This is a genomic window from uncultured Winogradskyella sp., from assembly GCF_947495255.1.
In the GTDB taxonomy this organism is placed as follows: domain Bacteria; phylum Bacteroidota; class Bacteroidia; order Flavobacteriales; family Flavobacteriaceae; genus Winogradskyella.
In genome coordinates, this window is the sequence record NZ_CANLYI010000010.1 from 57,672 (window position 1) to 169,431 (window position 111,760).

At 32.7% G+C, this 111,760-nt stretch carries 109 protein-coding genes and 1 tRNA gene (1 of these 110 running past the window's edge); 35 read left to right on the forward strand and 75 right to left on the reverse strand.

Annotation, left to right across the window (positions count from 1 at the left end):
• The 35 genes from Q0807_RS16155 to rpsL form a co-directional block, all read right to left on the reverse strand.
• Positions 1-796, reverse strand: partial view of a citrate synthase gene (locus Q0807_RS16155; RefSeq protein ID WP_299111681.1) — the 5' portion only. Its footprint begins 491 nt before the window's first position; 796 of the gene's 1,287 nt are visible here — the first part of the coding sequence; it begins with the start codon at positions 794-796; the stop codon falls past the left edge of the window.
• A 257-nt stretch (positions 797-1,053) separates the two neighbouring features.
• Positions 1,054-2,346, reverse strand: coding sequence for a phosphopyruvate hydratase (gene eno, locus Q0807_RS16160; RefSeq protein ID WP_299111684.1), 1,293 nt, complete (start codon positions 2,344-2,346; stop codon positions 1,054-1,056).
• Between the two features lie 153 nt (positions 2,347-2,499).
• Positions 2,500-3,603 carry a glutamine-hydrolyzing carbamoyl-phosphate synthase small subunit gene (carA, locus tag Q0807_RS16165; RefSeq protein WP_299111687.1) on the reverse strand — a complete coding sequence of 368 codons (1,104 nt, stop codon included), beginning with the start codon at positions 3,601-3,603 and terminating at the stop codon, positions 2,500-2,502.
• Positions 3,604-3,872: 269 nt separating this feature from the next.
• Positions 3,873-4,346: a 50S ribosomal protein L17 gene (gene rplQ, locus Q0807_RS16170; protein WP_299111689.1), complete on the reverse strand. Its 474-nt coding sequence runs from the start codon at positions 4,344-4,346 to the stop codon at positions 3,873-3,875.
• 59 nt (positions 4,347-4,405) lie between these two features.
• Positions 4,406-5,398 (reverse strand): DNA-directed RNA polymerase subunit alpha, encoded by a 993-nt coding sequence (locus tag Q0807_RS16175; RefSeq protein WP_299111692.1) that lies wholly within the window; start codon positions 5,396-5,398, stop codon positions 4,406-4,408.
• A gap of 94 nt (positions 5,399-5,492) precedes the next feature.
• Complete coding sequence (rpsD, locus tag Q0807_RS16180; RefSeq protein ID WP_299111695.1) at positions 5,493-6,098, reverse strand: 30S ribosomal protein S4; 606 nt, start codon at positions 6,096-6,098, stop codon at positions 5,493-5,495.
• A 217-nt stretch (positions 6,099-6,315) separates the two neighbouring features.
• The gene (gene rpsK, locus Q0807_RS16185) at positions 6,316-6,699 is read right to left on the reverse strand and encodes a 30S ribosomal protein S11 (protein ID WP_299111698.1); all 384 of its coding nucleotides are present in this window, start codon (positions 6,697-6,699) and stop codon (positions 6,316-6,318) included.
• Between the two features lie 101 nt (positions 6,700-6,800).
• A complete protein-coding gene (rpsM, locus tag Q0807_RS16190) occupies positions 6,801-7,175 on the reverse strand; it encodes a 30S ribosomal protein S13 (protein ID WP_299111702.1) in 375 nt (124 codons plus the stop codon).
• A 2-nt stretch (positions 7,176-7,177) separates the two neighbouring features.
• Positions 7,178-7,294, reverse strand: a complete 117-nt coding sequence (gene ykgO / locus Q0807_RS16195) for a type B 50S ribosomal protein L36 (protein WP_008269159.1) — start codon at positions 7,292-7,294, stop codon at positions 7,178-7,180.
• Between the two features lie 4 nt (positions 7,295-7,298).
• The gene (gene infA, locus Q0807_RS16200; protein WP_007094967.1) at positions 7,299-7,514 is read right to left on the reverse strand and encodes a translation initiation factor IF-1; all 216 of its coding nucleotides are present in this window, start codon (positions 7,512-7,514) and stop codon (positions 7,299-7,301) included.
• Positions 7,515-7,523: 9 nt separating this feature from the next.
• Complete coding sequence (secY, locus tag Q0807_RS16205; protein ID WP_299111705.1) at positions 7,524-8,888, reverse strand: preprotein translocase subunit SecY; 1,365 nt, start codon at positions 8,886-8,888, stop codon at positions 7,524-7,526.
• Between the two features lie 10 nt (positions 8,889-8,898).
• Complete coding sequence (gene rplO / locus Q0807_RS16210) at positions 8,899-9,351, reverse strand: 50S ribosomal protein L15 (RefSeq protein WP_299111709.1); 453 nt, start codon at positions 9,349-9,351, stop codon at positions 8,899-8,901.
• Positions 9,352-9,366: 15 nt separating this feature from the next.
• Positions 9,367-9,546, reverse strand: a complete 180-nt coding sequence (gene rpmD, locus Q0807_RS16215; RefSeq protein ID WP_008269164.1) for a 50S ribosomal protein L30 — start codon at positions 9,544-9,546, stop codon at positions 9,367-9,369.
• A 13-nt stretch (positions 9,547-9,559) separates the two neighbouring features.
• Positions 9,560-10,084: a 30S ribosomal protein S5 gene (rpsE, locus tag Q0807_RS16220; protein ID WP_299111712.1), complete on the reverse strand. Its 525-nt coding sequence runs from the start codon at positions 10,082-10,084 to the stop codon at positions 9,560-9,562.
• A gap of 6 nt (positions 10,085-10,090) precedes the next feature.
• Positions 10,091-10,447 (reverse strand): 50S ribosomal protein L18, encoded by a 357-nt coding sequence (gene rplR / locus Q0807_RS16225; protein WP_299111714.1) that lies wholly within the window; start codon positions 10,445-10,447, stop codon positions 10,091-10,093.
• A 10-nt stretch (positions 10,448-10,457) separates the two neighbouring features.
• Complete coding sequence (rplF, locus tag Q0807_RS16230) at positions 10,458-11,000, reverse strand: 50S ribosomal protein L6 (protein ID WP_299111716.1); 543 nt, start codon at positions 10,998-11,000, stop codon at positions 10,458-10,460.
• Between the two features lie 12 nt (positions 11,001-11,012).
• Positions 11,013-11,411: a 30S ribosomal protein S8 gene (rpsH, locus tag Q0807_RS16235; protein WP_299111718.1), complete on the reverse strand. Its 399-nt coding sequence runs from the start codon at positions 11,409-11,411 to the stop codon at positions 11,013-11,015.
• A 62-nt stretch (positions 11,412-11,473) separates the two neighbouring features.
• Complete coding sequence (gene rpsN, locus Q0807_RS16240; RefSeq protein WP_020897643.1) at positions 11,474-11,743, reverse strand: 30S ribosomal protein S14; 270 nt, start codon at positions 11,741-11,743, stop codon at positions 11,474-11,476.
• 2 nt (positions 11,744-11,745) lie between these two features.
• Complete coding sequence (gene rplE, locus Q0807_RS16245) at positions 11,746-12,297, reverse strand: 50S ribosomal protein L5 (protein ID WP_299111727.1); 552 nt, start codon at positions 12,295-12,297, stop codon at positions 11,746-11,748.
• A gap of 2 nt (positions 12,298-12,299) precedes the next feature.
• The gene (gene rplX, locus Q0807_RS16250; protein WP_299111730.1) at positions 12,300-12,611 is read right to left on the reverse strand and encodes a 50S ribosomal protein L24; all 312 of its coding nucleotides are present in this window, start codon (positions 12,609-12,611) and stop codon (positions 12,300-12,302) included.
• Between the two features lie 12 nt (positions 12,612-12,623).
• Positions 12,624-12,992 (reverse strand): 50S ribosomal protein L14, encoded by a 369-nt coding sequence (gene rplN, locus Q0807_RS16255; RefSeq protein WP_299111733.1) that lies wholly within the window; start codon positions 12,990-12,992, stop codon positions 12,624-12,626.
• 2 nt (positions 12,993-12,994) lie between these two features.
• A complete protein-coding gene (rpsQ, locus tag Q0807_RS16260) occupies positions 12,995-13,252 on the reverse strand; it encodes a 30S ribosomal protein S17 (protein ID WP_092469501.1) in 258 nt (85 codons plus the stop codon).
• 17 nt (positions 13,253-13,269) lie between these two features.
• Positions 13,270-13,461 carry a 50S ribosomal protein L29 gene (gene rpmC / locus Q0807_RS16265; RefSeq protein ID WP_173281853.1) on the reverse strand — a complete coding sequence of 64 codons (192 nt, stop codon included), beginning with the start codon at positions 13,459-13,461 and terminating at the stop codon, positions 13,270-13,272.
• 12 nt (positions 13,462-13,473) lie between these two features.
• Entirely contained in the window at positions 13,474-13,893 is a 420-nt protein-coding gene (gene rplP, locus Q0807_RS16270) for a 50S ribosomal protein L16 (RefSeq protein ID WP_008269176.1), read from the reverse strand.
• A 20-nt stretch (positions 13,894-13,913) separates the two neighbouring features.
• Positions 13,914-14,633, reverse strand: coding sequence for a 30S ribosomal protein S3 (gene rpsC / locus Q0807_RS16275; protein ID WP_299111738.1), 720 nt, complete (start codon positions 14,631-14,633; stop codon positions 13,914-13,916).
• A 9-nt stretch (positions 14,634-14,642) separates the two neighbouring features.
• Entirely contained in the window at positions 14,643-15,050 is a 408-nt protein-coding gene (gene rplV / locus Q0807_RS16280; RefSeq protein WP_299111740.1) for a 50S ribosomal protein L22, read from the reverse strand.
• A 5-nt stretch (positions 15,051-15,055) separates the two neighbouring features.
• On the reverse strand, positions 15,056-15,334 hold the full coding sequence (gene rpsS, locus Q0807_RS16285) for a 30S ribosomal protein S19 (RefSeq protein ID WP_157364594.1): 279 nt from the start codon (positions 15,332-15,334) through the stop codon (positions 15,056-15,058).
• Positions 15,335-15,344: 10 nt separating this feature from the next.
• Positions 15,345-16,172: a 50S ribosomal protein L2 gene (gene rplB, locus Q0807_RS16290; protein WP_299111748.1), complete on the reverse strand. Its 828-nt coding sequence runs from the start codon at positions 16,170-16,172 to the stop codon at positions 15,345-15,347.
• A gap of 12 nt (positions 16,173-16,184) precedes the next feature.
• Complete coding sequence (rplW, locus tag Q0807_RS16295) at positions 16,185-16,475, reverse strand: 50S ribosomal protein L23 (RefSeq protein ID WP_299111751.1); 291 nt, start codon at positions 16,473-16,475, stop codon at positions 16,185-16,187.
• A gap of 5 nt (positions 16,476-16,480) precedes the next feature.
• Entirely contained in the window at positions 16,481-17,110 is a 630-nt protein-coding gene (gene rplD, locus Q0807_RS16300) for a 50S ribosomal protein L4 (protein ID WP_299111753.1), read from the reverse strand.
• Positions 17,110-17,727, reverse strand: coding sequence for a 50S ribosomal protein L3 (rplC, locus tag Q0807_RS16305; protein ID WP_299111755.1), 618 nt, complete (start codon positions 17,725-17,727; stop codon positions 17,110-17,112). The genes rplD and rplC overlap by 1 nt, the downstream gene beginning before the upstream one ends.
• Positions 17,728-17,853: 126 nt before the next feature.
• Positions 17,854-18,159 carry a 30S ribosomal protein S10 gene (gene rpsJ, locus Q0807_RS16310; RefSeq protein WP_007650482.1) on the reverse strand — a complete coding sequence of 102 codons (306 nt, stop codon included), beginning with the start codon at positions 18,157-18,159 and terminating at the stop codon, positions 17,854-17,856.
• 11 nt (positions 18,160-18,170) lie between these two features.
• A complete protein-coding gene (gene fusA / locus Q0807_RS16315) occupies positions 18,171-20,297 on the reverse strand; it encodes an elongation factor G (protein ID WP_299111757.1) in 2,127 nt (708 codons plus the stop codon).
• Between the two features lie 6 nt (positions 20,298-20,303).
• Complete coding sequence (rpsG, locus tag Q0807_RS16320) at positions 20,304-20,780, reverse strand: 30S ribosomal protein S7 (protein ID WP_179339918.1); 477 nt, start codon at positions 20,778-20,780, stop codon at positions 20,304-20,306.
• 22 nt (positions 20,781-20,802) lie between these two features.
• Positions 20,803-21,177 carry a 30S ribosomal protein S12 gene (gene rpsL / locus Q0807_RS16325; RefSeq protein WP_019386263.1) on the reverse strand — a complete coding sequence of 125 codons (375 nt, stop codon included), beginning with the start codon at positions 21,175-21,177 and terminating at the stop codon, positions 20,803-20,805.
• A gap of 255 nt (positions 21,178-21,432) precedes the next feature.
• Here rpsL and Q0807_RS16330 point away from each other — a divergent pair, with 255 nt between their 5' ends.
• The 3 genes from Q0807_RS16330 to rlmB all read left to right on the forward strand — a co-directional run bounded on the left by Q0807_RS16330 (position 21,433) and on the right by rlmB (position 25,523).
• Positions 21,433-23,043, forward strand: coding sequence for a POTRA domain-containing protein (locus Q0807_RS16330; RefSeq protein WP_299111764.1), 1,611 nt, complete (start codon positions 21,433-21,435; stop codon positions 23,041-23,043).
• A gap of 45 nt (positions 23,044-23,088) precedes the next feature.
• On the forward strand, positions 23,089-24,720 hold the full coding sequence (locus tag Q0807_RS16335) for an aryl-sulfate sulfotransferase (RefSeq protein WP_299111767.1): 1,632 nt from the start codon (positions 23,089-23,091) through the stop codon (positions 24,718-24,720).
• A gap of 68 nt (positions 24,721-24,788) precedes the next feature.
• Positions 24,789-25,523 carry a 23S rRNA (guanosine(2251)-2'-O)-methyltransferase RlmB gene (gene rlmB, locus Q0807_RS16340; RefSeq protein ID WP_299111770.1) on the forward strand — a complete coding sequence of 245 codons (735 nt, stop codon included), beginning with the start codon at positions 24,789-24,791 and terminating at the stop codon, positions 25,521-25,523.
• Between the two features lie 44 nt (positions 25,524-25,567).
• Here the strand turns inward: rlmB and Q0807_RS16345 are convergent, their stop codons facing one another.
• Positions 25,568-26,347, reverse strand: coding sequence for a rhomboid family intramembrane serine protease (locus Q0807_RS16345; RefSeq protein ID WP_299111772.1), 780 nt, complete (start codon positions 26,345-26,347; stop codon positions 25,568-25,570).
• A gap of 150 nt (positions 26,348-26,497) precedes the next feature.
• On the opposite strand from Q0807_RS16345, the gene Q0807_RS16350 reads away from it, so the two are divergent.
• Positions 26,498-27,775 carry a replication-associated recombination protein A gene (locus Q0807_RS16350; protein WP_299111774.1) on the forward strand — a complete coding sequence of 426 codons (1,278 nt, stop codon included), beginning with the start codon at positions 26,498-26,500 and terminating at the stop codon, positions 27,773-27,775.
• On the opposite strand, the gene Q0807_RS16355 is transcribed toward Q0807_RS16350, so the two are convergent.
• The 4 genes from Q0807_RS16355 to radC are packed head-to-tail and all read right to left on the reverse strand — an operon-like array spanning position 27,772 to position 31,308.
• Complete coding sequence (locus tag Q0807_RS16355; RefSeq protein ID WP_299111776.1) at positions 27,772-28,596, reverse strand: hypothetical protein; 825 nt, start codon at positions 28,594-28,596, stop codon at positions 27,772-27,774. The genes Q0807_RS16350 and Q0807_RS16355 overlap by 4 nt on opposite strands.
• 10 nt (positions 28,597-28,606) lie before the next feature.
• On the reverse strand, positions 28,607-29,293 hold the full coding sequence (locus Q0807_RS16360) for a YjjG family noncanonical pyrimidine nucleotidase (protein ID WP_299111778.1): 687 nt from the start codon (positions 29,291-29,293) through the stop codon (positions 28,607-28,609).
• A complete protein-coding gene (locus tag Q0807_RS16365; protein ID WP_299111780.1) occupies positions 29,290-30,585 on the reverse strand; it encodes a polysaccharide deacetylase family protein in 1,296 nt (431 codons plus the stop codon). Before Q0807_RS16365 ends, Q0807_RS16360 begins: the two co-directional genes overlap by 4 nt.
• A gap of 24 nt (positions 30,586-30,609) precedes the next feature.
• Positions 30,610-31,308, reverse strand: coding sequence for a DNA repair protein RadC (radC, locus tag Q0807_RS16370; RefSeq protein WP_299111783.1), 699 nt, complete (start codon positions 31,306-31,308; stop codon positions 30,610-30,612).
• 96 nt (positions 31,309-31,404) lie between these two features.
• Between radC and Q0807_RS16375 the strand changes: the two genes are divergently transcribed.
• Complete coding sequence (locus Q0807_RS16375; RefSeq protein WP_299111785.1) at positions 31,405-31,995, forward strand: FMN-binding negative transcriptional regulator; 591 nt, start codon at positions 31,405-31,407, stop codon at positions 31,993-31,995.
• Between the two features lie 5 nt (positions 31,996-32,000).
• Here the strand turns inward: Q0807_RS16375 and Q0807_RS16380 are convergent, their stop codons facing one another.
• Positions 32,001-32,639, reverse strand: a complete 639-nt coding sequence (locus tag Q0807_RS16380; RefSeq protein ID WP_299111786.1) for a hypothetical protein — start codon at positions 32,637-32,639, stop codon at positions 32,001-32,003.
• 198 nt (positions 32,640-32,837) lie between these two features.
• On the opposite strand from Q0807_RS16380, the gene Q0807_RS16385 reads away from it, so the two are divergent.
• From Q0807_RS16385 to Q0807_RS16415, 7 genes are all read left to right on the forward strand, one after another.
• On the forward strand, positions 32,838-33,782 hold the full coding sequence (locus tag Q0807_RS16385) for a tRNA-dihydrouridine synthase (protein ID WP_299111788.1): 945 nt from the start codon (positions 32,838-32,840) through the stop codon (positions 33,780-33,782).
• A gap of 231 nt (positions 33,783-34,013) precedes the next feature.
• Positions 34,014-36,194 carry a radical SAM protein gene (locus Q0807_RS16390; RefSeq protein WP_299111790.1) on the forward strand — a complete coding sequence of 727 codons (2,181 nt, stop codon included), beginning with the start codon at positions 34,014-34,016 and terminating at the stop codon, positions 36,192-36,194.
• 115 nt (positions 36,195-36,309) lie between these two features.
• Complete coding sequence (locus tag Q0807_RS16395; RefSeq protein ID WP_299111793.1) at positions 36,310-36,870, forward strand: hypothetical protein; 561 nt, start codon at positions 36,310-36,312, stop codon at positions 36,868-36,870.
• Positions 36,867-37,310 (forward strand): hypothetical protein, encoded by a 444-nt coding sequence (locus Q0807_RS16400; protein ID WP_299111796.1) that lies wholly within the window; start codon positions 36,867-36,869, stop codon positions 37,308-37,310. The genes Q0807_RS16395 and Q0807_RS16400 overlap by 4 nt, the downstream gene beginning before the upstream one ends.
• 144 nt (positions 37,311-37,454) lie before the next feature.
• Positions 37,455-37,934 (forward strand): hypothetical protein, encoded by a 480-nt coding sequence (locus Q0807_RS16405; protein ID WP_299111799.1) that lies wholly within the window; start codon positions 37,455-37,457, stop codon positions 37,932-37,934.
• 195 nt (positions 37,935-38,129) lie between these two features.
• A complete protein-coding gene (locus tag Q0807_RS16410; protein WP_299111802.1) occupies positions 38,130-39,974 on the forward strand; it encodes a PLP-dependent transferase in 1,845 nt (614 codons plus the stop codon).
• Positions 39,975-40,141: 167 nt separating this feature from the next.
• Complete coding sequence (locus Q0807_RS16415; protein ID WP_299111805.1) at positions 40,142-40,444, forward strand: immunity 53 family protein; 303 nt, start codon at positions 40,142-40,144, stop codon at positions 40,442-40,444.
• 12 nt (positions 40,445-40,456) lie between these two features.
• On the opposite strand, the gene Q0807_RS16420 is transcribed toward Q0807_RS16415, so the two are convergent.
• On the reverse strand, positions 40,457-41,860 hold the full coding sequence (locus Q0807_RS16420) for a hypothetical protein (protein WP_299111808.1): 1,404 nt from the start codon (positions 41,858-41,860) through the stop codon (positions 40,457-40,459).
• A gap of 171 nt (positions 41,861-42,031) precedes the next feature.
• Between Q0807_RS16420 and Q0807_RS16425 the strand changes: the two genes are divergently transcribed.
• On the forward strand, positions 42,032-42,880 hold the full coding sequence (locus Q0807_RS16425; protein WP_299111810.1) for an endo alpha-1,4 polygalactosaminidase: 849 nt from the start codon (positions 42,032-42,034) through the stop codon (positions 42,878-42,880).
• Positions 42,881-42,942: 62 nt separating this feature from the next.
• Here Q0807_RS16425 and murC read toward each other — a convergent pair whose 3' ends face one another.
• Entirely contained in the window at positions 42,943-44,295 is a 1,353-nt protein-coding gene (murC, locus tag Q0807_RS16430; RefSeq protein ID WP_299111811.1) for a Mur ligase domain-containing protein, read from the reverse strand.
• Positions 44,296-44,427: 132 nt separating this feature from the next.
• Positions 44,428-45,372, reverse strand: coding sequence for a tetratricopeptide repeat protein (locus Q0807_RS16435; protein WP_299111813.1), 945 nt, complete (start codon positions 45,370-45,372; stop codon positions 44,428-44,430).
• 151 nt (positions 45,373-45,523) lie between these two features.
• Here Q0807_RS16435 and Q0807_RS16440 point away from each other — a divergent pair, with 151 nt between their 5' ends.
• Together Q0807_RS16440 and Q0807_RS16445 are read left to right on the forward strand one after the other, a co-directional pair.
• Positions 45,524-51,607 carry an alpha-2-macroglobulin gene (locus Q0807_RS16440; protein WP_299111815.1) on the forward strand — a complete coding sequence of 2,028 codons (6,084 nt, stop codon included), beginning with the start codon at positions 45,524-45,526 and terminating at the stop codon, positions 51,605-51,607.
• Between the two features lie 50 nt (positions 51,608-51,657).
• Positions 51,658-53,229, forward strand: coding sequence for a hypothetical protein (locus Q0807_RS16445; protein ID WP_299111817.1), 1,572 nt, complete (start codon positions 51,658-51,660; stop codon positions 53,227-53,229).
• A 49-nt stretch (positions 53,230-53,278) separates the two neighbouring features.
• On the opposite strand, the gene Q0807_RS16450 is transcribed toward Q0807_RS16445, so the two are convergent.
• From Q0807_RS16450 to Q0807_RS16485, 8 genes are all read right to left on the reverse strand, one after another.
• Entirely contained in the window at positions 53,279-54,007 is a 729-nt protein-coding gene (locus Q0807_RS16450) for a LytTR family DNA-binding domain-containing protein (RefSeq protein ID WP_299111819.1), read from the reverse strand.
• Complete coding sequence (locus Q0807_RS16455; RefSeq protein WP_299111821.1) at positions 54,004-55,062, reverse strand: sensor histidine kinase; 1,059 nt, start codon at positions 55,060-55,062, stop codon at positions 54,004-54,006. The genes Q0807_RS16450 and Q0807_RS16455 overlap by 4 nt, the downstream gene beginning before the upstream one ends.
• Positions 55,063-55,122: 60 nt before the next feature.
• Positions 55,123-55,626, reverse strand: coding sequence for a hypothetical protein (locus tag Q0807_RS16460; protein WP_299111823.1), 504 nt, complete (start codon positions 55,624-55,626; stop codon positions 55,123-55,125).
• 355 nt (positions 55,627-55,981) lie between these two features.
• Positions 55,982-58,267 carry a S9 family peptidase gene (locus Q0807_RS16465; RefSeq protein ID WP_299111825.1) on the reverse strand — a complete coding sequence of 762 codons (2,286 nt, stop codon included), beginning with the start codon at positions 58,265-58,267 and terminating at the stop codon, positions 55,982-55,984.
• A gap of 206 nt (positions 58,268-58,473) precedes the next feature.
• Positions 58,474-58,995, reverse strand: a complete 522-nt coding sequence (locus tag Q0807_RS16470; protein WP_299111827.1) for a DUF4136 domain-containing protein — start codon at positions 58,993-58,995, stop codon at positions 58,474-58,476.
• Positions 58,996-59,037: 42 nt separating this feature from the next.
• The gene (locus tag Q0807_RS16475; RefSeq protein WP_299111829.1) at positions 59,038-59,757 is read right to left on the reverse strand and encodes an ion transporter; all 720 of its coding nucleotides are present in this window, start codon (positions 59,755-59,757) and stop codon (positions 59,038-59,040) included.
• 16 nt (positions 59,758-59,773) lie between these two features.
• Entirely contained in the window at positions 59,774-60,772 is a 999-nt protein-coding gene (gene obgE / locus Q0807_RS16480) for a GTPase ObgE (RefSeq protein WP_299111831.1), read from the reverse strand.
• A gap of 111 nt (positions 60,773-60,883) precedes the next feature.
• Positions 60,884-61,993, reverse strand: a complete 1,110-nt coding sequence (locus Q0807_RS16485; protein ID WP_299111833.1) for an adenylate kinase — start codon at positions 61,991-61,993, stop codon at positions 60,884-60,886.
• Positions 61,994-62,161: 168 nt separating this feature from the next.
• On the opposite strand from Q0807_RS16485, the gene Q0807_RS16490 reads away from it, so the two are divergent.
• From Q0807_RS16490 to Q0807_RS16540, 11 genes are all read left to right on the forward strand, one after another.
• The gene (locus Q0807_RS16490) at positions 62,162-63,316 is read left to right on the forward strand and encodes a 5-(carboxyamino)imidazole ribonucleotide synthase (protein ID WP_299111835.1); all 1,155 of its coding nucleotides are present in this window, start codon (positions 62,162-62,164) and stop codon (positions 63,314-63,316) included.
• 2 nt (positions 63,317-63,318) lie between these two features.
• The gene (gene purE, locus Q0807_RS16495; RefSeq protein WP_299111838.1) at positions 63,319-63,801 is read left to right on the forward strand and encodes a 5-(carboxyamino)imidazole ribonucleotide mutase; all 483 of its coding nucleotides are present in this window, start codon (positions 63,319-63,321) and stop codon (positions 63,799-63,801) included.
• Positions 63,802-63,811: 10 nt separating this feature from the next.
• Entirely contained in the window at positions 63,812-64,045 is a 234-nt protein-coding gene (locus Q0807_RS16500) for a hypothetical protein (RefSeq protein ID WP_299111840.1), read from the forward strand.
• Positions 64,029-66,059: a M3 family metallopeptidase gene (locus Q0807_RS16505; RefSeq protein ID WP_299111842.1), complete on the forward strand. Its 2,031-nt coding sequence runs from the start codon at positions 64,029-64,031 to the stop codon at positions 66,057-66,059. The genes Q0807_RS16500 and Q0807_RS16505 overlap by 17 nt, the downstream gene beginning before the upstream one ends.
• A 94-nt stretch (positions 66,060-66,153) precedes the next feature.
• On the forward strand, positions 66,154-66,657 hold the full coding sequence (locus Q0807_RS16510) for a MarR family transcriptional regulator (RefSeq protein WP_115818607.1): 504 nt from the start codon (positions 66,154-66,156) through the stop codon (positions 66,655-66,657).
• 403 nt (positions 66,658-67,060) lie between these two features.
• Positions 67,061-67,882: a DCC1-like thiol-disulfide oxidoreductase family protein gene (locus Q0807_RS16515; protein ID WP_299111848.1), complete on the forward strand. Its 822-nt coding sequence runs from the start codon at positions 67,061-67,063 to the stop codon at positions 67,880-67,882.
• 1 nt (position 67,883) lies between these two features.
• Entirely contained in the window at positions 67,884-68,234 is a 351-nt protein-coding gene (locus Q0807_RS16520; RefSeq protein WP_299111850.1) for a hypothetical protein, read from the forward strand.
• Between the two features lie 6 nt (positions 68,235-68,240).
• Positions 68,241-68,627, forward strand: coding sequence for a hypothetical protein (locus tag Q0807_RS16525; protein WP_299111852.1), 387 nt, complete (start codon positions 68,241-68,243; stop codon positions 68,625-68,627).
• A 2-nt stretch (positions 68,628-68,629) separates the two neighbouring features.
• The gene (locus Q0807_RS16530) at positions 68,630-69,532 is read left to right on the forward strand and encodes a TIGR01777 family oxidoreductase (RefSeq protein WP_299111854.1); all 903 of its coding nucleotides are present in this window, start codon (positions 68,630-68,632) and stop codon (positions 69,530-69,532) included.
• 47 nt (positions 69,533-69,579) lie between these two features.
• The gene (locus Q0807_RS16535; protein ID WP_299111856.1) at positions 69,580-70,134 is read left to right on the forward strand and encodes a sigma-70 family RNA polymerase sigma factor; all 555 of its coding nucleotides are present in this window, start codon (positions 69,580-69,582) and stop codon (positions 70,132-70,134) included.
• Between the two features lie 40 nt (positions 70,135-70,174).
• Positions 70,175-70,441 (forward strand): hypothetical protein, encoded by a 267-nt coding sequence (locus tag Q0807_RS16540; RefSeq protein WP_299111858.1) that lies wholly within the window; start codon positions 70,175-70,177, stop codon positions 70,439-70,441.
• On the opposite strand, the gene Q0807_RS16545 is transcribed toward Q0807_RS16540, so the two are convergent.
• Positions 70,415-71,251, reverse strand: coding sequence for a hypothetical protein (locus Q0807_RS16545; RefSeq protein WP_299111859.1), 837 nt, complete (start codon positions 71,249-71,251; stop codon positions 70,415-70,417). The two genes, Q0807_RS16540 and Q0807_RS16545, sit on opposite strands and share 27 nt — an antisense overlap.
• A gap of 121 nt (positions 71,252-71,372) precedes the next feature.
• Between Q0807_RS16545 and gcvP the strand changes: the two genes are divergently transcribed.
• The 4 genes from gcvP to Q0807_RS16565 all read left to right on the forward strand — a co-directional run bounded on the left by gcvP (position 71,373) and on the right by Q0807_RS16565 (position 76,865).
• Positions 71,373-74,222 (forward strand): aminomethyl-transferring glycine dehydrogenase, encoded by a 2,850-nt coding sequence (gcvP, locus tag Q0807_RS16550; protein WP_299111861.1) that lies wholly within the window; start codon positions 71,373-71,375, stop codon positions 74,220-74,222.
• A 160-nt stretch (positions 74,223-74,382) separates the two neighbouring features.
• Positions 74,383-75,441 carry a 3-oxoacyl-ACP synthase III family protein gene (locus tag Q0807_RS16555; protein WP_299111862.1) on the forward strand — a complete coding sequence of 353 codons (1,059 nt, stop codon included), beginning with the start codon at positions 74,383-74,385 and terminating at the stop codon, positions 75,439-75,441.
• A gap of 33 nt (positions 75,442-75,474) precedes the next feature.
• A complete protein-coding gene (locus Q0807_RS16560) occupies positions 75,475-75,996 on the forward strand; it encodes a methyltransferase (protein WP_299111863.1) in 522 nt (173 codons plus the stop codon).
• Positions 75,997-76,019: 23 nt separating this feature from the next.
• On the forward strand, positions 76,020-76,865 hold the full coding sequence (locus Q0807_RS16565; RefSeq protein ID WP_299111864.1) for a glycosyltransferase family A protein: 846 nt from the start codon (positions 76,020-76,022) through the stop codon (positions 76,863-76,865).
• Between the two features lie 215 nt (positions 76,866-77,080).
• Here Q0807_RS16565 and Q0807_RS16570 read toward each other — a convergent pair whose 3' ends face one another.
• Both Q0807_RS16570 and pafA read right to left on the reverse strand, forming a co-directional pair.
• Positions 77,081-77,887: a DNA/RNA non-specific endonuclease gene (locus Q0807_RS16570; RefSeq protein WP_299111866.1), complete on the reverse strand. Its 807-nt coding sequence runs from the start codon at positions 77,885-77,887 to the stop codon at positions 77,081-77,083.
• 9 nt (positions 77,888-77,896) lie between these two features.
• Positions 77,897-79,579 carry an alkaline phosphatase PafA gene (pafA, locus tag Q0807_RS16575; RefSeq protein ID WP_299111868.1) on the reverse strand — a complete coding sequence of 561 codons (1,683 nt, stop codon included), beginning with the start codon at positions 79,577-79,579 and terminating at the stop codon, positions 77,897-77,899.
• Positions 79,580-79,769: 190 nt separating this feature from the next.
• Between pafA and Q0807_RS16580 the strand changes: the two genes are divergently transcribed.
• Together Q0807_RS16580 and Q0807_RS16585 are read left to right on the forward strand one after the other, a co-directional pair.
• A complete protein-coding gene (locus Q0807_RS16580) occupies positions 79,770-80,519 on the forward strand; it encodes an ABC transporter permease (protein WP_299111870.1) in 750 nt (249 codons plus the stop codon).
• 2 nt (positions 80,520-80,521) lie between these two features.
• Entirely contained in the window at positions 80,522-81,289 is a 768-nt protein-coding gene (locus Q0807_RS16585; RefSeq protein WP_299111872.1) for an ABC transporter ATP-binding protein, read from the forward strand.
• A 1-nt stretch (position 81,290) separates the two neighbouring features.
• On the opposite strand, the gene Q0807_RS16590 is transcribed toward Q0807_RS16585, so the two are convergent.
• The 10 genes from Q0807_RS16590 to porU all read right to left on the reverse strand — a co-directional run bounded on the left by Q0807_RS16590 (position 81,291) and on the right by porU (position 94,784).
• A complete protein-coding gene (locus Q0807_RS16590; RefSeq protein ID WP_299111874.1) occupies positions 81,291-82,778 on the reverse strand; it encodes a DUF389 domain-containing protein in 1,488 nt (495 codons plus the stop codon).
• A 5-nt stretch (positions 82,779-82,783) separates the two neighbouring features.
• Positions 82,784-83,872: a mannose-1-phosphate guanylyltransferase gene (locus Q0807_RS16595; RefSeq protein WP_299111876.1), complete on the reverse strand. Its 1,089-nt coding sequence runs from the start codon at positions 83,870-83,872 to the stop codon at positions 82,784-82,786.
• 11 nt (positions 83,873-83,883) lie between these two features.
• Complete coding sequence (locus Q0807_RS16600; RefSeq protein ID WP_299111878.1) at positions 83,884-84,480, reverse strand: SprT-like domain-containing protein; 597 nt, start codon at positions 84,478-84,480, stop codon at positions 83,884-83,886.
• Between the two features lie 58 nt (positions 84,481-84,538).
• Entirely contained in the window at positions 84,539-85,222 is a 684-nt protein-coding gene (locus Q0807_RS16605) for an SDR family oxidoreductase (RefSeq protein WP_299111880.1), read from the reverse strand.
• On the reverse strand, positions 85,215-86,180 hold the full coding sequence (locus Q0807_RS16610; RefSeq protein ID WP_299111882.1) for a M28 family peptidase: 966 nt from the start codon (positions 86,178-86,180) through the stop codon (positions 85,215-85,217). The genes Q0807_RS16605 and Q0807_RS16610 overlap by 8 nt, the downstream gene beginning before the upstream one ends.
• A gap of 103 nt (positions 86,181-86,283) precedes the next feature.
• Positions 86,284-87,906, reverse strand: a complete 1,623-nt coding sequence (locus Q0807_RS16615; protein ID WP_299111884.1) for a pyruvate dehydrogenase complex dihydrolipoamide acetyltransferase — start codon at positions 87,904-87,906, stop codon at positions 86,284-86,286.
• A gap of 3 nt (positions 87,907-87,909) precedes the next feature.
• Positions 87,910-88,911, reverse strand: coding sequence for a pyruvate dehydrogenase (acetyl-transferring) E1 component subunit alpha (pdhA, locus tag Q0807_RS16620; RefSeq protein WP_299111886.1), 1,002 nt, complete (start codon positions 88,909-88,911; stop codon positions 87,910-87,912).
• 111 nt (positions 88,912-89,022) lie between these two features.
• Positions 89,023-89,520 (reverse strand): cytidine deaminase, encoded by a 498-nt coding sequence (gene cdd, locus Q0807_RS16625; protein ID WP_367180272.1) that lies wholly within the window; start codon positions 89,518-89,520, stop codon positions 89,023-89,025.
• 66 nt (positions 89,521-89,586) lie between these two features.
• A complete protein-coding gene (porV, locus tag Q0807_RS16630; RefSeq protein WP_299111890.1) occupies positions 89,587-90,852 on the reverse strand; it encodes a type IX secretion system outer membrane channel protein PorV in 1,266 nt (421 codons plus the stop codon).
• A gap of 65 nt (positions 90,853-90,917) precedes the next feature.
• Positions 90,918-94,784 carry a type IX secretion system sortase PorU gene (gene porU / locus Q0807_RS16635; RefSeq protein ID WP_299111892.1) on the reverse strand — a complete coding sequence of 1,289 codons (3,867 nt, stop codon included), beginning with the start codon at positions 94,782-94,784 and terminating at the stop codon, positions 90,918-90,920.
• A 322-nt stretch (positions 94,785-95,106) separates the two neighbouring features.
• On the opposite strand from porU, the gene gldJ reads away from it, so the two are divergent.
• A complete protein-coding gene (gene gldJ / locus Q0807_RS16640) occupies positions 95,107-96,789 on the forward strand; it encodes a gliding motility lipoprotein GldJ (protein ID WP_299111894.1) in 1,683 nt (560 codons plus the stop codon).
• A gap of 88 nt (positions 96,790-96,877) precedes the next feature.
• Positions 96,878-98,158, forward strand: a complete 1,281-nt coding sequence (gene murF, locus Q0807_RS16645) for a UDP-N-acetylmuramoyl-tripeptide--D-alanyl-D-alanine ligase (RefSeq protein WP_299111896.1) — start codon at positions 96,878-96,880, stop codon at positions 98,156-98,158.
• 20 nt (positions 98,159-98,178) lie between these two features.
• Here the strand turns inward: murF and Q0807_RS16650 are convergent, their stop codons facing one another.
• The 9 genes from Q0807_RS16650 to Q0807_RS16690 all read right to left on the reverse strand — a co-directional run bounded on the left by Q0807_RS16650 (position 98,179) and on the right by Q0807_RS16690 (position 107,908).
• Positions 98,179-100,593 carry an outer membrane beta-barrel family protein gene (locus tag Q0807_RS16650; protein ID WP_299111899.1) on the reverse strand — a complete coding sequence of 805 codons (2,415 nt, stop codon included), beginning with the start codon at positions 100,591-100,593 and terminating at the stop codon, positions 98,179-98,181.
• A 70-nt stretch (positions 100,594-100,663) separates the two neighbouring features.
• A tRNA-Val gene (locus Q0807_RS16655) sits at positions 100,664-100,738 on the reverse strand.
• A gap of 64 nt (positions 100,739-100,802) precedes the next feature.
• Positions 100,803-102,020 carry a folylpolyglutamate synthase/dihydrofolate synthase family protein gene (locus tag Q0807_RS16660; RefSeq protein ID WP_299111902.1) on the reverse strand — a complete coding sequence of 406 codons (1,218 nt, stop codon included), beginning with the start codon at positions 102,018-102,020 and terminating at the stop codon, positions 100,803-100,805.
• Between the two features lies 1 nt (position 102,021).
• Positions 102,022-102,909, reverse strand: coding sequence for an energy transducer TonB (locus Q0807_RS16665; RefSeq protein ID WP_299111904.1), 888 nt, complete (start codon positions 102,907-102,909; stop codon positions 102,022-102,024).
• A 61-nt stretch (positions 102,910-102,970) separates the two neighbouring features.
• Positions 102,971-103,363, reverse strand: coding sequence for a biopolymer transporter ExbD (locus tag Q0807_RS16670; protein ID WP_299111906.1), 393 nt, complete (start codon positions 103,361-103,363; stop codon positions 102,971-102,973).
• Between the two features lie 4 nt (positions 103,364-103,367).
• A complete protein-coding gene (locus tag Q0807_RS16675; protein WP_299111907.1) occupies positions 103,368-104,063 on the reverse strand; it encodes a MotA/TolQ/ExbB proton channel family protein in 696 nt (231 codons plus the stop codon).
• Positions 104,064-104,142: 79 nt separating this feature from the next.
• Positions 104,143-105,534, reverse strand: coding sequence for a sodium:proton antiporter NhaD (gene nhaD, locus Q0807_RS16680; RefSeq protein WP_299111909.1), 1,392 nt, complete (start codon positions 105,532-105,534; stop codon positions 104,143-104,145).
• A 13-nt stretch (positions 105,535-105,547) separates the two neighbouring features.
• Positions 105,548-106,774 (reverse strand): Glu/Leu/Phe/Val dehydrogenase dimerization domain-containing protein, encoded by a 1,227-nt coding sequence (locus Q0807_RS16685; RefSeq protein ID WP_299111921.1) that lies wholly within the window; start codon positions 106,772-106,774, stop codon positions 105,548-105,550.
• Between the two features lie 60 nt (positions 106,775-106,834).
• Positions 106,835-107,908: an anhydro-N-acetylmuramic acid kinase gene (locus Q0807_RS16690; RefSeq protein ID WP_299111910.1), complete on the reverse strand. Its 1,074-nt coding sequence runs from the start codon at positions 107,906-107,908 to the stop codon at positions 106,835-106,837.
• Between the two features lie 90 nt (positions 107,909-107,998).
• Here Q0807_RS16690 and Q0807_RS16695 point away from each other — a divergent pair, with 90 nt between their 5' ends.
• Complete coding sequence (locus Q0807_RS16695; RefSeq protein ID WP_299111912.1) at positions 107,999-109,141, forward strand: acyl-CoA dehydrogenase; 1,143 nt, start codon at positions 107,999-108,001, stop codon at positions 109,139-109,141.
• A gap of 53 nt (positions 109,142-109,194) precedes the next feature.
• Here the strand turns inward: Q0807_RS16695 and Q0807_RS16700 are convergent, their stop codons facing one another.
• Complete coding sequence (locus tag Q0807_RS16700; protein ID WP_299111913.1) at positions 109,195-111,633, reverse strand: helix-turn-helix domain-containing protein; 2,439 nt, start codon at positions 111,631-111,633, stop codon at positions 109,195-109,197.
• Positions 111,634-111,760 lie beyond the last annotated feature (127 nt).

The window sequence follows — 111,760 nt, forward strand, 5'->3', positions numbered from 1 at the left end:
CATGTAATGGTCCCCAAAGTGCAGAGATACCTGATGCAAGTGAAACAAAAAGACCAGCGTGAGAAGAACCAGTAATTCTTACTGTAGAGGTAGAACAATTTTGCTCATGGTCTGCATGTAAGATTAAAAGTTTATCTAATGCGTTTACAAGAATAGGATTCTGTTCATAGTCGCTATTTGGACTCTTAAACATCATTTTTAAAATATTCTCTACATAACCTAATTTGTCATCTCCATACTCTAAAGGTAATCCTTGTTTTTTACGCATTGTCCAAGCAACAATTACAGGGAATTTACCTAAAATGGTTACAATAGAATTATACATTGCCACCTCTGAAGCCACATCCACTGAAGTTGGATAAAAAGCCGTAAGTGCACTAGTTAAAGAAGACAACACTCCCATTGGATGTGCCGATTTAGGGAAAGCATCTAATATTTTCTTAAGGTCATCATCAACTACTGAATGACTTTTAATGTCCGCATGAAATTTATCTAATTCAACTTTAGTTGGTAATTCACCAAATATTAATAAGTATACAACTTCTAAAAAATCAGCTTTTTCAGCAAGTTCTTCAATTGAATAGCCTCTATATCTTAAGATACCTTTTTCACCATCTAAAAACGTAATAGCACTTTCACAACTACCAGTATTTTTATAACCAGGATCTAAAGTAATAGCTCCACCTGTTGCGCTTCTTAAACTTTTAACATCAATAGCGACTTCATTTTCTGTACCTATAATTATTGGAAAATCGTATTTTTCACCATTAATTTCTAATGTAGCTTTATCTGACATATCTTCTTTTCGGATTTTTATATATTATTAGAGTCGTAAATTTACGAAATATCAAACGATTTCGAAAGGAGATTTATAATCGTTTTAACATTTGAAATAAGTTTAACGAATAGTCTGATTTTTCGATTCATTTGTGGAATAAATGTAGATAAGTTTCAATCATGGTTCTTCTACTAAAGAAGGAAAACACTTAAAATAAAAAAAGACCTACAAAAACAAATTTGTAGGTCTTTAATATCATTATTAAAATGAAATGCTTATTTCAATTTAAAAGCATTTGCTCCTGGAAAATAAGCCACATCTCCTAGTTCTTCTTCTATACGTAATAACTGATTGTATTTAGCCATACGATCACTACGCGAAGCAGAACCTGTTTTAATTTGTCCACAGTTTAACGCTACAGCTAAATCTGCAATAGTATTATCTTCCGTTTCACCAGATCTATGAGACATAACAGACGTATAACCTGCGTTATGAGCCATGTTTACAGCCGCAATAGTTTCTGTTAGAGTACCAATTTGGTTTACTTTAATTAAAATTGAATTTGCAATACCGTTTTCAATTCCACGAGATAAACGTTCTACGTTAGTTACGTATAAATCGTCACCTACTAATTGTACTTTATCTCCAATTTGTTCAGTAAGATCTTTCCAACCATCCCAATCGTTTTCATCCATACCATCCTCAATTGAGATAATAGGATATTTAGCAGCTAATTCTGCAAGATATTTAGCCTGTTCTTTACTTGTTCTTACTTCACCTTTATCACCTTCAAAAAGTGTATAATCATATTTACCATCTTTGTAAAATTCTGCTGCAGCACAATCTAAAGCAATCATAATATCTTCTCCGAATTTATAACCTGCTTTTTCAACAGCATTTTTAATGGTATCTAATGCATCTTCCGTTCCTCCTGGTAAGTTTGGTGCAAAACCACCTTCATCACCTACTGCAGTACTTAAATTTCTATCGTGTAATACTTTTTTAAGATTATGGAAAATCTCAGTTCCCATTTGCATTGCTTGCGTAAAGTTTTTTGCTTTTACAGGCATAATCATAAACTCTTGAAACGCAATAGGAGCATCACTATGAGAACCACCATTAATGATATTCATCATTGGTAATGGTAATGTATTTGCAGAAACACCACCAACGTATCTGTATAATGGCATACCTAATTCATTCGCTGCAGCTTTAGCAACAGCTAAAGAAACACCCAATATTGCATTAGCGCCTAATTTAGATTTGTTTGGTGTACCATCTAAATCTATCATCATTTGATCTATCGCATTCTGTTCAAAAACAGAAACACCTAATAGCTCTTGAGCAATTGTTGAGTTTACATTCTCTACAGCCTTTAAAACACCTTTACCCATGTAAGAATCTCCTCCATCTCTTAATTCTACCGCTTCATGTTCTCCAGTAGAAGCACCAGAAGGCACTGCTGCTCTTCCCATAATTCCATTTTCTGTAGTAACATCAACTTCTACCGTTGGATTTCCTCTAGAATCTAATATTTGTCTCGCGTGTACGTTGATTATAATGCTCATTTTTATATTATTTTATATGTTGATTTCTTATCAAATTTACAAAAATATACAGCGTAAAACATAACAAAAATCATATTTCACATTAATATTTACTATAATGTTTTCGTAACTAAAAAAACGCAATAAAAGAGATGTTTTATTGCGTTTTTGTTATTATTTATTTTTAATATTCTCTATAAACTGATCAAACAGATATAAAGAATCATTTGGTCCAGGACTAGCTTCTGGGTGATATTGAACTGAAAAACAGTTTTTATCTTTAATCCTTATTCCGGCAACTGTATTATCGTTCAAATGTACATGCGTTATTTCTACATTAGCATTAGCTTCGGTTTCCTCTCTATTAACAGCAAATCCATGGTTTTGAGATGTAATTTCACCTTTACCTGTAATTAAGTTTTTTACAGGGTGATTTATACCTCTATGACCATTATGCATCTTATAAGTTGAAATACCATTTGCTAACGCAATTACTTGATGCCCTAAACAGATGCCAAACAATGGCTTATTCTGAGCTATTATTTTTTTTGCTAAAGCTTGTGCGTCAACCAAAGGTTCTGGATCACCAGGTCCATTAGATAAGAAATAACCATCTGGATTGAATGCTGCTAAATCTTCAAACTTTGCATTGTATGGAAATACTTTAACGTAAGCATCTCTACTCACTAAGTTTCTAAGAATATTTTTCTTTATACCAATATCTAAAGCTGCAATCTTATAAGTTGCATTTTCATTACCAACAAAATAAGGCTCTTTAGTTGATACTTTAGAAGCCAATTCTAAACCTTTCATAGAAGGTAATTCTGCCAATTGCTTTTTAAGAGCTTCAATATTATCAACTTCTGTTGTAATTACAGCATTCATTGCTCCATTATCTCTAATGTAACTAACTAAAGCTCTTGTATCAACATCTGCAATGGCTAAAGTATTATACTTTTCGAAGAATTCTTCTAAAGAACCATCAGCTGCTGGTCTTGAGTAGTTAAAACTAAAATTCTTACAAATTAATCCTGCTATTTTAACATCTTCAGATTCACTTTCTTCCATTTTAGTCCCGTAATTTCCAATATGTGCATTGGTTGTTACCATAAGTTGACCATAATAAGAAGGATCTGTAAAAATTTCTTGATAACCTGTTGTACCTGTATTGAAACAAACTTCACCAAAAGCAGAACCTTCTTTTCCGATGGACTTACCATGAAAAATTGTTCCGTCTGCTAAAAGAATAAGGGCTTTTTTTCTTTGCTTGTATTTCATTGTCGTTGTGTTGAATCGTTTATTGCTATTAAATCGATGTTATTACTCGTTTACCAAAAGGTGTTTTAAGACCTATTCTTATGCGTTAGTGATTGAACGGTTTGTTTCAGCTCCTCGCAGAGAGCGAGTAGTAAAAGCGCGACCGAATAAGTTTTGTTTAAAACTTGTTGGGTAACGCCCAAATCGTTAATCTAACTTTTGCAAAAATCCAAAAAAAAAGGATAAACTGAAACAGTCTATCCTTTATATTTATTAATGCTTATTAACATTTATTCTTCTTCGTTTGAAGTTTTAGTATCCACAGGTGGAGTTGTAGTAGCTTTGCTACCTCCTCTTCTACTTCTACGAGTTGTTTTCTTAGGTGCTTTATCAGCGTTGTAGATTTCGTTGTAATCAACTAATTCTATCATTGCCATATCAGCGTTATCACCTAATCTGTTTCCTAATTTAATGATACGAGTATATCCACCTGGACGATCACCAATCTTTGCTGCTACATCTCTAAATAATTCAGTAACTGCTTCTTTTTGTCTAAGTCTAGACATCACAATACGTCTGTTATGTGTTGTGTCTGTCTTAGATTTTGTAATCATTGGTTCAACAAACTGCTTTAAAGCTTTTGCTTTCGCTACTGTTGTGTTAATACGTTTGTGTTCTATTAAAGAACAAGCCATATTAGCTAACATTGCTTTTCTGTGTGCTGTTTGTCTTCCTAAGTGGTTGAATTTTTTTCCGTGTCTCATGACATTTGTTTTATCATCTTGCTACTAAACTCATTAATCGAGGAGCAAAATATGATTAATTAATCTTTATCTAATTTATATTTACCTAAATCCATTCCGAAGTTTAATCCTTTAACGTTTACTAGTTCTTCTAATTCTGTTAAAGACTTCTTACCGAAGTTTCTGAATTTCATTAAATCATTTTTATTGAATGATACTAAGTCACCTAAAGTATCTACTTCTGCAGCTTTTAAACAATTAAGAGCACGTACAGAAAGATCCATATCAACTAATTTAGTTTTCAATAGTTGTCTCATGTGAAGTGATTCTTCATCATAAGTTTCAGTCTGTGCAATTTCATCAGCTTCTAATGTAATACGCTCATCTGAGAATAACATGAAGTGGTGAATTAATATTTTAGCTGCTTCAGTTAAAGCATCTTTTGGGTTGATTGATCCGTCAGTTTGAATTTCAAAAACTAATTTTTCGTAATCCGTTTTTTGTTCTACACGGAAGTTTTCAACAGCATACTTTACATTCTTTATAGGTGTAAAAATTGAATCTGTAAAGATTGTTCCGATTGGTGCTGAAGCTTTCTTATTTTCTTCTGCAGGTACGTAACCTCTTCCTTTTTCAATAGTTAACTCCATATTGATGTTTACTTTAGGATCTAAGTTACAGATAACTAAATCTGTATTTAATACTTGGAAACCTGAAATAAACTTCTGAAAATCACCAGCTGTAATCTGATTTTGCCCAGATATAGAAATAGTAACAGTTTCGTTATCAATTTCATCGATTTGACGCTTAAAGTTAACTTGCTTTAAGTTCAAAATCATTTCAGTTACATCTTCAACTACTCCAGAAATTGTAGAAAACTCATGATCTACACCTTCTATTCTTATTGAAGTAATTGCAAAACCTTCTAAAGAAGATAATAAAACTCTTCTTAAAGCATTACCAACAGTTAATCCGTATCCTGGTTCTAAAGGTCTAAATTCAAATTTACCTTCGAAATCAGTAGAATCAATCATGATTACTTTATCTGGTTTCTGAAAATTTAATATTGCCATATTATTCTTCGTTTTAATTGTTACTTGGTTGCGCGATTTATAAGTTTGAAGAACACAAATAAATCCTTTGGCCAAATACCAATATGATTAATTATTATTTAGAGTAAAGTTCAACGATAAATTGTTCGTTGATTTGTTCTGGAATTTGAATTCTAGCAGGAACAGAAACATAAGTTCCTTCCATTGAACCTGTATTCCAAGTAATCCATTCAAATACATTACTAGAGTTAGCTAGTGAGTTTTGAATAGCTTCTAAAGATTTAGATTTTTCTCTTACACCTACAACATCACCAGCTTTTAATTGGTATGAAGGAATGTTTACCTTTTCACCATTTACTGTAATATGTCTGTGAGAAACCAATTGTCTTGCACCACTTCTTGTTGGAGCAATACCCATTCTGTATACAACATTGTCTAAACGAGATTCACATAATTGAAGTAATACTTCACCTGTAATTCCTTTAGCAGAAGTTGCTCTTTTAAACATGTTTCTGAATTGCTTTTCTAATATACCATAAGTATATTTAGCTTTTTGCTTCTCCATTAATTGGATAGCATATTCAGATTTTTTACCACGACGACGGTTATTTCCGTGTTGTCCTGGAGGATAGTTTCTTTTTTCGAAGGCTTTATCGTCTCCGAAGATAGCTTGTCCGAATTTACGAGCTATTTTAGTTTTAGGACCAGTATATCTTGCCATTTTAAATTTGTTTAGAGAGTGATTATGGAATTAAGGTCTTAATCTTATCCTTCTATAACCGTTAACCTCTCGATTGATACTTGTTTTAATTTTTCAGTTTGCAAATTTATGCAAAATAAACTAATATCAATACATTTTCATGAATGATATTAGTTTACATATAATTTTATAGAATTTTCCTAATTAAATTTAATTAGAAAACTGAATACTATTCAGATTAAACTCTACGTCTTTTTGGAGGACGACAACCGTTATGTGGCATTGGAGTTACATCAATAATTTCTGAAACTTCGATACCTGCATTGTGTATAGATCTTATAGCAGATTCTCTACCATTACCTGGACCTTTAACGTATGCTTTTACTTTCTTTAAACCAGCTTCTTTAGCTACTGCCGCAGCATCTTCTGCAGCTAATTGCGCAGCGTATGGTGTGTTCTTTTTAGAACCTCTAAAACCCATTTTACCAGCTGATGACCAAGAAATAACGTCACCTTTTTTGTTTGTTAAAGAAATAATGATGTTATTAAAAGAAGCTGTAATATGAACTTCTCCAACTGCATCAACAATTACTTTACGTTTTTTAGTACTTGACTTTGCCATGTTTTCTTTTAGTTTTTAGTATTAGTTTAAAGTCGCTAGAATCCTAAACCGTTAAATTTCAAACAGATTCTTTCCAACGTCTAAAGACCAAAGACTATTTATTATTTAGTTACTTTCTTCTTGTTAGCAACCGTTTTTCTTCTACCTTTTCTAGTACGAGAGTTATTCTTAGTACGTTGTCCTCTTAAAGGAAGACCAACTCTATGACGAATACCTCTGTAACATCCAATATCCATTAATCGCTTAATGTTCATTTGTGTTTCAGAACGTAACTCACCTTCGATTTTAAAAGTTCCAACAGCGTCACGGATCGCTCCAATTTCGTCGTCAGTCCAATCTTGTACTTTAGTGCTTTCGTCAACTTTAGCCGCTGCTAAAATTTCTTTTGCTCTACTTCTACCTACTCCGTAGATATAAGTTAAAGAGATAACTCCTCTTTTCTGTTTTGGTATGTCTACACCTGCAATTCTTGCCATAATTACCCTTGTCTTTGTTTGAATCTAGGATTCTTTTTGTTAATGACGTAAAGTCTACCTTTTCTGCGGACTAATTTACAGTCTGCGCTTCTTTTCTTTACTGATGCTCTAACTTTCATCGTATTAGTATCTATAAGTTATGCGAGCCTTAGTTAAATCGTAAGGACTCATTTCTAATTTCACCTTATCACCTGGTAATAACTTAATATAATGCATACGCATTTTACCAGAGATATGTGCAGTCACTATATGACCATTTTCTAATTCTACTCGAAACATAGCATTAGATAATGCTTCTATAATTGTTCCGTCTTGTTCTATTGCTGCTTGTTTTGCCATAATTATATCTTATTGCGCAACCGCCTTTCTGTTTTTACCAGTCTTCATTAAACCATCATAATGCTTATTTAATAAATAAGAATTAATCTGTTGCATAGTATCTATTGCTACACCCACCATAATTAAAAGAGATGTACCTCCAAAAAACAATGCCCAACCAGATTGAACGTTCATTAATTTCATAACTACTGCAGGAAAAATTGCAACTAAAGCTAAGAAGATTGAACCAGGTAAAGTAATTTGAGACATAATTTTATCTAAATACTCAGAAGTTTCTGACCCTGGACGAATGCCTGGAATAAATCCACCACTACGTTTTAAATCATCTGCCATTTTATTTGTAGGTACTGTGATTGCCGTATAAAAATATGTAAATATTATAATTAATAAAGCAAACATTAAATTGTACCAAAAACCAAACATATCTGAGAAATTAGCTTGCATCCAAAGACCAGCTGCCGTATCCTTTAACCAAGATGAACTTCCAATTAAACCAGGAACAAACATAATAGCTTGTGCAAAGATAATTGGCATTACACCTGAAGCGTTTAATTTTAATGGTAAAAATTGACGAGATCCAAATACATTTTTCTCATAACCACCAGAGGCAGTTCTTCTTGCATATTGTACCGCAATTTTTCTTACTGCCATTACTAAGAATATAGAAGCTAAGATAATTAAGAACCAAATAACTAATTCGATTAAAATCATCATAAAACCACCATTTCCACCTTCTAATCTAGAAGCCGCATTCTGAATAAATGATGCAGGTAAGGTTGCAATAATACCAACCATAATTAATAATGAAATACCATTACCTATTCCTTTATCTGTAATCTTCTCACCTAACCACATTGCAAATACACAACCTGTAACAAGAATAATTACTGAAGAGAAATAAAAGATATTCTCACCAAAACCTGGCACTAATAAAGCACTCATTGATGAAGCTCCTGATAAAGCCGGTATACTCGCCAAATAACCTGGTGCTTGTACTAGACAAATACCAATAGTCAACCAACGCGTAATCTGAGTGATTTTTTTCTGACCACTAGCACCTTCTTTCTGAAGCTTTTGTAAATAAGGAATCGCAATACCCATTAATTGAACTACAATTGAGGCAGATATATAAGGCATAATACCTAAAGCAAAAACAGAAGCATTTGCAAAAGCACCTCCTGTGAAAGCGTTTAGTAATCCTAAAAGACCACCTGTAGTTCCATCTTGTAAACCACCTAAAGCATCGATATTAACACCAGGTAATACAACCTGAGCGCCAAAACGATAAACCAAAAGCAAACCTAAGGTTAGAATAATTCTATCCTTAAGTTCTGTGATTTTCCAAACGTTTTTTAATGTTTCTATTATTTTCATCCTATAAATCTTATAAAGTTACAGCTTCACCACCAGCCGCTTCAATAGCAGCTTTTGCCGTAGCAGTAAATTTATGAGCAGTTACTGTTAATTTTGTTTTTAACTCTCCTCTACCTAAGATTTTTACTAGCTCGTTTTTACCAGCTAATCCCATAGATACTAAAGATTCAAAGTCAACACTATCTTTAACTTTCTTTTCATCTACTAACTTTTGCAATGTATCTAAGTTTACACCTTGATACTCTACTCTGTTAATATTTGTAAATCCAAATTTAGGAACACGTCTTTGTAATGGCATCTGACCACCTTCGAATCCTAATTTCTTAGAATATCCTGAACGAGACTTTGCCCCTTTGTGACCACGTGTTGCAGTACCACCTTTACCAGAACCTTGTCCACGTCCAATACGCTTACCTTGATTTTTTACTGAACCTTCTGCAGGTTTTAAATTACTTAAATCCATTGTTAAGTTATATTATTAAGCTTCCTCTACAGAAACTAAGTGTTCAACTTTCTTCACCATACCAAGGATGTTTGGTGTGGCATCGTGCTCTACTACTTGTCCAATCTTTTTTAAACCTAAAGCTAATAATGTTAACTTTTGTCTTTTAGTACGATTGATTGCACTTTTTACTTTCTTTACTTTAATCTTTGCCATCTTATCCTATCGATTATCCGTTAAATACTTTTTCAAGTGAAATTCCACGTTCTTTAGCTACAGACTTAGCATCTCTTAATTGTAATAAAGCATCAAAAGTTGCTTTTACTACATTATGAGGGTTTGAAGATCCTTGAGATTTAGATAATACATCATGTACACCTACTGCTTCAAGTACAATTCTTACCGCACCACCTGCAATTACACCTGTACCAGGAGCAGCAGGAATAATGTTAACTCTTGCACCACCATACTTACCTTTTTGTTCGTGTGGTAATGTGCCTTTGATAATAGGAATTCTAACTAAGTTTTTCTTAGCATCTTCAACTGCTTTAGCAATTGCAGTAGCAACATCTTTAGACTTACCTAAACCATGTCCTACAACATTTGTTTCGTCTCCTACAACAACAATTGCAGAAAAACCAAATGCTCTACCACCTTTTGTTACTTTAGTTACACGCTGTACACCTACTAAACGGTCTTTTAATTCTAATCCGCCTGGTTTAACAAGCTCTGCGTTTTTATATTTTTGATACATAATGTCTTAAAATTTAAGTCCTGCTTCTCTAGCACCTTCTGCTAATGATTTTACCCTTCCATGATATAAGTAACCACCTCTATCAAAAGAAATAGTTTCAACACCAGCCTTAATAGCTTTTTCTGCAACAGACTTACCTACTAAAGTAGCCATTTCCGTTTTATTTACTTTAGACTTAGCTAAATCCTTATCTCTTGAAGATGCAGCAGCTAAAGTTTTACCAGATACATCATCTACAACTTGAGCATAAATCTCTTTATTACTTCTAAAAACAGCCAATCTTGGTTTTGTTTCTGTACCAGATACTACCTTACGGATTCTGTTTTTAATTCTTAATCTTCTATCGTTCTTTGTCAATGCCATAACTTAATTATTACGCTGATTTACCTGCTTTTCTTCTAATTTCTTCACCAACAAACTTGATACCTTTTCCTTTGTAAGGTTCTGGTCTTCTGAAGCCACGTATTTTTGCAGCAACCTGACCCACTAATTGTTTGTCAAAAGATGTTAATTTTACTCTTGGATTCTTACCTTTTTCTGAAATAGTCTCCACAGTTACTTCTGGAGCAATATCCAAAACAATATTATGAGAAAATCCTACAGCCAAATCTAATCTCTGTCCTTGATTCGAAGCTCTATAACCTACACCAACCATTTCTAGTTCTTTGGTCCAACCTTTAGAAACACCTTCTATCATATTAGCAATTAATGCTCTATAAAGACCATGTTTTGCTCTTAAATCTTTTTTATCAGATGAACGCTCTAATGTTATAGTACCGTCTTCTAATTTAATTTCAATCTCTGAATACTCCTGAGTTAATTCACCTAATTTACCTTTTGCAGTAATCAAGTTATCTTTAATCTCAACTGTTACACCTTCAGGAACTGTTATTGGGTTTTTACCTATTCTTGACATAATTTCCTGTTTTTAGTATACGTAACATAAAACTTCACCACCAACATTTTCTCTTTGCGCTTGTTTACCTGTCATTACTCCATGAGAAGTAGATACAATTGCAATACCTAATCCGTTAAGGATTCTTGGCATTTCGTTAGAAGAAGCATACTTACGTAAACCTGGTTTACTGATTCTTTGAATTTTTTTGATTACTGACTCTTTAGTGTCTTTACTGTATTTCAAAGCAATTTTAATAGTACCTTGAACTGATGAGTCATCGAACTTATAACTTAAGATAAATCCTTGGTCGAATAAAATCTTAGTTATTTCTTTTTTTAAGTTAGATGCAGGAATCTCAACCACTCTGTGATTAGCCTTAACTGCATTTCTAACTCGCGTTAAATAATCCGCTATTGGATCTGTATACATATTTATTAATTTGCGGTAGCGGTTTTCAGCACTATTGCTAAACCTGAAACCAATTTATAATTTTACCAACTGGCCTTTCTAACACCAGGAATTAAACCTTGGTTAGCCATTTCTCTAAACATCACACGAGAAATTCCAAATTGTCTCATATAACCTTTTGGTCTTCCAGTAAGTTTACAACGGTTGTGCTGACGTATTGGAGAAGCATTTTTAGGTAATTTCTGTAATGCTTCATAGTCACCAGCTTCTTTTAAAGCTTTGCGCTTTTCAGCATATTTAGCTACCGTTTTAGAACGCTTAACCTCACGGGCTTTCATTGATTCTTTAGCCATAATTAATTCTTTTTAAAAGGTAATCCTAGTTCTGTTAATAAAGACTTCGCTTCCTTATCTGTATTAGCAGAGGTAACGAATGTTATATCCATTCCTGAAATTTTATTGATTTTATCAATATCAATTTCAGGGAAAATGATTTGTTCTACAACTCCTAAGTTATAATTTCCACGACCATCAAAACCAGTAGCCTTGATACCATTAAAATCTCTAACTCTAGGTAAAGCTGAAGTTACTAAACGATCTAAGAACTCATACATTTGCTCTCCTCTTAAGGTTACTTTGGCACCAATAGGCATTCCTTTACGCAACTTAAATGAAGCAACATCTTTCTTAGACATTGTGTGTATAGCTTTCTGTCCTGATATTTTTGTAAGTTCATCTACTGCGTGATCGATTAATTTCTTATCCGCAACAGCAGCACCAACACCTTTAGATATTACTATCTTTTCAAGTTTAGGTACTTGCATTACATTTTTATATCCAAATTCTTCGGTAAGAGCAGGAACAATTTTGTCCTTATACTCTTGTTTTAATCTTGCAACGTAAGCCATAATTAAATTACTTCATTAGATTTTTTAGAAAATCTCACTTTATTATCACCATCCATTTTGTAGCCAACTCTAGTTGCTTCACCTTTTGAAGTTAACAATGTTAAGTTAGAAATATGAATTGATGCTTCTTTCTCTACAATACCACCTTGAGGGTTTTGTGCACTTGGTTTAGTATGTTTCTTAACCATGTTTACACCTTCTACAATGGCCTTGTTCTTATCTATTAATACTTTAAGTACTTTACCTTCTAAACCTTTATGGTCTCCAGCAACAACTTTTACCGTATCTCCTGATTTTATTTTAAGCTTTGTCATTTTATTTATCAATTAAAGCACTTCTGGTGCCAATGATACAATTTTCATGAATTGTTTATCACGAAGTTCTCTAGCTACAGGACCAAAAACACGTGTTCCTCTCATTTCTCCTTGAGGATTTAAAAGTACACATGCGTTGTCGTCAAATCTAATGTAAGACCCATCTGGACGTCTTACTTCTTTAGCAGTACGCACAACAACTGCTGTAGAAACAGCACCTTTTTTGATATTTCCGTTAGGTGTTGCATCTTTTACAGCTACAACAATCTTATCTCCAACAGAAGCGTATCTTCTTTTAGTTCCTCCTAATACACGGATAGTTAAAACCTCCTTTGCACCAGTGTTATCAGCTACTTTTAATCTTGATTCTTGTTGTACCATAATTACTTCGCTCTTTCAATTATTTCTACTAATCTCCAACATTTAGACTTACTTAAAGGTCGTGTTTCCATGATCTTTACAGTATCTCCTTCGTTGCAGTCGTTTGTCTCATCGTGTGCGACATATTTTTTTGTCTTTAACACGAATTTTCCATACATAGGGTGTTTTACTTTCTTAACTTCAGCAACCACAATAGATTTCTCCATTTTGTTACTAGTTACGATCCCTATACGTTCTTTTCTTAAATTTCTTTTTTCCATCTTTCAGCAGAATACAATTATTGTACGTCTCTTTTAGTTAATTCGGTTGCCACTCTAGCTACTGCACGACGAGCGACACGTAACTGAATTGGATTGTCTAAAGGAGAAATAGTATGAGCCATTTTAAGGTCAGTATAACTCTTTTTAGTCTCACTAAGTTTCTCTTGTAACTCAGCTGTTGAAAGCTGTTTAATTTCTGATTGCTTCATAATATCTTTTTATTAAGCTTCGTAATCTCTAGCTATGATAAACTTAGTTTTTACCGGAAGTTTCTGTGCTGCTAAACGTAAAGCTTCTTGCGCTACGTCCAATGGCACACCACTTATTTCAAATAACATACGTCCTGGTTTCACAACTGCTGCCCAATATTCAACACCACCTTTACCTTTACCCATACGTACTTCAAGAGGTTTCTTTGTTATAGGTTTGTCTGGAAAAATTTTAATCCATAACGACCCTTCTCTTTTCATGTAACGAGTTGCTGCAATACGTGCTGCTTCTATTTGACGTGCAGTAATAAAAGTCGATTCAAGTGACTTAATACCGAAAGTACCATTTGATAACAAATGACCTCTTCCCGCATTACCTTTCATACGTCCTTTTTGCTGCTTACGAAATTTTGTTCTTTTAGGCTGTAACATTTTGTCTTTTCTTTAAAAAATTACTTTCTACGACGAGATTGGTTCTTGTTTCCACCACGTCCACCTTTACCTTTTTGTTGTTTAGATAAGCCAACTAATGGTGATAATTCTCTTTTACCATACACTTCGCCTTTCATTATCCAAACTTTGATGCCCAATCTACCATAAGTAGTATGTGCTTCTACAAGAGCATAATCAATATCAGCTCTAAATGTAGATAAAGGAATACGTCCTTCTTTATAGTGCTCTGATCGTGCCATTTCAGCACCATTTAAACGACCACTAATCTGAATTTTGATTCCTTCTGCATTCATACGAATGGCAGCTGCAATAGCCATTTTTATAGCACGTCTATAAGAAATTCTACTCTCAATTTGACGAGCTACACTTGCTGCTACTAAGTATGCATCTAGCTCAGGTCTTTTAATCTCAAAGATGTTCAATTGAACTTCTTTACCAGTAATCTTTTTAAGCTCTTCTTTCAACTTATCTACCTCTTGGCCACCTTTCCCGATAATGATACCAGGTCTTGCAGTAGTGATAGTAACGGTTACAAGTTTAAGCGTACGCTCAATAATTACTCTACTTACACTAGCTTTAGATAAACGCGCGTGAACGTATTTTCTAATCTTATCGTCTTCGGCAAGTTTATCACCATAATCGTTTCCTCCGTACCAGTTAGATTCCCATCCTCTGATAATTCCTAAGCGATTTCCGATTGGATTTGTCTTTTGTCCCATATCTCTATCTTAGCTTTGTGTTTTGTTTATTGCATCTACAACCACTGTTACGTGATTAGATCTCTTTCTAATTCTATGTGCTCTACCTTGAGGTGCTGGTCTTAAACGCTTAAGCATTGCTCCACCATCTACTCTAATCTCTTTAATAAAAAGATTAGCTTCCTCAACATCAGCATCTTCGTTTTTTGCTTGCCAGTTTGCAATTGCAGACATAACAAGTTTCTCTAAACGACGAGACGCTTCTTTTTGGCTAAATCTAAGAATCTGAAGAGCTTTCTCTGCCTTTTGACCTCTTACTAAATCCGCAACTAAACGCATTTTTCTAGGTGAAGTAGGACAGTTATTTAGCTTAGCAAAAGCAATCTGCTTTTTTTCAGCCTTAATAGCTTCCGCCATTTGTTTTTTACGACTTCCCATGATTCTTATTTTTTACCTTTATTCTTAGCACCAGCATGACCTCTAAAAGATCTTGTCGGTGAAAATTCTCCTAATTTATGACCTACCATGTTTTCAGTAACATATACTGGAACAAATTGACGACCATTGTGAACTGCAATAGTCTGACCAACGAAATCCGGAGATATCATTGATGCTCTAGACCAAGTTTTAATTACCGTCTTTTTGTTCGAAGCCACATTATCTGCAACTTTCTTTTCTAACTTATAGTGGATATAAGGTCCTTTTTTTAATGAACGTGCCATACTATCTTAATTATTTCTTTCTACGTTCTACAATATACTTATTACTCGACTTAGTCTTAGAACGTGTTCTAAATCCTTTAGCAGGAATACCGTTTCTAGACCTCGGATGACCACCTGAAGACTTACCTTCACCACCACCCATTGGGTGATCGACTGGATTCATCACTACTGGTCTAACTCTTGGACGTCTTCCTAACCATCTACTTCTACCTGCTTTACCAGATACTAATAATTGATGATCTGAATTAGATATCACACCTATTGTAGCCATACAAGTAATTAGAATCATTCTAGTTTCACCTGACGGCAACTTAACAGTTGCAAATTTGTCACCTCTTGCCATTAACTGAGCAAAAGCACCAGCACTACGAGCCATAACAGCTCCTTGACCAGGACGTAACTCTATACAAGAAATAATTGTACCTAAAGGTATTTCACTTAATGGCATTGCATTTCCAATTTCTGGAGCAATACCTGTTTCACCAGACACTATATTTTGACCTACTTGTAAACCATTTTGAGCGATAACATAACGTTTCTCACCATCTTGGTAATTAAGTAAAGCAATAAATGCTGTTCTGTTTGGATCATATTCGATAGACTTAACTTCAGCAGGTACTCCCGCTTTGTTACGTTTAAAATCAATGATACGATACTTCTTTTTATGACCACCACCAATATGGCGCATAGTCATTTTTCCACGACTGTTTCTACCACCAGATCTTTTATTCGGAACAAGCAAGCTTTTTTCCGGCTTATCAGTAGTTATGGCGTCGAATCCATTTACTACTCTAAATCGCTGAGCTGATGTGATTGGTTTTAATTTTCTTACTGACATTAACGTCTAAAATTACATGTTAGTGTATAAATCTATTACTTCACCTTCCGCCAGTTGTACAATTGCTTTTTTAACAGCATTTGTTTTACCATGTTGAATACCAGTCTTTGTGTGACGTGTTCTTCTTTCTGGACGGACATTTATTGTACGAACTTTTTCAACAGAAACTCCATAAGCAGCTTCCACCGCTTTTTTGATTTCTACCTTGTTCGCCTTTGGATTCACTTGAAATGCAAACGCATTCAACGACTCACTTTGCATAGTCGCCTTTTCTGTGATTATAGGTTTTATTAAGATACTCATCTGTTCTATTTACTTAAATTCGATTCAATTCCTTCTAATGCACTTTCAATAAGAATAACTTTGTTAGCATTCATAATTTTATAAGTGCTTAATTCAGAGGTTGTTACAACTTCTGAACCCTTAAAATTGCGTGAGGACAAATATACATTATTATTTGAGCCACCCAACACAATAAGAGATTTTTTGTTTTCAACCTCTAAAGCCTTTAAAACATTGACGAAATTTTTAGTTTTTGGAGCATCAAAACTGAAATCTTCCATTACTAAAATTGACTTATCATTTGCCTTAATACTTAATGCAGATTTTCTTGCTAATCGTTTTAAACCTTTATTTAATTTAAAACTATAGTTTCTTGGTCTAGGACCGAACATACGTCCACCTCCTCTAAATACACCAGACTTAATACTACCTGCTCTTGCAGTACCAGTACCTTTTTGTTTTTTAATCTTACGTGTACTACCAACAATCTCTGCTCTTTCTTTAGCCTTATGTGTACCCTGTCTTTGATTTGCTAAGTATTGCTTAACATCCAAATAGACAGCGTGATTATTAGGCTCTATAGCGAACACTTCTTTAGAAAGCTCAGCTTTCCTCCCAGTGTCTTTTCCGTTTATATCTAAAACTGCTACCTTCATTACTTCTGAATAATTACATAAGAGTTTTTATGACCAGGAACACATCCTTTAACCACAAGTAAGTTCTTTTCAGCAACTACTTTATAAACTCTTAAATTTTGAACTTTAACTGTTTCACCACCCATTCTTCCGGCCATCTTCATTCCTTTGAATACTCTCGCAGGATAAGAAGCTGCACCAATTGAACCTGGAGCTCTTAAACGGTTATGTTGACCGTGTGTCGCTTGACCTACACCAGCAAATCCATGACGCTTTACAACACCTTGAAAACCTTTACCTTTAGAAGTTCCTGCAACATCTACAAATTCACCTTCTGTGAATTGATCTACAGTGATAGAATCACCTAACTTGTACTCCGAATCAAAACCTTTGAATTCAACAACTTTGCGTTTTACAGAAGTACCCGCTTTTTTAGCATGACCTAAGTCTGCTTTAGTAGCGCTCTTTTCTGTCGCGTCATCGAAACCTAATTGAAGGGCTGAATAACCATCCACTTCTTCAGTTCTGACTTGGGTAACGATACATGGTCCAGCTTCGATTACTGTACATGGAATATTCTTTCCATTTTCATCGAAGATGCTGGTCATACCGATTTTTTTTCCAATTAACCCAGACATATTTATTATTTATTAATTATTACTATTTGTTATTCAAAATTCAAGGCTGAAAAATACGTTTCAGCCTTGAATTGTATTTTTTACCGTTTTTCCTTCGCACGCAGCTTAGGACATGTTAGTGTTCAATTACACTTTTATTTCAACTTCAACTCCACTCGGCAATTCAAGTTTCATTAAAGCATCAATTGTTTTAGAAGATGAAGAATAAATATCTAATAACCTCTTGTAAGAGCTTAATTGAAATTGTTCTCTAGACTTCTTATTTACGTGTGGTGAACGTAATACAGTGAAAATCTTCTTGTGTGTTGGCAATGGAATTGGACCCGTTACTACAGCACCTGTACTTTTTACCGTTTTTACAATCTTATCAGCAGATTTATCCACCAAGTTGTGATCGTAAGATTTTAATTTAATTCTGATTTTTTGACTCATTTTCTTAAGATTTACGATTCAACGCCTTTAGCTGCTTTAATAACTTCTTCTGAAACATTAGAAGGTGTCTCAGCATAGTGTGAAAACTCCATTGTTGAAGTTGCTCTACCAGATGATAATGTTCTTAATGTTGTTACATATCCAAACATCTCAGATAATGGTACGGTTGCTTTTACAGTTTTTGCACCAGCTCTATCACCCATGTCACTAACTTGACCTCTTCTTCTATTTAAATCACCTACAATATCACCCATGTTTTCTTCAGGAGTAATTACCTCAAGTTTCATAATAGGCTCCATTATAACCGCTTTAGCTGCTTTCGCTGAATTCTTAAATCCAAGTTTCGCTGCTAATTCGAAAGATAATTGATCCGAATCCACATCATGATAAGATCCATCTTTCAATGTTACTTTCATTGCATCTACTTCGAATCCTGCCAATGGACCATTTACCATTGCCATTTTGAATCCTTTTTCAATTGAAGGGATAAATTCCTTAGGAACGTTACCACCTTTAATAACAGACTCAAACTGAAGACCTACAACACCTTCATCAGCTGGCTCAATCGTAAATACGATATCAGCAAACTTACCACGACCACCAGATTGTTTCTTATAAACTTCTCTATGATCAGCAGATCTTGTAATAGCTTCTTTATATTCAACTTGTGGCTGACCTTGGTTAACCTCAACTTTAAACTCACGTTTTAAACGATCAACAATTACATCCAAGTGCAACTCACCCATACCAGAAATAATAGTCTGACCAGAAGCTTCGTCTGAACGTACAGTAAATGTAGGATCCTCTTCCGCTAATTTAGCTAATCCCATTCCTAATTTATCAACATCAGCTTTAGTCTTAGGCTCAACCGCAATACCAATTACTGGATCAGGGAAGTCCATAGATTCTAAAACAATAGGAAATTTCTCAGCGGTAAGCGTATCTCCTGTTTTGATAGATTTAAATCCAACAGCAGCTCCAATATCACCAGCTTCAATATAATCAATTGCATTTTGCTTGTTAGCATGCATTTGGTAAATACGAGAAATACGTTCTTTTTTTCCAGAACGATTATTTAACACATAAGAACCTGCATCTAAACGACCAGAATATGCTCTAAAAAATGCTAAACGACCAACAAAAGGATCAGTAGCAATTTTAAATGCTAAAGCAGCAAAAGGCTCCTTTACATCTGGCTTACGAATTTCTTCTTTATCAGTATCTGGATTAACACCAATAATACCTTCCTTATCCATAGGAGAAGGCAAATAACGACATACAGCATCTAATAAGAACTGAACACCTTTATTTTTAAAAGCAGAACCACAAACCATAGGAATAATCGCCATATCCATAACAGCAGCTCTAAGTGCAGCATGCACCTCGTCTTCTGTAATAGAATCTTCATCTTCCATGAACTTCTCTAGTAAGTTCTCATCGTAGCTAGCTACTTCCTCTATTAATAATGCTCTATACTTTCTAGCTTCAGCTTTAAGGTCTTCTGGAATTTCAATAACATCAAAAGTTGCCCCTTGAGTTTCATCATGCCATACGATAGCTCTATTCTTAACTAAATCTATAATACCTTTAAAGTCATCTTCATCACCAATGTTTAAAACGATTGGCACAGCATTAGACTTCAACATGTCTTTTACTTGCTGACAAACACCTAAAAAGTCAGATCCTTGACGATCCATTTTATTAACGAAACCAATACGTGGCACTTTGTAGTTATCTGCTAATCTCCAGTTAGTTTCAGATTGTGGCTCAACACCATCAACTGCACTAAATAAGAATACTAAACCATCAAGTACACGTAATGAACGGTTTACTTCAACCGTAAAATCAACGTGACCAGGTGTGTCAATAATATTAAAATGATAATCCATTGCATCTGCAGTTGGTTCACCATTTTCAATAGGGAATTTCCACTCACAAGTTGTCGCAGCCGAAGTAATTGTAATACCTCTTTCTTGCTCTTGCTCCATCCAGTCCATAGTTGCAGCACCATCATGAACTTCACCAATTTTGTGTGAAACTCCTGTATAATAAAGAATACGTTCTGTCGTCGTGGTTTTACCAGCATCAATATGCGCTGCAATACCAATATTTCTTGTATATTTTAAATCTCTTGCCATTTCTTATTAAAATCTAAAGTGAGAGAATGCTTTGTTAGCCTCAGCCATCTTGTGAGTATCAGTTCTTTTCTTAACCGCTGCTCCTTCTTCTTTAGCCGCAGCTAAAACTTCTGATGCTAAACGTTGCGCCATAGATTTTTCGTTTCTTTTACGTGAAAAGCTTATTAACCATTTCATCGCAGTTGAAACCTTACGGTCTGGACGAATCTGCATTGGAATCTGAAATGTAGCACCACCAACACGACGACTACGTACTTCTACGTGAGGCATTACGTTAGATAAAGCTTCTTTCCAAATTTCTAAAGCTGTTTTTTCGTCATCATTTTTTTTCTCCTCAACAATATCAATTGCATCATAGAATACTTTAAAAGCTACAGACTTCTTACCATCCCACATCATCATGTTAACAAAACGTGTTACTAACTGATCATTAAATCTTGGATCTGGTAAAAGCGGTCTCTTTTTTGCTGCTCTTTTTCTCATGTCTTCTTCTTAAAGTTTTTAATTACTTCTTAGGGCGTTTTGCACCATACTTAGATCTACGTTGTGTTCTTCCTGATACACCTGCTGTATCTAAAGCACCACGAACGATGTGATATCTAACTCCTGGCAAATCTTTTACCCTTCCACCTCTAACCAATACTATCGAGTGCTCTTGTAAATTGTGACCTTCTCCACCAATGTATGCATTTACTTCGTTTCCGTTTGTTAAACGAACCCTTGCTACCTTACGCATTGCTGAGTTAGGTTTTTTAGGTGTCGTTGTATAAACACGAGTACATACACCACGTCTTTGAGGACACGAATCTAAAGCAGCCGATTTACTCTTCTTGGTTATTTTGGCTCTTCCTTTTCGTACTAATTGTGAAATTGTTGGCATATATTTCTATATAAAATTTTATTAACCCTCACTTTTGAGGGCTGCAAAGGTATGAATTAATATCTATTATTCAAACACTTGGGAATTAATTTTTAAAAGAAATATAAACTTTCATTTCATTGGTATATAATATCAGCTATTTTTACGTTAACATAAAAGTTACTCTATTTAGCATCCATGCCATTTTACAGTCGAATCATTATACTTGTTTTTACTTTGATTTTTTCAAATCAGAGTATAGGGCAATCCATTAATTTGAAAATTTTAGGAGAAAGTAATGAAAAGACTTCAATAATTGACTCCCTCAACTACAGCAAAAGCTTTGATGATTATATTAGTTTATTAAATCAAGTTGAAAGACTAAAGACCAAATTAACTAAACATGGCTATATCGATACATCAATTGAAAGCATCACAAAACAAAACGATTCTCTTTTTGAGGCCAAACTCTACTTAGGGGATAAAGTAAATCGTATTAGAATATATTTAAAATCAAATTTTAAAGAAACCTATCCTAACCTAATTAACAGCACTAAAGGTGAAGATTATATAGATTTAGAAATAACAGAGATTGAAAGTTACTTAGATAATTTAAACGCTAAGGTAGCTGAGTTAGGTGATCCATTTTCAACTCTACAACTTATTAATCTATCTAAACTAAAGCCTAATCTAATAATAGCAGATTTAAAAATTGTCTCTAATCAAAAAAGGCGCATTGATAATATTATTATTAAAGGTTATGATAAATTCCCTATGTCTTATGTAAAACATTTCTTAAAACTAAAAACAGGCAAATCTTTCAACTTAAATGCTATTAAAAAAAAGGTTGAATTATTAAATGAGTTGCGATTCGCAAGTAAGATAAAAGACCCTGAAGTTCTTTTTACACAGGATTCTACGACCTTATATATATATGTAGAAAAAACAAAAACCAATAACTTTGATGGTTTTTTAGGTTTTGGAACCAACGAAAGCACCAACAAGATTGAATTTGATGGTTATTTAGATTTAAGATTAATTAATAATCTTAATTATGGAGAAACTTTAAATCTCTTTTACAAAAGCGATGAGATTGACCAACAAACTTTTAAAGTTGATGCCGATATACCATATTTATTCTCTACTCCAATTGGGATTCAAGTTGGTTTAAAAATTTTTAGAAAAGACTCTACTTTCTTAAATGCCAATCAATATGCAAAAGTCAATTACCAAATAAATACACAGCATAAAATTGGTATTGGTATTGCTACAACTAATTCCACAAATTTATTAGCATCTGATACTGACATATTAAATGATTATACAACAAATTATTATACTTTACAGTATAATTATACCAGAACTCAACCGTTAGACCCTTTATTTCCAATTAATTTTTGGTTCGATTTTTCATCAAGTTTTGGTAATCGAGATAACAACTTAGGCAAACAAAAACAAAGTGTTTTTAGTTTTGACACTTATAAAATTTTTAATCTAAACAATAAAAATAGTATCTACACCAGATTAAATGGAGCTACTTTAACTTCTAATGATTATTTAGACAATGAGCTATTTAGATTTGGAGGCATCAATTCTATCCGCGGATTTGAAGAAAACAGTTTAGTTGCTAATCTTTATGGCGTAATAAATACAGAATACAGATATCGATTAAGTAATAGTATATATGTTCATTCCGTTTTTGATGCTGCATATTTTGAACACAAACTCAGTAACAACAAAGAAAAACTTTTTGGCTTTGGCTTTGGTTTAGGCCTATTAACCAATGCTGGCTTATTTAGGTTGAATTATTCTAGTGGTAAAAGTGAAAGCAGACCTTTTAAGCTATCAGATTCTAAAGTCCATTTAAGCTTAACAGCTACTTTTTAAGAATTAAAATTAATACGCTAGATTTGTTCTGAAAAAAATTACACTATGTTAAGAAAACTACTTTTTACTTTATTAAGTACAATAAATTTTACTTTTTCTCAGAATACCATAGGGACTACAGTAATCTCAGAAGGAGTCTATGAAGGTTACACTTTATTTACATCACAAAACGATACGTATTTAATTAATAATTGTGGAGAATTAATTAATCAATGGTCTAGTAGTTTCCCTCCTGGTAATGCTGTTTATCTATTGGAAAATGGTAACATACTGAGAGCAGGTAGATCAAATAGTTCTGATATATCTTTTGGTGGACAAGGCGGAGTGATTGAAATTTTTGATTGGGACGGCAACCTGACTTGGCAATATTTTTATGATACACCTATGATGAGACAACATCATGATGTATACCCAATGCCAAATGGTAACGTGCTCATTTTGGCCGTAACACGCATGACAAATAGTGAAGCACTCCAAGCAGGTCGAAACCCAATGAATTTAACTGAATCTGATTTATATAACGAACAAATAATTGAAGTAACACCTGTTGATTCTAATAACGCAACAGTGGTATGGGAATGGAATGTAAAAGACCATTTAGTTCAAGATTTTGATAATAGTAAAGACAATTTTGGTGATGTTGGATTAAGCCCAGAGAAATTGAACATCAACTTCTTAAATGGTGGGTCAGGCGGCTCTAATTGGCTTCATTTTAATTCTATTCAATTTAACCCAGTCCTTGATCAAATTGTTATAAGTTCAAGAAATTTAAGCGAAATTTATATTATAGACCACTCTACCTCTACGGCAGAGGCTGCTAGCAGTTCTGGAGGAATCTACAATAAGGGTGGTGATTTGTTATACCGTTGGGGAAATCCACAATCTTACAATCAAGGCACTGAAACCAACAGAAAGCTTTATGGCCAGCACTATCCTCATGTTATTTCAAACGGATTAGTAGATGCTGGAAAAATAATAATATATAATAACGGTAACGGCAGATCACCTTTATTTTCAGAAGTTTTTATTATTAATCCCGAAACTAATAGCCCTGGAGTTTACACGTACCAATCTGACACGGCATTTGGTCCGCAAGACCCTGAATACATATACTTTAACACAACATCACCAAATGAGTTTTTCTCTAATATTTTAAGTAGTGCTCAACGTCTACCAAATGGTAATACTTTAATTTGCGAAGGTATTAATGGTAGATTTTTTGAAATTACACCCTCAGAATATATAGTTTGGGAATATATTAATCCTGTGAATTCAACTAACGGTAATATCGCTGAACAAGAAACAGAACCTTCGACATTTACAAACACAACCTTTAGAGGTATAAAATATGCTCCTACATATGCTGCTTTTACTGGGAAAGATTTAACACCTAGCACACCATTAGAACTCAATCCTGATATCAGTGCATGTCAAACTTTAGGTATCATAGATACTCTTCAAGTAACTATCAGTTTACACCCTAACCCTACCAAAGCACAAATAAACATTAACTCTAATATCGTTATAGACAAAATAGAAGCTTATACTACATTAGGACGTAAAGTAAATGAATCTCACTCTAATATTTTAGATCTGTCTAATGAAGCAAATGGAATCTACTTTTTAAGAATTTATTCTGAATCTAAAATTATCACAAAAAAGGTGATTAAAAATTAATCTTAATCTATCTAATATATTTAATAAACCATCCCTTTTTCAGGATGGTTTTTTTATACCTTTGCAACATGGAAAACGAAACCACAATTTTTGGTATTAGAGCTATTATTGAAGCCGTAAAATCAGGTAAAACTATAGACAAAGTCTTTTTACAAAAAGGACTACATGGTGATCTCTTTAAAGAATTAGAAAATTTAATTCGTTCTGAAAGTATCAATTCCTCTTATGTACCAGTTGAAAAATTAAATCGTTTAACACGAGGAAACCATCAAGGTGCTGTAGCCCAAATTTCACCAATTGCTTTTCATGATATCGATGAATTGGTAATGAGCGTTCTTCAATCTGATAAAACGCCTCTATTCTTATTACTAGACCAATTAAGTGATGTTAGAAATTTTGGAGCAATTGTAAGAACTGCAGAATGTACTGGCGTGAATGGCATAATCATTCAGAAAAAAGGTGGCGCACCAATTAATGGAGATACTATTAAGACAAGTGCAGGTGCGATTTTTAAAATTCCTATTTGTAAAGTCGACCACATAAAAGATGCAGTTTTCCATATGCAATCTTCTGGTATTAGAGTAATTGCGGCTACTGAAAAAGCAGAAAATTATTTATACGATGTGTCGTTTAAAGAACCTTGCGCTATAATTATGGGCTCTGAAGGTAGAGGAATAAACCCTTCAGTTTTAAAAGTTGTAGATGACAAAGCTAAGCTACCTATATTAGGTGAAATTGAATCATTAAATGTTTCTGTAGCATGTGGTGCCTTTTTATATGAAGCTGTGAGACAACGTAGTTAAACAGAAGTCTTCAATCTGAAAAAACCAGTGACAACTGAGTATACTTACTCGCTATTTTTTTTAAAAGTATAGTTGATATTTACACTATTCTGATGACTTGAGGTTATCTCATTTTGTTCTAATTCTAGTTTAGATTCATTTTCGATTTCAATTTCTTCCGGCTCTAATTCAATAAAGTTTCCGTTTTCATCAAAGTGTTTCATAAATGGATCATCGTCCTCGTTATAATATGGCTCTTCCCATTTGTAACGTTTCGGTTTTGCAATTTGATTTCTAAAAATTAAAGCAAATACTAAACCTGTAATTAAGCCAGACAAATGGCCTTCCCAAGACATGCCACTCTTAATTGGAAACACATACCAAATCATACTTCCATAAAGGAAAATAACTAATAATGACAATGCAATAAGTCGGTAATGTTTAGCAAAAATACCTTTGAAAAATATAAAACTAACTAATACATAAACTAAACCACTGGCTCCAATATGGTTTCCATTACTAGCAATTAACCATGTTAATAATCCAGAAAGCAAAATTCCAAACCCAATAACCTTCCAGGCTATTTTATTATAAAAATAAAACAAGGCTATACTGAGCACTAATAAAGGAACAGAATTATTATAAATATGATTGATATCTCCATGTAAAAATGGGCTCGTAACAACTCCCAATAGGCCTTCAATTTTTTGTGGTCTAATTCCAAAATTCTTAATTCCACTATCAACTCTAACTTGATACCAAAACACCAACCAAACTGCAAACAAAATTGTCAACGGATAGACAATAATACTATTTGAATATTTAAAATGTTGGTTATTACTCATGCTATTATTTACATAATCTCTCTCAAAATTATAACCAAAATAAGAATATCTGCAATATTGTCAGAAACAAGAATAATAACATTAATAGTTTTAAGATGAAATTCTTTCATTAAATGAACACATCACAAAAGCATTTTGTAATTTTGAAACATGAACACGCCTTTAGCCGAACGTCTTAGACCAAATACATTAAATGACTATTTAAGCCAGCAACATCTAGTGGGTAAAGACGGAATGTTGTATCAGCAAATTAAAAGTGGTGTTATTCCTTCAATGATTTTTTGGGGCCCTCCAGGCATCGGAAAAACTACACTTGCAAATATTATTGCTAGCGAATCTGGACGTCCATTTTTTAAACTCAGTGCTATTAACTCTGGTGTTAAAGATATTAGAGAGGTTATTGATAAGGCCAAGAAAAGTGGTGGTTTATTCACTGCAAAAAATCCCATTCTGTTTATTGATGAAATTCATCGATTTAGTAAATCTCAACAAGATTCACTTTTAGAAGCCGTTGAAAAAGGTTGGGTTACCTTAATTGGCGCAACTACTGAAAACCCAAGTTTTGAAGTTATTTCTGCCTTGTTGTCGAGATGCCAAGTCTATACTTTAAATGCCTTTAGCAAAACGGATTTAGAAGCCTTATTAGAACGTGCTTTAACTGAAGACAACACCCTTTCAAAATTAAATATTGAATTAAAAGAAACGGAAGCTTTATTACGTTTATCTGGAGGAGATGCCAGAAAGTTACTTAATATATTTGAATTGCTAGTCGCGTCGTTTGAAGGAGACCAAATTATTATCACTAATAATTTAGTGATGAAACAAGTACAAAACAAAGCTGCTCGATATGATAAAGCTGGTGAACAGCATTACGATATTATTTCGGCATTTATAAAATCGATTCGTGGAAGCGACCCAAACGCAGCGGTTTATTATTTAGCGCGAATGATTGAAGGTGGTGAAGATGTAAAGTTTATTGCAAGACGACTTTTAATTTTGGCAAGTGAAGATATTGGAAATGCCAACCCAACAGCTTTAGTTATTGCTAATAATACATTTCAGGCGGTTTCTGTAATTGGTCATCCAGAATCTCGAATTATCTTAAGTCAGTGTGCAACATATTTAGCTAGTTCCGCTAAAAGCAATGCAGCTTATGAAGCTATTAATAGAGCGCAACAATTGGTAAAAGACACAGGTGATTTATCTGTTCCGATAGCGATGAGAAATGCACCAACTAAACTTATGAAAGAATTAGGTTATGGTGATAGTTATAAATATTCTCATAGTTATGAGAATAATTTTGCTGCTCAAGAATTTCTACCTGAAGAAATTGCAAACACAACTTTATACAATCCTGGAAATAATGCTAGAGAGCAGGCGCAACGTAATTTCCTAAAAACTCTATGGAAAGATAAATATGGCTATTAAAATTTAATATTCATCGATTTCTTTTCTCCTAGCTCACCATCATTTTCAGAATAATACCAAAAACCGTCTTCTTTAAAAACAATGGCACTTTTTCCCTTAACAATAAACACGTCTATTGCCGCTGTATTAAGTAAAACCATTACAACTCTTGGTTCTGAATTTACAAGTTGAAAACCATTAGCAATTTCTTGTGCATAGTATAATTCTCGTTTTACCTTATTAGGACTTTCTACTTTAACGTTGTTTTCTTTTTCTGCGACCAAAACTCCAGTTAATGTTCCTTCCTCTTTCTTTGAAACTTCTTTAGTTGCTTCTACCGTTTTTGTTTCAATTTTATCTGCTTTAGTTTCTGCTTTGGCAACCATCGGTTTTTCAGTTTCTTCTTCAGCAACGTAACTATATTCTAACTCCTTAAATGTTTCAAAGGCATCTCTCAATGCTTGAGAATAAGCTTTATCGTAAGTTTTAATTCTAGACTCTCCTATCTTAGATGTCATAACTACAGCGTCGTAACAATCTTTAAGTTCTATTTGTAATTTTGTTTTAAACATACTCCCTTTTTCATTTGTTACTGAAGCCATTAAAGCCAAGCAACGATCACTCTTAAGATCTTCTGGCAACTCATCAGTAAAATAAGCGTCATAGCCATACTTATTGAATAAAAACTTAGTTAAAGAATTTAACTGATATTGATCTTCTGACTTAGAGAAGTTGTACTCTTTTGGTACAATAATATACTTATAGTCATTAATGTTTTTTTGAGCTATTCCGTATAAACTAATAAGTATAAATGAAACTGTGAATATTATTTTCTTTAACATCGTTTTTATTTTATAAATGATTTTCTATTGCTTTTAAATTTGTAATTCTTTTAAAACTATCAGAATTATGAGAATCCTTATAGTCAAAGTGAATGGTGTCCATTCCTATTTTGTGAGCGCCTTCAATATCTGCTTCTAAGCTATCACCAATCATAATACTTTCTATTGGCTTTGCCTTTGCTAAATCTAATGCAAAATTAAATATTTTTGGATTAGGTTTTTTAACACCAACCATTTCAGAATTAGTAACGGTTTTAAAATACTTTTTAATATTTGAAGTGGTCATTTTCTTTTCTTGGGCTTCTTCAAATCCGTTTGTAATAATGTGTAATGTATATTTCTCTTTTAAATAATCTAAAATCTCAAATGTACCATCAAACAGATGATTAAATGTAGATAGATTATCAATATAAGCCTCTGACAAGTGATGAATCATATGATCAGAAACAGTTACTCCAACGCCATCAAATGCTTCTTTTAACCGACCATATCGCAAAGCAGATTTCGTTACTTTTTCTTCCCTATAAAGTTTCCAATATCTTAAATTAATTGGCTCATAAATTGGTAAAAAATCTTTAGTCTCTAATTCAATATTGTTCTGACTAAAAATCTTCTCAAATGTTAATCCCGAATTTTTATCAAAATCCCAAAGCGTATGATCCAAATCAAAAAATACATGTTTTATTGTATGCTTCATTCTGCTGATTCTAATATCAAATTAAATAATTTTCTAAACCCCTTCCAACGGTCCAAATCGCTAAAAGCATAATTATGAAATACTGGTATAAATGTACCATTTACAGCTTTAACTTCATTAATTATTTTTTGCAAATGCTCAGTCTTATCTAATTCTGAATTATACTTAAGCAAGGCAAAATCTAAACATTGATATGGATTAATTTTTAATGGTGTTTGCACTTCGTAATCTAAATCATAAAACTGAAACGGTGTACATGTACCAGCTCTAAAACCTAAGGTGTCAATATAACCCATCGTAAAATCTTGGTTTATTTCTAACTCCACCAAATTACGATATGAGGTTGGCAAATTAAGTTTTGAAAATGAATGACGTACAGCCTTTATACCATTATGAGTAATGAATTCCATTTTAAGTTTTTCCTTCTTTAAAATTTCGATATCATCTAGTGCAAAATAAGAAGCCTTAATACCTACATCACAATAATCTGCAACAGATTTTATAAGTGACACAAATTGCTTTTTATTGGTATTAATATTTTTATCAAAAGTGGAATAATCGCCAATTAAAAATAACACCATAAATTTAAAATCGCACGTCTTCTGTTTTCTTATTATCCATTTAAATGTATCATAAGGATCACGCTTAAAACCCATTAAAACGAGATAACGCGAGTACAATTGTTTTAATTTAAAACGCCTAATATCATTTAAGGTACCACCTACTGTTCTCAACAAACCTTTATACTTAAAATAATAAGCTACAGGCACATCAATTACAGGTAAAACCTTATAATGACGTTGAGGAAATTTGTAATCTGGAAACCGCTCTTTTAAAACAGCTTTAAGCTTATAAGCCCAAATATCAATAACAGGTTGTTGAAGAAATTTATGTTTGTATGCTATACTTTCTGATGCTAAAAACCGTCCGTAATCATCTTTTACGTGTGGTAAATACTCTTCATATCTGCTCAGTAAATAAAATGATGAGGCAAAAATATCAAAGGGCAATGCACTGCGATCTCCTGTTGCAAAAAAACCTTTAGTGTGTACCCATTTTTGCACGTTTACATCGACATCAGATAGACCATGTTCAAACAATAAATCATGGCTTCTAATGAATAATTCATGACTTAAAGGCTGTTTTGCATAAGACATTTTAAGACTGTCATGCGCAATAAAATCTTCAACTTTAGATGTAAAACGCACATCTATACCCAAAATACGCTTGCAAATATGCTTAAACGTATAGGTAACTCGAGGTGTGATTTTATGTGTATAAACTAATAGCATAATTTCAGTTGGCAGCCTTCAAATTTATAGAATGTTTTCATCTGCGAAACTAAAATACGCTTTCTCTGTTACAATAAGATGATCTAAAACCGAAATATCTAAACTCTGTGCTGCATGTTTCAATTTCTTGGTAATATCCTTGTCTGCTTGGCTCGGTTTTAAAGTGCCAGATGGATGATTATGACACAAAATTAATGCCACTGCTCCAACTTCTAAAGCATTTTTAAGTACTAATCTTACATCAACTAAAGTCCCAGTGATTCCACCTTTACTTAATTGATTTTTCTTTATAACTTTATTTGAATTATTGAGATACAGAATCCAGAATTCTTCATGTGGCAAGTCTCCAATTACAGGCTGCATCACTTCAAAAACGGAACGACTCGATGTTATTTTATCTAACTGAAGTGCATCCTCTATGCGTCTACGCTTTCCTATTTCTAAAGCAGCAACAATACTAATAGCTTTGGCTTCACCTATACCTTTAAACTCCATTAACTGAGCAATAGATAATTTCCCTAAAGCATTTAAATTATTATCTACACTTGCAAAAATACGCTTGCAAAGGGCAACCGCACTTTCGTCTCTATTACCAGAACCTATTAAAATAGCTATTAATTCTGCATCGCTTAATGATGCTTTTCCTTTGTCTCTTAATTTTTCACGAGGCTGATCATCTTGCGACCAATTTTTAATAGAAAATGAATTTGATTTCTCTGGCATGCTCTAAAGATAAAAAATTGTAAATTTAAGCATCAATAAATTTCATTAATTACAAAAAAAATAAAAGATTCTGAAATAATTTCAGAACAGAAAAAGATGACCTATCCTCCAAAACAGCATCAAGACGATAACATTAATCACTTGGTTGAAGTTATAAAAACATATCCTTTAGCTACAGTTATTTCTGTAAAAGACAATCTGCCTTTAATTACGCATTTGCCTTTAATTTATGAAACGGAAAAACTGATAGGACATATAGACATTAATAATCCGCATGCTGAATTATTAAAAAACAATAACAATGTAACACTCATTTTCGGAGGACCAGAATGTTATATTTCACCTAGTATTTATGCTACAACTCAACTTCCTACTTGGAATTACATCAAAGTCCATTTAAAAGGAAGAGTAAAAGCTATTGAAAGTAAAGCGGCTTTGAAACAATCCTTAATTACAATGACTGAATTTTTAGAAGCTCCTGACCATAAATATGTATTGGAAGCAGAAAATCCGCGTTTAGATGCGAACCTAAAATACATTGAGATGTTTGAAATTTCAATCACCAATTGGGAAGGAAAATTTAAATTATCTCAAGATAAAAAACCAAGCGATACTATTGCTGCAAGAGAAGAATTACTTAGAGCAAATAAAGAGAGTATAAAATCATTTTTAGATAAAGTGTTTTAAATCAATTACTCAATAACGTAAGAGTCTAAGCGTCTCACAATACGTGGAATATCTTCAGCAACCAAAGAAGATGTGTCATAAATTAAACCAAAACCATCTGCATAATAAAAGTGATCTAAGCCATTAGCTTGTTCTCCATTAGTCAACATAGCGTAGCGTTGTGTATAAGTACTATCAAACGTACCAGCTTCTATTGTAATTTCATTATCCAAAGCTATAAGTTGGTCGTAAACTGTTCCCCAATCTTGCTCACTTAATGTTCGCTCTGCAAAATCATTATTCGCATATTTAATCATTCCTCCATCATATATTAAATAGCCTAATGAATCTCTTAGTAACTCAAAATGTTCACCATTAGGATTACATAATGTAATGCCTTCTTCATTTCCTGTAGTTAAACGTCTAAACTTATAATACGTATTATCATTTATAGTTTCCGTGCCTATTATACGCACAGAATCTACAACACCTGTATCGTCATAATTTTGAGTTTCAGGATTGTATTTGTAGTTTTTATAAACCCATTCATTACCTACAGTGAGTGCATAAAAGTTAGAGTCTGAATTTTGTAAATTATCGTCATTGTCTGTAGCACAAGATGATAATAGGATAGCGAAAAAGCATAGATAAACAATTCGTTTCATGGTTGATGTGATTGATTAAAGTTTGAAACGTAATTGTGCTTTATGAGCGCTGGATTTAGTTAGTATAAATTTTAACGTTTCTTTTCATGTTTTATTACATTAACTATAACAAGATTTTGTGATTTAATTAATTTGAACGACTTTCGTTTTCATAAAGAATGATTTATTCATTTTCTACAACTAAAAACACAAAATCGAATGTCGCTCACACTTTTATCTTCACCTTTACAAGGGTTTACAGATTTTCGATTTCGGAATGCATTTAACCATTATTTTGGAGGTATCGACACGTTTTATGCGCCTTATATTAGATTCAACAATAAGTTAATCATTAAAAACTCTTACCAAAGAGATTTACAATTAGAGCACAATACAGAACTCGAAGTGATTCCGCAAATAATGACCAACAGTGCTGATGAATTTCTATTTGTTGTGGATTACATTCAAGAATTAGGTTATAAAGAACTCAACTGGAATCTAGGTTGCCCTTACCCAATGGTAACGAATCGTGGCATGGGCTCAGGACTTATTTGCGACCCAAAAAAAATCAATAATATTTTAGAGCGTGTGCATAAAGAAACTGATATTTTGGTTTCTATGAAAATGCGCATGGGTTATGAAAACGCTGAAGAAATATTAAACACCTTCCCTATTCTAGATAGTTATCCGCTAAAAAATATTGCCATTCATGCACGTATTGGTAAACAACTTTATAAAGGTGGTGTTAATTTAGATGGTTTTCAACGTTGCATAGAAAACACCAAACACAAATTGTATTACAATGGTGATATTACAACTGTGTCGAAATTGAAGGAAATGCAAACACGTTTCCCTAGCATTGATCATTTTATGATTGGCAGAGGGCTTATTGCTGATCCGTTTCTACCAAGCATGATTAAAAACGACACTACAGAATATCCTGTAAACAGATGGGAAATCTTCAGAGAATTCCACGATACTATTTATCATCAATACGATGCTGCACTTTCTGGACCAACACCTATAAAAATGAAAATGCAAGGCTTTTGGGAATACTTTTCACAGTCGTTTTCTAATCCTCAAAAAACATTTAAGAAAATTAAAAAAGCAAATAACCCTAGAGCTTATCAGCAGGCTGTAGCTGAAATATTGAAGAATGGATAGGTTTACAACACCTAATTCCAATTCGAACGGCTCACATCAATTAGAGTGTTTGTCTATTTGAAGTAAAACGTAAAATGAAGAAATGTATCGAGAACAGCTTTAGAACTAAAAAGGTTCTCGATACGATTCCAAAAAAAGGTATCACTAGAACTGCAGTCTTAAGTTCTATTCGAATTCAAAATATTCAACCATTTTACAACTATATTTGCAACTCTAATATAAACTCTAAAGTTGAAAGACCTCTTACTCATAACACCTCCATTTACGCAACTTAACACGCCTTATCCTGGTACAGCTTATCTTAAAGGATTTTTAAATACAAAAGGTATTGAGTCGTTTCAAATGGATTTGGGTATCGAAGTTATTTTAGAGCTCTTTTCTAAATCTACTTTCCAAGAAATTTTTAATCTGGCTTTAGAGAATGATCGCATTCAAACGGAAAATTGCCAACGTATCTATGCACTAAAAGACCTTTATTTAAAGTCTTTAGATGATATAATTTTATTTCTTCAAGGTAAAAATCAAACTTTTGCAAGACAAATTTGCAGCGATGGGTTTTTACCACAAGCATCTCGTTTTAACCAATTAGACGATATGGATTTTGCATTTGGCTCAATGGGAATGCAAGACAAAGCCAAGCATTTAGCCACTTTATATATTGAGGATTTATCCGATTTTATTGTAGAATGCATTGATCCAGATTTTGGGTTCAGCCGTTATGCAGAACGCTTAGGGCAAAGTGCCAATTCTTTTGATGAACTTTATGCTCAGTTGCAAGATAACGCAACCTATATTGACCAAATCACCTTAGAACTATTAGACGCTCAGATAAAAGAAACACTACCTAAACTTATTTGTTTTTCAGTGCCATTTCCCGGTAATTTATACAGTGCTTTTCGTTGCGCGCAATTTATAAAAGTAAATTATCCAAACATTAAAATTGCAATGGGTGGCGGATTTCCCAATACCGAATTACGATCTGTAACAGACACTAGAGTTTTTGAGTTTTTCGATTTTATAACTTTAGATGATGGCGAATTACCTGTTGAGTTATTACACGATTCTGTTCTTAATAACGGAACCACTTTTAAACGCACCTTTATACTCAAAAATGGCGTTGTAACTTACAAAAACAACACTACAAAACCAGATTACAAACAAGCTGAAGTTGGCACACCAGATTATTCTAATTTGTTGTTAGACCAGTACATTTCCGTTATAGAAATTGCCAACCCAATGCACAGTTTATGGAGTGATGGCAGATGGAACAAACTCACCATGGCACACGGTTGTTATTGGGGAAAATGTACCTTTTGCGATATATCTTTAGATTACATTAAAATTTATGAACCCGTTGCTGCTTCGCTTTTAGTAGACCGCATGGAAACCCTAATTGCGCAAACTGGCGAAACCGGATTTCATTTTGTAGATGAAGCGGCACCACCTTCTTTAATGAAAGCTTTAGCGCTAGAAATTATAAAACGAGACCTCAGCGTTACATGGTGGACCAACATTAGGTTCGAAAAAAACTTTACTCAAGATCTTTGTCTCTTACTTAAAGCCTCTGGTTGCATTGCCGTTTCTGGCGGATTAGAAGTCGCATCAGACCGTTTATTAAAATTAATAGACAAAGGTGTAACGGTAGAGCAGGTTGCACAAGTAACTCGTAATTTTACCGAAGCCAACATTATGGTACACTCCTATTTAATGTATGGCTACCCAACGCAAACGGTTCAAGAAACTGTTGATAGTCTAGAAATGGTACGTCAGCTTTTTGAAGTTGGTGTGTTACAGTCTGGATTTTGGCATCAATTTGCATTAACAGCGCATAGTCCTGTGGGTTTACATCCCAAAGAGTATGGCATTACACCAAATTACAAAAACATCAGTTTTGCAAATAATGATGTTGATTTTACAGATTCTACAGGTATTGACCATTCACAATTTAGTTTCGGATTAAAAAAATCACTCTTTAATTTTATGCATGGTATTGGGTTTGATATTCCTTTACAAGATTGGTTTGAATTTGAAATTCCAGAAACCGATATTGATCCTGATTTTATTTATAATGCTTTAGCACAAGAGGCAATACTTACCATTAAACCAAGTGCTAAAATTACATGGTTAGGTTCATTACCTTTGGTTTCAGAATTTTCTAAAACAAAAAAAGGTATTGAAAAAGAGTACTTAGAATTCACCTTTCATGATACTGTGGAAAGCTATCAAATTACACTAGAAAAAAATAAAGCACTTTGGCTTTTAGATACTATAGAAGACATTACTCCTCAACACCAACCACAAACTTTCAAACAATTAAAAACAAGTTTTGAAAAACAATTTGAAGATTTTGAATTGTTTTGGTATTCTAAACCGATTGATGTTTTACGTGGTTTTGGCCTTTTGGTTTTGTAAAATTTTTAACACACTTCAATCTAAATTTTTACCTTATATTTTTTGCTCCTATTAATTTTCTTAGAACTTTGTACTTCTATAACCAGGTTAATAAACTAAGCTCTAAAACCACTTAATGGGAAAGCATAAAGCCATTCGTCTTTTGATGGTTGCCACTGTTTTATTTATTCAAATTACATTCTTAACTAGGATTGTAAGGGAACATTATGAAACAAATGCATTCATTGTAATAGCTGCGCTGCTAGTCATAATATCAATAGTCTTTGGTTACAAATATTTAGACTTACACCACGAAGATTACGCTTACGAAAAGATCTCGATAGTTATTTGGGTCCCTATTGGAGCTTTAATATGCTACCTTTTAAATATAAATGGAGGTTTAGGTAGTATTCTATCTATGGGAATTGTTGGTACTATTGCTTCATTTTTACCTTTACTAAATAAAAAATCTAATTATCTAAAACAAATTCCGGCAAGCATCTATTGTGGTGCTTTTGTAGGTATGTCTAGTGTAGAAACCTCACCTTCTATTGGATTTGTATTAGCTGCAGGCACTTTAGCAGGTTTGTATTTTATGATTTCTAAAAACTTATTTTTAGGTGTTGGCGGAAAATTAGGCACTATGGCATTTGCAGGCGTTATTACAGCAACTTTAATTTATTGGATAGTGATATGAACAACTTCATTCTCATTATCACCGGAATTCTAGGCGCAACACTTACTCACTTTGTCAGCGAACAATTACGACAAGGTGCCGTAAAAGCATCTGCTTTACTTTCTTTATTGGTAGGTTTATTTTTTTATTGTTTTCCAGAAGTACTCGATGCTTACTTAACTAAGCATATTCAAATTGTATTTGTTGGCACCTCTTTTATTGGTATGGTTTCCTCTAAAACCTTAAAAAGTTATCCCTTATTAGCCATAGCTGGTACTTTATTTACAATTATTTATATTAGTAAAAACCATGTCTTTGATGGTTATGGTGGCGCACTTGGCGCACTTGCTTTTATTGCTTTATTGACCACGATGGGTTTTGCTTTTGTAGTCTCAAACTCTGCTAAAATTAAGCGTAAGGTTTCTTTGCTGATACGGAAGATTTTTAATCGTAATAAATAGAGCTTTGCAACCTGTTTTTTTACGCTTGACTTTATGGGAAATTTGGTCGAACTTCGCTATTCTATGATTAAAGCTATTGAAAATCATAATCTCATCTTGTCTCAAACACAAGCAAAATCGTACTAAAACGAAATTTATCAAAAATTGAAAAAAAAGTATTTATTAATCGGAATTATCGTTTTCGGTTTTATTATTTATTACTTAGGTTGGTCTTTATCACCGGGAAGTTATGCTAGAGCGGAAACATATAAATTTAATGTTTCTGAAAAAACTCTTATCGAAATTATAAATGAGGTAAAATTAGAGAATCATAGTATTAATTTAAACACATACGGTTATCAAGATGGTAGAGAAAGTCATTGGCATTCTTTCTATTTTTATTATAAAGATAAAAATCAAATAATTCATACTTGGACACGACCTAAAAGTAAAACGGAAACTACTTTTGCTTTTGTTGGATATAAAAACGGAAATGACTTAGGAAATTGGATTAATGCTAATGAAAATTTTTGGTGGTGGAAAAATTCAAAAGCCAAAACCGAGTTTGAAACAAGAATTCTTAATAAAATTAAAGAAAAAATAAATAAACGAAAGCCAAAAGAGTCTACCCAAATAACCGACTAACAAACATTACATTAAAAAAATTTTCGGCTTCTAAACACGTTATTGATTCACTAAAATAGCTTGATTATTATATGACTAAATTTTAATTAAACCGTTCGCTATTCTTTTCAAAAAACCATTTAACAAAACACAACGTAAGGCTTTCAATAAAATACCAACTAACGTATCTTTACAACTCGTTAAAAATTGAAAATCATGCAAGACAACAAAACCCTAAATTATATAAAAGCCGTTTTAGAAAACATGCCAACAGATTGGTTAAATCTAACCACGCATCGTTTAGATATTTACAATGAAAGTTTAGCTAAAACACAATTTTTAGATCAGTTTGAAACCTTATATAAAGACCATAATTCAGAATCTTCGGCATTAAAAGTGTTGCCAACGGCTTACGATTATATTAGGTTAGGCCATCCTTTATCTTGTGTTTTAGAATGGGGAATTGCAAATTTAAATGCATTAGATTCAGAAAACGTGATTAGTTTTTCTTCACAAACCGTCCCTGTGTTATCTATACTTCGACATAACTTACTACATGATAAAAAGACACAAATTATTTATAGAGATAGCCTACCAGAATCTTTTGATGCTGACCTTATAAAACGTGTTTATGGTTATGATTTCGAGGTCATACAAATAGATGATATCGATGCCATTCTGAAATTTGAAGGCAGTACGATTTTTATTTCAGAACCAGAGAACATTTCAACTGTTGAGCAAAATCTAAATATTGATTTTCAAATCAATCTATACGAACAGCTTGGAAGTGTTTTAATCGTTAATGGCGAACAAAACTCCAATTACATTTCAGATATTCAGCATGTAAGACGACGTGAAACTATTGCAATGACGCCTTCTAATTGTTTAGTGGCTTTAGAAGCGTTAGTTAACCAATCACCTATTGCCACTACAACTCATACTGTTGAAGCTGATAAAGCAAGTGTTTTAGAATCCTTGAAAGCGATTACAAACACCACGGCAAAACCGTTAGTGGCTTCAAGTGGATTATCTATGCAATATGCCATTATGATGGGATTAATTGATGATGCTCAAGAAAATCACAGTGGAAAAGCGATTAAATTTATTGTGCCTACTAACTGTTATGGTGGTACCAATGACCAAGCCAGACGTGTTGCTGCATGCTTGGATAATGTAGATGTGGTAGATTTAGAAGTCGATGGAGATAATGATATGGTTAAGAGTTTAGAAACCGTTTTAGCGACCATTGCTAACGACGATGCTGTTCCTTATATCATTGCAGAAATCCCAACCAACCCAAGAGTTGAAGTTCCTGATTTGGAAGATTTGAAAGCCGTTTTAAGTGCAGTACGTAAAACTGCTTCTGGAAATATTGCTATAGATCCCGTTTTTATATTAGACCAAACTTTTTGTCCTAATGTGCACTTTTTAGGTGAAGGCGATATTCTTTCTACAGTGAGAACGATTTCTTATGCTAGTGGTTCTAAATTTCCGAGTGGTGGAAAATGTACTGCAGGTTATTGTGTCGTAAATAATAAAGCGGAAACTTTATTAGAGAAAATAGAATTGCACTTAACGCTTTGTGATAATGAGGCCACAACACTTCAATATGAAATCTTAGCCAAACAATTGCCTTCTATGAACCAAAGAATTGCTGATGCTTATACAAATACAAGAGCGTTTGTTAATTTTATACATAAAACATTACCAGATGCGAAAATCAATTTTGTTTCAGAAGAATTAGCTGCACAAGGTTTTACGCCTTCTGTGTTTTCATTAGACCTTCCAACCAAAGGAAATACACCTGAAGAAAAGGAAACTTACAAAAGAGCATTGAATCATAAATTAATTGACTTAATGATTACTAAGATTCCGAATGAAAGTAAATATTGCGTAAGTTACGGTCAGTTAAAAGGTGTGTATTGGACAATACCAGCAACCTCAACACAAGGCACCACAAAAGAAGGTGATAAAGATTATATTGCCAGAGTTGCCTTATCTCCTAATATGGATTTAGAAAAGCATAAAGAAGTGTTTTTGGAGTTTGTTTCTAATATTTAAACACGCTTCAACCAGTGATGTCAGTTCGAGTGTTTAGTTATTCGAAGTGAAACGAAGAACAACTAAAAGTATCGAGAACAATCTGTATACCAATGGTTCTCGATACGATTTTTTAAAAAGAAAAATCACTCGAACTGACGTTTGGGAAATAACAAAAAACAATACAAATGGAAATATTAGAGTGGATACAAAACTGGTTTCAAGACAATGCAGATGGCGAATGGGAAAAGGGTGATGTTATCCAAATAACCACTTTAGATAATCCATTAGGTTGGGATGTTGAAATAGACATATCAAAAACATCAATTGCTAATCTTGAAATAAAATGGGTTCTTAATGAAAACGGAAAACAAGATTGGTATGGTGTAAAAATTCAAAACCAAAGGTTTAGAGCTGCAGGTGATGCGAGCAAACTTATTTATCTTTTGAATCTGTTTAGAGAAATGATTGAGAAAATTGAGAATGAGTAATCGCTTTTGAAATTACTCAAATCGTTCTGTTATTCGGAATGGATACTTTTTTATTATTCGATTTCTCTCTATAGAAAGTTTCTCATCACTACTAAATGGATTTCGACGAATCAATGAATCTATCTTATCAAAATTTTCAGTTGTTCGTATTTCCCAAGTAGCCATTTTATGTGCGGATAACACATTTATATATTCTTGAAAGGTCACATTTTCTCCATATATGTATTCAATTATAGATGATCTGTTAATATGGCTTTTTAGCTTTTCAGAAAGTATATATAGAGGTGTCTCAAGATTATTAATTTGAACCTTTTCCGAAATATATACGCTTAATGTATCTTCAAATTTTTGGTCTTTAAATAAATCCCATCCTAAAACTCTAGGTGGTTTTCCTGTCCGTGGAAATGCCTCTAATAAAGATGGAGAAATATGCTTCTCCAATTGATCATTAAAATAGCTAGCAGTTGATTCATCATTATTAGCAACTTCATAAATTATTCGCCATTGATTCATTTCTAAAAGTATTAATTCAAATTCTTTTATATATTTAATCGGAATATTTTTATTTGCCCTTAAACGTACCCATGTTCCAACAGGATTATAAGAAGATTCTTTGAAATCCAATATTACTCTATATAAATCCTGCCATTCTATCTGTTCATTTTCTTCATTAAATAAGCCAACTTGATTCTTATCAACGAAATCCATTTTAATGACTAGGTTATCATAATAATAATATCTATGATAATTATCATTTGGATAAAAACTAGATGGCACATCTATTGTAGGGTTTGAAGACAATATTGACGCATCTAAGAGTTTATAATCTATAACATTAATACGACTAAGAATGAAAGTTAGAAAAACAAAAGCAATTAAGTGAATGCCTTGGATTTTCCATCTGTTCTTTTTTATTACAGTTATTAATGTTTTCCACGATTCTAAATAAAGTACAATTACTATTAAAATAGATGGAAGAAAATAATAATCCAAAAACTCAGAACCCATAAATCCCCAAGCAAATGCACCAAATAGGAACCAAATTTTAGTAAACAAATAGATAAAATTAGGACCTAAAAAAACCTGATCATTAATAATTCTACTTCTTTTAATATTCCGTTTTAAAAACACATTTTGTGGACGACTAACCAAAAAGCTTATGGCTATTGAATTCCCAACAATCATAGAAATCGCAGCAAAGAACAAATTATACAGATAACGACTAGACTCAGGCATTATGAATGGTCTATTCTCGAAATCTAAAGACATCATCCTATCTGATTCTCTAACAACGTAAAAAAAACAATAAAAAATAATTGCAGAAACTAACCCAAGTAAAATTGACAAAACAATTTTCTTTCTAGAAATTGATTTGAAGTTTATTTCTGAATCATAAAAAAGATGGTTGAACTTCATTAATAGCTATTTATAACAAATTAGTCTAAAAAATCAATTATTTGTTACTCTATAGTGGGAAAAACTGAAATCTAAATTCATAATAAATCAAGATATGGACTACAAAAACACAATTGGCATGAAACAATTAAGAAACGGAAGCGTTTCTAATATTAAACCACATATAACACTATGAATAAACCTTTTGTTTTCGTCCTAATAATCTTCTGTTTGTTTTCTTGTAATGAAACAGACGACTCTAATAATGATATCGATGATTCTGAAATCCCTTCAGGTTCTGAAAACGCTAAAGCGATTTACAACCAAGCTTATCAAGAAAACTTTGAAGAAGATAACATCGAAGACATTCTTGCTACGGCACAAAATGCTTATGTATTAATTGATCCATTTCAAGAAGGTTTTCCTGCTTCAATTGCTGCAATAAAAGCCAATGGCAACGATGTTGGTGCTTATATTAGTATTGGTACTGGCGAAACATACAGAGATGATTTTGATGCCATGAGTCCGTATTTGGTTTCAGATTCTTGGGGAGAATGGCCAGATGAATATTTCGTTAACTCTACTACGACAGGCGTATTAGATATTATGAAAGCTCGTATTGACCAAATTGCACTTTGGGGTTGCGACTGGGTAGAATTTGACAATATGGATTGGTGTTACGATGACAACTTAAGAGCGACCTATGGATTTCAGGTCACAGAAACTGAAGGTGTTGCATACTATCAAGAACTTTGCACCTACGTACAATCAAAAGGCATGAAATGTATGGCTAAAAATACAGTTGACAATGCGTCTAATTTTGATGGTGTACTTTACGAATCTTATAATGACGAGAAAAATTGGTGGGACCAATCTGGAGCACAAAGCTTTTTAGACGCAGGTAAACTGGTTATTATAAATCATTATAATGAAACTAGTTGCTCACAAGTATACTCTGATTATATAAGTATTTACAATGATGATTTATCGTTTATTTGCGAGGATGCTAATCTGCAAAAATACAGGCATTACAATGAGTAAAGGAAAGTAGAAACTATTTCTGACACTTAATTAAAATCATTTTTTTTACTAAAATGACATCTCTAAAAAAGTTCTCTAACCTCCTCAAAATCCAAACCTCCATAATTACCAGAACTCATTAATAACAAAGACTTGTTATCAAAATTCTGCGAGAATAAGAAGTCTTTAAATTCTTCTGGATTAGTGTAGATAATTAAATCATCACGCTCAAAAGCATTGGCAATTTGTGCTTCTGTTACTTCTTCTAGTTTCTTAATTTCAACAGCATGCGGAGAATAGAACACAACCGCTACATCTGCTGCATCTAAAGCACCTTTATATTCTTTTAAGAATTCGGCATTTAGGCTACTGTAAGTATGTAATTCTAAACAAGCAACTAACTTTCGGTCGCTGTACTGCTCTTTCACTGCTTTTGTTGTTGCTTCTACCTTACTTGGTGAGTGTGCAAAATCCTTAAAAGCAACGCTGGTTTTAGATTCTGCAATTTTTTCTAAACGTTTGCTTGCACCTTTAAAAGTTGAAATGGCTTCGTAGAAATCATCTTCATCGATTCCCATGTGTTGGCAAATCCATTTGGCTCCTGCTAAGTTATTTAAGTTATGCGCACCAAAGACTTCAATTGGCATTGGCCCTTCAGGTGTTTCTAAGAATGTTTCTCCATTTTCAACCGTATACTCAGGTGTTTTATAAGCTATTTTTCTAATCTGATTTTCTGAAGCTTCCACTACACGCTTCACTTCTGCATCTTCTTCGTTATAATTAATGCTTCCGCCAGTAACAATTGAATCTACAAAAATGCTAAACTGCTCTACATAGTTTTCATAGGTAGGAAACACATTAATATGATCCCAAGCAATGCCACTTAACAATGCAATGTTTGGTTTGTATAAATGAAATTTTGGACGCCTGTCTATTGGTGAACTTAAATACTCATCACCTTCCAAAACAATAAAATCATTGTCGTCCGTAAGTTTTACCATCACATCAAAACCTTCAAGTTGTGCACCAACCATATAATCTACATCGCGATCGTGATAATGTAATACATGTAAAATCATTGAAGTTATTGTGGTTTTCCCATGACTTCCACCAATAACAACTCTAGTTTTGTGCTTGGATTGTTCGTATAAAAATTCTGGATAACTGTAGATTTTTAATCCGAGTTCTTGAGCTTTTAACAATTCAGGATTATCAGCTTTAGCATGCATACCTAAAACAATAGCATCTAAAGAATCAGTGATTTTTTCAGGATACCAACCAAATGCTTCAGGCAATAATCCTTTAGCCTCTAACCTTGCTTTTGAAGGGTTAAAAATTTCATCATCACTACCTGTGACGTTATAACCTTTATTGTGAAGTGCTAATGCTAAATTGTGCATTGCTGCACCACCAATTGCTATAAAATGTACGTTCATTGTATCCTAAAATAAGTACTGTAAAAATACTACAACTTTTTCGAAATGAGAATTTCTAAAACAAGGTTCTCGGTACAATTGTATAAAATAAAAAAACATTTAAAAGAAAGATCAAAAACTGAAAGCTAAAAACTAAATCGTCTCCTTAAACTCCTTAAAAACCTCTAACTTTGGCAAACCAGAAATGGCTTTATCAATCCAAGCTAAAGCTTCTTCTGTATCACCTCTATGTTTGTAAATCTGTGCTAGTCTATAATAAGCCCATTCTTTTGGCACACCATCTTTTGCAGAATGATTTGCCAAATACACTTTTAGCATATTTTCACCTTTATCTAACTGAATATTATAATCAGCACACACTTTACCAATTTGGTAATGCATAGCGTTACGTTTATGTTTGTCTTTTGCTTCTTCTAAATTCCCAATAGCTTTTTCTGGTTGTTCTTGTCCTTCGTAGAAATTAGTTAATTTCTCGTAACATGTTACAGAACCTCCAACTTTTATAGCGAGCCTGTAATATTTTTCGGCTAATTCTGGTTCATCGTCATACTCATAGACATAGCCTTTTGCTAAGTAGCCATCTACTTTAGATAAATCTTCTAATTGTTGCGCATAAACCAAGGCTTTAGAAAAGCTTCCACCAACAATACCTGGTAACGACACATATAATTCTACCAAAGCCCAACGTGCTTCAATATGGTTTGGGTCTAGTTGCGCAGCTTTTAAAAAGGCATCTTTTACATCACCAATAATTCCGAGGGCTTTTAATTTACTAATGCTTAAAGCTTTCATACCTAAAGCGCCTCCATATTTGTATTGGTAATTGGCATTTTCAGGACGTTTTTGTTTTAATTTTTGATATTGAGCAATAGCTTTATCCCATTTTTTCTGGTGACCATATGCATCACCCAAAAGTTCAATAGCTTCTAAATCATTGGGATTAGATTCTAAGAATGTACTCATTTCGTTTTGAGCCTTTACAAATTCCTTTTTAGCAATAAATGCTTCTGCATTCTCTATTGCAGTTTGCGAATAACAGAACGACGACAGCATTAAAACAAACAAATATCTAATCATATAATTATTAAATTTTTAGACAAAAATACAATTTAATAACGCTCGGTTTCCTCAACAAATTGTTAACTTCACTCATCCAAATGAGACTTTCACTCAATAGGACTGTTTTTGGAATACATTTTGAATGTATTTTGCTATAAATATAAATCACATGAAACACTATATATCGCTATTTATGCTAATCTGCTTTGCTTCTTTTTCTAACGCTCAAAATGATTTTGAAAATCAATGGAAAGAAGTCACCAAACTAGAAAACGAAGGGCTCACAAAAAGTGCTTCTGATTTAGTGGAAGACATTTACAAAAAAGCGGTTAAAGCAGAAAACTCTGACCAACGCATTAAAGCGTTATTGCATATCAGTAAATACATGCTTACACTTGAGGAAGATGCACAACTACACATTGTAAATCGCTTTAAATCTGAAATCGACACTACAAAAAACGTGGTTACCAAACATCTTTTAGAAAATATGTTAGCGACTATGTATTGGCAATATTTTCAACAAAGTCGTTACCAATTTTACAACAGAACTAAAACCTCTGAAAAAGTTAGTGATGATTTTAGAACCTGGGATTTAGAAACCATTTTTAATGAAATCCATACCTATTACCAACGCTCTCTAGAAAATGGTATTTTGCTGCAACAAGAACCGTTGAATAACTATAGTTTATTATTAAATGAAGCCGAAAACTCTAAAGACTTTCGCCCTACGTTATATGATTTATTAAGTCATAATGCCTTAAGCTTTTACAAAACTGACGAAAGCAGTATTACACAACCTTCGTATAAATTCACTATTGATAATGAAGACTTTATTGCAGACAGCAACATCTTTATCAATGCAGATTTAAACTCTAAAGACACGTTATCGCTGCAACGTAATGCATTAAAGATTTATCAAAATTTAATAAAATTCCATCGTCATAAAAAAACAACCAAAGCATTTGTAGATGTAGATATAGAACGCTTGAATTTTGTAAAACAACATGCTACATTCCAAAATGCAGAAGATTTACTTATTGAAACTTTAAAGTCAGAATCAGTAGCATTACAGACCTCTGAGCTATCGGCTTTATATGATTATGAAATTGCTTTAGCGTATCAACGTCAAGGCAACACTTATTACTTTAATCTTGAAGACAGCGCACTTAAGGATAAAAACCGTTGGAAATTAAAAGAAGCTATAGCAATCTGTAATTCTGCAATTGAAAAATTCCCAGAAAGCATTGGCGCGCAAAAGTGTACGGTTTTAATTGAGCAAATTCAACAACCAACTTTACATTTACAAGCCGAAGAATTTATAGGAATCAATTCACCTTCAAGAATCTTAGTGACATATAAGAATTTAGAAAAGTTAGATTTTAAAATTTATAAAATCTCTAACAATCAATTAAAACGTTACAATAACATCTATAGAACAGAAGAAAAAGAAGCTTTTTTCAAAAAACTGAATCCTATTGAAACATTTTCGAGTGCATTAAAAACGGAAGGTGATTATCAAAATCACAGTACTGAAATTGTAATACCAAATTTAGCCAATGGCTTATATTTAATTAAAGCCAACACAGCTACTAAAGACAATGTTTTTGCTACAACACATATCCAAGTTACAGATTTGGTATTGGTTGAAAGCTATGAAAACAGTCATCATTTATACCAGATTATAGATAGACATAATGGTAAACCAAAAGTAGATGCTACTATAGAATTATCCTATTCAAATAACCGTAACAAAAACAGAAAAAGCAAATCATTTACAACAGACCGTTTTGGAAAATTCGAGTTTAAAAAAGACGATAATTACTATAGAGATGTACAAATTAAAGTAACAGCTAAAAATGACACTGGCTATTTTGGTGAATTCTACATCAATAGAACCTACGACAACAGCCCAAATAATGATACACATTATAGAAACTTCTTATTTACTGACCGTAGTATTTATAGACCAGGACAAACGGTTTACTTTAAAGGTATTGCCACAAAATCTAGAAACGGTAAAACAGAAGTTTCAGTAGATGAGGCTGCAAAATTGAGATTGAAAAATGTTAATGGCGAAGTGGTTAGTGAACTCTTATTGCAGACCAATGAATTTGGTTCTGTGCATGGTGAATTTATATTACCTAACGATGGTTTAACTGGTAATTTCACTATTGAAATGTTTTCTCATAATTCTACGTATGCTTATATCTCAGTTGAAGAATACAAGCGACCTAAGTTTAAAACCCAATTTCAACCTGTTACTGAAACTTATAAAGTACACGATAGTATTACCGTAAACGGAACAGCTATAGCTTTTGCTGGTAGTAATATTACAGATGCTAAAGTGGTTTATCGTGTAAAAAGAAATGTTCGTTTTCCGAGCTGGTATTATTGGAGGCGCTCGTATTTTAATGCCGAAGCCCAAGAAATTACGTTTGGCGAAACAAAAACAAATGCTAAAGGTGAATTTGAAGTCACCTTTAAAGCTTTACCAGATGAAAGTGTTTCTAAAGATAATCTTCCTGTTTTTAATTATGAAATCACGGCAGACGTTACTGATATAAATGGCGAAACACGTTCTAGCTCTACCATTGTAAATGTCGGTTACCATGCTATGACGCTCAATATTTCAGCACCTGAGAAAATTAATAAGGGTAAAAACGAGATAGAATTCTCTATATATTCACAAAATCTGAATGGACAATTTACACCTGCAAAAGGGGTATTAAAAATATATAAACTCAACGCACCAAACCGTGTTTTAAGAACAAGACCTTGGCAAGCACCAGATTACCAAACACTCTCTGAAACAGAATTTAAAAACCTATTTCCACATGACCCTTATGACGACGAAGGTCAATTAACCAATTGGAAAAAAGGAGACGAAGTTTTTAGCACAACATTCGACACTGATAAGGACAAAACCATAACGCTCAAAAAGCTTAAGAAATGGAATTCTGGCCAATACATCATTGTTGCAGAGAGTAAAGATAAATTTGGACAACCTATAAAAGACCAAATCTTCACATCGCTATTTAGTGATAAAGACAAGACCATAGCAGATAACCAAATCTATGAAGCACAGTTAGACCAATCGACTTACGACGTAAATTCTATTGCAAAACTAACCTTAGGTTCTGCTGCTAAAAACATCACAGTTACTGTAGAAATTGAAAAGGACAACACAGTTATAATGACACAGTTAGTCCAACTCAACAATTCTAAAAAAACAATTAGCATTCCTGTAACAGAAGGTGATTTAGGCGGCTTTACAGTACACACGTCATTTGCAGCTTTTAACGAATATAAATCTCAAAGTTTTAATATCAATGTACCTTATCCGAGCACTGCTTTAGACATTGAAACCACCACTTTTAGAGACAAACTACAACCAGGACAAGATGAAACTTGGAGTTTTAAAATTAAAGGACCAAAAGGTGACAAAGTATCTGCAGAATTATTGGCTAGCATGTATGATGCATCTTTAGATGAATTTAAAGGACACCATTGGAGTTTTAATCCCATAAGCAATCCTAATTATTCTGGAAGAATTCATAAAAACTCAAGACAGAGTTTTGGGCACACCAGCTTTAGGGTTCACAACCAATTCAATACTACAGCATCTTATCCTTACCAAGGTTATGACCAATTAAATTGGTTTGGATTTTATATTGGAAATAATCAATATTTGAGAAGAGGTTATGCCAGTATGAAACGCATGGCGGCACCAGAGGTAGTTATGATGGTTGAAGATTCTGCTGAATCTGAAGAAGTTGTAGTTGTTGGATACGCAACCACGACGAAAGAAGCCTATACAGGAACAGCGTCTAAAATAGCTATAGAGAATGAAATAAATTCCGAAAATTTATCAAACAACGCAAAATCAGATTTAGACAACATCCAAATAAGAAAAAACCTAAACGAAACTGCGTTCTTCTTTCCTCAATTACAAACAGACAAAGAAGGCAATGTTAGTTTCAATTTTAAAACACCAGAAGCATTAACCAAATGGAAACTGCAACTCTTGGCGCATACTAAAACTTTAGAAAGTGGCACTACGCAACTAACAACGGTTACACAAAAAGAGTTGATGGTAATACCTAATACACCACGTTTTTTACGAGAAGGCGATAAAATTAGAATTAGCACTAAGATTGCTAATCTAACAGAAAATGCTTTAGATGGTGTTGCACAATTATTGCTTACAGACCCTATTACTGGTAAATCTATTGATGGTGAATTATCAAATGCTTATAATGATTTAGGCTTTAAAGTAGATGCCAAAGGCAATACACAAGTAACTTGGAATTTAGAGATTCCGGAAGGTATACAAGCAGTACAATATAAAATTATTGCTAAAGCAGGTGCTTTTAGTGATGGTGAGCAAAATGCCTTACCTGTTTTATCTAACAGAATGCTAGTTACAGAAACGATGCCAATGTGGATACGTTCTAATCAAACAAAAACATTCACTTTAGATAAACTGAAGAATACTACCTCAACAACACTGAGTCATCATAAATTAACTTTAGAAATGACATCGAATCCAGCTTGGTATGCTGTACAAGCGCTGCCTTATTTGATGGAATATCCTTATGAGTGTAATGAGCAGACATTTTCACGTTACTATGCCAATGCATTAGCACAACACATTGTACAATCGAATCCTAAAATTGAGGCCGTTTTCAATCAATGGAAATCGACTGACGCATTACTTTCAAATTTAGAAAAGAATCAAGAATTGAAATCATTATTGATTCAAGAAACACCTTGGTTACGTGATGCACAATCTGAAACCGAACAGAAAAAACGCATTGGACTGTTATTCGACCTAAATAAAATGAATAACGAATTACAATCTGCCATAAGAAAACTAAAGAACAACCAACACAGTTCTGGAGCTTGGCCTTGGTTTAATGGTGGACGCGATAATCGCTACATCACGCAGCATATCATTGCTGGATTTGGGCATTTAAAACAACTAAATATCTCACAGAGCAATAGCGAGGAATCTATGATTCAAAATGCTTTACGTTATTTAGATGCAGAATTTGTTCAAGAATATAAAAACATCAAAAAATATAATAAAGATGCAGATTTAAGTAAAGACCACCTATCACAAATGCAACTGCATTATTTATACACACGAAGTTTTTATCCTGAAATTAAGCCTAATAAAGAAGTGCAGACCATAATGGATTATTATCAGACTCAGATTCAGAAATATTGGTTAAAACGTTCTTTATATGCCAAAGGATTAATGGCTTTAACCATGCACAGAATGGATGACGAGAAAACTGCTGGTAAAATTATAAAGTCGCTAAAAGAAAACAGTATTACTTCAGATGAATTAGGAATGTATTGGAAAGCAAATACGAATTCTTGGTATTGGTACCAAGCACCAATTGAAACACAAGCCTTAATGGTTGAAGTGTTCTCTGAAGTTGGCACTATCATTCAGAGCGAAGCGAAGAACCTTGAAGTTATAGACAATTTGAAAATTTGGTTACTTAAGAACAAGCAAACCAATCAATGGAAAACCACTAAAGCGACGACTGAAGCAGTATATGCCTTACTACTTCAAGGAAGCGATTGGTTGAGCGTTACAGAACAAGTGGACGTTAAAGTTGGTAATGAAAGACTCTCACCTTCAACATTAGAAAATGTAAAAGTGGAGGCTGGTACAGGTTACTATAAAAAATCTTGGACAGGATCTGAAATTAAACCAGAACAAGCTGATGTTACCATCACTAAAAAAGGAGAAGGTATTGCTTGGGGAGCTTTATACTGGCAATATTTTGAAGATTTAGACAAAATTACCTCAGCCGAAACACCATTGAAATTGAGTAAAAAATTATTCTTAAAAACCAATACGGATAAAGGTGAAGAAATCACAGAAATTACCTCTGACTCAAAACTTAAAGTTGGTGATTTAATCAGAGTTAGAATAGAATTAAGAACCGATCGTACTATGGAGTTTGTACATCTTAAAGATATGCGTGCTTCTGGTTTAGAACCTATAAACGTTTTATCACAATACAAATGGCAAGACGGTTTGGGTTATTATGAAAGCACTAAAGACGCAGCCACAAATTTCTTTATGGATTATTTACCAAAAGGTGTTTATGTCTTTGAATATGATTTAAGAGTGAACAACGCTGGAAATATGAGTAATGGCATTAGCACCATTCAAAGTATGTATGCTCCAGAATTTAGCAGTCATAGTGAAGGGATAAGAATAAAGGTGAATTAAACCATAATTTAATTAATTTTTATATCTTGATGCCTAACCCTAACTTAAACATGAAAAAAATTACAATTATTATTTTACTGCTCGTTAGTTTTACAAACTATGCACAAAGTGTTTCTTTAACAAAAAGTGCCATTTTTAAAGATTCTAAAAAGCACAGCACTTTACTATTCTCTTTAGAAGACGATAATGGAGGCCTTGTAACCATAAGGTCCTATATTGGTGGCTTAATCCCAAAACTAAAAGGGTATTACATTCAGTACTTTGACGCTAACTTAAAGTTAATAAAAGAAACCGATTATGAGGTAGATGACAACCACATTAAAAATGCTTTTATTAAAGATAATAAGCTTCATATAATTGAATATAACCACGACAAAAAAGCTGATAAAATTATCTTTAATGCCGTTTCTGCAAATCTTAAAGACTTAAAGTTTAGCAAAAAGGAAATTTTATCTTTTTCTGAAGATAACCTTCAAAAGTATTTTGGTGTTATACTATTTCCTTTCTTTATCAATAATCTTTCTCAACTAGATGGAGACCATATGGGAGAAGTAGTAATGTCTAGTACAAATCAATACTTCGTTATAAACTTTGACTTTAATAATAAAGATAAAGAGACCCATAAAATTTTTGTTTTCAACACCAATTTCGAAAAAGTTTACGAGCAATTAATTCAAAAAGATATTAAAGACAAATACTTTGATTATAACAGTATAGATGTTGATGACATCGATGGAACAGTTTATTTTTTAGGTAAATCTTTTGAAAACAATTCTAGACGATCTAAGAAAAAAGGGAAGGCCAATTACCATTTTGAACTTTTTAAAGTAGATGCTGATGGTCAAAAAAATATAAGCTTTAAACATGCTGATAAATTTATCTCTTCTTTAGAGTTAATAAAAACTGACAACCGTTTGGCATGTGTAGGTTTTTATGGCGAAAAAGACCAAGGACGATATAATGGTGTTAGCTTATTTAATTTAGACCCAGAAAATCTTCAAATGAAGAATGAAAAATTCACACCTTTTTCTGAAGAATTTATGACTGACAAATACGGTAACAAAGAAGGAAAAAAAGATAGAAAAAAGAAAAAAGGTCTTCACAATATTGATTTTAAAGGTGTTTATATGATGGCAAATGGTGATATAATCATTAATGCAGAAGAATTCTATTGGACAACACATACTTCAATGAGTGCAAATGGAGGGATGACAACCTATACCATTTATCATTTTGATGATATTATGAGTATAAGATTAGATAAAGAAGGTAATTTAAAATGGGCTAGAAATATAAATAAAGCACAAACTGGTTTTAGTAATAGTTCTTTTACATCAATACCTGTAGGAGAAACTTCTTATTTTTTCATTAACTGTTCTGACAAAATAAAAAAACTAAGTGCAGACAGAATTGCATTTAGGCAAACCAAAGCAAAAAAATCTAATCTTTACATGCTTTCAATTAATGCCGAAGGCCATATTGATTTTGAAAAATTAATAGATGATAAAGATTCTAAAGTCTACTATAAAGTAAATAATGGCAATGCAAATATTAATAATCAAACCGTCATTTTAACTGGAAAACGAAAAAAGAAAACAAGGATATTAAAAATTAAAATATAATAAAAAAAGCTTCCATTTTCTGGAAGCTTTTTTTTGATATCTCAACATGTTAAAAACTCAACTGATCTTTAAAAATATAGGATTGTCTTCTAGAGATTTCAATTTCTTCTCCAGAATTCATTTCTATTTTTAGCTTTCCGTTAAACCATGACACTACCTTTTTAACATGATTAATATTAATAATCTGTTGCCTATTTGCTCTAAAAAAAACATCTTGAGGAAGTTTGTCTTCAATTTGAGCGAGTGATTTATAAATTAAAGGTTTGTTTGAATCAAAAAAGACTCTGGTGTAATTCCCAACGATTTCAAAAAGTGAAATGTCTTTAATTTTCACCAACCAACAATTTTCTCCGTCTTTTATAAAAATCTGCTTATCTAAACTTAGTCCTTCTTGTTTTTTACCTAAAGAAGTCCCTAAATTCTCATTTTCTATAACTTTAGCTATAGAACTAGAAAAACGCTTCTGACTTATAGGCTTCAGTAAATAATCGAATGCATTATACTCAAAAGATTTGATGGCATATTCATCAAAAGCTGTAGTAAAAATAGTGATTGGCACCTCATCTAACATTTCTAAAAGCTCAAAACCGTCTTTTTCTGGCATATTAATATCTAAAAAAAGCAAGTCTGGATTAGTTTTATTAATAAGCTCAAAACCATCATCGACATTTTCAGCTTCACCAATAAGTTCAATTTCTTTATGTGCTTTAAAAAGTTCCTTTAACTCATTGCGAGCTAAACGAGAATCTTCAACAATGACTGCTTTTAAGGTTATCATACTAAAGGCATTTTTATAGTAGCAACTACTTCGTTTTCTATCTCTTTTAAGGTAAATGTAGCGTCTTTTCCATAGAGCAGTTCAAGTCGCTTTTTTATGTTTTGTAATCCTAAATGTGTAGAATTTTCACTTTTTTGTAGTGTTCCAGAATTGGCAACTATAATTTGTAATTGGTTGTCCTTAATAAGCGTTGAGAGTTTCACTTCTCCTCCACTCTTTATATTTGAAATACCATGTTTAAGTGCATTTTCTACCAACATTTGAATAATCATTGGAGGAATTTGCTTGTTTAACGTCTCTGAATCAATGTTAGTTTCAAATTGTAAACGATTTTCAAACTGAATTTTAGATATCTCAACATAGTTTTCTACCATTTCTAATTCATCTTCTAATGAAATAGAATTAACATCACTCTTTGTCAGTGAATACCTTAACGTTTCTGATAAACTAGTCAGCATTCCTCTTGCTTTGTCAACATCCTCTAACATTAACCCACGAATGTTATTTAAACTATTAAACATAAAATGTGGATTTATTTGCCCTTTTAAAGTATTAAGTTGTGCTTCTTTTAAATTCGCTTCAAGCTGTAATTGCCTAACCTTAATAGTATTAATATGATGTACCAGTTTCAGAGTTAAAACAACGAACAACCACACTACAAAGTAGGCTAAAAAATGAGGAACATTGGTTAACTTCTGAATTAGAGTTAAACTAATACTTCTTCCCATATAATACTCAATAGGAATATTTAAAATAGGCCAAAGTAACATATGATAAAGAACTTGAGTCCCAATAACTACACCAATCAATTTATAAACATCTGTTTTAGTGTAGTTCCCTATATCAAAATAATTTTCGATATAAAATAGTATTATAAAGGATAAAACGTAACCTAACAAGCCACACAATACACCCTCTACTATAAGGTAATTAACATAATTGGTTGGTATATCACCTGAATACGAAATCTTATCTATAGTAAGCATTAATAATGCAAACACTACCCAACCAATAAGATTTAGAATCCAATACTTATAATTCGTTATTAATTTCAATCGTTCTTTATTTGTTTTTATAAATATAATTGCAAGATATTAGATCAATCGCGTATAATATTAATGTAATTCATTTTTAAGTGTTGCTTCTAATAATGCAATATTACTATCTACTTTCTTAAATGCCAACATTCCTAAAAATGAAACTAAAGCTATACCTAAAAGACCTACTGAAATCACAAAACTCACAGATTTATTACTGAGCGCAAAAGGAATTAGAGTAATGGCGTATAAAGCCATAACAGGCATTTCGTATTTTTTACGATTAGACATATACTCCTTGAACTTTGACACACTACTCTGTAAAGACATTTGCGTGTAAGACTTTTGCTTAATATCAGATACTTGTAGGTATTTTATAGTATAAACAATTTGAATAATTGCGCCTATTAGCAATGGAATTGCTTGTTCTAAATTACTTCGAAATTTAAAAGCCGTTACAAGTGAAAATACGGCTAAAAGTATTGCTGATAGTTTTGCCATTTTAGAACCAGCTAATAATGCTTTAAAGTTTTTTAATTGATCCTGAAATATGTCTTGGGTGTTTGTTGCTGAATTTTTCATGATTAATTTGATTGATTAATTTGATTGATTGATTGATTGATTGATTGATTGATTGATTGATTGATTGATTGATTGGTAAATTGATTTAATTAAATACAACTACAATGATAAACTCGACGATTGTTTTTACTAAATTGAACATAATACTGTTGTTTTTTGATTGATGAAATCCATTCGTTTTTAATTGATAGTGTAAATATAGAACTGCAAGAGCGATTAAAAAACGAAATTATGATGAGTGGTAATTAGGATATGACGAGTGGAAATCATTTCATATTTAAACTAAAAAAAGCCTAATAAGAGAAACTCTTAAAAGGCTTTTTACTAACTAAAAATGATTGATTGGTTAACGTATTTACTTTAAATGCTGTGCAAAGAAACCTAGCATTGCTTTGTACAGTTCTACTTTATTTTCTTCGTGCGAGAAACCATGTCCTTCATCGTATTTAACCATATAAGGCACATCAATATTTCTGGCTCTCATGCTTTTTACAACTTGATCAGATTCATCTATGTTCACTCTTGGGTCATTTGCTCCCTGAATTACAAATAGTGGTTTTGTAATTTCATCTACATGTAAAGCTGGTGAAACCGCAGTCATAATTTTTTGATCAGCTTCGTCCTCAGAATTATACCATTGCTCATTAAATTGTGCCATGTATGGTTTCCAATATTCCGGAAAAGACTCAAAGAACGTAAACAAGTTACTCACACCTACGTAATCTATACCACAAGTATATAAGTCTGGTGTTTTAACAAGACTTCCTAAAGTTGCTAAACCGCCATAACTAGCACCATAAATAGCTACCTTTTCATTATCAATAAAATCCAAGGTTTTAGCATAAGCTACAGCATCCTCTAAATCATTAAGCATCTTTCTTCCTATTTGCTTATTTCCGGCAAGAAAGAAATCTTTTCCGTATCCTCCAGAACCTCTGTAGTTAACTTGTAATGTAGCGTAACCTCTACTTGCAAACAATTGTGTTTCTGGATTAAAACCCCAATAATCTCTAACACCATAAGGTCCACCATGCGGATTTACAATTAACGGAACACGTTCTCCCTTTTTAATATTATTAGGAATAGTGATGTAGCCATAAACTTTTAGTCCATCTCTAGTTGTAAAATTAATAGGTCTCATTTCTGCCATATCTTCTTCATGCAACTGAGGCATTAAATCTAATATTTTAGTAAACTCATCCTTTTTCACATCGTAAGTATAATAAGTTCCGTAAAGCTTATCTGTTTGTAAGATTATTAAGTACTTATCTTCATCATCTGTTTTATCAACGATAGAATACACCTTATCTCCAAATTCCTTTTTAAACTTTTTATCTAGTTTTTTATAATAACTACTCACTGGTACTACATGAGTTTTCTCACCTGTGTAATAGTAATAATCTACTTCGTAATTTCTTTTTTTAGATCGACTTAACCCACCAACATCAAATGTGTTATTACTATAAATCTTTTCGATAATTTCTTTCTTTTCTAAATCATAAAGTACCAACTCGCTTGTATTACTTTCTAAATTTGTTAATACATAAGCATCATGTTTGTATGACGTATTATAATTAAATGCCACAATTGAGAAAGAGTCTTGCCAGTTTGTGGTTACAATTTCATTAAATGGTTGGTCATCTCCTGTTCTGTAATATAAAACATACTCAACGCCGTTCTGTTGTTTAGTATAACCTCTCAGTTCACCATCTTTATCAAATTCATAACCCGCAATTGGAGATGAAGCATCTTTGTTTTCAAATAATTTCTCCATTTTACCTGTTACAATGTTTAATTTATAAGGTTCAAATATTTGTTTATTGTCCTTATTCATCATTATAATAACATGGTCTGGTTGATCTTCTAATAGGTTAGAAAAATTAACTTTTACATCTTCAAAAGGTGTTAATGCTTTCGGGTTACTTCCATCCAAATTAGCTGCAAAAAGTTGGTAGTTTTCATTTCCGCCGTTATCTTTTATATAGACTAGTCTATTATCATTAGCCCAACCATAACCTCTTATAAGCTCTTCGCTTTCTTTAATTGCAAGTGTTACCTTTTCTGTTTTAGTATCTTTTACATAAACATGATTTTTACCGTTTTCATCCTTTTCTCTAAATGAAAAATAGTTTCCTTTAGGTGAAAATTGAAATGAACTTTTACTTGGATCCTGAAAATAATCTTCAGCAGAATATTTATAAGACCCATTGTCAAATGCCGCTAATTTATCTAAGGCATCTTTAGAAGAAGGTAAAGACACATCACCTGGTTTTGTTTTTACCGTTTTAGTTAAATCTAAAGGTAATTCCATTCCGCCTTGAAAAAACGTACCGTTTATTATTTCATTTGCTAAAACACCAACATACTTAATTCCACCTTGCGTAAAAGCTATTGTTAATTGGTTGTCTTCAAACTCTGTTTTATCCATTGGGATTCCTGTAGCGCCTTGACTTGGGCTATCCATGGTAGACGACAAAACGCCATCATCGTTTTTTACATTAAACAATAAAGGAATTTCCTGACCTTGCACACTTAAAGTTCCTTTCCAAGATCCCGAGATATCTTGAGCAAAAGTGCTAATTGAAAATACTAAAGCAAGAATGCCTAGCATTAATTTTGAATTTGATTTTGTTTTTTTCATGACGATTATTTTAATAAATTAATTGATTTACAGTTTAGTGAGATACTTTATAAGTAATTACTCTTACAAAATTGTTACACTTATTTCTGTAAATATATATTTGAAATAATCCTAATGAATTGAAAATATGACGAGTGGTAATTTGATTATGCTAAACGGAAATATTAACAGTAATCAAATTTCAAGAAAATAGAATCCGCAATTAGCTAGTTTTTTTGAGGTGGATATTCAGTAAATACTTTCTCTACCAGCTTAGCAAATACGGCTTCACGCTTTTCTGGAGAAGAATTTGGGTTGTAGTTACTTTCGCTTACTGCTTGCCAAAATAATCCTATTTTATTTTCATCAACAAAATCTATAACAATTTCTCGAGATTGCTTATTTTGGCCCACTGGTATCCCAACAGAAACGCCTCCAAAACCGCCTCCGCCACCACCGCCAAGACCTACACCTACAGAGCTATTGTTTCGGCTTACCACTTGTTGACTTTGAATATCGATATAAAAATCTGGCGTATCAGAACGTGTTAAACCCATTGTTTTAAGCTTACCATCTATAGCTCTTTTTAAGCGCTTAGTGTCTAATTCGCTTAAACCAGTTTCCATATCATCAAAGTAATTATAGTTTTTGTAACTACTAAAATCAGTAGACTTCTCATAGTCGTAGTTTACTACAGTTCCACAAGACGTTACAAGAAAGGCTATGAATAGAAATTTTAAATTCTTCATCTTTTTTCTTTTAAAGATATTAAATATTTAAAATTTAGAAGACTATTTTAACTCTTCTTCTTCATTTGGTTCAACAGCTTTGGTTAAAGAAGATGAAATTATACCTGTAGGAATTGCCACAACTCCCAAGCCAATTAACAACATAAAGAAAGTAAAGATTCTACCGCCAACAGTAATTGGGTAGACATCACCATAACCAACAGTTGTTAAGGTCACTATAGACCACCAAAGACTAGAAAATATAGAAGAAAAATGGTCTGGCTGTGCTTCGTTTTCAAAATAATAAATACCAACGGCTGTGAAGTAAATTAGCATTAAGGTAATAATCATGAATAAGATGATTTGCTCTTTTGCCAATATCATAGCATTGGCAAAATGACGCATCGCTTTATTATACCTAACTAACTTGAATAAGCGAAACAATCGGAACATTCTAAGTAAACGTAACGATCGCAAATCCACTCCAAACGAAAGGTAAAAAGGTAGAATGGCTAAAAAATCTATAATTCCGAAAAAACTAAAAATGAATTTTGGTTTACTGTCCGCAACATAAATTCTAGCGACATACTCAAATGTAAAAATGACTACACAGAATGCCTCAATAGCATTTAGAACCACCTTAGTTTGTGGTTTTAAATCTGGTAAGGTTTCAATAGAAAATGTAATAACAGAAAATATAATTAAAAACTGAATAAAATAAGCAAATCGTCTACTGCGCTTATTATCGTTAAGCTCTACTAAGTTTTTAAGGTATGTTTTCATATGTAATTATGAAACATTATTCGTTTAACATCTTCCAAAGACTATCTTTTAATTCCACTAAGCCTTGTTGAGCTACAGAAGAAATAAATAGATAATTGGCTTTTAAATCCTTATCTAGAATTACGGAAATTTCAGATTTTAATTCATCATCTAACATGTCAGATTTTGAGACCACAACCAAGCGATCTTTATCTAACATTTCAGGATTGTAACGTCTTAATTCATCTTCTAAAATTTCGTATTGCTCTACTATATCTTTAGCATCTGCAGGAATTAAAAACAAGAGAATTGAATTACGTTCAATATGTCTTAAGAAATAATAACCTAAACCTTTTCCTTCTGCTGCACCTTCAATAATACCAGGAATATCTGCCATTACAAACGACTGAAAATCGCGATACTCTACAATACCTAAATTTGGTTTTAACGTTGTAAACTCATAATCTGCAATTTTTGGTTTTGCAGACGTTAATACAGATAATAAAGTTGATTTTCCTGCATTTGGAAATCCAACCAATCCTACATCTGCCAAAACTTTAAGCTCTAAGGTGATATCTAGCTCTTCTAGAGGAATACCAGGTTGTGCGTAACGAGGTGTTTGGTTCACTGAATTTTTAAAATGCCAGTTTCCTCGTCCACCCATTCCGCCTTCAACTACAATTCTTTCTTCACCTTCTTCAGTGATTTCAAATAAAATAGTATCGGTTTCAGAGTCTCTAACTACGGTTCCTAGAGGAACATCGACATACATATCTTCACCATCAGCTCCTGTACTTCTACCAGAACTTCCATGAGACCCATGACCTGCTCTAATATGACGCTTATACTTTAAGTGAATTAATGTCCAAAGATTAGAGTTTCCACGTAAAATTACATGACCTCCTCGTCCACCATCTCCTCCATCTGGTCCTCCTTTTGCAATATATTTTTCGCGATGTAAATGCGAAGAGCCTTTACCTCCATTTCCGGAAGTTACGTGCATTTTTACGTAATCAACAAAATTTCCTTCAGTCATATTCATTTCCCACAAAAGCGGGAATCTTTTTAATTTAAATCTTAAGCTAAAATAATTCTAGGACTCATCATATAATACATTCAACATGAAGAAATCCTGCTTTCTCAAGAATTATAATTTATCAATAACAGCACTTAAACGCACTGTAATATCTTCAATACTACCAACGCCATCAACACCAAAATATTTATTTTGCTCAGCGTAGTAATCTTTTAAAATCGCAGTTTTATTATAGTATTCTTTAATTCGGTTTCTAATAATACTTTCATCCGCATCATCAGCTCTACCACTAGTTTTTCCTCTTTCGAGCAAACGACCAACTAAAACCTCATCATCAACTTCTAGAGCAACCATTGCATTAATCTGAGAATCTTTACTGTCCATTAATTCATCTAATGCTTTGGCTTGCGCATTGGTTCTTGGAAAACCATCAAAAATAAATCCATTAGCATCTGCATTCTTCTCCACTTCTTTATTTAACATGTCAATAGTAACCTGATCTGGCACCAATTCTCCTTTGTCCATAAAAGACTTTGCTAACATTCCTAAAGCCGTTTCATTTTTAATGTTATACCTAAAAACGTCGCCTGTTGAAATATGAATTAAATCATATTTTTCTTTTAAGAAATTAGCTTGCGTTCCTTTACCTGCACCTGGAGGGCCAAATAGCACTAAGTTTGTCATGTGTTGTGTGGTTTTTAATTGATATACGTCTGGTAAATCTCTTCCTAATCCATCGTAGTCTAAGCCATAGCCTACTATAAATTTATCAGGAATTTCCATACCTACGTAATGAAGTTTAAAATCTTTGTTATAGGCTTCAGGCTTGTAAAACAAGGTTGCAATAATTAATTGCTTAACATTCTCATTTTTAAAAATACGATGAACTTCTTCTAACGTATTACCTGTATCAATAATATCTTCTAAAATAACAACTGTTCGTCCTGTTAAATCCTGAGTCAATCCAATTAAACGCTGAATATCTTCTGTGGATTTTACACCTTCATAAGAGGCTAACTTTATAAAAGTTACTTCGCAAGGTTTTGGATATTTTTTCACAAAATCACTCACTAACATAAACGAGCCATTCAAAATACCTATAAAAACTGGTACTTCATCACCCAAATCGTCAGCAATACCATCTACCATTTTTTGGACAGCAGTGTTTATTTCTTGTTCAGATATGAAGGGTTTGAAGTATAAATCGTGAAGCTTTATCAAAACGAAAATATTTTAGAATTGCAAAGATACATATTTGATTGCTGTTTAAGGGATTTTTGATTTAGGAATTTAGAAGTATGTCTCATTTTTAGCTTATTTTTGTTATTGAAAATCAGAAAATTTAACCCTAAATAAAATTTTCCATTTTAATGGAAAGAACAAAAACTGATGAACTATTTTTCTTCAAACTTTAAACTTGGCATATTAGGAGGTGGACAACTTGGCAAAATGATGCTGTACGACACACGTAAATTTGATATTTATACTTGTGTTATAGACCCAAGTGCCGAAGCACCTGCTCGCTTAGCTTGCGACGAATTTACCGTCGGTGATTTATTAGATTATGATACGGTTGTTGCATTCGGAAAAAAAGTTGATGTGTTAACTTTTGAAATTGAAAACGTTAATGTTGATGCTTTAGAAACACTTGAAAAAGAAGGCGTTAAAGTTTACCCTTCGTCTAAAACCTTAAGAACTATTCAGAATAAAGGCACTCAAAAATTATTTTATCGCGACCATGATATTCCTACAGCAGAGTTTTCGAGATTTGCTTACACTTCAGAAATTGATGAGGCTGTTGACAATGGAGGCTTAAACTATCCTTTTGTATGGAAGAGTGCAAGATTTGGTTATGACGGCACAGGCGTAAAAGTAGTGAGAAGCGAAAGAGATTTAGTTAATTTACCAAATGTAGAGTGCATTGCAGAAAAGTTAATTCCTTTTAAAAATGAATTAGCAGTTATTGTTGCCAGAAATGAAAAAGGAGATTTAAAAACATATCCTGTGGTAGAAATGGAGTTTCATCCAGAAGCTAACCAAGTTGAGTATGTTATTTGTCCGGCTAGAATACCAGATGCTATTGCAAAAAAAGCAGAAGAAGTTGCATTAAAAACTGCAGCCGCTTTTAAACATGTTGGCTTGTTGGCTGTCGAAATGTTTCAAACTAGAGAAGATGAAATTTTAGTAAATGAAGTGGCACCAAGACCACATAATTCTGGTCATTATAGTATTGAAGGAAGTTATACATCTCAATTTGAACAACAAATAAGATGCATATTTGGACTTCCACTTGGCAATACTGAAAGTAAGGTTGCTGGCGTTATGGTAAATCTCGTTGGTGCAGAAGGACATACAGGTAATGTTGTTTACAAAAACATTGAAAATATCTTAGCCATGGATGGTGTAACACCTCATATCTACGGAAAAAAACAAACAAGACCTTTCCGTAAAATGGGACACGTAACTATAGTTAATAAAGACTTAACCATAGCACGTGAGATTGCCGAAAAAGTAAAACAAACAATTGAAGTAATTAGCGAATAAAAATGAGTAAAGTAGGAATTATAATGGGAAGCAAAAGCGATTTGCCAGTAATGCAAGATGCTATAGATATTTTAAAAGAATTTGATATTGACATTGAAGTAGATATCGTTTCTGCACACAGAACTCCTGAGAAATTATTCGATTACAGTAAAAACGCACATAAACGAGGCCTAAAAGTAATTATTGCTGGTGCAGGAGGCGCTGCGCATTTGCCAGGTATGGTAGCATCTCTATCGCCTTTGCCTATTATTGGAGTCCCAGTAAAAAGCAGTAATTCTATAGATGGTTGGGATTCTGTTTTATCTATTTTACAAATGCCAGGAGGAGTACCTGTTGCAACAGTTGCTTTAAATGGTGCAAAAAATGCTGGAATTTTAGCTGCACAAATTATAGGCAGTTCTGACCAAAATGTTTTAGAAAAAATTATTGACTATAAAGAAGGTTTAAAAGCTAAGGTCTATGAATCTGCTAAGGATTTACAATAACACCAATTAAATGCTAAAAGAATTAGTATTAAAACTGTTCACATATCCACTTTGTATTGGATTAATATGCGTGTCATTTTGGTTATTATCTGCCGTAATTGACAAACCGTTAGCTATAGACCATATAAAAATAACATTTGTAGCACCACTAATCTTTCTCGCAGCATTCTCTTATTTAATTTCAGATATTACGATTACAATTAAAACGTTACGAAAAACAGAAAAAAATGAGCATTCTAAATAAGCCATTCAACACACCGTACAACACAGCACCTTTTTCAAAAATAAAAACAGAAGATTATCTTCCTAGTTTTAAAATCGGAATTGAAAAAGCAAAATTAGAAATTGATGCTATCGTAAATAATAGTGAATTGCCAAACTTTGCAAACACTATAGAGGCATTAGATTATTCTGGTGAAGAATTAGACCGTTTATCTAGTATATTCTTTAATTTGAATTCTGCTGAAACCAATGACGACATTCAAAAAATAGCACAAGAAGTTTCACCATTGCTTTCAGAGTTTAGTAATGACATTACGTTAAACGAAGATTTATTTAAACGTGTAAAAGCAGTTTATGATTTAAAATCCACTTTAGACTTAACAACAGAGCAAGCAACCCTTCTCGATAAAAAATACAAAGGTTTTTCTAGAAATGGTGCCAATTTAACAGAAGACAAAAAAGAAAAACTAAGAGCCATTGACAAAGAACTAAGTCAGTTGAAATTAAAGTTTGGCGAGCATATATTAGCTGAGACCAATAATTTTGAAATGTTACTCACCAACGAAGATGATCTTGCTGGTTTACCAGATGGCGCAAAAGAAGCAGCAAAGCAATTAGCAGAAAGCAAAGACAAAGACGGTTGGTTAATTACATTAGATTACCCAAGTTATATTCCGTTTATGACGTATGCAGATAATAGAGAATTACGTGAGCAGTTGTCTAAAGCCTTCGGAAGAAAAGGATTTCAGAATGATGATTTAGATAACCAAGATATTGTTCTTAAGATTGCGAAATTACGTTTTGACAGAGCACAATTATTAGGTTATAAATCTCATGCACACTTTGTTTTAGAAGAACGTATGGCACAAACGCCAGAAAAAGTAACTTCCTTTTTAAACGAATTACTAGAAAAAGCAAAACCAGCAGCCAAAACCGAATTTAAAAAACTTCAAGATTTCGCAAAAGATTTAGATGGCATAGACCAATTGCAAAAATGGGATTCGGGATATTATTCAGAAAAGTTGAAACAAAAATTATTTGACTTAGATGATGAACAGTTGAAACCGTATTTTAAATTAGAAAACGTTATTGATGGTGCCTTTGTGGTTGCCAATAAATTATTCGGATTACAATTTGAAGAAATTAATACCATAGATAAATACCACGAAGACGTTTTAACATACAAAGTCACTGACAATGAAGGTGAATTAGTATCTATATTCTATGCTGATTTTTTTCCTAGATCAGGTAAAAGAAATGGTGCTTGGATGACGTCTTACAAACCTCAAATGATTAAGAATGGCGTAAACGAAAGACCACACATTTCTAATGTTTGTAATTTCACTAAACCTACAAAAAGCAAACCTTCATTATTAACTTTTAACGAAGTTACTACGTTGTTTCACGAGTTTGGTCATGCACTTCACGGTATGTTAGCCAACACAACTTATCCTAGTTTATCTGGCACAAGTGTATTTTGGGATTTTGTAGAATTACCAAGTCAGATGTTAGAAAACTGGTGTTACGAAAAAGAAGCTTTAGAGTTATTTGCTATGCATTACGAAACAGGCGAAGTGATTCCGATGGAATTAATAGACAAAATAAAAGCATCATCTACGTTCCATGAAGGTATGCAAACCTTGCGTCAAATTAGTTTTGGACTACTAGATATGTCTTGGCATGGTATTGACCCTTCAGAAATAAAAGATGTAAAAAAACATGAAGTTGAGGCCTTTGGAGATACCAATTTATATCCTGATGTAGCTGAGAATTGTATGAGTACATCATTCTCTCATATTTTTCAAGGTGGTTATTCTTCTGGTTATTACAGTTACAAATGGGCCGAAGTTTTAGATGCAGATGCTTTTGAATACTTTAAAGAAGAAGGAATTTTCAATAAAGAAATCGCTCATAAATTCAAAACCTTTGTACTATCACAAGGCGGAACAGAAAACCCAATGACATTATATAAGAAGTTTAGAGGACAAGAACCTAAACCTGAAGCTTTATTAAGACGTGCAGGATTGTTGAAATAAAAAAAATCAAAGAGAGCCTATATCAAGCTCTCTTTTTTTATAAATAAACTTTCAGTAATTACTGAAAGTTTAAAAATTATTATATATTTGCAATATGGATTACAAAGAAGCAAAAGAAAAATTTATTAGTACTTGGGGAAGTTTAGGTTCACTTTGGGGCATAAACAAAGCCATGGCACAAATACAAGCATTGCTTTTTATTTCAACCAAACCATTGTCTATGGAAGACATCATGGAAGAACTTAAAATTTCTCGTGGTAATACAAGCATGAATTTAAGACAGCTTATGGATTGGGGAATTGTAACTAAAGTTCTGGTGTCTGGTGAACGAAAAGAATTCTTTACCACTGAAAAAGACGTACAAGAATTAGCACGAATAGTTGCAAAAGAACGAAGTAGAAGAGAAATAAGACCTGTTATAAAAGTTTTAGAAGACGTCTCTTCTATTAAAGATGATGGCACCGAAAAAACAAAGGAATTGATTAAACAAACCAAAGCTCTAAACCAACTAACTCAAGATTTAGATACATTAATGAATAAAATGGTGAATCAAAAACAAAATTGGTTAACTAAGTCAGTTTTAAAACTGATGAAATAGTTAATCTATTTTTTTAAAACAAACTTTCAATTTTTTCTGAAAGTTTAAAACATAAAGAAACTATGAAAAAATTATTTTATATGAATACAATAATCTATTCAATAATACTTGCATTGTATATCTACACTACAATTCTAGGCTCAATAGGGCAAATTGGACTCGGTATATTTCAAATTATAATTGCAATACTCATATCAACCGACATAAAAAAAGCAAATAACCTTGGATATAAGGCACTACAGATATATTGGTACTTTGTATTAGCATATTCTATTGCATTTATGTTATTTATAACTAGTGACAGTTTGAATAATTTCTCGTCATCAATTTTGTATATCATACCCATGACAATTGGCTTCTATTTTGTGATTGTTACATTTTTAATATATAAATACTCTAACTTATGAAAACACTACAAAACCAAACTTTACTGTACGACAAAGATTGTCCATTATGTAACGTCTATACAAGTGGTTTCATAAAAGCCAAAATGTTAGATGATAATGGTAGAAAAGCCTATTGTGATTTAACCAACGAAGAGCAAAACTTTATAGACCTAAAAAGAGCTTCAAATGAAATTGCACTTTTTGATAATAAAAACAAAACCGTTATTTATGGTATTGATAGTTTACTAAAAGTCATCGGTAATTCAATGCCATGGGTAGAAAAAATAGGAAATTTAAAACCTATTAAATTCGGATTAAAAAAATTGTATTCTTTTATATCTTATAATAGAAAAGTCATAATTCCGAGTAAAGAAGACCAAACGCAAACACTACAATGCGTACCAGATTTCAACTACAAATACAGATACATTTATATTCTATTTGCATCACTAGTCACCAGTATTGTATTATTCAAATTTGGTAAATTATTAAATGTTATTCCTGAATCAACCTTCTTAAGAGAATGTTTAATGGCTTTAGGACAGATTGGATTTCAAGGCTTATTTATTTCAAAATTAAAATTTAAAAAACAGCTCAACTACTATGGTAATCTTATGACGGTTTCGTTAATGGGAAGCTTAATATTAATACCTGTTTTGGTTCTAACCTCAATAATTCAAATACCAGAACTAGCACTGCTCTTTTGGTTTGGACTCACAACAACGATAATGTTATTTGAACATATAAGACGTATTAAACTATTAGAGTTACCAAAACATTTATCAGCGACTTGGATAGTCTATCGCCTACTTGTTTTAATTCTAATATTATTTATATAAGATGAATTATAACACCATTACATATCTCATTTATGTACCCATAATAAGTTTTATTATGTTAAAAGTCGGTTGGCTATTTTATAAAAATGGTGCAGTGTTTCTATTAAATTTATTCAACCAAAATAAACCTTTAGTGACTAGCATAAACAAACTATTACTAATAGGCTATTACTTACTAAACATAGGTTATGCCATTTTAACCATTGCTTATTGGGAACACTTAGAAAGTGTAACAGATATTATCAATTCTTTAAGCAAAACATTGGGAAGAATAATCATTGTATTAGCATTGATGCACTATAACAACATTTTTATTCTAAAATATATTAACAAACAAAAACTATTAAATTAACACATTATGGAAAATTCTAAAATCATTATCGGCTACATTATATACTTACCAATAGTAATCATCTTAACTATTTACATTTCGAAAATGTTATTTAAAAATGGACGATTATTTATGATAGATATCTTTAAGGGCAAAGAAGAAATTGCGTTAGCAACCAATAAATTATTCGAAATAGGATTCTATCTCATAAATATAGGATTCGCCTTATTTATAATGAAAATCTACACGAGCGCATATTCTACAATCAGTTACCAAACCTTAATGGAAATATTGAGCAAAAAGATTGGAGGTTTTACCATCTACTTAGGCGTTATGTTATTCTTAAACCTATATCTATTTTTTAGAGGAAGAAGAAAATCTAAGCAAGTATTTACAACAACCAAAATTTCTTAATCATGAAAACTATCATCATAGCTGGTGGCACCGGATTTTTAGGACAGGTATTAGAATCATACTTTTCTAAGAAAGGTTACGATGTAAAAATCTTAACTCGAAAAACCACAAAACCAAACCACGTTTATTGGAATGCTAAAGACTTATACCAATGGACCAAAACACTTGAAGGCGCAAACACACTAATAAATCTTACAGGCAAATCAGTAGATTGTAGATATACAGAAGCGAATAAAAAACTTATTCACGATTCTCGTATAGATTCTACCAACATATTAGGTAAGGCTATAAACCAATGCGAAAATCCACCAAAAGCTTGGCTCAACATGTCTACATCTACAATTTATGAAGACTCTTATCACAAACAAATGACTGAAGAAAATGGAGATATTGGTAATGATTTTTCCATGAACATTGCAAAATCTTGGGAAGCAGCATTTAATAGTATTGCAACACCAAGCACAAGAAAAGTAATATTAAGAACATCAATTGTATTAGGGAAAAATGGAGGTGCACTAATTCCTTTAAAACGACTTACACAATTTGGTTTAGGAGGCAAGCAATGGCATGGTAAACAAAAAGTAAGTTGGATTCATGAAACTGATTTTGCTAGAGCAATTAATTTTTTAATTGAAAAACAACTTAAAGGCACATATAATATTGTGTCACCAAAACCAACCACAAATTCGGTTTTAATGAACTATATACGCAAAGAATTAAAAGTGCCATTTGGAATTTCACACCCAAAATGGTTATTAAAAATTGGAGCTTGGTTTATAAGAACAGAAACAGAATTGGTCTTAAAAAGTAGAAATGTAATTCCAGAAAAATTAACAGAAAAAGGATTTACATTCAAATATCTAACAATAGAAGATGCTGTAAATGAACTACTAAAACGAAATTAATTTCTCGTTTTTTTAACCTATTTTTGACAAAGCAATGCAAATGAACAATGCCTAATCACCAAATAGACCCAAATAATTGGGTAAAATCATACTCAGATTATCTCTTCAATTATACGATTACTCGTGTAAATGATAGAGATATCGCTCAAGATTTAATCTCTGAAACCTTTTTAGCTGGACTAAAATCCATGGCAAATTTTAAAGGAGAAGCAAGTGAGCGCACATGGCTTATTTCAATTTTAAAGCGAAAAATTATTGATCATTATCGAAAAATAAATTCTAATAAAGGAAAAGCTGAAGTTAGAATGGGTTATCTCAATAATGAAGAAGCTGAAGGCGATTGGTTAGAAGAACGTGTAGCGGACCCTTTTGATAAAACGGCTGAAGACACTTTGGAGAATTCAGAATTAGGTGATGCTATCCACGACTGCATAGACAAATTGCCAGAAAAACAAGCTGATGTTTTTAAGATGAAAACCATTTTAGGCTACGATACTGAAACTATTTGTAATGAATTAGAAATTACTGCGTCTAACCTTTGGGTAATTATCCATAGAGCTAGAACTTCACTTGCAGATTGCATGGAAGAAAATTGGTTTTAAATATTAAAAAGTCCTTTCCTTTTGAAAGGTTTGAATACAAATGAAACAAAGTTTTTTATTTATTAACTGTGATGAAGCAAAACATATTTGTGATAAAGCACAATATGGAGAAGCTTCTTCTTGGGAACGAGTTAAACTAACTATACGTTTGGCATATTGCCGTGTAACTCAGAGTTATTCTTCAAAAAATAGTAAACTCACAGAAAGCATAGAAAAGGCTGAAGTGAAATGCTTAAAAGCTGAAGAGCGCAAGAAAATTGAAAATCAATTTAAAGCAGAATTAACTAAGCAGCAGCAAAACAACTAACCACATAATGGGCAAACTCTCTACCCAAAACGCACTATAATATTTCGATTGATTCTTATTAGAAAACAATAATAAGACAAGAGTAATTAGCGCAATTATCATTGTGGACAATAGTATTTTTTCATTCACTACATCCTTAAAATAATCTAGCAGTACAAAAAGTATTAAAAGCAGTACACCTATAACTTTGGTTTTTTTTACACCAATTTTTTGAGGTATCGTTGCTAACTTCAAGCTATCATAAATTAGATCTCTAATCTCAAAAGGGAACATTAATACCAATACAAAGTAGAACCTTTGAATAGCCAAAATAACAACGTCTGCATTGAGCGTTACATCATTGTTTATTATAGGTAAAAAAACAGAGGTAAACGTCCAGACTAAAGCGATTACATATACTTTTAATCCTCCTATTTGACGCAGATTTTTATGGTCATCAAATAAATATTTCTTCGGAATCATAACAGGAATTGCATAAAAAAAAGTCACGACTCCCAAAACTCCAATAAGAATAAGTGTTTCTACTTCGAGATAAAAAGCAAAGTAGCACATTGCTAAAAAAGCTAATAACGAAAACACCTGAATCACTTTTAGCCAAACAGCCAAACTACGATGGTGAAACTTCGCTAACCCAAAATATTTCACAAAATTATAACCTGTAATTGTTCCGAAAAACACAAAAGCTAACAGGTTTCTATTATAGGTGAAATCGAGTTCAATAAACGTAACCCAAGTTAAAGCAGCAGCTGCAAAAGCAACATGTATACTACTATTAAGATAGAAATTAAAAATGCGTTTTAAAATTTGCATAAACAAAAGTACGGATTGTGTTAATAAACTACGTTTTCGGTTAAAAACTTTAACTTACCATTTCCTAAAAATGCGCTTAAATCTTTACTTTTGCAAAACACAATAAATTATTTATTTTATAATGGATACAACTTCTTTTGCACTCAGACATATTGGACCAAATTCTAACGAACAAAAAGCCATGTTAGACACTATTGGTGTTGACAGTATTGAACAACTAGTTTCAGAAACTATTCCTAAAAATATTCGCTTAGAAAATGACCTAAATCTTGATGTCGCGATGAGCGAACAAGAATATTTAAGCCATATCTACAAATTATCTCAACTCAACAAAGTATATAAATCTTACATTGGTTTAGGTTACCATCCTACTAATTTACCAGCTGTGATTCAGCGAAATATATTAGAAAATCCAGGCTGGTACACTGCATATACACCTTACCAAGCAGAGATTGCTCAAGGAAGACTAGAAGCCTTGTTGAATTTTCAAACCATGATTATTGATTTAACAGGTATGGAAATTGCTAATGCATCACTTTTAGATGAAAGTACTGCAGCCGCAGAAGCGATGTCATTATTATTTGCTGTGAGAGAACGCAGCCAAAAGAAGGCTAACATTAATAAATTCTTTGTTTCAGATTTAGTTTTACCACAAACTATTGCATTATTAGAAACAAGAGCAAATCCTATTGGTATTGAATTGGTAATTGGTAACGAAGCAGAATACAATTTGTCTGATGAATATTTTGGAGCCTTATTACAATATCCAGGTAAAAACGGTCAGATTACAGATATTAAGTCTTTCATTGAAAAAGCAAATGCTGAAAATATAAAAGTGGCTGTTGCTGCTGATATTTTAAGTTTAGTAAAACTTGAGGCGCCAGGAAAATTTGGTGCTGATGTTGTTGTTGGGACTACACAACGTTTCGGAATACCAATGGGTTATGGAGGACCACATGCTGCTTTTTTTGCGACTAAAGAAGCTTATAAACGTGATGTTCCTGGAAGAATTATTGGTGTTACCAAAGACACTAATGGCAACAGAGCTTTGCGTATGGCATTACAAACACGCGAACAGCATATTAAAAGAGATAAAGCAACATCTAACATTTGTACAGCACAAGTACTCTTAGCTGTAATGGCAGGAATGTACGCTGTTTATCATGGACCAAAAGGCCTAACTTTTATTGCAGATAAAGTAAAAAACTCCACCTCTACTCTAGCTAACGCATTAGCAGATTTAGGTGTAGAACAAGTAAATACTCATTATTTTGACACACTTCAGATTAAAGCAGATGCTGTTAAAGTAAAATATGAAGCTGAAAAATGTGAAGTCAATTTTCATTATCCAGATACCAATACAGTAACGATTTCATTAAATGAAACGACTAACATTTCAGATTTAAATGAAATTATTTCAATTTTTGAAACTGTAACCGGAAATACAACAGATAAAATAGAAACGCTATCTAACCTTAAAACTATTCCTGATCACTTAAAACGTCAATCAGATTTTTTAACTGTTGATGCTTTTAATACTTATCATTCTGAAACGGAATTAATGCGTTATGTAAAACGTTTAGAACGTAAAGATTTAGCTTTAAACCATTCTATGATTTCGCTTGGTTCTTGTACCATGAAATTAAACGCAGCCTCAGAAATGTTGCCCTTAAGTTGGAGCAGTTGGGGAAATATGCATCCTTTTGTACCAGCAGATCAACCTATTGGTTATAAATTAATGCTAAATGAATTAGAAAATCAACTTTCTGAAATCACAGGTTTTGCAGCGACTTCGCTTCAACCAAATTCTGGTGCTCAAGGTGAGTTTGCTGGTTTAATGGTTATAAAAGCTTATCACGAATCTCGTGGAGATCACCATAGAAATATTTGTTTAATTCCATCATCTGCACACGGAACAAATCCGGCAAGTGCTGTTATGGCAGGTATGAAAGTGGTTGTAACAAAAGCTTCAGAAAACGGAAATATTGATGTTGAAGATTTAAGAGAAAAAGCAGAGTTATATAAAGACAATCTTTCGGCTTTAATGGTGACTTATCCTTCTACGCATGGTGTTTACGAATCTGCGATTAAAGAAATCACACAAATCATTCATGATAATGGTGGACAAGTTTATATGGATGGTGCCAACATGAATGCACAAGTAGGATTAACAAATCCTGGGAATATTGGTGCAGATGTTTGTCACCTCAACTTACACAAAACATTTGCTATTCCTCATGGAGGCGGTGGACCTGGTGTTGGTCCAATTTGTGTTGCAGAACAATTAGTTCCTTTCTTACCTGGAAATCCTATTATAAAAACAGGAGGCCATCAAGCAATTTCGGCAATTTCAGGAGCTCCTTTCGGGTCTTCTTTAGTATGCCTTATTTCTTATGGTTATATTAAAATGTTAGGATATAGAGGTCTTAAAAAAGCAACTGAAGTAGCCATACTAAATGCTAATTATATTAAAGAACGTTTAGAAGGATCTTACCCAACTTTATATTCTGGAGAAAACGGTAGAGCAGCACATGAGATGATTATAGATTGTCGTGATTTTAAAGCCAATGGTATTGAAGTTACAGACATTGCAAAACGTTTAATGGATTATGGCTTCCATGCACCAACAGTATCTTTCCCTGTTGCAGGCACAATGATGATTGAACCAACTGAAAGCGAAAGTAAAGCAGAAATGGACCGCTTTTGTGATGCAATGATTTCTATTAGACAAGAAATCGATGCTGCAACAAAAGACGAACCTAATAACATGCTAAAAAATGCGCCTCACACCTTAGATATGCTAACATCTGATGAGTGGTTGCTACCTTACAGTAGAGAAGCTTCAGCATTTCCTTTAGACTTTGTTAGAGATAATAAATTTTGGCCAAGTGTAAGACGCGTTGATGACGCTTATGGAGATAGAAACCTTATTTGCAGTTGCGCGCCAATAGAAGATTACATGGATGCCTAATAACAGTATTTTGAAATGCATAAAAACACACTTCTTTTTGTGCATTTCAAAATATAAATAGCAATAATTACGATATTCTTAAAAATTAAAGCATTAAATCTGCAAATAACAGAAATCACTTTAATATTAATTAACTTCGTAGAACTGAAATGAGATAAAAATGGCGATTAAGATTACAGGAACAGGAAGTTATATCCCAAGCAAGATAGAAAAGAACGAAGATTTCTATAATCATCAATTCTTAAATGCCGATGGATCAGCGATTAACAATCCAAACGAAGTTATTGTAGAAAAATTTAAAGCTATTACAGGCATACAAGAACGTCGCTATGTTAAGAAAGAATTAGTCAATTCTGACATTGCTTCTTTTGCCGCTAAAAAAGCTATAGAAGATGCTAAAATTGATAAAGAATCTATAGATTATATTATCGTTGCACACAACTATGGTGACTTAAAAAACAATAGGCAACAAAGTGATACGGTTCCGAGTATTGCTTCTCGTGTAAAACATTTACTTAAAATTGAAAATCCAAAATGTGTTGGTTACGATTTACTTTTTGGATGTCCTGGCTGGATTGAAGGCGTAATACAAGCCAAAGCATTTATTGCCTCTGGTATTGCAAAGCGCTGTCTAGTTATTGGCTCTGAAACGTTATCTAGAGTTATTGACCCACACGACAGAGACTCTATGATTTATAGTGATGGTGCTGGAGCAGTAATTATAGAAGAGAACAATGAAGAAGGTGGCATTTTAGCCCACGAATCTGCAACTTATGCTTTAGACGAAGCACATTATATCTTTTTCGGAGAAACAAATAACCCAGAGATATCAGATCAACGACGTTACATAAAAATGTATGGTCGTAAGATTTATGAATTCGCACTTTCTAATGTCCCAAAAGCATTAAAAGCATGTTTAGATAAAAGTGGAAAATCTATTAATGACGTTAAAAAGATTTTAATTCACCAAGCAAATGAAAAGATGGATGAAGCTATTGTTTCGAGATTTTACAAATTGCACAAAATGAAAATGCCAGAAGGTATTATGCCAATGTCTATTAATTTATTGGGTAACTCAAGTGTTGCAACAGTTCCGACTTTATATGACATGATATTAAAAGGTCAATTAGAAGGTCAAGAAATAAACAAAGGTGACGTTATTATGTTTGCTAGCGTTGGTGCTGGAATGAATATTAATGCAATTATGTATCAGGTTTAATTTAAAAACAACAATTGAAACTGCGATAGATACATGTACGAAAAAACATATCCAAATAAACGATTTAAACTCACACTTCAGTTTTTACAGAAACACATTAATACCACAGAATCTATATTAGATTTAGGTGTAAAAAATCCTTTTTCGGAAATTATGATTTCTGAAGGTTACTCTGTAGAAAATACTACTGGTGAAGATTTGGATGAAGATACTTCTGCTATTGAAAATTCTAAAGTTGATGTAGTTACTGCTTTAGAAATCTTTGAACATCTTTTATCACCTTACGAAGTTTTAAAATCTATAAAAGCAGATAAATTAGTTATTAGTGTGCCTTTAAAATTATGGTTTGCTTCTGCTTATAGGAGTAAAACGGATATGCGAGACAGACATTACCATGAATTTGAAGATTGGCAACTCGATTGGCTTTTAGAGAAAACAGGCTGGATTATTAAGGATAGATATAAATGGACCAATCCTGTAAATAAACTCGGCTTAAGACCAATTTTAAGACGTTTTACACCCAGATACTATATTGTTTATGCAGAAAGTGTTTAACTTTGAAAAAACAGCTTTCAATTTTGAATTTTTACATCATTATTCCTGCACACAACGAAGAAGATTATATTGGTAAAACTTTAGAGTCGTTGGTACTTCAAACTTTGCTTCCGAAAGCCGTTGTAATTGTCAACGATAATTCTACAGATAATACGCAAAACATAGCTGAAAATTACGCTTCAAAACATGAATGGATTTCAGTTATAAATTCAACCTCTTCAAACAAACATTTACCTGGTTCTAAAATTATTCAAGCATTTAATAAAGGCTTAGCTTCTCTAAATGAAGACTATGATATTATGTGCAAATTTGATGCTGACCTTATTTTCCCAGTTAATTATCTTGAAAAAATTTCGAATCATTTTGAGTCTAATCCTAAATTAGGTATGGCTTCAGGATTTTGCTATATCGAAAAAGACAACGCATGGATTCTAGAAAACCTAACCAACAAAGACCATATTAGAGGTGCGCTAAAAACGTATAGAAAAGAATGCTTTAAGCAAATAGGACAATTAAAACCGTCTATGGGTTGGGACACCGTTGATGAATTACTTGCGAAATATAACGGATGGGAAATTTTAACCGATGAATCGCTTCATGTAAAACATCTCAAACCAACCGGACAATCATACAACAAAGCCTCCAAATACCTGCAAGGTGAAGCGATGTACAAAATGCGCTATGGTTTTTGGATAACGCTAATTTCAGCTTTAAAATTAGCTTACAAAAAAAGAAGTATTCAGATGTTTAGAGATTATATGTCTGGGTATTTTAAAGCTAAATCCAATAACGTAGAATTCTTAGTATCTGAAGCTGAAGGGAAATTTATAAGAGATTTACGTTGGAAAGGAATAAAGAACAAGTTCTAAAACAAACAACCATGATTGGACGTTCATATTTTTAATCAAAAAACGATTTTTTTTTTGAAACAGTTGTCATTCCTACAGAGCAAAACAACGACGAATCTCATCCTCTTAAAACAAATACTCTAAGAATGTCATTCCGAATGAGGAACGAAGAGGAATCTCATCATCCTAAATTTGTAATGTGATTTCTCTCTTCGTTCGAAATGACAAAAAAGCTATTAAAAACTCCAGCTTTTATAGCTACTGGAAGCTTCAATTTTATCCTCAAGTCTATCTTCTAATTCTGGAAAGAAATCAATACCAGTTAATGCTTCAACCTCATCTACTGATACCACAAATTTATACAACGGTAAGTTTGAATCCTCATGATCCATTAAAAATGCTAAAACCTTAATTCTACCATTAGTATTATCTAAAATAACTTTGTAAAATTGATTAGGAACAGAAACATCTTCAGTTCCAATAGTTTTCATATTACCAGATAAAACGCCACCTGTCACAACAAAAATACCGTCATTCTTTTTTGCCCAATACCTCACTTTCTGCTCCAACCTATTCCAAACACCCGCATTAAACTTATGCTCTTGTGGACTAATATTACTTGTTAGAAAAGTTTCATCGTGTGCGGTTTTTGTAAACCTTCGGTCACCAGCAGGACATAAATGTCCTTTATCGTAACCAGATTTCTTATAATTTCTCCAATGTGCAGCTCCTGTTTTTACAGCTTCGTCAATTTCAAAATAAGGTCTTTTGTGATTTGTAGAACTTATATGCGATGCTTTTAACTCATAAGCAACCCATTCTGCTTGTTCATGCGGCTCGCTATAAGACAAGGAATAATTTTGATGATGAACTATTTGATTGGTTGTACTTGTTGGCAAATAATATTCGTTAGTATCACTTTTAACCGTTTGCCCTTCATTTACAACTTCTGCTTTTTGTTCTTCATTAAGATAGTAGTCGTAACTGTAAATAGCTATAGCTATGATGATAGCTATTATGGTGAATATTGGTTTTCTTTTCAAATCACAAAATTAATCAATTAAAAATCCCAAAGGCTGACCAGTCGCTCCATTAGGAAAACTAATACCTAACAAGGCAGACATTGTTGGTGCAATATCTGGAATGATTGTTTTGTTAAACGTTTCACCATGCTTAATGCCTTTACCAAAGAATAATAATGGCACATGTGTATCATAGTTTAAACCGCTTCCATGTGTAGAACCTGTTCTACCATATGAAATAAATGCTGTGTCATTCACTAAAATAACGTCACCAGAACGTTTTTGGTTAAAACCATTTTGCAGCAACTCCTCTACTCCTGTTGAAAAACTTGTACTACTCATTGCATTTGCTGTATACACTTTAGAAACATTCTTGTAGGTTAATTGTTCCATTGCTATCGCATTCTGAACATCGATAAGATTTAAACCTAATGTTTTTACTTTTGCTCTATCTAAAAATATTTGATGGTTACTTATGTTCTCTACAATGTCTTTAGTGCCATAAGTTTCAATTAAAAAAGTATTAAATTTTTCCTTTCTATCTTTATTATCTACATAACCAGCTGGCACATTAACAGATTGCAAATAAGCAGGAACATCTACTGCTCCATGATCGGCTGTTAAAAACACAGTATATTCTCCTTTACCTACGGTAGCATCCAAATAATTAAAAAGGCGTTCTAAATCCTTATCTAAACGAATGTACGTATCTTCTATTTCCTTAGAATTAACGCCAAAATTATGACCCACATAATCCGTAGCAGAAAAACTAACTGCCAAAACATCGGTTATGTTATCAGCACCTAAATTTTCACCTTTAATGGCAGCCATTGCAAAATCTGTAGTTAAACTATTTCCGTAAGGTGTTGCTTTTAAAATATCAAATCCTCTGTTATCTTTACTTAACACTTTTAAATCATAAGGAAAAGTTGCTTTTTCTTTGCCCTTAAAACCGCCTTCAAAATTATTTTCATCAGAACCACTTTCAGTGTACGTTGAAATATCATATAAAGTATTCCATTCTTTTAAGTAAGATTCAGCACTTGTAGACGAATTAAATTCTGTTACCCATTGTGGCAATGTATTTACATAAAACGTACTTGTAATCCAAGACCCTTCATCTTTTCCGTGAAACCAATAAGCAGCATTTGCGGTATGACCTGCTGGTAAAATTGCACCTCTATCTTTTAATGAAACGCCTATTGTTTTTCCGCGCATTTGCGTAAATAATCTATTCTCATCTCCAAACGTAGTCGTTTGCATTCTGTTTGGTGACATTAACCCAGCTTTGTCCTCTGTACCTACAGGTTTTACATTATCGTCTTGTGCACAATACACCATTTCTTTATTTTCCTTATCATAAAAATTGTTTCCAATAATTCCATGATATTTTGGCGTTGTCCCAGTATAAACAGAAGCATGACCAGGACCTGTATACGTTGGTACATAATTAAAGTGATTGTTTTTACAATTAAAACCTTCACCAATCATTCTTTTAAAACCGCCCTCACCAAACTTAGCATCAAAACGTGTTAAATAATCATAGCGCATTTGATCGACAACAATACCAACTAAAAGTTTTGGCCTTTCACCAGTTTTTGATATTGAAGTTGAAACAACAGTTGTTTCAGCTTTTACATCAACAACATTATTTTGAGAACCACATGAGGAAAACAAGAATAAAACAGCAATTAAAGAGAAGATATTTTTCATTTGTATTTGACTTTAAAATGTATATCAAAAATACAATTTTTATGTTATCTTAATTTTTAATTTACGTTAATTTCATGTAATAATAGTTCTAATTATTATTAGTCACATAGAGTTCCCAATTAATCATTTTTATGTGTGAAAAAATTCTGAATATGCTCATTTCCTAATCATTTTTTATACTTTAGCATTAATGAAAAATCCCATTACTTACCTTGAAAATATAGGTACTTATTTTATAATGATTAAGGATATTTTTCGCAGACCCACAAAATGGTCAGTGATGAAACCATTAATCTTAAAAGATATTGATGACCTTATTATTGGATCTATAGGCATTGTCGCTTTTATTTCATTTTTTGTTGGAGGTGTTGTTGCGATACAAACCTCTCTAAATATGACGAGTCCAATAATGCCAAAATACTTGGTTGGTTTTGCCACAAGACAATCTATAATTTTAGAATTTGCACCAACCTTTATATCAATTATTATGGCAGGTAAAGTAGGTTCTTTTATAACATCTAGTATCGGAACTATGCGAGTTACTGAGCAAATAGATGCATTGGAGGTTATGGGAATAAACGCTATTAACTATTTAGTGTTTCCTAAATTTATAGCCTTAACCCTATACCCATTTGTAATTTCTATCGCAATGTTTTTAGGCATCTTAGGTGGACTTATGGCTTGCGTTTATGGTGGTTATGGCACCATGGAAGACTATATAGAAGGTGTTCAGTTAGATTTTATTCCTTTTCATTTTATATACGCATTTATAAAAACATTTGTCTTTGCATTTTTATTAGCGACAATCCCTTCGTACTACGGATACTTTATGAAAGGTGGCGCATTAGAAGTTGGTAAAGCAAGTACAACATCATTCGTTTGGACCAGTGTAATGATTATTTTGGTCAACTTTTTACTCACCAGTTTATTACTAGGCTAATTATGATAGAAGTTAAAGATTTACATAAGTCGTTTGGAGATGCACATATTTTAAAAGGGATTACCACTTCTTTTGAAAAAGGAAAAACCAATCTAATAATTGGACAAAGTGGTTCTGGTAAAACTGTATTCTTAAAATGCTTACTCGGTTTATTTGAATACGAAAAAGGTTCAATTTCTTACGAAGGTAAAAACTGGAGTGAATTATCTAGAAACGAAAAAACCAACTTACGCTCAGAAATGGGAATGGTTTTTCAAGGTAGCGCGCTTTTTGATTCAATGACTATTGCAGAAAATGTGATGTTTCCTTTACGCATGTTTACAAAACAAAGTAAAAGCGAAATGGAAGATAGAGTTAATGAAGTTTTACAACGTGTTAACTTAGAAAATGCACATAATAAAATGCCGAGTGAAGCTTCTGGTGGTATGCAGAAACGTGTTGCCATTGCCAGAGCAATTGTTAACAGACCAAAATTTTTATTTTGTGACGAACCCAACTCTGGTTTAGACCCTAGGACAGCAATTGTAATAGATAATTTAATCCAGGAAATTACAGACGAATTTAATATCACCACAGTCGTTAATACACATGATATGAACTCTGTTATGGAAATAGGTGAGAAAATTGTATTCCTTAAGGACGGTTTATTAGAATGGGAAGGCTCTAGTGAAACCATTTTTAGAACAGAAAACGAAGCTGTTACCAACTTCGTTTATTCTTCTAATTTATTCAGAAAAGTAAGAAAAATGTATCTCGAGGAAAATCTTTAGTTTATTTCCTCTTTATAAATACAGTATCTACTTTTAGTTCATTCTTAAGCCATTTTTGTAATTCGCGCTCTTTAAATAAAACAACACTATCATTTAATTCAACCTTCCATCTTACGTTGGCTACTGAAACAGTATCAATATTTATAAAATCTTTTGATTCTAACATCTTTGCATAACCAAAATACTCAAGATCACTGAATTTAATTTTAGCATCACGTGATAATGAACTAAATGACACTGAACTCTTACTTGTGTTTTTAGATTCTACCACCTTGTTAAGGTTAGAAATGTTGGTTTCTAGTTCTTTTATTTGTTTTTGAAGTCCATCAATGACATTATCCTTTCTATCTAAATCAGCATAAGCTCTATCTAAAGATTCCATTAAGCGATCTGCACTTCTTGTTTTATTAGCATTAATAACCAATTCAAACTCTTTAAGATTAACATACTTGTTCTTGTCATTTTGTAATGCTGAAACCATCTCATCGCTTACATCACCATTAAAATATAGGCTTAACTTCTTTGTACTTATATCTAAATCTTCACGCTGAGACCATAAATTTGGATTTGATTTTATCTCATTATCAACAAAACTCTTAAAATCTATTTGGTATTTACTCTCTTGTAATACATTTAAAAACGTCCAGATTGCCGGAATCATAACAACAATAGCAACTAGCATTGCAATTCTAGAAATACGCTTACGTTTTGCTGAATTCGCGTATTTAAGCATTGGAAAGCGCAATATTTTTAACACCAAGAATGTCGCTAAAGCTATAAATATGGTATTTATTGTAAACAAATACATGGCACCACCAAAGTAAGTCCAATTCCCTTTAGCTAATCCATAACCTGCAGTACATAAAGGTGGCATTAATGCTGTGGCAATAGCTACACCAAATATAACCGACGCAATCGTTCCTTTTTTAGTACGTGCTATAATCAATGCCAGACCACCAAAAAAGGCAATAAGTACATCTCTAATATCAGGCTTAACACGACCCATTAACTCAGAAGTGTCTTCACTCAATGGAAACAACCAAAAGAATAGAAACGCTGTTAACAAACTCAGCACAATCATTGTCGCTAAGTTGACTAATGATTTCCTTAAGGTATCAATATCGTTTATCGCGATTGAGAGTCCAATACCTAAAATCGGCCCCATTAATGGAGAAATTAACATGGCACCAATTACAACTGCTGTTGAATTGGCATTTAAACCCACAGAAGCCACAAAAATTGAACAAATTAAAATCCAAGCTGTAGCACCTTTAAAGGGAATATCAGCTTTAATTGCATCGATTGTTGCGTCTCTATCTGTGTCATCTCTAAAATCGAGCAGCTCTTGCAAGAATGTTTTTACACTAGCAAACAAGCCTTTTGCATCTTGTCTTACTGCATCTTTTTTTTCTTCAACAGCCTTCTCCTTATCAACTTGCTGTTGTTGCTCTTCCTCTTCAGAAAAGTTGAATTTATGTTCGTCACTCATAGTTTTTAACCATATTCTTCTCCAAAATTAGCTTTCACATTTTGAAGTACTTTTTTAATATCTTGTTCTTTTGCTTTAGGAAAGATAAGTAAAACTTCGTCTTTATCTACAATGATATAATCTTTTAATCCATCTACTACGACAACTTTATTGCTTTTAGTTCTAATCATATTACCACTAGAATCCTCTGTTAAAGCTTTAGCATTAACAATAGCGTTATTGTTATCGTCCTTATCTAACTTGTCGTAAAGACTTCCCCAAGTTCCTAGATCATTCCAGTCAAAAGTAGCAGGAATCACATAGACATTCTCGCTCTTTTCCATTAGCGCGTAATCTACAGATATGTTTTCTGCCTTTTCATAATTTTCTTTTATAAAATCATCCTCAAACTCTGTGTTGTAAACGCCGTATCCTTTTTCAAATAATTCATACAACTTTGGCTGATTATTCTTAAAGGCAGCAACTACTGTTTTTGCACTCCACATAAATATACCTGCATTCCATAAAAAATTCCCTTGATCAATAAAAGATTTTGCCGTTTCGTAGTCTGGCTTCTCTCTAAATTGATTGACGGATTTTATCTCCGTTGTAGCTGATTTATCATATTCTATATAACCATATCCTGTATTTGGAAATGTTGGTGTTATACCTAAAGTCATTAATGCAGAATTAGATTCGCAATAATCAAATGCTGTTTTAACATTATCAGAAAAAGCTTGTTCATCTTCAATCCAATGATCACTTGGTGCTACAATCATTACAGCATCTTCGTTTTCTTTCTGAATTTTTAATGACGCATACAAAATGCAAGGTGCAGTATTACGCATTGCTGGTTCTAAAACCACCTGACGCTTTGTAATATTTGGTAATTGTTCAAAAACTAAATCATTATAACGCTCATTAGTTAGTATGAAGATATTTTCTTCAGGAATCAATTTTGATAAACGGTTAAATGTTTTCTGAATCAGTGTATCGCCTGTTCCCAACATATCATGAAACTGTTTAGGAAAATCTTGCGTGCTTACTGGCCAAAATCTCGATCCTACTCCACCTGCCATTAATATGGCGTAATAATTTTTGTTTTTGCTATTCATCAATTTATGTTTTAATCTAAAACTTCTACTTCTGCATTTGGGTTAAACAAATATAATTTTCCTGAGCTAACTTCAACACATTCGTAACGTTTTCTTCGTTTATTACCTCTTTTAAATACTCTACCATTGTAAAGTTTAAAAGCCTGATTCAAAGGTAATTCAAATACATACGTCTTATCGTTACTTTCGTCGAATTGCTTTAAGGCATAGGCGAGGTGTGTATCTGTATCGCTAGACGCTTTTGGGTTTTTAAAATGACGAGCCAATAATGGCAATAACTCATTCGGGAAAATTTCGGGTCTTATAAATGGTAACATTAAATGCTGAAACGTATGCTTCCACTCTTTTCCATGCGGCTTAATGCTTCTTCCATATTTATTATAAGCTTCAAAATGGGCAATCTCATGAATTAGCGTAATTAAAAACCGATAGCTATTTAAATTAGAGTTTATAGTAATCTGGTGTTTACCGTTGGGTAACGCTCTATAATCACCATTACGTGTTTTACGTTCACGCTTAACTTTTACCGTTAAATGATCATTAGCTAAAAGCTCTAAAACCGATCGCTTTGCTGAAACTGGAATAAATTCTAAATACTGTGCCTGCATTACCGCAAAAATAGTTGTTATATTTCTATTTTTTGAGTCTTAAAATTCAATTTGAAATTTAAGGTGTAGAATTAGAAACCTGTAACACTTTACCATTATAATATTTATTTCCGGTTAAGGCAAAATTTTGAATATACTCTGCCATTTCTTTAGCCGTCGTTGGTGCTTTATAACCAGGAAATGCTTCTTCTAACATTTCTGTTTGTACAGCTCCTAATGCTAAAACATTAAATTGTGGCCCTGTTTCTTTGTATTCTTCTGCTAACAATTCAACTAAGGTAATAACTGCACCTTTACTAGAACTGTATGCTGATAATCCTGGAAACTTCATACTACCTTGAATGCCTCCCATAGAACTAATAGTCACAACATGACCATCGCTTTTAAGAAATGGCAAAACAGTTCTGGTTAATTCTGAAACACCAAAAACATTAGTTTGGTACACTTTAGTAAAATCTTGAAACGTAGTCTCAGCAAATGGTTTGTTGATTATAGCACCTGCATTGTTTATTAAAATATCAACATGCTTCCATTCTTCTTTTATAAAATCAGTTACTTTTTGGTAATCGTCTTCATTACATAAATCAAAAGCAAAAGATGATATATTATCAAAATGAAGATTACTTACTGGTTTTGCATTTCGAGATAATGCTAAAACATTATGTCCTTGATTGGCAAAAAGATGAACAAGTTCAAATCCTATACCTCTACTTGTTCCTGTTATAATTATATTTTTACTCATCTTTTAATATAACTTCTTTAGTTGGTGCATTCATCATTCCTTCTAACGCAGGAATCATTTTTTCTATAAAACTTACCATATGTTCGTAATCCATTTTATCTGCTTCATCATCCACGTGATGATAGTAATCGAAATTAGTAAAATCGAAAGTTGAAATGGCATGCGCAGGAATATTAAGTTCTTTAAAGAAAGGGTAATTATCAGACCTCATAAACAAGCCAAAATCCTTTGCTTTAGTGAAAAAACCTATAACCTCTTCTCCTGCATAACTATTCAATGTTTCAGCAAAATTAGAACGTTCAAAACCACTCATATAAGCCATTGATTGATCTTCTGCTCTTGCAACACCAATCATTTCAAAATTAATCATTGTATAAGCATTAATACCTTTCGCTTTTAAACGTGCAGCTAAATGTGCAGAACCTATTAAACCGACTTCTTCAGCATCATATAGTGTAATTAAAATACTGCGCTTATTCGTTTTAGTTTGGGCAAAATATTTACCAAACTCCATAGCTGCTATTGTGCCAGACGCATCATCATTTGCACCATTTGCAATTGAATCGCCTTCTACAACTTTACCTAGTCCAATATGATCGTAATGACCACCAAGAATTATAAATTCGTTCTTAAGTATTGGATCATTGCCTTCAACCATACCTACAATATTATATCCATCTAAATCATTTACTTTAAATGAATCGCGATACGTTTCAAAATAAGGTTTAATCTTATTAGTCTTTAAATAATTTTCTATGAAAACGGCTGCTTTTTCAATGCCTTCGCTTCCGGTTGCTCGTCCTTGTAATTCATCTGAAGCTAAATAGTCCATACTAGCTTTAATAGCTTCTTTAGTAATTTTAGGTTTAACAACAACAGACTCAGAATTTATTGAATTTTTATGACAAGAACATGAGCAAACTAATGCAATTAAAAATAAAGAAAGTAATTGTTTCATTGAAGATGATAATTTTGAGTTTAAAGATAAAAAAATCCTGATTCGAAATTTATCAAATCAGGATTATATTATTTAGATTCTGAAACACGTTCAGAATGATAATTTATGATACTAACATAGTAATAGGGTTTTCAATATATCCTTTTAATGTTTGAAGGAATTGTGCTCCTGTTGCACCATCTACTGTTCTATGATCACAAGCTAAACATAATTGCATAGTGTTACCTACAACAATCTGTCCTTCTTTAACCACTGGTTTTTCTACAATGTTACCAACAGATAGAATAGCTGAATTAGGTTGATTGATAATTGAAGTAAAACTATCAATACCAAACATTCCTAAGTTAGAAATTGTAAAAGTACTACCTTCCATTTCGTCTAGTCCTAACTTTTTATTTCTAGCTTTACCTGCTAATTCTTTAACAGCAGCTCCAATTTGAGTTAAACTTTGCTCATTGGCAAACTTAACAACTGGCACTAATAAACCATCTGGTACAGCAACTGCAACACCAATATGGACATGGTTGTTTAATTGCATTCTATCATCAAACCACTGAGAGTTAACTTGCGGATGTTGTTTTAATGCCAAAGCACAAGCTTTAACAACAATATCGTTATAAGATATTTTTGTGTCTGGCACAGAATTATATTGCTTTCTAAAAGCGATAGCGTTCTCCATATCAAACTCCACATTTAAATAATAATGTGGTGCCGTAAATTTAGATTTAGCTAAGTTCTTAGCAATTGCTTTACGCATGTTAGAATTTGGCACTTCATCAAAATCTTCTTGTCCTGTTGGAACAAATTTACCAACTGAAGCAGACTGTGCTGAAGGCGTAAAGTTTTCAATATCGCGCTTTACGATTCTACCATTCTCTCCAGAACCAGCAACTTGAGATAAGTTAATTCCTTTTTCATCAGCCATCTTCTTAGCTAATGGAGATGCGAATACACGACCCGAAGTTGTTGTAGGAGTAGAAGCTTTTGGTGCTTCTTTCTTAGTTTCTACTTTTTTAGGTTCAGCTTTTGGAGCCTCTTTTTTGGCTTCTACTTTTGGCGCTTCTGCTTTAGCTTCACCTCCAGATACTTTAAAGCCTTTAGCAACACTAGAAACATCTGTTCCTTTTGGGCCAATTATGGCTAATAATGAATCTACTTTTGCAGAGTCACCTTCATTTAAACCTACGTATAATAAAGTACCTGATTGGAATGATTCAAATTCCATAGTAGCTTTATCCGTTTCAATTTCTGCTAAAATATCACCTTCTTCAACCTCATCACCAACTTGTTTTAACCAAGTCGCAACAGTTCCTTCCTCCATAGTATCACTTAAACGCGGCATAGTAACAACTATAACACCTTCTGGTAATTCTTGTTTAGAATCGAAATCTACATCAGAAATATCATTAGATTCATCTTTAGCTTCAGGAATAGCGTCTGACTTTTCAACCTCAGCATTTCCATTTAAATAACCAGAAATATCTTCGCCTTCTTCACCAATAATAGCTAAAAGTGTATCTACTTTTGCAGATTCACCTTCTTGAATACCAATATGTAATAAAGTTCCTTCGTTAAAAGATTCAAACTCCATTGTCGCTTTATCAGTTTCAATTTCTGCTAAAATATCACCTTCTTCTACTTTGTCGCCAACCTTTTTTAACCAAGAAGCAACAGTTCCTTCTTCCATTGTGTCGCTCAAACGCGGCATATTTATTACTTCTGCCATAGCTTACTTAATTTTGTGGTCTATAAATGGGTAATCTTCTTGTTCGTAAACAACATCATACATAACGTTTTTGTCTGGATATGGAGATTCATCAGCGAATTTCTCACATTCAGCAACACGTTTCTTAACATCCTTATCAATTGCTTTTAGGTCGTCTTCAGTTGCATATTTCTTTTCAAGAATAATATCTTTAACTTGAGTAATTGGGTCAATTTTCTTGTACTCCTCTACTTCGTCTTTTGTTCTATAATGTTGTGCATCAGACATTGAGTGACCTCTATAACGATACGTTTTAACCTCTAAGAAAGTTGGCCCTCCACCTGTTCTTGCTCTTGTAATTGCTTCATCAAAAGCTTCAGCAACTTTAATAGGATTCATCCCATCTACTGGTCCACAAGGCATTTCGTAACCTAAACCTAATTTCCAAACATCAGTATGGTTTGCCGTACGTGCAACTGAAGTTCCCATAGCATAACCGTTGTTTTCACAAACAAATACTACAGGCAAATTCCAAAGCATAGCTAAATTGAAAGTTTCGTGCAAAGAACCTTGTCTTGCAGCACCATCACCAAAACAACAGATAGTAACACCATCTACATCATGATATTTATCTCCAAAAGCAATACCAGCTCCTAATGGAATTTGACCACCAACAATTCCGTGACCACCATAAAAACGGTGTTCTTTAGAAAATATATGCATTGATCCACCAAGACCTTGAGAAGTTCCTGTAGCTTTACCAAACAATTCTGCCATAACGCGTTTAGGATCTACTCCCATACCAATTGGCTGAACGTGATTACGGTAAGCCGTAATCATTTTATCCTTAGTTAAATCCATAGCATGTAAAGCACCTGCTAAAACGGCTTCTTGTCCATTGTATAAATGAAGGAATCCTCTAACTTTTTGTTGAATATAAACTGCGGCAAGTTTGTCTTCAAACTTTCGCCAGAACATCATGTCCTCGTACCACTTTAGGTAAACCTCTTTAGTTATTTTTTGCATTTCTTGATATGTTCTTTAAATAGAATAACAAAAATAACACTTTAGAAAATAATGAAGAAACAGTATATCGTAAAAAATAAAGAAATTACTGAAATTTATGCAACGAAAAGTCTATAAAACTGAACTTTCAAAAAGAAGTGGTAATAAGTTTGCTAGTGAGTGTGATTTTACAACCTTACCTTTTGCTCCCATGAAGTAAATTTCAATAGCTGCGTCTTGTTTTATCTCGTACTCTGCGATAGATTGTCTACACGCACCACATGGCGGAATTGGTTTATCTGTAATTTGATTTTGTGACGATGCTGTTATTGCCATTTTTAAAATCTTGGCTTTTGGGTATTTAGCACCTGCATAATATATAGCTGTACGTTCTGCACATAAGCCAGAAGGATAACAAGCATTTTCTTGGTTACTACCAATTACAACCTCATTATTATCTAGTAAAATAGCAGCACCAACATTAAACTTTGAATAAGGCGCATAAGCATTATCTCTTGCCTCTATTGCTGCATCCATTAAAGTTTGAATCCCTTCAGGAAGTTCACTGAAATCTTCATAAATCCCTAATGTAGTTTCTATTTTTACTTCCTTCATAAGTTTACCATTTATATCTAGACAAAAAAACTATTGCTTTGTTAAACAATAGTTCTTTATCTACTAAATTAGTTATAAATTTTAATATTCATTGTATTCACCATCTCCAAAGTTAAATGTTAATGAGAAACGTAATGTATTTTCTAAAGGGCTCTGAATTTTAGATGCTGAAAACAAATAAGATAAATCAACATTTATTGTCGTGTATTTAAAACCTGCACCCAAAGCAAAAAACTTACGTGCACCTTTATCATCTGCTTCATTAAAATAACCTCCTCTTAATGAAAAATTATCTTGGTATGTATATTCTGCTCCTAATGCCCAAGTAAATTCTCTAAGCTCTTCACTAAATCCTCCTGGTGCATCACCAAAAGACTGAAAAACACCAGTTAAAAAACTAACATCATTACTTTGCCCAGATATAATAACATTTTCTTCTGAAGCAGCTAATTGTTCTGCTGATTGGGTATCACCATCGTTCGTATCAAATACGCCATCACCATTAGCATCCGTAAACACTATTTTATCTCCATAAATTGGAGGTGTTGGCACTAAATATTTAGTCACCTCTGCAGTTACCGCTAATTTATTGTATTGGTCAAAAATAAAATCAAAACCTGCTCCTAATCTTAAGTTTGTTGGCTGAAACACTTCTTGTCCTCCATCATCATACTTAAATCTTGGCCCTAAATTTTGTATTGCAAAACCAGCTCTCCAACGACCATTAAAATCATTATAAGCTTCTTCTTCACTTTGGTAATAACCTGTTATATCTGCACCAAAAGTATTTGCTGGATCTGCATTAGAATTCGCTGCACCATTAATTCTAAGGTTAGACCTCATAAAACGCATTGCTACTGCCATTGCAAATTGGTCACTTAATCTTAAAGTATATGCACCATCTACAGCAAACTCATTAGGCTTAACCGTACGACCTGGATCATCGGCACTATCTGTTAAAAGAATTTCACCTAGTGAAAAATATTTAAGACCTACAGAAAAAGCACTTACGTCGTTTAATCTATTATAATACGTTAAATAACTTATTGAAATATCATTTACTAATTTACTTAAATATGGCGTGTAACTTAAACTCACACCTTGCTTTGCTTCAGAAAAAACATATTTAGCAGGATTATATTGTTGTGAATAGCCATCCATTGAAGTTGCAACTCCCATATCACCTAACGATGCTGATCTTGCATCTGGAGCAATAAGCATAAATGGTAAGCCTGTAGTAATAACTCTTGTATCTGAAGTACTCGGTATAATTTGAGTAGTGTCGTCTTGCGCAAAGATTAGGCTTACTGTGGCTAGAGCAACAAAGGTTAAGATGTGTTTTTTCATGTTCATTTTTTCAAGCATTAATACGCAACAAATTGTATTAATTCGTTCGCAAATATAAATTATTATTATAGTATAACAAGTTTTTGAATTTTTTCAACTTGTTTATTTAAACGGTCAGATTTTACTTTTAGTTTATAGACATACACTCCTTTTCCTATTTTATCACCAAAATCATCTCTTCCATCCCAAACTATACTTCGAGATAATGACGATGAACCTTTATTACAGCAGTCATCTGCGCTAGTTTGTCCGTTTAAAGTTCTTACTAATTTACCTGAAACAGTAAAAATTTGAACTGATACATCTAAAGGGTCTGGACTGTTATGATTAAACCAAAACTCGGTATAACTTACAAACGGATTTGGATAATTTAAAACGTTATTAATGACTAACTCTTCATCTTTATCAAAAACTGTAAACTGTAACTCTGCAGTTGAAGAATTATTATAGACATCCCAAGCTTTTAATGTTAGGGTATGTAAACCTGGCTCTAAATCTCTAAACGGATATGTCAATGTTCCATTAGTATAATCATCAACATTGGCCTGATAGTAATTATTTAAAACAATTGGGTTGGTTTCATCTCCATCTATAATCGCTGTGATATCATGACCAATTCCGCTTGCCGTATTAATACCGTTTTCATCTTGAAGCTTCACTAAAAAGTTTGGTGATTCATTTGTAATACCTCCTGACACAAAGTTTTCATCATTCATATATAAATTAATCACGGGACCAATATTATCTTCTGGTGCGTCTTCATTGATACCACCAATTTTTATATCAAAATTTGCTCCAGCTTGATCCTCAGTTTGATTGGTCGTTTGCGCATAGAAACTCACTTTTCCATTACCAACCGGAATACCAATATCTCTTGGCACAATAAATTCTATGTCAAATAAACCATTAACTACACTTGCCTGACCTTTAAAAACAACTTCTCCTAAAGTGGTAAAGTCCATAACAATTAAGTCATTGCTAGAATCTCTTATGCCATCATTCCCTAAAGTCTGACGTTCTATTGACTTATCATAGACGGTTGTTGTTAATGTACCATTATAATTAGACAATAAATTACCACTTGCATCAATAACTTCTCCAGATAATTTAGAATGACTTAATGCTTTTAAAGTATCAAAAGGTTGTGAAATTTCTACATCATTTACTTTAGTTAATTTAATATCTGGTTGTGGAATTGTTAATTTCATTGCAGGATCACCAATATAAAAAACTAAACGTTTTTGGGATTGACCCACAATACTATTATCTATTTTTGTAAGTCTTAATGCTTCCGCTATAGAAGGATAATCATTAGACCCAAATGCATACAAATAATCATCTAAAACCTCATTAAAGTCCTCCCCTACATTAACAATAATTTGACGTGTTGTAGTTATTAAACTTATAGAACCTCCATCTGTATTCCAAAACATAAATTCTCCGGCAGTTTCTCTGGCAGGATCATCGAACTTTGTATACTCACAAGTTACAGTTATAAATAGGTTGTATTTACAAACATTACTTACTTCTTGCGATTCAAATTTATCAAAAATTCGTTCTTTAGCAATGCCATCTTCACCACCATGTCCAAAATAATTTACCACCAAAGCGCCAACCTCTATAGCATCTTTTATCGCTTCATTAACTTCTGGATAACGATCACCTGCAGATGACGATTCTTGTTCAAAAGCATCAGAATGAATTTTAATCACGTTTAAAAATGGTTTTTCTACCTCTAACGTTGTACCTAACTCATCCGTAGCTATTTGCAACCTTTTCTCCCATTCCTCATCTATATCATCAGAGATAAGAACAATATTATTTCTCCAACTTCCAAAGGCCTCGGGCTGATAATACGCTTTTATCTTATCTACCATTTCTGTAGCGCGTTGCACATCTTCTGCCACAATTCTACCAACCGCAATATCCATTCTGTCGCTAAGCGCAAGAGTCCCTTCATTTTCATCCATCATCGCATAAAAATCATCAGAAACAAACGAGTTAGTTAAACTGTAACTATTCATAGTATACCAAGAAGGTACAAGATTAGTATTATTACGCACTCTATCTTTATAATCGTAAGAACCATCTCCGAATAAACAGAGATACTTTAATCTATTAGTATCTGAACTCGCATTGTCATATACATATTTTACAAAATTTCTAAGTGCTGCAATATCTTGACTTCCTGTACTAAACTCATTGTATATGGTTTGTAAATCTACCACCTTAACATTAAGATTATACTGGTCTCTATTTATTTGAGCTAAACGTTCTGCTTGCGTTAAGAACTCAGAAGGTGATAAAATGATATAATCGATATCTTGGAATTGACCTAGGTCATTATTAAATATTGTGCCTTTTAAATCTTGATTAGCAACTGATGATCTAGAATCTTGCGAAGGCGTTAAGACGTTTGAATACGAAAATGCTAAGTACGAACGCTCTTCGCCAGAAAAAGTTTTAAAACTTAAACTGCCTGAGTTATCAGAATTTATAGTCGTTGTAACATTAAAACGATCCGAAATATCCCAAATCTCGCTAACACCTGTTGTATTAGTCATATTATATTGTGCGATACCTGGTGTTGTTATTACATCTCTATTTTTAAAAACCATTTGATCCCCTTCGTATATAAGGTTCCGAGTAGCTTCTATATTTATATAATCTAAGTAGCCATTTGCTGAAGGATTCCCACTATTATTATAATCTAATGTAATTGTAATTTCATCAGAAGATGCCGTTGTTGTATTGCTGTATGAAGCACCACTTCCTAGCACAGAACCAGAAACTATGATTCCTAATCCTAAAGTAGTTATTTGGTTCCCGTTTAATGAAATTGTCATTGAAGTAGCAACTTCTGATATTGCCCCAACATAAACACTTAAATTCACAGGTTCTGTTGTTACCAAATTAGGAAAATCAAACTCATAATTTCGTTGATTCTCTATATCAAATTCATCTCCAAACCATCGTCGTCCAATACTCCCTAAATTAGTTTCATCTACTTCGTAAAATTGATAATCTTGAAAAGTATCGATTTCAATATCTGCAGATTGATCAATTACTGGCATAGATTGAATACGCTTTCCGTTGCCAGAACCTACATTAATATAGTAATAGGTTTTATCTGTATACAAGTTTAAATTAGTTTCACTTTCTGCGCTATATGTTGTTGGACCTTCACCATAAAAAAGAATAAAATCACCATTATCTATAATGCCATCATCTTCACCTACAAATTTAATAGCGTTTTCTACCACATCAAACGGATAATTTTCAGCATTTGAAAACGGTAACATTCGTCCTCCATTACCAAAAAGCTTTATACTTCTTGGGTCTACTGAATTTGTATTAATCCCTAAACCGCTTAAAAAGCTCTTTGTTAATTTAAACACACCTGACTCCTCAATATAAAAACGATACCACTCACCTGTACTTAAAACCGAATGAGTAATTTCGTTGGTAGTCATAACACTATTTGTTAAGCGTGCAGATGCGCTACTATATATTAAGGTAAATGATTCAACTTTTTTATAAACACCTCTATCGTTTATTATAGGACTCATTTCAAAATAATGAGAACGCTTTCCTCTAGCATTTGTATTGTATAATTTATATTCAACTGATAATGGAATTAAATCTGTATTTAAATCTTTTAAATCTGAAGCTAAAATTGTTGAGTAAACAACATTTGATAATTGAATAGAACTTTGTTCAATAGAAGTACCATTACTTTCCCATACAGCAAAAAAGGTCAATCCTTTATCTTGGTTATAACTAAAATGATCAGCATCAAAAGCCGGAACTTCAATTTTTACCGCAGCTGTTTCTAATACTTCGGTTCCATTCCAATTAATATTGAATTGTTTTTGTTGCCCAAAAATGACTGTAGAAAACAAAAGTAAAATGATAGAATAGCAATTTTTCATTGATTCGGACTAATTTTAGTATCCATTAAAGTATTGAAATTGTCATCAAATTGACAAAAACACATATTTCACAGTAAAATAACGACTAATAAAGTCTGATATTATGACCACACATATTTTATTTCAAAAATACAACAATAATTCATTTGCGCCCTCGTTATTAAAGGGTAAAATACATCGACAAATGGGTAAAAATCCGTTGTGATGTCCAAAAAAAAGGATGAAATGCACATTTTTTTGCAATTAGACGCAAAAAAAAGTTGCTAGTTTACCTTTAATTACTATATTGCGACTCTAAAATTAAACGAGCTTACTTAAACCTATGGATATGAAAAATGTCTCAAAACTAAAATTACTAATTGCATTAACGCTTTTTGCTACAATAGTTAGCTGTAATCGTTCTTCAAATTCTGGCAACACAGATAGTGCTACAGGATGGAAAATAAACGATAAAAAAGGTGGTTTTCAGTACAACACGCAATTCAAGGAGCAGGAAACTCCTCCTGGAACTTCATTCATTGAAGGTGGAACCTTTACAATGGGTAAAGTACAAGATGACCCAATGCATGATTGGAATAATTCTCCAAATCAACAACACGTTCAGTCATTTTACATGGATGAAACTGAAGTTACAAACATTAACTATACGTTTTACTTAGATTATTTGAAAAATGTATATCCACCAGACGACCCAAACTATGCTTTAATCTATAAAGGAGCACTTCCTGATACATTAGTATGGAGAAATCGTTTAGGATACAACGAAATGATGACTGAAAATTATTTACGTCATCCTGGTTATGCAAACTATCCTGTAGTTGGTGTTAGCTGGATTCAAGCTGTAGAATATGCAAACTGGAGAACAGACCGTGTAGCTGAAATGGCTTTACAAGAATCTGGATATATTAAAAGAGATGCGCATCTTACAGATGTAAACGCAGAAAGTACATTTAGTACTGACACTTATATTAATGCACCTTCGCAAACTTATGGTGGTAACACTGAAGTATTAGAAGGCGGAAAACGTAAGCAACAAGTAGATGCTGAAGGAAACCCTGTTAATGTATACGCAAGTAGAGAAACAGGATTAATTCCTGTAAAATACAGACTTCCTACTGAAGCTGAATGGGAATACGCTGCTTTAGGTATGAGTGAATTACGTAGCTATAATGTTTATAGAGGACGTAAAAAATACCCATGGGATGGTCAATATACTAGGTCAGGAAAACGTGTAAATCGTGGTGATCAAATGGCTAACTTTAAGCAAGGTAAAGGTGATTACGGTGGAATCGCAGGTTGGTCTGATGATGGTGCTGATATTACTGCAGAAGTTAAAACATATTCTCCTAACGATTACGGATTATATGATATGGCAGGTAATGTTGCTGAATGGGTAGCTGATGTTTACAGACCTATTGTAGATGATGAATTTAATGACTTTAACTATTATAGAGGTAACGTTTATACTAAGAATGCAATCAACGAAGATGGTTCAGTAAAAATTGTAACTGTTGATGAAATAGTATATGATACATTACCTAATGGTAAGATTGTTGCTAGAGATTTACCTGGTGAAATCGCAAGAGTACCTATTGACGAAGATGAAACATACTTAAGAGCTAACTTTAGCAAAAGTGATAACAGAAACTTTAGAGATGGAGACAAACGTTCTTCTCGTTATTACAGAGAAAGTTTTGATGAAACTGAAGGACAAAAAAACAATGATACTGGAAAAATGTATAACTCACCTAAACACTCAGTAGAAGTTGACTCTGCAGGAGGTAAATTAGTGAGAGAATACGATAAATCTAGTAGCAGAACATCTTTAATAAATGATGATGTAAGAGTTTACAAAGGTGGTTCTTGGAGAGACAGAGCATACTGGTTAGATCCAGCGCAACGTCGTTACTTCCCACAAGATATGGCTACAGATTACATTGGTTTTAGATGTGCAGTATCTAGAGTAGGTTCTAAGAGCCAACAAGGCGGAAAAAAACGTAACTAATAAACGTTAAATAATATTTATAAAAGTCCTGACAAATTTGTCAGGACTTTTTTATTTTTAAGCCTGTCAAACTAGCCTTTAGAAAAACATGAAAATAGCTGATATATATTCAAAGTTTAAAACTTGTACGTCTGTATGCACAGATACCAGAAAACTAGAGCAAGATTGTATTTACTTCGCTCTTAAAGGCGATAATTTTGATGGAAATAAATTTGTAAGCAAAGCTTTTGATGGTGGTGCAAAATATTGTGTTTTAGATGATAATAATGCATTGATAAATGATCATTGTATTTTAGTAGAAGATGTATTAACTACACTACAAGAATTAGCTACATTTCATAGAGAAACTATTAAAATTCCTATTATAGCTTTAACAGGTAGCAACGGAAAAACAACAACAAAAGAGTTAATTTATGCTGTACTTAGTACCACCTATAAAGTAAAGGCTACTATTGGTAATCTTAACAATCATATCGGAGTTCCCTTAACACTACTAAGATTAACCAAAGATTTAGATTTTGGTATAGTAGAAATGGGCGCAAATCATCAGAAAGAGATTGCGTTTCTTTGTGGTATAGCGAAACCAGATTATGGTTTAATTACCAATTTTGGAAAAGCACATCTAGAAGGTTTTGGTAGTGTTGAAGGTGTAATTATAGGTAAAGCTGAACTTTACGATTTTATAAAACAAAACCACAAAACTGCTTTTATTAATAATGACGACAAAGAGCAAATTAAACAAATAGCAAATTACACCAACATTATCACTTTTGGCTCAAGTAATTCTAATGATTGTGTTGTCACTTTTGATGATGCTAATCCTTTTGTGACTTTAACTTATAGCAAAGAAAAAATTGAAAGTCAACTTATTGGAAGTTACAACTACGGAAACATAGCAGTAGCAATAGCAATTGGTCAGCATTTTAAAATTTCTACAGAGCATATTAAAAAAGGGATTGAAAATTATCAACCGAACAATAATCGTTCGGAAATAATAAAAAAAGGTACAACACAGATTATTCTAGATGCTTATAATGCTAACCCAACAAGTATGTTAGCAGCACTTCAGAATTTCAAACAATTAAAAGCTGAAAATAAATTTCTATTTCTTGGAGATATGTTTGAACTGGGAGCTGAAGCAGAGAAAGAACATCAATCCATTGTTGATTTTATTGAATGTAATTTTACAAACAACATTTTCTTGTTAGGGAAAAACTTTGAAAAAACGATATGCAAATCTTTTATTAATAAATTCTCTAATTTTGAAGATTTAAGGCCACATTTTAAAACTCTGCCGCTAGAAAATACTACAGTTTTAATTAAAGGTTCTCGTGGTATGGCTTTAGAAAGAATTTTAGATTTGTTGTAATTAGGTCATTTGCTATATTATTATCGACGTCTTCCTCCTGAGTATGTCATTGCTTCTCCTTTACCAAAACCATAACTTACTCCCAAGGTGATAAAACGACCTCGTTGACTATAACTATAAGACTCAAAAGTTGGCTGCGATACAAAACGTTCAGAAATTCGAGATTCAAATAAATCTCTTATACCTAAATTAACAACCGCTTTTCCTTTGAATATTTTTTTACGAACTCCTAAATCTAAAAAAGCATAACCAGACACTTCTCCTTGAATTGTGTTGTAACCAGATTGATATCGTCCTGTTAACTCTACATCGATATCTGCAGGCAACCCTACTTTAGTTCCTAACCTAGATGACCATTGGTTACCTGAAAAATCAAAAGATTGCGCTTCAAAGGTTCCTACACGGTCAAAATAATTATAGTTAATATCACCTGTTATAGTAAGCCATTTCGTTGGACTATATTTCCCGTTAGTTTCAAAACCAACAGATGCATTAGTACCGATGTTTTCTGGTGAAGTCGTTGTTACGTTGTCTTCAAAAGCTGAAACGCGCTCTATTACCTCTGTTGTGTACTTATGATATATACTAGAGCTAAAAGAAGCTTTACCTATCTTATAAATACTTGTTAACTCATAAGAATCTGTAAATTCAGGTTGTAAATTCGGGTTTCCTATTCGGATATTGAAACTATTTCTAATATTAAAGAACGGATTTAAATCCCATAATCTAGGTCTAAATATTCGTCTAGAGTATCCTGCTTGTAACGACACATTATCACTTATTTTATAAGATGTATGCAAAGAAGGAAAATAGTCTGTAAAATTGCGCGAACTAGACTCATTAGTATTAGTTAATAATGTACTTAAGTCCGTAATCTCCATACGTAAGCCTGCTTTTATTCCCCATTTTTCTAATTCGTAAGCACCTGTAAAATATAAACCTAATACCTTTTGATCATATTCAAAATTGTTGGTTAGATTTTCATTTACCACATAAACTGTTCCTATTAAATCACTAACTTCATAATCGTTCCCTACATCGTTAATAACATACTGTGCTCCTGTTTCAATAGTATACGTTTCAGATAACGGATTTGTATAATCAGCTTTAAAGGTGTAATCAGCTTGTTGAAAATTCGTTTTTGTTTGCTGACTACTATTAGAATCTGTTCCTGACAAAGTGGTGTTAGAAAATTCCGAAGATTGATCTTTTCCAAAAAATCGCCCCAAAGCACTTAATTGTAGAGTGTGCTCTTTATTATTTTTAAACTGCTTTTTATAATTGAACTCGTATTGATATTTAGGATTTGTAGCCTCTGTTGTCTCTTTTCGCAACCAGCTAGATACTAAATCATCATTAGAATCGAAGAATCTAAAATTAGTTTCTGAAGGTTGATCTTCTATTTCATAGGCAAAATTACCCGATAAGGTTAAAATATTTAGGTCGTTAATATGATAATCCGTACCTAAAGTAAAATTGTAAAATGTTTCATCTCTATAAGCTGTTCCTTCACTATATATAACTTCATCATCCGATAAATTTCTATTTATCTCTTCACTATCTCTTGGTAGCGAACGATAACCTGCTCCTATTTGTGTAAAAAGATTGAATTTCTCTGTTCTACGATTAAGGCTTAAACCGATGCTATGGTTATCTGGAATACCAGTATTTACAGAAACAGAGCCATTCCATCCTTTTTTCTCTTCCTTTTTAAGGATAATATTTAAAATTCCAGCTGTTCCTGAAGCTTCATATTTAGCAGAAGGATTGGTTATAACTTCTATACTTTCAATCATATCAGCTGTGAGTGTTCCTAAGGAATTACTAGATTCATCAGCTAAAACAGAAGGTTTGCCATTAATTAAAATTTGAACACCAGAGCTACCTCTTAAACTAATTTCACCTTCTATATTAACGGTTACTGAAGGCACACTATTAAGCACCTCTAAAGCACTTGCACCTGTACTACTAATATCTTTACCAATATTAAATACGCGCTTGTCTAATTTAAATACCGTTTTAGACACTTCAGCTCTTACTACAACTTCTTTTAGAGACTCATTATCTCCTGCTAGTTTAATAACACCTAAATCGATTTTATAATTTAATACAGAGAACTGCGTAATCCTTTTTGTTTTAAATCCCATAAAACTGATTTCAATGTAAAAATCAGAAGCAGATGTATTTAAATTGAACTTCCCGTTATCATCTGTTGTTGTTCCCGTCAAAATTTCTTTTGAATCGTTTTTATACAAGGCAATTGTTGCATAAGGAATGGGTTGGGAATTTGCCTCTTCTAATAACAAACCACTTATTTCTAATTCACTTTGTTGAGCAATAGAAATACTTGAAGTTAATAGCAGTAAGATATAGAGTATATTTTTAAAAAATGGTTTCATTACAGAATGGTCTAATGGTCTTTCAAAATTATTCAAAAACCTGATATTGAGATGTTATAAAAGCAAAAATCCCGACTTACATAAGTAAATCGGGATTCGTTTTAAGTGGGCGACAAGGGATTCGAACCCCTGACCCCTTGGGTGTAAACCAAGTGCTCTGAACCAACTGAGCTAGTCGCCCTTATTATTAAGGACTGCAAAGATAGTCTAGTTTTTAATATCTCAAAACATTTTTTGAAAAAAAATTAAATTATTTCTGCGACCACAAAAGTACTTCCACCAATATAAATTAAATCATCTTTCTTAGCATTTGATTTTGCGTTAGTTAAAGCTTCTGCTACACTTTTAAATGACTTACCAAATAATTGATATTTTTCAAAAAAAGACTTTAATAATTCTTCATTTAAGCCTCTTTGCACATCTGGTTTACAAAAATAATATGTCGCTTGCTTTGGAAGTAACGGAATAATACGCTCTAAATCTTTATCATTTACAACTCCAAAGACAATATGAAGTTGATTATAATCTTCATTTTTAATTTGATTTAACACATAAGTAAGACCTTCCTTATTATGAGCCGTATCGCAAACAATCTTTGGTTCTGTCCCTAATAGTTGCCATCGACCTTGTAAACCTGTATTGTTAGCGACCTTTAAAAGGCCTGCTTTTAAATCTTTATCGGAAATTTTAAATCCTTTATCCTTTAAGACTTTTATAGATTGTAAAACAGTTTTTATATTATGAACCTGATAAGCCCCTTTTAAGTCACTTTCTAGTACGTTTTTTATCCCTTGATCTGCAAAGTATATCTTAGAACCAGTCGCTGTTGCTTTGCGTTTAAATACCTTTTTGGTTTCGGAATGTGTTTCTCCTATGACAACAGGAATATTTTTTTTAATGATTCCCGCTTTCTCTCCTGCAATCTTCTCGCGAGTATCACCTAAAAACTGTGTATGATCAATACCAATGTTTGTTATAACAGATAATTCTGGTGTTATAATATTTGTAGAATCTAATCGTCCTCCTAATCCTACTTCAATAACAGCTATATCTACTTTTTGTTTTGAAAAATAATCGAAAGCCATACCAACAGTCATTTCAAAAAAGGATAATTGATTGGCCTCTAAAAACGCTCTATTTCGTTTAATAAAACCAATTACGGCATGTTTACTAATAACCTTGCCATTAATACGAATGCGTTCTCTAAAATCTTTTAAATGTGGCGATGTATATAACCCAACTTTATAACCTGCTTCTTGTAGTATTGATGCAAGCATATGGCTTGTAGAACCTTTACCATTTGTACCACCTACATGTACGGATTTAAACCCATTTTCTGGATGATTTAAATGCTTTGCTAAATTTATTGTATTGGATAAATCTTTCTTAAAGGCTGAGTTGCCTTTATTCTGATACATTGGAAGTTGCTGAAACATCCAATTAACAGTATCTAAATAGTTCATGTTATTGACCTACATCAAAGTTAATACTTACAAAACCAACTTGAGTCGTTGGCGCATCTGCATCTGCTGGCCACTTATGTGACATGGCTATTTTTTTTGCTGGCGCAAGTAAACATGGATGTGTATTGGTTGTTCCTCTAATTCCTGGTTCTGCATTAATTACTTTACCCTGTCTGTTAACTTCAATTCTAACAACGACCAAACCGTATTCATTACAGTCTTGCTTATAAATTTGCTTAGAAGGTTTTCCTCTACCTCCTAGTCCATAACCAATTCCACCTTTACCAGGACCAGAACCTCCAAAATAGCTAGTAGCATAAGGATCTCCATCTAATTGCCCTTTATTTCCTCCTTGACTATCTGGACCTTCGCCTCCATCTGTATTACCATCAGCATTTTTTACGCCTCCAATAAGGTTATCTAATTTTCTTTTCTTCTCCGCTTCTTCTTGACGTTTCTTTTCTGCAGCTTCACGCTTTTCTCTTTCCACACGTTCTGCTTCTGCCTTAACCTTGGCTTCGGCATCTGCTTTCGCTTTTGCTTCAGCCTCTTTCTGCTTTTTAATCGCAATAGCTTCAGCATTTTCTTGTGTCATTACTTCTTCAGCTTTGGTAGCTGCTTCTGTAGGTGTCGTTTCAGCTTCTTGTGGCTGAACTTCTTCTACAACCTCTTCCTCTACAACTTTATCTTCAACAGATTTTCTTGGCTCACTCAACGGTTTGTTGCCACTACCAAAATCTGTAGTTCCAAAATTTACAGCAACACCATATTCTTCTGGTGGATCCATATATTGAGGTCCAACAACAAACAATAGCAAAAGCAGTATCAAAGAAATGAGTACTGTGATTCTTGCTGAATTACGTTCGTGTTTGGTCTCTAAATATTTCACTTTATTTTTGTTAATTAATTACACCTGCTAGGTGGTAATTGTAATTCAATAATAATGCCGTTTAATTTGGCTGAACTGCTAAGATTACTTTTATTTTGTTTCTATTAGCAATATCCATAACCTTTACTACATTCTCTACAGGAACAGACTTCTCTGCACGTAAAACAATTGTAGGTGCATCTTGATTAGCAAAAATTGCTAACAATTGAGTTTCTAATACTGCTTCGCTAACGCGCTTCTGATCAATATAATAAGTCAAATCTTTTTTGATACTTACCGCAGTTGATTTTTTGTTTTCTGTTTTACCACTTGCTTTAGGTAAAACAATATCAATTGCATTAGTACTTACCAATGTTGACGCTATCATAAAAAAGATTAATAACAAGAACACAATATCCGTCATTGACGCAAAATTGAATTCTGGTGTTATTTTATTTCGTCCTCTAATATTCATAAAATTAGATTGGTTCGTTTAAGTGATCTAAAAATTCAATAGAGTTTGCTTCCATTTGGTAAACAACTTTATTTGTTCTTCCTACAACATGGTTAAATGCTACATAGGCAACAATACCTACAATAAGTCCACCAACGGTTGTAGTCATCGCAGTATATAACCCACTTGCTAGTACATCCATTTGAATGGTTCCACCTGCATTTGCTAATTCGAAAATTGAAATGATCATACCTACAACAGTTCCTAAAAACCCAATCATAGGAGCAACACCAGAAATTGTTGCAAGAACATTTACATTCTTTTCTAGATTATAAATTTCTAATCGACCAGCATTCTCTATGGCAGTATTAATATCATCTAAAGGTTTTCCTATTCTTGTAATTCCTTTATTAATTAATCTTGAAACAGGCGAGTTTTGCTGTGCGCATAACATTTGTGCCGAATCTATTTTTCCGTTACTAACGTGGTCCTTTATTTGATTCATAAAATTTGAATCGACCTTTGATGCTGCTTTAATAGCAAAAATGCGTTCGAAATAAATGTATATGGCTAAAATTAGGAGTAAGAATAAAATAAGAATTATTACAATTCCTGAGGTTCCTCCACTTGTAATCAATTCAATTATAGATAACGTTTTTTCAACTGATTCTCCTTCAGCTAAAACAGCTACTTCATCTTGAATAGTACTTAATGATATCATACTAAAATATTTATTTTTTTAAGTTGTTCTTGTTATAACGTTAAGTTTTAAACTTAAGTATAAATGCGTAATCTATATATTAAAATATCGCTCTTGTTACCATAAAGGCAGCAGCACCAGCAATAAAACCAACAAATGCTAACCAAGATATTTTCTTTAAGTACCAAAAGAAATCAATTTTCTCCATTCCCATTGCAACAACACCTGCAGCAGAACCGATGATTAACATACTACCACCTGTACCAGCAGAATAGGCTATAAAGTGCCAAAGCTCATTATCTAATGGTTCTGAGAACATACCTAAACTAGCAGCTACTAAAGGTACATTATCAATAACAGCAGATCCTACACCTAACAATAATACTACTAAATCAGAAACGCCTTCATGATGAAACTCTGTACCTAACATTGGCATAGTCTCTTGTAACGTACCTGCAAAACCGAATAAGATCCCTAAAGATTCTAAAGCTGCAACTGCCATTAAAATTCCTAAGAAAAATAAGATACTTGGCAATTCAATTTTAGATAAAGAATGATGGACAGGACTATGACTTGCTCCTGATGCATGTTCATCTGACCCAACTTCCGATATTGCGAATTTTGAATTACTATAAACTTCAGCAAAGATTGCTACAACACCTAAAGAAAGCATCATACCAACATATGGAGGTAAATGTGTAACCACTTTAAAAATAGGTACAAAAATAATAGCACCTAATCCTAAGAATAACATTGTTGAGCTAAATTTATTTTTAGGCTTTCCGTCTGATTCTTGTAGTTCTAAAGTTCCTTGAAAAGGTTTTAAGAACGAAGCAATAAATGTTGGTACAACCATACATAACAATGACGGAATAAACAGGTAAGATAATAATTTACCTGTAGATACTTTATTACCAATCCAAAGCATTGTTGTTGTAACGTCACCAATTGGAGACCAGGCACCACCAGCATTGGCAGCAATAATTATTAAACCAGCATACCAAATTCTAACATCTCTCTCTTTAACAATTTTCTGAAGAATTGAGATTAAAACGATTGTTGCTGTTAAATTATCTATAATAGCTGAAAGGATAAATGCTAGTATTGAAAACATCCAAAGCAATTTCTTTCTGCTATTAAAATTAACTGCATTTTTAATTGTAGAAAAGCCATCAAAGTAATCTATGATTTCTACAATGGTCATTGCTCCTAGTAAAAACACTAATATCTCTGCCGTTTTTCCCAAATGGTGCAGTAAGGTTTCTTCCATTAAATGCATTTTCTCTTCATGCGGAAGTAGGCCAAAGTTATCCATTAAGCTATGCTGAGCAGAATCGAACCATTGGTTGAAATCATCAATACCTAATGAAATCAATGCCCAACTAATAGCCATCATCACCAGAGCAGGAATTAATTTATCGATTTTAATATTATGTTCTAAAGTAATGGCTAAATAGCCAAAAACAAATACAAGAATTATTACTGTTTCCATTTTAAGGGATTTTTTAAATTAGTTGTCTTAATGCAATTTCGAAAGCTGTTTCGCTAATGCCTATTTTTGTTGGGTTATTTTTATGTACTGCTATTAAAGCTTTTTTAATTACTTCAGATGTATCATTAAAAATGGCTTCATCTGTCATTTGTACTTTACGTTCCATAAAGTAAGCGAAGACTCTTGCCATTCCACAGTTTGAAATAAAATCTGGAATTAAGCTCACTTTTTGATCTGTATGTTCCATTATTGAACCAAAAAATATTTCTTTATCAGCAAACGGTACATTGGCTCCACAAGTAATAACTTCTAGACCTGTAGAAATCATTTGATTAATTTGATCTTGAGTTACTAATCTAGACGCTGCACAAGGTGCAAATATCTCTGTTTGTAACGACCATATCTTCTTATTGATTTCTTCAAAAGGAATTAATGAATCTGCTACAAGTGTATTCCCGTTTTTATTAAGGTACAATTCTGTGATTTCTTTAAACGAAAATCCATTTTCATTAATTAATCCACCAACTCTATCAATAATACCTACAACTTTTGCTCCCATTTGTGCAAAATAAAAGGCTGCTGCCGCACCAACGTTACCAAATCCTTGAACAACGACTCTTTTTCCTTTGATAGAATTATCATTGATATCATAAAAATGTTTTGCAGCTATAGCAACACCATAACCAGTAATCATGTCAGCAACTGTATACTTTTTGCTAACATCTGGAGAATAATCAGGATTTTCAATAACTTTAATTACGCCATGTCTTAACTGACCAATTCTATTAATTTTATCTGCAATCGTTGGTTTAAAGTGACCTTCAAAAACACCTTCTTGTGGGTGCCAAACGCCACTTTCTTCAGTAATAGGGATTACTTCATGTATTTCGTCTACATTTAAATCACCACCTGTTCCATAATAACTTTTTAGCAATGGAGAAACAGCAGCATACCAACGCTCTAAAACACCAATTTTTCTTGGGTCTTGAGGGTCAAAATTAATTCCAGATTTTGCACCTCCAATTGCAGGCCCAGAAACAGTGAATTTCACCTCCATTGTTTTTGCCAGAGATAATACTTCATTTTTGTCAAGTCCTTTGCGCATTCGCGTTCCTCCTCCTGCTGCTCCACCTCTTAGTGAATTAATTACTGTCCAACCTTCTGCTTCGGTTTCTGGATCGTTCCAGTGAAATACTATTTCAGGAGTCTTATTTTCGTATGTATGAAGTAAATCTTTTATCAATTTTTTGAGTTTAAATTGTTGTAACAAATATAAAAAACTATCGAACGTTAATGTTAATTAAAGTTGATTTTTAGGCATTAAAATTTTTCCTGAAGAATGATTTTGATTTGCACCTGTAACACTCATTAAACAATTAACTTCATTTCTGTCTTTTAGTACACCTAATAGTCCAAAAATCAGTCCTTCTTTAAACTCTACAATTTCATTTTTTGGAATTACAATTTCAGAAACTGAATGATGATTAATGCGACTTATCAAGAAGTCATTATAAACTCCACCTCCTGTAATTAACACATTTGATTTTTCTTTATCTAAAATTTTTGAAATTTGAATAGCTATATGTTCTATAAAAGTTCTTAAGATATCTTTAATTTGAAGTTTAAAAGAATCAATCAATGGGAAAATATTCATATCAACCCATTCTAAACCTAAAGATTTTGGTGGATTTTCTTTGTAAAATTGAAGTTGGTTAAGAATAGACAACAATTTTTTATTAATAGTTCCTGTTGATGCTAATTGCCCTTTATCGTCGTATTCCAAATTAATTATAGAAACATAATGATTTAAAACAATATTAACAGGACATATATCGAAAGCGATTCTTTCATTATTAAACTCAAAAGAAACATTTGCAAAACCTCCAAGATTTAGACAATAGTCATATTTACTAAATAATAATTCATCACCAATTGGAACCAAAGGCGCACCTTGCCCTCCAAATTCTACATCTTGCACTCTAAAATCACAGATTACTTTTTTGTTAAGCTTATCTGCTAAAATTTGATTGTTTCCTATTTGATAAGTTAATCCATTTTCTGGTTGATGTAATGCTGTGTGACCATGAGAAGCAATAAAATCAATACTTTCAATATTATTTCTATCGCTAAAATCTGAAATTACATCTGCTAAATGTTTAGAATAATTTAAATCTATATTCTCTAACTCATCATTTTTTTTAGTGACTAATTGGCTTAAAGTTAATTTCCATTCTGTTGAATATTTTACAGTTTCTGCTTTAATAATATTAAAACACCATACGTTTTTAAAAGAGAAATTGACATAAATAATATCTATACCATCTAAAGACGTGCCAGACATTAAAGCAAGAATATTGTAATTAGTTTTTATCATATTAGTAAAAATAATATTACTTATTGAAAATACCACAAGAAAAAATTATCTTTGCATGAATTTTTTATTAAATCAATAATTATATAGTTTATGGATTTTAGTTTAACAGAAGAACATTTAATGATTCGTGATGCAGCGAGAGATTTTGCACAAACCGAATTACTTCCTGGTGTGATAGAGCGTGATAATGCTCAGAAATTTCCTGATTCATTAGTTAGAAAAATGGGTGAGTTAGGTTTTTTAGGTATTATGGTAGACCCAAAATATGGAGGTAGTGGTATGGATGCTATTTCTTATGTACTTATTATGGAAGAATTATCTAAAATTGATGCCTCAGCTTCGGTTATGGTTTCTGTTAATAATTCGTTAGTTTGTTACGGACTTGAAGCTTATGCTAGTGAAGATCAAAAACAAAAGTATCTTACAAAATTAGCAACAGGAGAAAATATAGGTGCATTTTGTTTAAGTGAACCAGAAGCTGGCAGTGATGCTACATCTCAAAGAACAACAGCTATTGATAAAGGTGATTATTACTTAATAAATGGAACTAAAAATTGGATTACAAATGGTGGACGTGCAGATGTTTATTTAGTAATTGCCCAAACGGATAAACATAAAGGATCTCACGGTATTAATGCTTTTATTGTTGAAAAAGGAACTCCAGGCTTTGACATTGGACCTAAAGAAGATAAATTAGGTATAAGAGGAAGTGATACACATACACTTCAATTTAACGATGTTAAAGTGCCAAAAGAAAATAGAATCGGTGAAGATGGCTCAGGGTTTCTGTTTGCAATGAAAACCCTTTCTGGAGGAAGAATAGGCATTGCTGCGCAAGCATTAGGGATTGCTGCTGGTGCATATGAGTTGGCTCTAAAATATTCTAAAGAGCGTAAAGCTTTTGGTACAGAAATATGTAATCATCAAGCTATTGCTTTTAAATTGGCCGATATGCATACAGAAATTGAGGCTGCTAGAATGTTAGTAATGAAAGCTGCTTGGGATAAAGACCAAGGAAATAATTACGACATGTCTAGTGCTATGGCTAAATTATATGCGAGTAAAGTTGCAATGGAACATACAGTTGAAGCAGTACAAATACATGGTGGAAATGGTTTTGTAAAAGAATATCATGTAGAACGTTTAATGCGTGATGCAAAAATCACTCAAATTTATGAAGGTACTTCTGAAATTCAGAAAATTGTAATTTCTAGAAGTTTAATTAAAGGATAAAACAACACTTAGAGATATTTAAAAGGTTTCAGAATTGAATTTTGAAGCCTTTTTTAGTTATTAGATAATTCGTTTACTACCAATCTTAATTCTCCATATGAATATTTATCATCGAGAAGATGCTTTAAATCTGATAGATTTTCAAAAGTTTTTGATGGAATGATTTGTTTAAGTTCATTATACTTAGCCTCATCAATTAATTCAGTGATTTTAATTTCACCAGAAGAAATAAAACTTGCAAGATGACCAAATATGGTGTTTTCATTTAAATCTCGTAGCACCGCAATTTCATCAATAGATTTTCCATCTTTGTAAAGTTTTAAAGACTCTAATTTCGTTTCACCAGTTTTTCTTTTTGGCTTAGGTAAATCTAACGTAATATTCTTTGAACTAGTTTCTATATCATTTTCATCACAGTAAGAAATAATGACTTTTAAGATTTCAGTACCATATTTCTCAACTCTAGTTTTACCCATACCATGAATTTTTTTTAATTCTTCTTTACTCGTAGGTAAAGTTTCACACATAGCATAAAGCGATTTTTGTGTAAACACTTGAAAGTGTACTAAATCTTCTCTATTAGCAATCTGGTTTCTTAGCTCCCTTAATAACTCAAATAGTTCTACATTAGTGGTCCCGTCAATAATCATTTTACGAATCTTCTTTGGCTTTTCTTTACCTAAGAAAACTGATTTAGCTCTTAGAGATAAAAATTTATCCGTATTAAAACCATCTTTTAAGCCATTAAAAAAAGAAATTTTAGTATCAAACAATTCTTCTAACATATCTAATTGGGTTACTAAATCTTTATCTACAGCTTTATTATCTGTTGTAAACGTCAGTTTTTTAAATGAATCTTTAATTATAGAATTAGTTTTTTCATCAAAATAACTTAAAGCTTTATTAAAACGTTCTTGTAAAAGAGGATGCGATTCTGGGATAGCTTTGGGCTCTAATAAAGTATCTAATTGCAATTTAAAACCATTACTAACCTTCAATAAATTTGCAATACCAGTCTTAATTGTATTTAAAGGTTCTTCAATTATCCCTTCAATACTACCTCTGTTTTTATAAAAAATATCCAACATCCGATTGATAGGATATAGAAATTTATAAAAATCAAATATTTCTGAAATCAACATTAGTTGATAGTCTCGCTCTGATTGAAGTAATACTTGCTCATCAGGTTGATTTTCTTCAGCATTCTCATTAAATGTAATTACATTTTGATCACTAATAATTTGATTAGATTCAATCTTACTTTTTAAAACAAGGCCTTCCAGAGATTTACAACGACTGAGTGCAACATATGTTTGCCCATGAGCGAAGGCACCTTGGGCATCTATAATAGCTTTTTCAAAGGTTAATCCTTGACTTTTATGAATAGTAATAGACCATGCTAAACGCAATGGTATTTGAGAATAACTCCCTATTTTATCTTCTGATATAGCTTTAGTATCGCTATCGACATTGTATTTAATATTTTCCCAAGTTTCTAATTTAGCATTAATATTAAAATCATCGTCAGGACAATGAACAACAACTTCATCCTTCTCTAATAGAATCACTTTTCCTATTTTACCATTATAATAACGTTTATCGGGAGAGCTATCATTCTTAATAAACATTACTTGGGCACCAACTTTAAGAACTAACTCTTCTTTATTCGGATAAGAATTCTCTGGAAAATTTCCTTCTATCTTCGCTTTATAAGTCTGTTCTCTTCCTTTTAACTTCCTTAACTCTAATAAATTATTTTGACGTGCCTTATTATTATGCGTAGTAAGTGAAATATATCCATCGTCCTTATTAGGTTCAAAATTAGGAATAAACCTTCTGTTTAATTCCTTTGCCAATTTCTCACTTAATCTGTTATTTCGAATCTCATTCAAAATATCAATAAAAACAGGATTATCTTGTCTGTAAATATGCTTTAACTCAATGGAAATAGGATAACAACTTTGATAAGATATGCTGCTAAAAAAATATGCGTTTTTATAGAATGGTTGAAGTAACCGCCATTCATTATCTTTTACTACAGGAGAAAGTTGCTGTAAGTCTCCAATCATTAATAATTGAACTCCTCCAAATATTTTATCTCTATTTTTATATCGACGTAAGGTCTTATCAATACCATCTAATAAATCAGCCCTCACCATACTTATTTCATCTATGACTAAAAGATCTAAGGATTTAATTATATTAATCTTGGTTTTACTAAATTTTCTATTAAAACCTGCAGAATTAGTTAAACTCTCATTAGGTAAAATAGGACCAAATGGCATCTGAAAAAAAGAATGAATAGTAACACCCTTAGCGTTAATTGCAGCCACACCTGTTGGTGCAACTATAACCATTCTTTTATTGCTTTGAAGTTTTAATTTATGAAGAAAAGTGGTTTTCCCTGTACCAGCCTTACCTGTTAAAAAAATATTTCTATTCGTTTTAGTAACAAATTTCCAAGCTAAATCAATTTCTTTATTTACCACCATTATATTAATTATACTAAGATTGAATATAATAAAACTATCTTTTAAATCCGAACAAAACGTAAAAACATAAAACAAAAAAACCCTTACTAGAACACTAGTAAGGGTTTTACAATATCGATATATACAT

Bases quoted from the DNA above. Each gene is read 5' to 3' on its own strand.
- obgE (WP_299111831.1), bottom strand. From the start codon at position 60,772: ATGACTGAAGGAAATTTTGTTGATTACGTAAAAATGCACGTAACTTCC.
- Q0807_RS16690 (WP_299111910.1), bottom strand. From the start codon at position 107,908: ATGATAAAAACTAATTACAATATTCTTGCTTTAATGTCTGGCACGTCT.
- rplP (WP_008269176.1), bottom strand. From the start codon at position 13,893: ATGTTACAGCCTAAAAGAACAAAATTTCGTAAGCAGCAAAAAGGACGT.
- Q0807_RS16440 (WP_299111815.1), top strand. From the start codon at position 45,524: ATGAAACACTATATATCGCTATTTATGCTAATCTGCTTTGCTTCTTTT.
- Q0807_RS16530 (WP_299111854.1), top strand. From the start codon at position 68,630: ATGAAAACTATCATCATAGCTGGTGGCACCGGATTTTTAGGACAGGTA.
- rplO (WP_299111709.1), bottom strand. From the start codon at position 9,351: ATGGATTTAAGTAATTTAAAACCTGCAGAAGGTTCAGTAAAAAATCAA.
- pafA (WP_299111868.1), bottom strand. From the start codon at position 79,579: ATGAAAAATATCTTCTCTTTAATTGCTGTTTTATTCTTGTTTTCCTCA.
- Q0807_RS16545 (WP_299111859.1), bottom strand. From the start codon at position 71,251: ATGCAAATTTTAAAACGCATTTTTAATTTCTATCTTAATAGTAGTATA.
- rplQ (WP_299111689.1), bottom strand. From the start codon at position 4,346: ATGAGACACGGAAAAAAATTCAACCACTTAGGAAGACAAACAGCACAC.
- Q0807_RS16610 (WP_299111882.1), bottom strand. From the start codon at position 86,180: ATGAAACAATTACTTTCTTTATTTTTAATTGCATTAGTTTGCTCATGT.
- Q0807_RS16590 (WP_299111874.1), bottom strand. From the start codon at position 82,778: ATGAGTGACGAACATAAATTCAACTTTTCTGAAGAGGAAGAGCAACAA.
- Q0807_RS16345 (WP_299111772.1), bottom strand. From the start codon at position 26,347: ATGAGTAATAACCAACATTTTAAATATTCAAATAGTATTATTGTCTAT.
- Q0807_RS16425 (WP_299111810.1), top strand. From the start codon at position 42,032: ATGAATAAACCTTTTGTTTTCGTCCTAATAATCTTCTGTTTGTTTTCT.
- Q0807_RS16375 (WP_299111785.1), top strand. From the start codon at position 31,405: ATGACCTATCCTCCAAAACAGCATCAAGACGATAACATTAATCACTTG.
- Q0807_RS16475 (WP_299111829.1), bottom strand. From the start codon at position 59,757: ATGAAAACATACCTTAAAAACTTAGTAGAGCTTAACGATAATAAGCGC.
- Q0807_RS16395 (WP_299111793.1), top strand. From the start codon at position 36,310: ATGGGAAAGCATAAAGCCATTCGTCTTTTGATGGTTGCCACTGTTTTA.
- nhaD (WP_299111909.1), bottom strand. From the start codon at position 105,534: ATGGAAACAGTAATAATTCTTGTATTTGTTTTTGGCTATTTAGCCATT.
- Q0807_RS16410 (WP_299111802.1), top strand. From the start codon at position 38,130: ATGCAAGACAACAAAACCCTAAATTATATAAAAGCCGTTTTAGAAAAC.
- Q0807_RS16175 (WP_299111692.1), bottom strand. From the start codon at position 5,398: ATGGCAATATTAAATTTTCAGAAACCAGATAAAGTAATCATGATTGAT.
- rpsM (WP_299111702.1), bottom strand. From the start codon at position 7,175: ATGGCAAGAATTGCAGGTGTAGACATACCAAAACAGAAAAGAGGAGTT.
- Q0807_RS16500 (WP_299111840.1), top strand. From the start codon at position 63,812: ATGCTAAAAGAATTAGTATTAAAACTGTTCACATATCCACTTTGTATT.
- Q0807_RS16670 (WP_299111906.1), bottom strand. From the start codon at position 103,363: ATGAATATTAGAGGACGAAATAAAATAACACCAGAATTCAATTTTGCG.
- carA (WP_299111687.1), bottom strand. From the start codon at position 3,603: ATGAAATACAAGCAAAGAAAAAAAGCCCTTATTCTTTTAGCAGACGGA.
- Q0807_RS16415 (WP_299111805.1), top strand. From the start codon at position 40,142: ATGGAAATATTAGAGTGGATACAAAACTGGTTTCAAGACAATGCAGAT.
- rplF (WP_299111716.1), bottom strand. From the start codon at position 11,000: ATGTCAAGAATAGGTAAAAACCCAATAACAGTTCCTGAAGGTGTAACA.
- porU (WP_299111892.1), bottom strand. From the start codon at position 94,784: ATGAAAAATTGCTATTCTATCATTTTACTTTTGTTTTCTACAGTCATT.
- rpsL (WP_019386263.1), bottom strand. From the start codon at position 21,177: ATGCCAACAATTTCACAATTAGTACGAAAAGGAAGAGCCAAAATAACC.
- rpmD (WP_008269164.1), bottom strand. From the start codon at position 9,546: ATGGCAAAGATTAAAGTAAAGAAAGTAAAAAGTGCAATCAATCGTACT.
- rlmB (WP_299111770.1), top strand. From the start codon at position 24,789: ATGGAAAACGAAACCACAATTTTTGGTATTAGAGCTATTATTGAAGCC.
- Q0807_RS16535 (WP_299111856.1), top strand. From the start codon at position 69,580: ATGCCTAATCACCAAATAGACCCAAATAATTGGGTAAAATCATACTCA.
- rpsE (WP_299111712.1), bottom strand. From the start codon at position 10,084: ATGTATCAAAAATATAAAAACGCAGAGCTTGTTAAACCAGGCGGATTA.
- rpsQ (WP_092469501.1), bottom strand. From the start codon at position 13,252: ATGGAAAAAAGAAATTTAAGAAAAGAACGTATAGGGATCGTAACTAGT.
- Q0807_RS16335 (WP_299111767.1), top strand. From the start codon at position 23,089: ATGTTAAGAAAACTACTTTTTACTTTATTAAGTACAATAAATTTTACT.
- Q0807_RS16660 (WP_299111902.1), bottom strand. From the start codon at position 102,020: ATGAACTATTTAGATACTGTTAATTGGATGTTTCAGCAACTTCCAATG.
- eno (WP_299111684.1), bottom strand. From the start codon at position 2,346: ATGAGCATTATAATCAACGTACACGCGAGACAAATATTAGATTCTAGA.
- rplN (WP_299111733.1), bottom strand. From the start codon at position 12,992: ATGGTACAACAAGAATCAAGATTAAAAGTAGCTGATAACACTGGTGCA.
- Q0807_RS16515 (WP_299111848.1), top strand. From the start codon at position 67,061: ATGAAAACACTACAAAACCAAACTTTACTGTACGACAAAGATTGTCCA.
- Q0807_RS16400 (WP_299111796.1), top strand. From the start codon at position 36,867: ATGAACAACTTCATTCTCATTATCACCGGAATTCTAGGCGCAACACTT.
- Q0807_RS16380 (WP_299111786.1), bottom strand. From the start codon at position 32,639: ATGAAACGAATTGTTTATCTATGCTTTTTCGCTATCCTATTATCATCT.
- Q0807_RS16555 (WP_299111862.1), top strand. From the start codon at position 74,383: ATGGCGATTAAGATTACAGGAACAGGAAGTTATATCCCAAGCAAGATA.
- Q0807_RS16615 (WP_299111884.1), bottom strand. From the start codon at position 87,906: ATGGCAGAAGTAATAAATATGCCGCGTTTGAGCGACACAATGGAAGAA.
- rplC (WP_299111755.1), bottom strand. From the start codon at position 17,727: ATGTCTGGGTTAATTGGAAAAAAAATCGGTATGACCAGCATCTTCGAT.
- Q0807_RS16560 (WP_299111863.1), top strand. From the start codon at position 75,475: ATGTACGAAAAAACATATCCAAATAAACGATTTAAACTCACACTTCAG.
- fusA (WP_299111757.1), bottom strand. From the start codon at position 20,297: ATGGCAAGAGATTTAAAATATACAAGAAATATTGGTATTGCAGCGCAT.
- rplE (WP_299111727.1), bottom strand. From the start codon at position 12,297: ATGGCTTACGTTGCAAGATTAAAACAAGAGTATAAGGACAAAATTGTT.
- Q0807_RS16510 (WP_115818607.1), top strand. From the start codon at position 66,154: ATGGATTACAAAGAAGCAAAAGAAAAATTTATTAGTACTTGGGGAAGT.
- rpsH (WP_299111718.1), bottom strand. From the start codon at position 11,411: ATGTATACAGATCCAATAGCGGATTATTTAACGCGAGTTAGAAATGCA.
- rpsS (WP_157364594.1), bottom strand. From the start codon at position 15,334: ATGGCACGTTCATTAAAAAAAGGACCTTATATCCACTATAAGTTAGAA.
- rplB (WP_299111748.1), bottom strand. From the start codon at position 16,172: ATGTCAGTAAGAAAATTAAAACCAATCACATCAGCTCAGCGATTTAGA.
- gcvP (WP_299111861.1), top strand. From the start codon at position 71,373: ATGGATACAACTTCTTTTGCACTCAGACATATTGGACCAAATTCTAAC.
- rpsC (WP_299111738.1), bottom strand. From the start codon at position 14,633: ATGGGACAAAAGACAAATCCAATCGGAAATCGCTTAGGAATTATCAGA.
- rplD (WP_299111753.1), bottom strand. From the start codon at position 17,110: ATGAAGGTAGCAGTTTTAGATATAAACGGAAAAGACACTGGGAGGAAA.
- ykgO (WP_008269159.1), bottom strand. From the start codon at position 7,294: ATGAAAGTTAGAGCATCAGTAAAGAAAAGAAGCGCAGACTGTAAATTA.
- Q0807_RS16460 (WP_299111823.1), bottom strand. From the start codon at position 55,626: ATGAAAAATTCAGCAACAAACACCCAAGACATATTTCAGGATCAATTA.
- Q0807_RS16695 (WP_299111912.1), top strand. From the start codon at position 107,999: ATGGATTTTAGTTTAACAGAAGAACATTTAATGATTCGTGATGCAGCG.
- Q0807_RS16365 (WP_299111780.1), bottom strand. From the start codon at position 30,585: ATGCTATTAGTTTATACACATAAAATCACACCTCGAGTTACCTATACG.
- Q0807_RS16700 (WP_299111913.1), bottom strand. From the start codon at position 111,633: ATGGTGGTAAATAAAGAAATTGATTTAGCTTGGAAATTTGTTACTAAA.
- Q0807_RS16420 (WP_299111808.1), bottom strand. From the start codon at position 41,860: ATGAAGTTCAACCATCTTTTTTATGATTCAGAAATAAACTTCAAATCA.
- Q0807_RS16445 (WP_299111817.1), top strand. From the start codon at position 51,658: ATGAAAAAAATTACAATTATTATTTTACTGCTCGTTAGTTTTACAAAC.
- rplR (WP_299111714.1), bottom strand. From the start codon at position 10,447: ATGGCATTGACAAAGAACGATAGAAGATTAAGAATTAAAAACAGAATC.
- rpsN (WP_020897643.1), bottom strand. From the start codon at position 11,743: ATGGCTAAAGAATCAATGAAAGCCCGTGAGGTTAAGCGTTCTAAAACG.
- Q0807_RS16580 (WP_299111870.1), top strand. From the start codon at position 79,770: ATGAAAAATCCCATTACTTACCTTGAAAATATAGGTACTTATTTTATA.
- rpsD (WP_299111695.1), bottom strand. From the start codon at position 6,098: ATGGCAAGATATACTGGTCCTAAAACTAAAATAGCTCGTAAATTCGGA.
- Q0807_RS16675 (WP_299111907.1), bottom strand. From the start codon at position 104,063: ATGATATCATTAAGTACTATTCAAGATGAAGTAGCTGTTTTAGCTGAA.
- radC (WP_299111783.1), bottom strand. From the start codon at position 31,308: ATGCCAGAGAAATCAAATTCATTTTCTATTAAAAATTGGTCGCAAGAT.
- murF (WP_299111896.1), top strand. From the start codon at position 96,878: ATGAAAATAGCTGATATATATTCAAAGTTTAAAACTTGTACGTCTGTA.
- Q0807_RS16585 (WP_299111872.1), top strand. From the start codon at position 80,522: ATGATAGAAGTTAAAGATTTACATAAGTCGTTTGGAGATGCACATATT.
- Q0807_RS16540 (WP_299111858.1), top strand. From the start codon at position 70,175: ATGAAACAAAGTTTTTTATTTATTAACTGTGATGAAGCAAAACATATT.
- Q0807_RS16595 (WP_299111876.1), bottom strand. From the start codon at position 83,872: ATGAATAGCAAAAACAAAAATTATTACGCCATATTAATGGCAGGTGGA.
- Q0807_RS16605 (WP_299111880.1), bottom strand. From the start codon at position 85,222: ATGAGTAAAAATATAATTATAACAGGAACAAGTAGAGGTATAGGATTT.
- Q0807_RS16505 (WP_299111842.1), top strand. From the start codon at position 64,029: ATGAGCATTCTAAATAAGCCATTCAACACACCGTACAACACAGCACCT.
- Q0807_RS16450 (WP_299111819.1), bottom strand. From the start codon at position 54,007: ATGATAACCTTAAAAGCAGTCATTGTTGAAGATTCTCGTTTAGCTCGC.
- rplW (WP_299111751.1), bottom strand. From the start codon at position 16,475: ATGAGTATCTTAATAAAACCTATAATCACAGAAAAGGCGACTATGCAA.
- Q0807_RS16490 (WP_299111835.1), top strand. From the start codon at position 62,162: ATGAACTATTTTTCTTCAAACTTTAAACTTGGCATATTAGGAGGTGGA.
- Q0807_RS16355 (WP_299111776.1), bottom strand. From the start codon at position 28,596: ATGTTAAAGAAAATAATATTCACAGTTTCATTTATACTTATTAGTTTA.
- secY (WP_299111705.1), bottom strand. From the start codon at position 8,888: ATGAAAATAATAGAAACATTAAAAAACGTTTGGAAAATCACAGAACTT.
- Q0807_RS16525 (WP_299111852.1), top strand. From the start codon at position 68,241: ATGGAAAATTCTAAAATCATTATCGGCTACATTATATACTTACCAATA.
- Q0807_RS16385 (WP_299111788.1), top strand. From the start codon at position 32,838: ATGTCGCTCACACTTTTATCTTCACCTTTACAAGGGTTTACAGATTTT.
- rpsK (WP_299111698.1), bottom strand. From the start codon at position 6,699: ATGGCAAAGTCAAGTACTAAAAAACGTAAAGTAATTGTTGATGCAGTT.
- gldJ (WP_299111894.1), top strand. From the start codon at position 95,107: ATGGATATGAAAAATGTCTCAAAACTAAAATTACTAATTGCATTAACG.
- Q0807_RS16350 (WP_299111774.1), top strand. From the start codon at position 26,498: ATGAACACGCCTTTAGCCGAACGTCTTAGACCAAATACATTAAATGAC.
- rplX (WP_299111730.1), bottom strand. From the start codon at position 12,611: ATGACAAAGCTTAAAATAAAATCAGGAGATACGGTAAAAGTTGTTGCT.
- porV (WP_299111890.1), bottom strand. From the start codon at position 90,852: ATGAAAAAACACATCTTAACCTTTGTTGCTCTAGCCACAGTAAGCCTA.
- rpsJ (WP_007650482.1), bottom strand. From the start codon at position 18,159: ATGAGTCAAAAAATCAGAATTAAATTAAAATCTTACGATCACAACTTG.
- Q0807_RS16465 (WP_299111825.1), bottom strand. From the start codon at position 58,267: ATGAAAAAAACAAAATCAAATTCAAAATTAATGCTAGGCATTCTTGCT.
- infA (WP_007094967.1), bottom strand. From the start codon at position 7,514: ATGGCAAAACAAGCAGCAATAGAACAAGACGGAACAATTATAGAAGCA.
- Q0807_RS16435 (WP_299111813.1), bottom strand. From the start codon at position 45,372: ATGATTAGATATTTGTTTGTTTTAATGCTGTCGTCGTTCTGTTATTCG.
- rpmC (WP_173281853.1), bottom strand. From the start codon at position 13,461: ATGAAGCAATCAGAAATTAAACAGCTTTCAACAGCTGAGTTACAAGAG.
- purE (WP_299111838.1), top strand. From the start codon at position 63,319: ATGAGTAAAGTAGGAATTATAATGGGAAGCAAAAGCGATTTGCCAGTA.
- murC (WP_299111811.1), bottom strand. From the start codon at position 44,295: ATGAACGTACATTTTATAGCAATTGGTGGTGCAGCAATGCACAATTTA.
- rplV (WP_299111740.1), bottom strand. From the start codon at position 15,050: ATGGGAAGTCGTAAAAAACAAATGGCGGAAGCTATTAAGGCTGAAAAA.
- Q0807_RS16360 (WP_299111778.1), bottom strand. From the start codon at position 29,293: ATGAAGCATACAATAAAACATGTATTTTTTGATTTGGATCATACGCTT.
- Q0807_RS16600 (WP_299111878.1), bottom strand. From the start codon at position 84,480: ATGCAGGCACAGTATTTAGAATTTATTCCAGTTTCAGCAAAGCGATCG.
- Q0807_RS16520 (WP_299111850.1), top strand. From the start codon at position 67,884: ATGAATTATAACACCATTACATATCTCATTTATGTACCCATAATAAGT.
- pdhA (WP_299111886.1), bottom strand. From the start codon at position 88,911: ATGCAAAAAATAACTAAAGAGGTTTACCTAAAGTGGTACGAGGACATG.
- Q0807_RS16470 (WP_299111827.1), bottom strand. From the start codon at position 58,995: ATGAAGAATTTAAAATTTCTATTCATAGCCTTTCTTGTAACGTCTTGT.
- rpsG (WP_179339918.1), bottom strand. From the start codon at position 20,780: ATGAGAAAAAGAGCAGCAAAAAAGAGACCGCTTTTACCAGATCCAAGA.